Source organism: Arthrobacter sp. Leaf69 (assembly GCF_001422645.1).
In the GTDB taxonomy this organism is placed as follows: Bacteria; Actinomycetota; Actinomycetes; order Actinomycetales; family Micrococcaceae; genus Arthrobacter.
Genome location: NZ_LMLR01000013.1, coordinates 115344 through 229606, shown reverse-complemented (window position 1 = coordinate 229606; position 114263 = coordinate 115344). Strand labels below are relative to the sequence as shown.

Sequence of the window (114263 nt, the reverse complement as noted above, 5' to 3'; positions counted from 1 at the left end):
TATCCGCTTCCTGCTCAGGAACGGGCCCTCAACCTGTGGCCAGATCGGCAGGGAACTCTGCGCCTCGCCTTCAGCCATCCGAAGGCAACTCGGCCTCCTCCTCGACGCCGGGCTGGTGCAGCGCTCATCGACTCAGTTCAGTGCTTCCGCCGAGCAGGTACAGCTCCACGCCGCGGCCCTGGAAGCGAGTTTCCAGGTGACCGTCATGCCGCCGTGATTCCCAGCTCACATGAACGGGGGCAGGACTCGCACACGCCGTCCTCGCCGCATCACGACGAAGGGACCGGGCAGGGGTATGAAACTTGAATTCTTCGAACCGGCAGAGGCTGCCACCGTACTCAAATGTTCAGAAGCATGGCTAAGGGACGGGGCTGCCAAGGGCGAGTTCCCGCACGCCGTCTGGGGCAAGGGAAAGATTATCTTCACGTCTGCCCACCTCAGGGAGATTGCAGAGCTACGCGAAGTCCGATCCACGGGCCCGACGGCACCGTCCGTCCGCATAATCGGGACGCGCGCACAGGCTCGTAAGAAGTTCTCTTAGGTACACCGACCGCCAATGGCTATCCACGCCACACAACCGCGGAACGCTCGACGGCGTCGGCGGCATCCTGGAGCGCCTGCGGCATCAGGTGGCCATACACCTGCTCAGTCGTTCGCGTAGATGCGTGCCCGAGTCGCCTGGAGATCGTGAACAGCGATACTCCATCCTGAATCAGCCAGGACGCATGCGTATGGCGCAGATCGTGGATCCGGGGTGACTTCTTTAGGCCGCGGGCCTGGGCAGCTTCAACGGCCGGCACCCAGTAGTGGTGCCAATATAGCTTGTGAACAATTCGCTCGCCCTTGGGCGTGGTGAACAAGAGTTCCGAGCCAGAGCGGCTGGCCACCAGCGGAATCAAAACTTCCACCAAATGAGGATTCAGCGAAACCGTCCTCTTGCCGGCACCGGTCTTGGTCGCTCCGACGTAATACTCGGAATCAGTACCGCGTTTCCATGCCTTGTTGATCCGCATCGTTGCCGGCTTCGACATCAGGTCCACGTCCGCCACAGTTACCGCAGTCGCTTCGCCGAACCGCGTTCCCGTCATGACCAAGAATTCCGTAAAGGCCTTGTAGCGATCCCCCATGCCCTCCAGAATCAGGCCGAATTCAGCGTGCGTCAGGAACCTGGCCTCATCCTCTGCCTTTTCGCCTGAGGGGAGCTGCACCCCTCGGCACGGATTGTCTTTCCGGTAGCCGAGCCGGATCGCCGTCTCCATCGCCGAGAAAATGAGGCCATGGTTGTTCTTGATGGTCTTGGCGGACCGGCCCTTGATCTGCATGGCCTTGATCCAATACGTCAGGTGCCGGTAATCAAGCTTGTCCACAGGAATGTGCCCGATTACGTCGGATATGTGCAGCTTCAGCATGGTCTGATACGTGTGCACCGTGCCAACAGATGGCCGGACCAGAAGGTCGATGTGCTCTTGGATCACGGCCGCGACGGTGGGTGCCTGGGTCTGGTTCGCGACCATCGCATGCTGGGCGATCTCAAACGACTGATTGTTGGCGTCAAGGAGGCGCTTCAGAGTGATAGCTTCGGACTCAGTGGGCAGCGTGATGCCCTGTTCCGTGCGGTTGGCCGGGTCCCGCCAGCAGACCATAAAGGACGTCGAACCGTCCTTTTTTGTGCGTTTTCGAATGCTGGCCATAGAAAAAATGCTACGCCGCTGTCCACACTTTTAGTACTTTTGTCCACACTCAGCGCCCCAAGGGGCGCCTGACCTGCGGAAACACTGTGCCCGAGGTGGGACTCGAACCCACACACCTTTCGATACCGCATTTTGAGTGCGGCGCGTCTGCCAATTCCGCCACTCGGGCGCGGAGTACACCGGTGTAACAATCACTCAACCACAGTGCTGTGAGCAACGCGATCGCTTCCGGTGCGCGAAATTACTCTACATGCAGATAGGCTGAATTCCAGAATCGCGCCAGTGACGCCGCATCGAACCAGTCCGGTCCAAGTACACCAGCGGGCGGAACCTAAGATGGTCTAGTTCCCGCCGTACCTTTCCAAGGAGTTCCCGTGTCAGAACAGACGGAGTCAAACCCCACGACCACGCCGGCGCGCCGCGTGGTTGTCGCCGAGGACGAGACCCTTATCCGCCTCGACATCATCGAGATCCTGCGGGGCGAGGGCTACGACGTCGTCGGCGAAGCGGACAACGGCGAAAAAGCCGTTCAGCTCGCCGAAGAACTGAAGCCGGACCTGGTCCTGATGGACGTCAAGATGCCCGTTATGGACGGCATTTCCGCTGCCGAGAAGATCGTCAAGGCCCGGATCGCCCCGGTGGTCCTGCTGACCGCCTTCAGCCAGAAGGAACTCGTCGAGCGCGCCCGCGACGCCGGTGCCATGGCCTATGTGGTCAAGCCGTTCACGCCTGCCGACCTGATTCCGGCGCTGGAAATCGCGCTGTCCCGCCACGAGGAAATCAAGGCCCTCGAAAGTGAAGTGACCGACCTCCAGGAGCAGTTCGCCACCCGCAAGCTCGTGGAACGCGCCAAGAGCCTCCTCACCACCAAGATGGGCCTGACGGAGCCGGAGGCATTCCGCTGGATCCAGAAGACCTCCATGGACCGCCGCCTCAGCATGCGCGAGGTTGCCGAGACCATCATCAACCAGGTCAACTAAGACGCTTCTCCCCCGGGTCCGGGAAGCCGCTCACCCGCGGCCTCCCGGACCCGGCAATTTAAGCGCTAATGCGGTATCCGCTGGCCAAGTTGCACTGCGGCAGCCAGCGCCATAATTCCGCCGGCCACTGTGGCCACGGCCATTACGGCAGGCACCGCTCCCCCGCTGAGGGCGACCCTGTCGCTGTCGGACGTGGTGAGGATTGTGTGAATCCTGCGGTACCGCCGCTGCGTGACAATGAGCGCCACGAGTGACACGGCAGCGCCCAGCGCGGCCGGAGCGAGTGCCCACAAACCCAGGAGCTCCGGCAGGATGCGGAGCGCCGCGAGGGATCCGACGGCGACCGCCAGCGCCGTCCGGCGCCAGGCTAGAGCGGTCCGTTCCGGCTGCAGGCCCGCGTCGAACGGCCGGTGAATCCGGCCGGGTGCGTTCTCAGGACCGCCGGTCATCAGGCGAGGACAACCGCGAAGACCACCAGGATCCCAGCCACGGAAACGGCAGCCCCAATCGGGGACGCCAAGCGGGCGGCCGGCAGCGGCCTGTCGAGGCGCAGTGCACGCTCGATCTGCATCCACCCGAACCACGCCTGCACGGGCGCGGCAATTCCGGCGACGATGAGGACTACGGACGCCGAAAGGCGCAGCCCGTCCTGCAGGTTCAGCCCCAGCGCCTCCAAAGCAACGCCGCTGGCAATCAGCGCCAGGGAGGTCCGTATCCAGGCTAGGTATGTGCGTTCATTGGCGAGGCTGAACCGGGCGTCCGGATCTGATCCCTGGGAATACAAGGCTGCCGGAAATCGTCTCGTTGCGTTAGTCATGGCACTTTCAGGTCGAGGGGGGAACCACCGGGCCGCTCATGCCTATTCACGCAGGATCACCCGGGGACCCTTCGAGCATTGCAGATACCACCCAGGGTCGTCAAACACCCCCGGGGGTATACAATGGGGTATCGAAAGGAGCTCCGAATGAGCTACACCCACACCGTGACTCTTCCCCTTGACTGGCAGGAGGCAGTGCAGCGGACCCGCGACGCCCTGGCCGATCAAGGCTTCGGCATTCTGTCCGAAATCAACGTTCGCGCTACCTTCGAGGCCAAGCTCGGCGCTGACGCGGCTGCCGCTGTCGGCGACTACGTCATCCTCGGTGCCTGCAACCCGGCGCTGGCCAGCCGCGCCCTCGCTGCCGATCCCGAAATCGGCGCCCTGTTGCCCTGCAACGTTGTGGTCCGCCGAGGAACGAGCGACGTCGTGACGACCATCAGTGCCATTGATCCTCAGACGATGGTCCAGCTCAGCAACAGCGCTGCTGTCCAGGACGTCGCCAATGATGCGGACACCCGGCTGCGGAAAGCCCTTGCCAGCCTCACCGGTTAAGGGGCAGTGGCGGGCACTGGGCCCCAGCTGTAAGCGACCAAGCAACACAAAAAAGGAGAGGGTCCCCGCCGCGTAAATCGCGTGGCGGGGACCCTCCCTTTCGTCTGAGCTGCGGAACTAGATCTTGGTGTTCCGCTTCTTCTTTTCCGGCCAGGGGCCGAGCTTATCCTTGGCGACCTCGGAGTCGCCCGTGCTGCCCGCGTCGGCCAGGTCGCCCACCTTGTGGACCTTCAGCATGTTCGTGGAACCGGCCTTTCCGGGAGGCGAGCCGGCCGCGATGACCACCATATCGCCGTCCTCGGCCAGGTCCAGGCTCAGCAGGCTGCGGTCCACCTGGGCGGTCATCTCGTCGGTGTGGCCCACCATGGGAACCAGAACCGGCTGGATGCCCCAGGTCAGCGCGAGCTGGTTCCAGACGTGCTCCACCGGGGTGAAGGCGAACACGGGCCGGACCGGGCGCAGCCGCGAGAGGCGCCGGGCGGAGTCACCGGACTGGGTGAAGGTACAGATGTACTTCGCATCCAGCTGGTCGGCGATTTCGACGGCGGCACGGGTGATGGCGCCGCCGCGGGTCTTGGGCTTGGTGCCCAGCGGAGGGACGCGTTCCAGGCCGTGGACCTCGGTGGACTCGATAATCCGGGCCATGGTCTTGACGGTCTCGATCGGGAACTTGCCCACGCTGGTCTCGCCCGAGAGCATCACTGCGTCGGCGCCGTCGAGCACGGCGTTGGCACAGTCGGAGGCCTCGGCGCGGGTGGGGCGCGGGTTGTCGATCATGGATTCCAGCACCTGCGTGGCCACGATGACCGGCTTGGCCCAGCGGCGGGCCAGTTCAACGGCGCGCTTCTGGACGATCGGGACTTCCTCGAGGGGAAGTTCCACGCCGAGGTCGCCACGGGCCACCATGATGGCGTCGAAGGCATCGATGATCTCGGGGAGCTGCTCCACGGCCTGCGGCTTCTCGATCTTGGCGATCACCGGCACGCGGCGGCCTTCTTCGTCCATAATCTCGTGGACGCGCTTGATGTCCGAGGCATCCCGGACGAAGGAGAGGGCCACCATGTCCACGCCGCGGCGCATGGCCCAGCGGAGGTCGTCCTCGTCCTTTTCGCTCAGCGCCGGAACGTTGACGGCAACACCGGGCAGGTTGATGCCCTTGTTGTTCGACACGTAGCCGCCCACGATCACCTGCGCGACCACCTTGACGTCGTCGACGTCGATGGCCCTCAGCGCCACCTTGCCGTCGTCAATCAGGAGAGCATCGCCCGGGTTGACGTCTTCGGTGAGGCTCTTGAGCGTCGTGGAGCAGATGTCCTTGGTGCCCGGGACGTCTTCTGTGGTGATGGTGAAGGTGTCACCGACGGCGAGGAGGTGCGGCCCGTCCACGAAGCGGCCGAGGCGGATCTTGGGGCCCTGGAGGTCGGCCATGATGGCGACGGCCTTGCCGAGCTGCCCTGCTGCCTTGCGGACGTTCTCGTACGTGCTGTCGTGCACGGAGTAGTCACCGTGGCTCATGTTCATGCGTGCCACGTCGACGCCGGCTTCCAGCACAGCGAGAGTGTTCTCGAAGCTTGCGATTGCCGGTCCGAACGTGGCCACGATTTTAGCGCGTCTCATATACCTACCCTAGTAGTCGATTGCATTGATGAAGTTATTGGCGGAATGTAACAGCCGCCGGCCGGCGGGACGCTCCTAAAGAACGGCCATGGCCCGGTCGGTGGGCGCCACGGGAGCCGGGAGGATGGTGTTGCCCATCAGGAACTTGTCCACCGCGGCGGCGCAGGCGCGCCCCTCGGCGATGGCCCAGACGATCAGCGACTGGCCGCGGCCGGCGTCTCCGGCGACGAAAATGCCTTCCGTGTTGGTCATGTAGTAGCCGTCCCGGGCCACGTTGCCGCGGCCGTCGAATTCGGCGCTGACCTGCTCGGTGATCCCCGCCCGCTCCGGGCCGGTGAAGCCCAGGGACAGGAACACCAGGTCGGCGGGGATGATCCGCTCGGTGCCGGCCTTCGGGAGGCGTTTGCCGTCGACGAATTCGGTTTCGGCCACCTTCACGCCGGTCAGTTTGCCGTTCTCGCCGACGAACTCCACGGTGGAGGCGAGGTAGGTGCGTTCGCCGCCTTCCTCGTGGGCGCTGGCAACTTCGAACAGGGTGGGGAACGTCGGCCACGGCTGGTGGCCGGCGCGCTCCGCGGGCGGCTGCTTGCCGATCGCCAGGGTGGTGACCGAGGCGGCCTGGTGGCGGTGAGCGGTGCCGAGGCAGTCCGCGCCGGTGTCGCCGCCGCCGAGGATGACAACGTGCTTTCCGGCAGCGTTGATCTGGTTCTCCACCGTCTCCCCCGCCACCACCCGGTTGGCCGGGACGAGGTAGTCCATCGCGAAGTGCACACCTTCGAGCTCGCGGCCAGGGATCGGCAGGTCACGCGGGACGGTGGCGCCGGTGGCAACCACCACGGCGTCGTACCGGCGGCGCAGCTGCTCCCAGGTCACGTCCGTGCCGACGGCGACGCCGGTCCGGAAGCGGGTGCCCTCGGCCTTCATCTGCTCCAGGCGGCGGTCCACCTGTTCCTTTTCCATCTTGAAATCGGGGATGCCGTAGCGCAGGAGCCCGCCGATCTTGTCGTCGCGCTCGTAGACGGCGACGGTGTGCCCCACCCGGGTCAGCTGCTGCGCGACGGCGAGTCCGGCCGGGCCGGAGCCGACGACGGCGACCGTCTTGCCGGTGAGGCGTGCCGGCGGCAGCGGGTTGACCCAGCCGTTTTCGAAGGCCTGGTCCACGATCGAGACCTCGACCTGTTTGATGGTCACGGCGGGCTGGTTGATGCCCAGCACACACGACGCCTCGCAGGGCGCCGGGCAGAGGCGCCCGGTGAATTCGGGGAAGTTGTTGGTGGCGTGCAGCCGTTCCATTGCTTCCTCGCCCTTGTCCCGCCAGACGAGGTCATTCCATTCCGGAATGAGGTTGCCCAGCGGGCAGCCCTGGTGGCAGAACGGCACACCGCAGTCCATGCAGCGGCCGGCCTGGGACTTGAGGACGCCCTTCTCCTGGGCCTCATAGACTTCCTTCCAGTCCATGATGCGGACCGGAACGGGACGGCGGGGCTGGGTTTCGCGCTGACGTACTTTCAGAAATCCGCGTGGATCAGCCACCGGTCACCTCCAGGATTCGAGACCAAACTTCTTCGCCGTCGGGGTCAAGGCCCTCTTCGATGGCGTCAAGACGGGTTTGCAGGACGGCCGCGTAGTCGCGCGGCAGCACCTTGGTGATGCGGGCCGCGGTGTCGTCGAAGTTCTCCAGCAGCCGTGCCGCAAGCAGCGATTCGGTCTCCTCGGAGTGCTTCACCAGCAGTCCATGGACAATGTCACGGTCCTCGGCGTCGAGTTCGCGCAACTGCAGCTCACCGGTTTCGAGGGCCTGCTTGTTGACCCGTTCGGTCTGCAGGTCCAGCACGTAGGCTGTGCCGCCGGACATGCCGGCACCGAAGTTACGGCCGGTGCGCCCGATGATGAGGGTCTGTCCGCCGGTCATGTACTCGCAGCCGTGGTCGCCGATTCCTTCGACCACCGCCGTCGCTCCGGAGTTGCGGACCAGGAAGCGTTCGCCGACCTGGCCGCGCAGGAACATCTCGCCGCTGGTGGCGCCGTAGCCGATCACGTTTCCGGCGATGACGTTGCGTTCGGCCGGGAAGACGTTGGTGCGGTCCGGCCGCACGATGATGCGGCCGCCGGAGAGACCCTTGCCGACGTAGTCGTTGGAGTCTCCGAACATCCGCAGCGTGATGCCGGCCGGCAGGAACGCACCGAGCGACTGGCCGGCGGTGCCGGTCAGCGTGATGTCGATGGTGTCCGTCGCCAGCACGTCGGTGCTGAAGGTCTTGGTGACCACATGGCCCAGCATGGTGCCGACGGAGCGGTCCGTGTTGATGACGTCGACGGCGATCTTGACCGGTGTGCGGTCGCTCAAGGCTTCCGCGGCCATCACCATGAGGCGCTGGTCGAAGTGCTTGTCCAGCTCGTGGTTCTGGCCGGTGAGGTTGCGCAGCGGGGCGTCGTCGTCGAACTCGAGCCCGTGCAGGATCGGGTCCAGGTCCAGCCCTTCGGCCTTCCAGTGGTTGATCGCCTCGCGGGTGTCGAGCATTTCGGCGTGGCCGATCGCTTCCTCGATGCTCCGGAAGCCCAGCTCGGCCAGGATTTCGCGGACTTCCTCGGCGAGGAATTCGAAGAAGTTGACCACGAATTCCGGCTTGCCGTTGAACCGGGAGCGCAGCTCGGGGTTCTGCGTCGCGACGCCCACCGGGCACGTGTCCAGGTGGCAGACGCGCATCATGATGCAGCCGGAGACCACCAGCGGTGCGGTGGCGAAACCGAACTCCTCGCCGCCCAGCAGCGCGGCGATCACGACGTCGCGGCCGGTCTTCAGCTGGCCGTCCACCTGCACCACCACGCGGTCGCGCAGGCCGTTGAGCATGAGCGTCTGCTGCGTCTCGGCGAGGCCCAGCTCCCACGGCACACCCGCGTGTTTGAGCGAGTTCAGCGGCGAGGCGCCGGTACCGCCGTCGTGCCCCGAAACGAGGACGACGTCGGCCTTGGCCTTCGTGACGCCGGCCGCCACGGTGCCGATCCCGACCTCGGAGACGAGCTTGACGTGCACCCGGGCCGACGGGTTGGCGCGCTTGGCGTCATAGATCAGCTGGGCGAGGTCCTCGATCGAGTAGATATCGTGGTGCGGCGGCGGGGAGATGAGTCCGACGCCGGGCGTCGAGTGCCGCGTCCGGGCCACCCAGGGGTAGACCTTCTGCGCCATCAGCTGGCCGCCCTCGCCGGGCTTGGCACCCTGCGCCATCTTGATCTGGATGTCGTCGGCGTTGGTCAGGTACAGGCTGGTCACGCCGAAACGGCCGGACGCGATCTGCTTGACCGCGGAGCGGCGCTCGGGATCGAGCAGCCGGTCCACGTCCTCGCCGCCTTCACCGGTGTTGGACTTGCCGCCCAGCCTGTTCATGGCGATCGCCAGGGTCTCGTGCGCCTCCTGGGAGATGGAGCCGTAGCTCATCGCCCCGGTGGAGAACCGCTTGACGATGCTGGAGACGGACTCCACTTCCTCGAGCGGGACCGCGGGACGCAGCCCGGCCTTGAACTTCAGGAGCCCGCGCAGGGTCATGAGGTTCTCGGACTGGTCATCCACGCCGCGGGTGTACGCCTTGAAGATGTCGTACCGGCGCTCCCGCGTGGCGTGCTGCAGCCGGAACACGGTCTCCGGGTTGAACAGGTGCGGCTCGCCGTCGCGGCGCCACTGGTACTCGCCGCCGCCGAGCAGCGGCTGGTGGGGCACTTCAATGCCGTTCTCGGGGTACGCCATCCGGTGCCGCGCCGCGACCTCGGCCGCGATGACGTCGAGGCCGACGCCGCCGAGCTGGGAGTGTGTGCCGGAGAAGTATTCGTCCACGAGGTCCTGGCCGAGACCCAGAGCTTCGAAGGTCTGCGCGCCCGTATAGGAGGCCACGGTGGAGATGCCCATCTTGGACATGATCTTCAGGACGCCCTTGCCGAGGCCCTTGATCAGGTTGTAGACACCGTCCTGCGGGGTGACGCCGACGACGTCGCCGGTGGAGATCAGCTGCTCCACCGATTCCATGGCCAGGTAGGGGTTTACGGCGGATGCGCCGTAGCCGATCAGGACGGCCACGTGGTGCGTCTCGCGGACATCGCCGGCCTCGACCACGAGTGCGGTCTTGGTGCGGTTGGCGCTGCGCAGCAGGTGGTGGTGCACGGCGCTGACGAGCAGCAGGGACGGGATCGGCGCCCACTGGGCGTTCGAGTCACGGTCCGACAGCACGACATACTGCACGCCGCGGTTGATGGCGCCGGACACCTGCTCGCAGATTTCGGTGAGCCGGGCACGGAGGGCGTTCTCGCCGCCCTCGGGGCGGTAGAGGCCGCGGACCTTCATGGCGACCTTGTCGCCGTCGGCGTTTTCGATGTTCGCGATCTTGGCGAGCTGGTCGTTGTTGATCACGGGGAACGGCAGGGAAACCTGCGGCTGGCGGACCTGCTTGGTGTCCAGCAGGTTGCCGTTGGGGCCGATTGCGCAAGTCAGAGACGTCACTAGCTCTTCGCGGATGGCGTCCAGCGGCGGGTTGGTGACCTGCGCGAAGGACTGCACGAAGTAGTCGAAGAGCAGCCTGGGGCGCTTGGAAAGCACGGCCACGGGGGTGTCGGAGCCCATGGCGCCGAGCGGTTCGGCCCCGGTGCGGGCCATCGGGCCGAGCAGGATCTTCAGTTCCTCGGTGGTGTAGCCGAAGGTGCGCTGGCGGATGTTGACCGAGGCGGCGGTGTGGACCACGTGCTCGCGTTCGGGGAGGTCCTTGAGGTCGATCAGGTTTTCCTTGAGCCATTCCGCCCAGGGGTTCGCGGCGGCTACCTCGGCCTTGACCTCGGCGTCGTCGATGATCCGGCCGGCGTCGGTGTCCACGAGGAACATCTTGCCGGGTGAAACACGGCCCTTCTTGACCACCTTGGACGGTTCGACGTCGATCACGCCGACCTCGGACGCGAAGATGATCAGGCCGTCCTCGGTGATCCAGTACCGGCCGGGGCGCAGGCCGTTGCGGTCCAGGGTGGCGCCGACCAGGTTGCCGTCGGTGAATGAAACGGCGGCGGGGCCGTCCCAGGGTTCCATGAGCAGCGAGTGGTACTCGTAGAAGGCGCGGCGGGCGGGATCCATTGTGGCGTGGTTTTCCCAGGCCTCGGGGATCATCATCATGATCGAATGCGTGATCGGCCGGCCCGACAGCCAGAGCAGTTCCGCGACCTCGTCGAAGGAGGCCGAGTCGGAGGCGCCGGGCGTGCAGATGGGGTACAGCTCTTCCGGCGAGTCCCCCAGCAACGGGTTGGCGAGCTGCGACTGGCGGGCGCGCATCCAGTTGCGGTTGCCCTTGACCGTGTTGATTTCGCCGTTGTGCGCGATGGTGCGGAACGGCTGGGCCAGCGGCCAGGACGGGAAGGTGTTGGTGGAGAAGCGCGAGTGAACGATCGCGAGCTTGGTCTTGAAGCGCTTGTCGGAGAGGTCCGGGTAGAACGGCTCGAGCTGGGCGGTGGTCAGCATGCCCTTGTAGACGATGGTCCGGGAGGAGAGCGACGGGAAGTACACGCCGAACTTGTTCTGGGCGCGCTTCCGGATGCGCCACGCGCGGGCGTCGAGTTCGTTCCGCTCCAGCACTTCCCCGGTGCTGGAGGCGAGGAACGGCTGCGAGAAGTACGGCATGCAGGCCCGGGCCATCGCCCCGACAAGATCAGCCACGATCGGCACCTCGCGCCAGCCGAGGACGGTCAGGCCCTCGTCGGCGGCGAGCCCTTCGATCCCGGCCTTTGCGGCATCGGATTCGCGCTTCTCGGACGGGAGGAACGCCGTGCCCGCGACGAACTGCCCGGGGGCGGGGAGTTCGAAGTCGGTGACGGCGCGGAAGAATTCGTCCGGGATCTGCATGAGCAGCCCGGCGCCGTCGCCGGTTCCTTCATCGGCGCCCACGGCACCGCGGTGCTCAAGGTTGCGAAGGGCGGTCAGGGCGGCGTCAACGATGTCGTAACCCGGCTCCCCCCGCAACGTGGCGATGATGGCGAGGCCGCAGGCGTCCTTTTCCTGCTCGGGGTTGTAGAGCCCGGCGGCTTCGGGAAGCGCCGCGAAGCGCTTGAAGGGCGACGTGGCGGACTGTTGCGGCTCGGACCAACTGGGGCTGTGCAGGGTTTGGGTCATGGGAGACGTCCTTCCTCCTGATCGTGCGTATGGGAGGGACAACATTGGCCCGCATCGGTGCGCCGGTGTGACGGGCACAACAAAGTGTTTTTCTTATTCGAATTGTAGGTCAGCGCCGCCTCCTGCACTAACAGTTACGCGGTCACCGGCCCGGGCTTGCGCGAACAGCAACTGTCTGCTGTCCGCCGCCTGCCCTGCTGCCACGACGCTGTGGAAACGGGCTCTGCGAGGGGTGACTCCGCGGCCCGGTTTGCCGGCGCTGAGCTACTTGGTGCCCTCAGCGTCCGGCGCGGTTCCGTGTACCTGGTGGCCGGGTGTTCCGGCCACCGGTGCTCCTGTGGCGGGCTGGGTGCCGCCGGTGGATTCCTTTGACGCTACTGCCGAGGCGGAAGCGCGGCCGGGACCGCTTTGGTTATCAGGGAGATTATCACGCGATTCACTATCTGAGACAGCAGAATCCGAATGGCGGACACTCACGCCACCGGCAGGAACTTTGGCCGGCTCCCCGTCCACGTCCTGCTTTTCGTCCGCATCGCCGTCGGCGTCCTTGTCAGCGGCGCTGTCGGCGTTCTTGCCACCGGCAGAGTCGGCCGCGTCGTTGTCAGCGTCGGTGCCGGTTGGCTCCGCCCCGGACGGTTCGCGGCCCGGCAGGTACACGGTGTCGGGTTCGGTGCGCTTGCGCAGGCCCAGGATGATGAACGCGGCCAGCGCGCCCAGAAGGACGAAGATGCTGGTCCACACGTTGAGCCTGGTGGTGATGCCGAAGAGGTTGATCTGCTCGGCGTCATCGATCCGCATCGCCTCGATCCAGACCCGGCCCAGCGTGTAGTAGATGGCGTAGAGGCAGAACAGGCGGCCGCGGCGGAATCGGAACTTGCGGTCCAGCAGGAGCAGGATTCCCACACCGGCGAGGTTCCAGAGGGATTCGTAGAGGAACGTCGGGTGGAACAGCGTTTCCGCGGCCATGCCGGGCGGGAAGTTCGGGTTGTCGGCGTCGATCTGCAGTCCCCAGGGGAGGGTGGTGGGGCCGCCGAAGAGCTCCTGGTTGAAGTAGTTGCCCCAGCGGCCGATTGCCTGGGCCAGCAGCAGTCCGGGCGCCGCGGCGTCGAGGAAGGCGCTGAGCTTGACGCCCGCCCTCCGGCAGCCGATCCAGGCACCGACGGCGCCCAGCAGCACGGCGCCCCAGATGCCCAGTCCGCCGCGCTGGAGCTGCGGGATCAGGGACAGGTCCCCGGTGCCGTCGAAGCCGGGGCCGAAGTACGCGTCCGGTGAGGACACCACGTGGTAGAGCCGGCCGCCGATGATGCCGAAGGGGATGGCCCAGATGGCAATGTCCCAGACACTCCCCTCCGGGGCGCCGCGCTTGGCCCAGCGGACGGAGGTGAGCCACAGTCCGGCGATGATGCCCAGCAGGATGCACAGGGCGTAAGCGTGGATGCGCAGTGACCCCCAAGGCAGCGGAATGTCGAATCCGGACCAGTCCGGGCTCGGAATGCTCGCGGGAATCATCGCTGCCGCGTGGAGGACTGACTGCATGTGCTTAAGCTTCTTCCTTGGTAAGGCCGGTGCTGAGGTCTTTCGTCAAGGACGCTACCGCATCCACGCCGCCGTCGCCGATGGCCACGACGAGGGCGGTCCCGACAATCACGCCATCAGCGTAGGCGGCGATCTCGCGGACCTGGTCCGCGTTGGACACACCGAGCCCGACACATACGCGTTCGGCGCCTGCTGCGTGCGCGGCGGCCACAACGTCCTTGGCCGCCGAGCTGACCGACGCGCGGGCTCCGGTGACGCCCATAATCGAGACAGCGTAGACAAAGCCGCGGCTCGCCTCAACGGTGCGCTTCATGCGCTCCGGCGAGGACGACGGCGCCACCAGGAACACCCGGTCCAGGCCGTACTTGTCCGAGGCCGCCATCCATTCGGAGGCTTCGTCGGGGATCAGGTCGGGGGTGATGAGCCCGGCTCCCCCGGCGTCGGCCAGCTGGCGGGAAAATTCGTCCACGCCCATCCGGACCACGGGGTTCCAGTAGGTCATGACCAGCACGGCAGCGTCGGTTTTGCTGGTGATGCCGCGGACGACGTCGAAGACCTGCTTGACGTGGAAGCCCGCAGCAAGAGCTTCGGTGGTGGCCGCCTGGATGACGTGGCCGTCCATGACCGGGTCGGAGTACGGGATACCGATCTCGATCAGGTCGGCGCCGTTCTCCGCGAGGGCGATGCCGGCCGCGATGGTTTCCTCGACGCTGGGGTAGCCGGCGGGCAGGTAGCCGATCAGGGCGGCACGGCCTTGGGCCTTGGCCCGGTCAATGGCCGCGGCCGACTTGCTGGCCCCCTGGACAGTCGAATCGACGTGGTTCACAGCTGCTCCCCCTCTTTGGCGATTTCATGCTCGGGCGAATCCTTGTCCAGCAGGTCGAACCATTCCGCGGCGGTGGCCACGTCCTTGTCGCCGCGGCCGGAGAGGTTCACGATCACGATCTTGTCCGCTGCCTCACCTTCGGTCCCGCCTGCGGCTTCAGCCTCCGCGGCGAGCCGCTGGCCGACCTTGATGGCGCCGGCCAGGGCGTGTGCCGACTCGATGGCCGGGATGATCCCCTCGGTGCGGCACAGCAGCCGGAACGCGTCCATGGCCTCGCTGTCCGTGATGGGCTCGTAGCTGACGCGTCCAATGTCGGCGAGGTAGGAGTGCTCCGGACCCACCCCGGGGTAGTCCAGGCCGGCCGAGATGGAATGCGACTCAATGGTCTGGCCGTCGTCGTCCTGCATCAGGTAGGAGCGGGCGCCGTGCAGCACACCGGGCTTGCCGAGCGTGATGGTTGCGGCATGGCGGCCGGTTTCGACGCCGTCGCCGCCGGCTTCGAAGCCGAAGATCCGGACCGAGGGATCGTCCAGGAAGCCGTGGAAGATGCCGATCGCGTTGGAGCCGCCGCCGATGCAGGCGCACACGGCGTCGGGCAGGCGGCCGGTCTGCTCCAGGATCTGGGCACGGGCCTCCTCGCCGATGACCTCGTGGAAGTAGCGGACCATGGCCGGGAACGGGTGCGCCCCGGCGGCGGTGCCCAGCAGGTAGTGGGTGTTGTCCACGTTGGCGACCCAGTCGCGGAGCGCCTCGTTGATGGCGTCCTTGAGGGTCTGGGACCCGTTGGTCACCGGGATGACCGTGGCGCCGAGGAGCTCCATCCGGGCCACGTTGAGGGCCTGCCGGCGGCAGTCCTCGGCGCCCATGTACACAACACATTCCAGGCCCATCAGGGCGGCGGCGGTGGCGCTGGCGACGCCGTGCTGCCCGGCGCCGGTCTCGGCGATGACGCGGGTCTTGCCCATGCGCTTGGCGAGGAGCGCCTGGCCCAGCACGTTGTTGATCTTGTGCGAGCCGGTGTGGTTGAGGTCCTCGCGCTTGAGGAAGATCCGCACTCCCCCGGCGTGCTCGGCGAAGCGCTTGGCCTCGGTCAGCAGCGAGGGCCGGCCGGAGTAGTTCCTGTTCAGTTCCGCGATCTGAGCGGTGAACTCGGGATCGGCCTTGGCCTTTTCGAAGGTGTCCTCGAGCTCATCCAGGGCGGCGATGAGCGATTCGGGCATCCATCGGCCGCCGTAGGAGCCGAAGTAGGGCCCGGGGGCGTGCCGCAGGGATTCTCCACCCTGCAGGAACGCGTCCACGGCGCTTTCGTCTGAGCCGGCTGCTGGCGCATCGACCATCAGTCTCACCATCCTGTTCCACTGCTAACTAGATCTTCGGTGCCGCACGGAGGCGCCGGCGTCCGGACGGGCGTGTGGCCCGGCCGGAGCGCGGGTCAGGAACGTGCGGCGATTTCTTCGGCGCCGGCGGCCGTGAATTCCGCGATCCGCTCCCGCGGGGTCGCGTCACTGACCAGGGCTTCGCCCACGAGGACCGCATTGGCGCCGTTCGCGGCGTAGTGCCGGACGTCGTCGACACTGCGCACACCCGACTCCGCGACGACGACCGCGCCGGCGGGGATGCCTCCGGCGAGTTCGGCAAAGACGGAACGGTCGACGTCGAGCGTCTTGAGGTTGCGCACGTTGACGCCGATGATCCGCGCCTCGGCGGCAACCGCTCGTTCGATTTCCTCGGCCGTGTGCGTTTCGACGAGCACGTTCATGCCAAGTTCACGGCTGAGGGAGCTGTATTCGCGCAGTTGCGCGTCGGACAGCGACGCCACAATCAGCAGGATCAGATCGGCCCCGTGTGCCCGGGCCTCCCAGATCTGGTACTCGTCAATCATGAAGTCCTTGCGCAGCAGCGGGATATCCACGGCTGCGCGGACGGCGTCAAGATCGGCGAGGGAGCCGTTGAAGCGGCGCTGTTCGGTCAGGACACTGATCACGGCCGCGCCGCCGTCGGCATACTGCACGGCGAGCGAGGCGGGGTCCGCGATGCTGGCGAGGTCGCCCTTGGAGGGACTGCGGCGCTTGATTTCGGCGATCACTTTCAGCTGACGGCGCATGGCCGCAGGACCGCCCAGGGCGGTCCAGGCATCGCGCGCCGGTGCGGCCGCGGCCGCGCGCTCCTTCAGTTCCGCGAGCGAAACGAGGCGCTGGCGCGCCTCCATATCCTCCCTGACACCGGCATTGATGTCATCGAGAACAGTCACCCTTAGTGGCCGGAGTTCTTCAGCTTGCTGCCGCCCACACCGTAGCCGGCCTTGCGCATGACGAACCCGATGACCAGGCCGGCCAGCATGACAACGCCGCCCGCGATGAAGATCGGGGTGTTGGCGATGACAAAGGCGATGGCCATGATGAGGGCGCCGACGAGCATCACAAAAACAGTGGTCCAGGCGGCGGGGCTGTTGCCGTGGCCGGTCGGTTCGCTGTGATCGATGTCGTCGTAGGAGTAGCCGGTTCCGGCAGCGGGCTTGGGGGCGGAAACAGGTGCGTTGCTCATTGAAATCTCCTCAGGGTGAATACTGCTTACATTCTGCCATTTATTGGCGACGATATTGGCCGCGTTACCGTGCGCGCTACTGGCTGGGCGCTGCCGGGCTTCGGCTCAGGTGGGGTCGTCACCGCGTGAGAGCCGGTCCCAGCTGTCGATCTCGTCGGGCGGCCCCGCCGGGCCTGCGGACCCGGCGGCCGGACTGCCTGTTGCCGCGGTGTCATATTTCGTCCGCGACTTCCAGTACCGGCCGGCCGGGATGATCAGCAGGGCGCTGAGCCCCAGCAGGGTTCCGGCGACGACGGCGAGGGCCGGGAAGAGAGTGACGTCCACGTTCACGTCGCTGCCGGTGATCCCGGTGGCGGCGGCGATCGAGCCCTGGGCGGCGGCAAGCGGGTCCGCAATCACGACGGCGGCGGCGCTGACGATGCCGGCGGCGGCCAGCAGGATGAGTGCCGTGATGATCCAGCGGGCGATCCGGCCGGCAATGGACGCGGCCAGCCCGCCGGCAAGGGCCACCAGGGCGAGGGCCGTTACGGTGGTGGCGGCTTTGCTGCCCTGCACCTGCAGGCCGTCCTGGCTGTTGACGGCCTGGCCGAGCTGGGCCGGGTCCAGGTGGACGATGAGCCAGGTCTGCGTTGTGGTGCCGAAGACGGCCAGCGCGAGCGCGGCAATGGCCAGCACCAGGGTCGATTTCCTGGCCCAGCGGGGAACGGCGGGGCTGGTGCTCTTGACGGTGGCGCCGCTCATGGCTGCGTCCCGGCGTCGGTAATGGATTCTGCCGTGATGTTGCGCAGCGACCGGGCCGTGTGGACGGCGCGCATCGGCGCGGCGGCCTTGTTGACGGTTTCCAGTGCCTCGGTGGCGTTGACGGAGTCGGCCACGATGCCGCCGCCGGCCTGCACATAGGCGCGCCCTTCGCGCAGGAGGGCCGAGCGGATGGCGATGGCCATGTCCATGTCTCCGGCGAAGTCGAGGTAGCCCACCACCCCGCCGTAGATCCCGCGGCGGTGCGGTTCCAGCTCGTCGAGCAGGCGCAGCGCCCGGGGCTTGGGCGCGCCGGACAGCGTCCCGGCCGGGAAGGTCGCCTTCAGCACGTCGTAGGCCTTCGCGGTGGGCGCGAGTTTGCCCACCACGGTGGAGACGAGGTGCATGATGTGGCTGAAGCGTTCGACCTCCATGAACTGGGTGACGTCCACGGAGCCGGCCACGCAGACCTTGGACAGGTCGTTGCGGGAGAGGTCCACCAGCATCAGGTGTTCGGCGCGTTCCTTCTCGTCCGCGAGGAGTTCCTCGGCCAGGGCCTTGTCCGCTTCGACCGTCTTGCCGCGCGGCCGGGAACCGGCAATCGGGTGGGTGATGACTTCCTCGCCGGTCACGGTCACCAGCGCCTCCGGGGAGGAACCAACGATCGAGTACTGCCGGCCGTTGGCGTCCTCGAGGCTGAAGATGTACATGTACGGGCTGGGGTTGGTGTTCCGGAGCACCCGGTAAACGTCCAGCGGGTCCGCGCCGCATTCCATTTCGAAGCGGCGCGAGATGACCACCTGGAACACTTCGCCGTCGACGATCGCTTCCTTGCCGCGGTCCAGGGCGGCGAGGTACTCCGTCTCGTCCCAGCGCTCCTGCACGCTGGAGGCGAAGTCCAGTGCCGCCGGGTCCAGCACGGAGACCGGCTGCTTGACGGGGGCGCTGACCTGCGCCAGCAGTGCCTTGACCCGTGCGACGGCGTCGTGCCACGCCTCGTCGACCCGCTCGGTGCTGTTGTCGAAGTTGATCGCGTTGGCAATGAGCAGGACGGTGCCGTCCATGTTGTCGTGCACGGCCATGTCGGTGACCAGGTTCAGCGCCATCTCGGGCAGGTCCAGGTCGTCCTCGGGTGGGCTGGTGAGCCGCTCCCAGTGCCGGACGGTTTCCCAGCCGAGGAAGCCGACCAGGCCGGAGGTGAAGGGCGGGAGGTCGTCGAAACGATCGGTGCGGAGGGCTTCGACGGTGTCGCGGATGGCGTCCACCGGGCTGCCGCCGAGCGGCACGCCAACCGGCGGTTCGCCGAGCCAGTGTGCCTGGCCGTCCTTGGTGGTCAGCGTGGCCCGGGAGCGCGCGCCGATGAAGGAGTAGCGGGACCAGGAACCGCCGACGGCCGCGGATTCCATCAGGAACGTGCCGGGCTGGCCCTGCGCGAGTTTGCGGTACAGCCCGATCGGGGTTTCGGCGTCAGCGAGCACCTTCAGCCGGACGGGGATGACACGGCTGTGGCCTGCGAGTTCACGGAACTCCTCCAGGCCCGGGCTGATGATTCCAAGGTCCTGCATGGCTGTGGTTTCCGCCTGTTCTTTCAGTGGTCCTGAAGTATTGGTGTTGCGGGGGTCGTCCCCCGTGCTGCGGCTGCGCTGTTTCGTGCGGCTGCGCTGACTCCTGCGGCTGCGTCGGTTCGTGCGGCTTTGCTGAAGCTCCCCCGGGCGGCCTGGGCCGCCGTCGGCTGCCGGTCAGCCGGCGTGACCGGTGACGGCGTCGAGTCCGCGCCCGTCGAAGCAGGTCCGGGTTCCGGTGTGGCAGGCCGCTCCCACCTGGTCCACGCGGACCAGCAGCGCGTCGCCGTCGCAGTCCATCGCGAGCGACTTGACCCACTGCACGTGGCCCGACGTGTCCCCCTTGCGCCAGTACTCCTGGCGGGAGCGCGAATAGAACGTCACCCGCCCGGTGGTCATGGTGCGGTGCAGGGCTTCGTCGTCCATCCAGCCGAGCATCAGGACCTCGTTGGTATCGAACTGCTGCACGATCGCAGCGACCAGGCCGGCGCTGTCCCTTTTCAGGGCGGCGGCGAGACCCTCGGGGAGGGGGCTTGGGGGCGCCGCGGGCGAGGGCGCGGTTGGACCCGGGTGGACCCCGTCAACAGCGTTTCCGCTGACGGCGATTCCCTCGGGACGGGCGGGGGCGGGCTGCTCAGACATCGCCTCAAGTCTAGTGCCTCGGGGCCGGGCGCCGCCCAGTTGCCCGGCGCTGCGCTTAACATCGGGGTCACCACGGTGTGAATCGTCTCCCAAGGGCCAAAACGACGGCGGTTCAGGTGCACACGCGCCGCCGTCTCGTGCTAGTTTCACAAGTGATGCATTTCGTCGATCCTTCCCGAGAAGTTCTGGCCGAAACCTTACTGGCGGCCGGTCCTGACTCCCCCACGCTCTGCAAGGGCTGGCTTACCAGGGATCTTGCCGCCCACCTGTACCTGCGCGAGCGGAAAGCCGCCGTCGGGCTCGGACTCCTGTTCAAACGTTTGTCCAAGGCCTCGGACCAGGCCACGGCCGAGCTGGCCGCGACGCTCAAGACGCCGGAGGACTACAACAGGCTGGTCAATTCCTTCCGTGCCGGCCCGTCCGCGTTCTCCCCCATGAAGATCAAGGCCCTGGACGAAAGCGCCAACCTGATCGAATACTTCGTCCACACTGAGGACGTCCGCCGCGCCGTCGACCGCTGGGCTCCCCGCGCCCTGGACGAGGAGTATTCCGACGCCCTGTGGGACGAACTGGTGAAGCGGGCGGCCATCCTCTACCGCGGCGTTGACCTCGGAATCGTCCTGGTGCGCCCGTCCGGACCCCGCCATGTCGCCAAGCGCGCCCCGGTGTCCGTGGCGATCGTCGGCGATCCGGGTGAACTCCTGATGCACGCCCATGGCCGCACCCGCCACGCGCTGGTGACCTTCGAGGGCCAGCCGGACGCCGTCGCGCTCCTGCAGTCCGCCGAAGTCGGACTCTAGGCACCCCTCCCCAAACACAGCAACGCGGGGTCACCTACCGCCCATAATCCCCTCCGGGACGGGCGGTAGGTGACCCCGCGTTGGTTTTGGCGAGTGGCACTTAGCGGACTTCGAAGCCTGCTTCACGGATCGCGGACTTCACTTGGGCGATCATGTCCAGCGGCCCGAAGTGGAAGACCGACGCGGCGAGCACGGCATCAGCCCCTGCTGCCACGGCCGGCGGGAAATGCTCCGGCTTGCCGGCACCGCCGGAAGCAATGAGCGGAACCTTGACGCCCGCCCGCGCGAGCCGGATCAGTTCAAGGTCGAACCCGTCCTTGGTTCCGTCGGCGTCGATCGAGTTGAGCAGGATTTCACCCACGCCGCGGTCGGCCGCCTCACGGGCCCACGCAATGGCGTCGATCCCGGTACCCTGGCGCCCGCCGTGCGTGGTGACCTCGAAGCCGGAGGGGGTGGGCTGCGAACCGGGACGGGTGCGGCGCGCATCGAGGGACAGCACCAGGACCTGGGAGCCGAAGTGCCGCGTAATTTCGTCGATGACATCGGGACGCGCGACGGCGGCCGTGTTGATCGCGGCCTTGTCCGCGCCGCAACGCAGGAGCCGGTCCACTTCGGCCACGCCGCGGACGCCGCCGCCGACGGTCAGCGGGATGAACACTTCCTCGGCTGTGCGCCGGACGACGTCGAACGTGGTTTCGCGGTTGCCCGAGGAGGCCGTGACGTCGAGGAAGGTCAACTCGTCGGCGCCGCCGTTGTCATAACGATGGGCCAGTTCCACGGGATCTCCGGCGTCGCGGAGTCCTTCGAAATTGATGCCCTTGACCACGCGGCCGGCATCAACGTCCAGGCACGGGATAACGCGGACGGCTACAGCCATGACTTCTCCTGGTAATCGCTTGCGGAAGGTTTGCGCGCGCCGCGTCAGATGCGGCAGGCGTGGATGGTGCTGACCAGGATGGCGCGGGCGCCGAGGTCGTACAACTCGTCCATGATCCGGTTGGTCTGCCGCTTCGGCACCATCGAACGGACAGCGACCCAGTCCGAGTCCCGCAGCGGTGAAACGGTGGGTGATTCCAGTCCGGGCGTGAGCGCCGCGGCCTGTTCCACGAGTTCCTTGCGGATGTCGTAGTCCATCATGACGTACTGCCGCGCCACGAGGACGCCCTGCAGACGGCGGATCAGGACCTCGGCGGCCGGATTCTGCTCGCCCTTGCGGCCGATCAGGACGGCTTCGGAGTTCAGGATGGGCTGGCCGAAGATCTCCATGCCGGCTGCCTTAAGCGTGTTGCCGGTTTCGACGACGTCGGCGATCGCGTCCGCGACGCCGAGGCGCACGGAGGATTCGACGGCGCCGTCGAGGCGGACCACCTTGGCCTTGATGCCGCGATCGGCGAGGTAGCCGCGGAGCAGTCCGTCGTAGCTGGTGGCGAGGCGTTTGCCCTCCAGCTGTTCGACGGTGCTGAAGTCGCCCACCGGGCCGGCGAAACGGAACGTGGAGGCGGCGAAGCCCAGCGGGAGCAGTTCTTCGGCTTCAACTTCGGCGTCGAGGAGCAGGTCGCGGCCGGTGATGCCGACGTCGAGCGTGCCCTGGCCGACATACACAGCGATGTCGCGGGGGCGGAGGAAGAAGAATTCAATGTCGTTGTCCGGGTCCAGCATGACCAGCTCGCGGGTGTCGCGGCGCTGGCGGTAGCCGGCCTCGGCGAGCATGGAAGAGGCGGCTTCGGACAGGGAGCCCTTGTTCGGGACGGCAACTCTCAGCATTGGGGAGGTCTTTCTTGGTCGGGACGAAGTCCGTTCAAAAACAGTCGGTTCAGGCACAGCGGGCCACGCTATACACCGGGTCCGCAGGGCAGGGCGCGTGCGGTTCCGGCGGGAACGTGGCTAGAGATGCTTGTAGACGTCTTCCAGGCTGAGACCTTTGGCGAGCATCAGAACCTGCAGGTGATAGAGCAGCTGCGAGATCTCTTCAGCGGCGGCTTCATCGGATTCGTACTCGGCAGCCATCCATACCTCGGCTGCTTCCTCCACGACTTTCTTGCCGATGCCGTGGACTCCGGAATCCAGTTCGGCGACGGTGCGGGAGCCCTCCGGACGGACGGCTGCCTTCTCACTCAGTTCTGCGAACAGCGATTCGAAATTCTTCACACCCTCCAGCCTACTTGCTCGCGGGTGGTGGGCGCCTTCCGGGGGCTCGCATGACGCCGGGGATGTGAGCGATTCCACAGGGGCAGGGTTCGGCAGGGGCAGGGTTCGGCCGGGCCGTCTTCGGGTTCACGGCCGAACCCTTGCACCAGTCCTAGCTGAACTGCTGGAGCGTCACCGCGGTGGCCAAGGCGGCGGTGACGGCCTCGTGGCCCTTGTCCTCGGTCGAGCCCGGCAGCCCGGCCCGGTCAATGCCCTGCTGTTCCGTATCGCAGGTCAGCACGCCGAAGCCGACCGGGACGCCGGTGCGCACTGAGACCTCGGTCAGGCCCAGCGTGGCCGCCTCGCAGACGTACTCGAAGTGCGGGGTTCCGCCGCGGATCACGACGCCGAGGGCCACGACGGCGTCGAAGTGCGGTGCCAGCCGCGCGGCGGCCACGGGGAGCTCGAACGTCCCGGGTACCCGGAGCACAGTCAGTTCGCTGATGCCGGCGTCCTTCGCCGCGCGCAGGGCGCCGTCCAGCAGTCCGTCCATGATCTGGGTGTGCCAGCTGGCGGCCACGATGGCCAGTTTCAGCCGGGATGTCTCCTCCGGTTTGAAGGTACTGAGGTCAATCTGTGGTGCGCCGTGTCCGCTCATCTGGGAATCCTTGTTCTGCTCAGTCGTTGTGTGGTGTGGTGCAACGTCAGGCGGCCCGCCGGGGCCGGCTGAAAGTCTTTCAGTCTTGTTCGTGGTCGAATCCGCGCGGACCGGCAGCCGGGGCGGCCGGCTCCATGTCCAGGACCAGCCGGTGGTCCATCCGGTCCTTCTTGGTCTGCAGGTACCGGAGGTTCTGCTCCCGGGACGGCACCTCGGTGGGCACCATCTCCACGACACGGACGCCGGCCTGAGCCAGCCGGTCCTGCTTGTCCGGGTTGTTGCTCAGCAGGCGGATCTCGTGAAGTCCCATGTCCGCGAGGATCTGGGCGGCGGCTTTGTAGCAGCGGGCATCCACGGGAAGGCCCAGCTGCTCGTTGGCCTCCACCGTGTCGAAACCGGCCTCCTGCAGGGCATAGGCCTTCATCTTGTTCGCCAGGCCGATCCCCCGGCCCTCCTGGCCGCGCAGGTACAGCAGCGTTCCGCCGGACTCGTTGATGAGCTCGAGGGCGTAGGCCAACTGCTCGCCGCAGTCGCAGCGGTAGGAGCCGAACACATCTCCGGTGAGGCACTCCGAGTGGAGCCGGACCAGCGGGGCCGTCCCGTCCACCGGCGGCAGCGGCGAGCTGACCGCCAAGTGCTCGGCGCCGGTGGCCAGGTCGGTCCAAGCCTGCGCCACAAAGTCGCCGAATGCGGTGGGCAGCTGCACGATCGGGCCGGCGCTGACCGGATGCGGGCCGCCGGCCGGCAGCTGTGCTTGTGCTTCAGATGTCGTCATTGTCTCTCCTCCATCACGCGGGGTCCGCTGCATGGCCGGCGGACCCTCCGGCCTCTAGGTAGGCCACCAGGTCCGCAATCGAAATCAGCGGGCAGCCGTGTTCCAGGGCGAAGCCGCGAAGTCCGTCCAGCCGCATCATCTCTCCGTTGTCGTACACCACTTCAGCGATCACACCGACGGGCTCGAGTCCGGCCAGCTGGCAGAGTTCCACAGCTGCCTCGGTGTGCCCGGGACGTTCCCGCACTCCCCCCTTAACGGCGCGGAGCGGAAAAACATGCCCGGGGCGGGTCAGCGCCGCCGGCTCGCTGCCGGGATCGGCCAGGATCCGGGCCGTCAGGGCCCGGTCCGTGGCGGAGATTCCGGTGCTGACACCAACCGCGGCGTCGCAGGACACCGTGTAGGCGGTGCCCTTGGCGTCCTCGTTGATGGCCACCATCGGCGGCAGCGCGAGGGCGTCCGCACGGCCGCCGTCGAGCGGTACGCAGATGACCCCGGAACTGTACCGGATGGTCCAGCCCATCAGGGCCGGAGTGGCGTGCTGCGCGGCGAAGATGATGTCGCCTTCGTTTTCGCGGTCCTCGTTGTCGACCACCAGGACGGGACGCCCGGTGGCAATGGCGCGGACGGCGTCTTCGATCCGGTCAAGTCCGACTGGCGGGACGACTGTGCCGGGGGCGGCGAGCTCCGCCGGCAGGGAAGCCTCGGAGGCGTCGTTAAGCAGGGGCTGGACAGGGATGTCCGTGACGTTGACGTCCTTGACATTGTTCACGCTGTTGCCCCCTCTGCGCGTACGGCTGCTCCCCCGGCTGCCGCGCCGGAAAACGCGAGCAGGCGCTCAGTGTACTTCGCCAGGACGTCCACTTCGAGGTTCACGTGGCCGCCGATTGCCTTCGCACCCAGGCCGGTGTCGGCCAGCGTGGTGGGGATCAGCCCCACTTCGAACCACGGCGCCGGGTCAGCGGCCGGGCTCACCGCGGTGACCGTGAGCGAAACGCCGTCGACGGCGATGGAGCCCTTCTCCGCGATGTAACGGGCCAGCCCGGCGGGAACACCGAAGCGGAGCCGGTCCCAATTGCCCAGCGCCTCGCGCTCCAGCAGCCTGCCGACGCCGTCGACGTGGCCCTGCACGACGTGCCCGTCCAGCCGGCCGCCGGCCGGAACGCAGCGCTCCAGGTTGACCGGGTCGCCGGCGGAGAGCTCGCCGATGGTGCTGCGGGTCAGGGTCTCGCCCATAACGTCGACACTGAAGTCCTTGCCGTCGATCTGCGTGGCCGTGAGGCAGACGCCGTTGACGGCGATGGAGCCGCCGAGGGGCAGCCCCTCGGTGCTGCCGGGGGCGTGGAGCCGGACGGTGGCGCTGATGTCGCCGTTGCGCTCAACGGACAACACCTTCCCCTGCTCGGCGATTATTCCGGTGAACATCAGATGCCTCCTGCGGCAGTGTCCGCGCTGGCGCGGAGCGGGTTTGAAGCGGATGAAGTGTTGGTAGCGGGGCGCAAGTGCAGCCGCAGGTCGCGGCCAAGCACCTGGACCGCCCCGCCGGACGCAAGGTCCCATTCCCAGCGCTGGGCGTCGGCGAGGGTGGTGATGCCGAGGTCCTCCAGTGCCGGCGTGCCGGACCCGAGGAGCGTCGGGGCGAGGTAGACGATGAGTTCGTCGACGAGTCCGGCGGCCAGGAACGCGCTGAGGATCCGGGAGCCGCCTTCCACCATGAGGTGCCGGACTCCGGCCGAGAACAGCTCATCCAGCGCTTCCCGCGGGTCACGCGTGGGCAGGTGGAGGACCTTGCCGTCGTCGCCATTGATTGCGGCGCCCTCGGGGATCCCGCGGTAGCCCATCACGACGCGCAGCGGCTGCTCGCCGGCCTGGGTTCCGTCGGGGCCGCGGGCCGTGAGGCGCGGGTTGTCAACGAGCACCGTCTGGGTTCCCACCAGGATCGCGTCGATCCGTCCGCGCAGGGCGTGGTTGTCAGCCAGCGATTCCGGACTGGAGATCCACTGGCTGGTGCCGTCGCTGGCGGCGATCCGGCTGTCGAGGGTCTGCGCGATGTGCAGGGTGACGAAGGGACGCCTGGCGGCAACGGCGTCGAACCAGCGCCGGTTCAGCTCCAGTGCGGCCTCTGCGCCGAGCCCGGAGCGGACGCGGACCCCTGCGGCGCGCAAAGTGGCCGCGCCGCCGGCGGCGGGGTCGTGCGGATCGTCGATCGCGTAGATGACGTCCGCAACTCCGGCCTCGATGATCGCCTGCGCGCAGGGACCCGTGCGGCCGCAGTGGTTGCAGGGCTCCAGGGTGACCACCATGGTGGTGCCGTTGAGGTCGTGGCCGGCGGCTTTTGCCTGGTCAATCGCGTCGGCTTCCGCGTGGGCGGTGCCCGCCCCGCGGTGGTAGCCCGTCACCAACAGAGTTCCGTCTGCGGCGATCACGACGGCGCCCACCAGCGGGTTCGCGCCCCGGGGCCCCTCCAGGGCAGCTGCCAGGGCGGCCTCCATGGCCGCGGCCTCGGTCGCACTGAAACCTGCTCCGGCGGGAACTGCAACGTCCCTGGCAGCGGTGCCGTCCGCCGCCTCGTGTGTGGTGTGTTTGACGCTCATCAACCTGCCACCGGGCTTTCGAAGACCGGAGTGGTGGTGAAGAGCCATCGCAGAGAGTGCATGTGTGTCGTTCCTTCCCTCAAAGCCGCGATGGCTCCGGGGGTATACGACAGCGAACTTCCGCGGCGCCACAGGGCTCCGCAGTAACAGCTGTACGTGCTTCTCTCATCCAGACTTTAACTGTCGGTACCGGAGTTCCACCGGTTCAACCGTCTGCCGGCAGCCTTCCCGAGGGAAGTGCCGGCTCGCGGGTCGCGGACTATAACCGCCGGTTCGGACTTACACCGACCCCGGAGCACGTATGTGTCTTGCTATTCTGGCACAACCGCCGGGTAGCTTTGGCTATTCCCGCCGTCGTGATGTTACGGAGCGCGTCATTTTTCGCCCCCGCCGCGCCGGTGCCCGCTTGCGCTGCCGCCGGTGCGCCGGCTAGCGCTGGCCGGCGGCGCGAAGGCGCTCGATGGCGTCCGCCGGATCTTCCGCGCCGTAGACGGCGGAACCGGCCACGAAGACGTTGGCGCCCGCGTCCGCGGCACGCCAGATGGTATCCGCGGTGATGCCGCCGTCGACCTGCAGGGCCACATCCAGGCCGGACGCGTCAATCGCCGCGCGGGCGCGGCGGATCTTGGGGAGTGTGAGGTCGAGGAATTCCTGGCCGCCAAAACCCGGCTCCACGGTCATGATGAGCAGCATGTCGATCTCGCCGAGCATGTCCAGGAAGGGTTCCACACCGCTGCCCGGCCGTAGCGCCAGCCCTGCCTTGGCCCCGCGCGCCCGAAGCTCCCGCGCCAGTTTGATCGGGGCAATCGATGCCTCGGCGTGGAATGTCACGGAGGCGACTCCGGCGTCGGCGTAGGCCGGAGCCCAGCGGTCCGCGTGCTCGATCATCAGGTGCGCATCCAGCGGCACCGGGCTGATTTCCTGCAGCCGCGCAACCACCGGCAACCCCAGCGAGAGGTTGGGCACAAAGTGGTTGTCCATAACGTCCACGTGGACCGCATCGGCGGTGCTGATTCTCTGCAGCTCGGCTTCGAGATTGGCAAAGTCGGCGGAAAGAATGCTCGGGTTGATACAGCACTTGGCCATGTGATTCCTTGTCGTTCTGCTGCGGTGTCCTTGTGGAGGCGCGGGCCCCCGCGCCTAGTATTCCCTGTTGGTCAGGCCTTTTTGTGGATGAGCGCCAGGAACATGGCGTCCGTCCGGTGCACGTGCGGCCAGAGCTGGGCGGTGAGTTCGTGTCCGGCGTCGAGGTGGCCCGTGAGGCTGACGCTGTCCAGCGCGGCGCCGGCGTCGAGCAGTTCAAGATCGTCGCGTTTACGCAGCACATCGCTCACGACGGCGGTCGTTTCGGCCGGATGCGGCGAGCACGTCACGTAGGCCACGACGCCGCCGGGCTTCACGGCCGCCAGCGCGGACTTGAGCAGTTCGCGCTGGAGCGGGCCCAGGTCCGTCAGGTCCTTAGGCGTCCGGCGCCAGCGCGATTCCGGGCGGCGGCGCAGGGCGCCGAGTCCGGTGCAGGGGGCGTCGACGAGCACACGGTCAAAGCTCTCCGGCATCTCGGTACCCACCTCGCGGCCGTCACCGGTGCGCACATGCCAGACCTCGTGCGGCACAGCCGCGAGGGCCTGACGAACCAGTTTGGCGCGGTGCGGCGCCGGTTCGTTGGCCAGCAGGGTGGCGCCGTGCTCCCGGGCGAGGGCGCCGAGCAGGGCCGCCTTGCCGCCGGGACCGGCGCACATGTCCAACCAGCGTTCGGCTGGCTTTTCGGTTGGACTGCCGGCTGACTCTTCGCCGGCTGGGCTGCCGGTCCCCTGGCTGCTGCCGCCCAGATCGACGGCGGCCATGGCGCGGGCCACCAGCTGGGAGCCGACGTCCTGGACGCGGGTGGTGCCTTCGCGGACGGAGGCGAGCCGGCCGAGGTCTCCGCCGCTGGAAAGCGCCGAGCCTTCGACGAGTTCGCCGGGTGTGGCGCCGCCTTCAAGGGCCTCGTCCAGGCTGCCAAGCCCGGGGAGCGCCACGAGGTTGACCACCGGCGCGGCGTTGTCCGCCTCGAGGAGGTCACTGATTTCGGTGACGGGACGTCCGTGCGCCACGAGGGACTGCCGGAGCGCCCGCACAATCCACTCCGGGTGGGCGTAGCGGATGGCGGCCTGCTTCGTTTCGTCCGTCTCATCGCTGAGCAGCAGGTCCAGCCACTCCTCCAGGGTGCGGGCTGAAACTTTGCGCAGCACGGCGTTGATGAGGGCTGACGGTCCGGCACCAATCACGGCGCGGGCCAGGCCGACGGTCTGGTCCAGTGCGGCGTGCGCGGGGACGCGCATGGCCAGCAACTGGTGGGCGCCGATCCGGAGCGCGTCGAGGATGGCCGGGTCCAGCTGATCGAGCGGCCGGTCCACGCAACGGGCCAGGATCGCGTCGTAGGTGCCCTGGCCGCGCAGTGCGCCGTAGCTCAGTTCCGTGGCGAAGCCGGCGTCGCGCTTGTCCAGGCCGTGGTGCCGGATCCGGGCTGGCAGCACGAGGTTGGCGTAGGCATCCTCGGAGGCGACCGCGCGCAGCACTTCGAAGGCCACGAGCCGGGCGGGGTCGGCGCGACGGGTGCGCTGGGAGGGCGCGTTCTCGGTGAAGCCGCGCTGCGGTCCGCGGTTGCGTTCCCGGCCCTGCGCGTTCCGCTGGCTGCCGTCCCGTCCCCGGCCACCCTGGCCCCCTTGGCCGGCGCCGCGCTGACTGCCTTGGCCGCCCTGGCCGGCGCCGCGCTGGGGGCCGTTGCCGCGGCCGCTGCCGCTCCCGGACTCGCTCATTCGAATACCACGCTTTCAAGTGTTGCCTGTCCGCGCGCCCAGTCGGCGGCGGTCATCATTTTCTTGCCCGAAGGCTGGATCCGGGTGAGCTGTACCGGATGCGAACCGGTTCCCACCAGGACAGTCTTGCCCTCCAGGGCCAGCTGCCCCGGTGTCAACGCCGGGCCGCCGGGCCGCAGCACGACCGGTTCCAGCTTGACCCGCTGGCCGTCCAGGGTGGTCCAGGCGCCGGGCTCCGGAGTGACTCCGCGCGCCCGCCGCCCGATTGCGAGGGCGGGTTGCGTCCAGTCGAGCCGGCCGTCCTCGAGGGTGAGTTTCGGGGCCAGGCTCACTTCGCCCTGCTGCGGGACCGCTGCCGCCTTGCCGGCGTCGACGGCGGACAGCGTTTGAGTCAGCAGCACGGCACCGCTGTGCGACAGCCGCTCTAGGAGCGCCCCGGCGGTGTCGTCGGGGCGGACGGCTTCGGTCAGGGTGCCGAACACCGGGCCCGTGTCCAGACCTTCCTCCAGCTGGAAAGTGACAGCCCCGGTGACGTCGTCGCCGGCAATGAGGGAGCGCTGCACCGGGGCTGCGCCGCGCCAGGCCGGCAGTAACGAGAAGTGCAGGTTGATCCAGCCATGCCGGGGAATGTTCAACGCCGCCCGGGGAATGAGCCCGCCGTAGGCCACGATTGCAGCGGCGTCCGGGCCGGCGGCCGCGATCTGCTCGGTCACCGCGGCGTCGACCTTGGCGGCGTGAATGATGTCGATGCCCAGTTCCGCGGCCCGGGCAGCAACGGGCGACGGCGTCAGTACCCGTTTGCGGCCCAGCGGCGCGTCCGGGCGGGTGAGGACGGCGACGACGTCGAATCCTGCCGCCACGAGCGCATCCAGGGACGGCACTGCCACAGCCGGGGTCCCCGCGAAGAGAACTTTCACTGGGCGTTTCCGAAGGAGCCGAAACTGCCAGAGCCTGCGGCGCTGGACCCGAAGCTGGTGCCGACCGTCTTGGCGCGCTTCGCCGTCGTCTGCTCGGCGATGGAGTCGTAGTTGGCGTTCCGGATGGCGCGCAGGGCGGCCTTGCGGTCCTCGCCTTCCAGGCGGTCGGTAAACAGGATCCCGTCCAGATGGTCGGTTTCGTGCTGGAAGGCACGGGCCAGCATGCCTTCGCCTTCAACGGTGACGGGGTTTCCGTGCAGGTCCACGCCGGTGACGCGCGTGTGCCGGTGCCGGCGGACCGGGAACCCGAGGCCGGGGATGGAGAGGCAGCCTTCCACCTCGTCGGGCTGGAAGTCGTCGCTGTTTTCCAGCACCGGGTTGATGATGTGCCCCTCGACACCGTGGATCCGGTAGGTAAAGACTCGCTGGCTGACGCCGACCTGGGGTGCGGCCAGGCCCGCGCCGTCCACGTCCTCCATGGTTTCGGTCATGTCGGCAACCAGCTTCGCCAGCTCAGGCCCGAATTCCGTCACGGGATCGGCAACTGTGCGCAGCACAGGATCCCCGATGATGCGGATATTCAAAATGGCCATGTGCAATCTGTCCTTACGGTGGGCGGCGGCGGATCCAGTCCAGTTTAGTTGCACACCGAGCGTGGCCCGGACGGCGGCTGTTGATCGGGCTGGGTGGGGTGGACTGTTGGTGGTGATGGGCGGGGTGGACGGCACGGAACGGCCGGGCGGCCCGGTTTCCGCTCGCGGGGTGGATCGCGGGTGCGGCGTGCGGGGATCGCCGAGGGCCGCCCGGATGCGGCGTGCGGGGTGCGGCGTGCGGGGACGCGCGCGGGATGGATCGCGGGTGCGGTCAGCGGCGCGGGTGAGGCGCGGGTGAGGCTTGGTTGCGGCACAGGTGCGCTCTGCGACGTGCGGCCAGCCCGGGGCACAATTGCGGACCGGATCGGCGCTGGATCGGGCGGTGTGGTTACCGGAGCGGCGCTGCCGCCCTCCGGTGTTGGCGGACGGGATCGGGCGGCGGTGGCATCCGGTGCCGGCGGGACGGGATCGGGCGCCGGCGGGACGGGATCGGGCGCCGGTGGCATCCGGTGCCGGCGGGACGGGATCGGGCGCCAGCGGGGTGAAGTTGGCCCAAGTGTGTGCCCGGTGCTGGCCGGCGCTATTTTGTCGTAGCTCGCCACTAGTGTGAGTTCCATGGAAGCCGTGAGGGATTTCATCGCCGTTGAGGACTCGGGCCGGGGCATCGCTCCGGCGGGGCCCTCCGGTGTGGCCGGTGTTGCGGGCATGGACTCCGCTCTGGCGTTGCTCCGGGAGGCGGCGGCGACGGCGGTCGGGGACGCCGCCTTGTGGGATTTCCGGGAGGCGGCGGATTTCGCCGGCACGGTCGAGGAGCTCTCGCGGGTTGCGGAATACTTGCAGGTCGTGGCGGCCGGTGCAGTGGACCGGACCCGGGAACAGGCCACCGCCGCCCCGAAAGCAAGCACGGCGTGGACCACCGGTTGGCGCGACGACTCCGCCGACGGCACCGGCGGGCCCGGCAACGCGTTCGGCGCGGCGGCAGCGGACGGCGAGACGGCGTGGGCCACCGGCTGGCGGGACGACTCCGGCCACGGCAGCACCGGGCCTGATGACGCGTCCGGCGCGGTGGCTGCATCCCGATCGGGAGGTGCCGCGGGTTCCGTAGGCGCTGTCGCGGCATCCGGCTCGGGGGGCGCCGCGGAGTCCCGGATGGCCGTGGACGACGGGTACCGGAACACCACGGAGTTCCTGCGGGCGCGGCTGCGGATCAGCGCCGCCGAGGCCCGCCGCCGGCTCGCCCTCGCCGGGGATCTGCTGCCGCGGCAGGGATTCTCCGGGGACCCCTTGCCCCCGGTACGGGAGGAACTCGGTGCCGCCGTCGCCGCCGGCGAGGTCTCGTCCCGGGCCGCGACCATCATCACCCTGGCCCTGGACCGGGTCCGGCACACCTGCAACCCCGAGGCCGCCGCCGGGATGGAACACGCCCTGACCCGCACCGCAGCCGAGAACGACCCCGACCTCCTCGCCCTCGCAGCCCGGAACTGGACCGACGCCCTGGACCAGGACGGCGCCGAACCCACCGAAGAACTCCTCCGCCAACTCCAGGGCGCCTTCATCCGCAAACCCCGCCACGGACTCTCAGCCCGGAACTGGACCGACGCCCTGGACCAGGACGGCGCCGAACCCACCGAAGAACTCCTCCGCCAACTCCAGGGCGCCTTCATCCGCAAACCCCGCCACGGACTGCAGCATCTCGAAATCTTCGCGACCGCCGAACAATTCGAACACCTCCTCACCGTCATGAACAACGCCACCAACCCCCGCACCACCCCCACCAGGACGGGCGCGGCACCTGGAGACGAGGGAGGCGCGGCAGACTGTGAGGGTCCCTCCGGTGCCGCCGGCACGCCGGAAAATGACCCCGGTGCCGCGTGCCTGGACCTCCGCTCGCAGCAGCAGAAACGCCTGGACGGCCTCGTCGGCGCCTGCAAAGTCGCCCTCGCCACCGGCTCGCTGCCCGCCACCGGAGGACTCCGCCCGCAGGTCATGGTCACCATCGACTACCGCGACCTCCTCGCCCGCCTCGAACACATCACCAGCGACGCCGACCGGACCGGAACCAGCCCAGACCACACCACGGCCAGTGAGGCCACAGGACCTTTCTTCCGGCCCAACGCACCAAAGGGGCACACCGGCAACATGCTCTTCACCGGCCCTGTCACCGCCGCCACGGCCCGGAAGATGGCCTGCGACGCCGACATCATCCCGGTCCTGCTCGGCGGCGAAGGCCGGATCCTGGACATCGGACGCGCCTCCCGGGTCTTCCCGCCCCACATCCGCAAAGCCCTCACCGCCCGCGACCAGGGCTGCGCCTTCCCCGGCTGCACCATCCCCGCCCCCTGGTGCGAAGCCCACCACATCACTCCGCCCCACATCCGCAAAGCCCTCACCGCCCGCGACCAGGGCTGCGCCTTCCCCGGCTGCACCATCCCCGCCCCCTGGTGCGAAGCCCACCACATCACCTACTGGTCCCGCGGCGGACCCACCGGAACCGAGAACGGCGTACTGCTCTGTTCACACCACCACCACGTGATCCACAAAGAGCAATGGACCATCCAAATCCGCACCGGCATCCCCTGGTTCATCCCGCCCCCGCACATCGACCCACGCCAAAAACACCACCACCACGTGATCCACAAAGAGCAATGGACCATCCAAATCCGCACCGGCATCCCCTGGTTCATCCCGCCCCCGCACATCGACCCACGCCAAAACCCCCGACGCAACAACTACTTCCACCCCGCCAACCTCAACACCGCCGCCTGACACCGGCAGTTGCGTCGGGTGAACTCGGATCCGCCCTCTGGCTCTCCCACAGGCTTCAGGGACGCCCACTTGCGACGGCACGGCATCAGCTGGGGTCATCAAGGCCTTCTGACGGGGGCAGCAGATCATTCGCGGCACACTCGCACGTGAAATGGGCGAGCCGCCAGCGACGGCCAGTGCGGCACACTCGCACGTGAAATGGGCGAGCCACGCGACGCAAATGACGGCAGGCTGCGTGCAGGCACCGGGCGGCTTCGTCAGGGTGAGCCGGCTGCGATGGCGACCCGCGCGGTCAAGAAAAGCGAGCGACCCGTGTGGTCAAGGAAGCGAGCGAACGAGCGAGCGACCGTCCGGGGCCTGGAACCGGAAAAGGATATGTTCGCGAGAGTTACCGGACAGCGGCCGGATTCGTTGCCGAAGCTGGCTGTGGCTGCGGAAGATTCCGCGCCTCTTTGGTATGCCGCCGACTCCAGCACGCGCTATCCTCAGCACGCCCCGCGCCTTCTTCGGCACATCCGCGCCATCCTCAGCACGCCCCGTGCCATCTTCAGCACACCCCGCGCCATCCTCAGCACGCCCCGTGCCATGTTTCAGCCTGCCCCGCCATCCCCGGCGCCCAGCCCGACATCTAAGGCCGGACGCGCCGGGCCTTTAAGGTCGGGCTCGCCCTACCGGGTGAGAGGCGGTGGCGCCAGCGGGAGCAACGCCGTTCCGGCGGCAACGGTGTCGGCGGACATCTCCCACACCCTCCGCAGGGCACAGAACTTCCACCAGTGGTGCTTCAGGACCTCCGGGTTGGCACGCAACGGACGGACCTCGGTCTGCCCAATTGCGACAGCCAGCAAGATTGGGGAATCGCCGTGCTGCCAGGCTTCCCACTCCCCTGCCACCGGATCCACGAGGCTTTCCTCTGCCTTCATTCCGGCCACCAACTGCATGACCACTTTGTCATCCAGCGGTTTGACGGTGCCGTCGCGGCTGGTCCCCTTGGTTTTGTAATCGATAAGGCATATCCGGCCGTTGATCCTGGCGACGAGATCCAAGGTGCCGGCGTACCCGACGGTCTTGTTCCAAACCGTGATCTCCGGGGCGATCGGTTCCACTTGGAAGAGGTCCCACCACTCGTCGAAGCGGGCAGCGAAGGCTTCTTCACCGTTGGCGGCAAGAGCTTCGCGGGTTTCCTTCATCTGATGCGGACGGCCCAACGCACGCAGGGCAACCTGCTCGCAGTAGTTGTGCACACGATCCCCGCGCTTCGCAGCGTCGTCGCGGTAGGTCTCCGCTGCCTTGGCCGCACGGCTCACCGCTTGGCGCACTTTGGCCGGGCTGCCCAGGATGCCAGGGAGTGTGGGGTCCTGGGCCAGGCTGTTGGCGCCCATGTATCCGAACCAACCGTCCAACCCGTGGGGCTGTTGGCCGATCACGGTGGTGATGGAGGGAACGGAGAACTGCTCTGACGTGGAGCGCGCATACATCCGGCCATATTCCGTGGCATGGGCAAGAAGTGGGGCGGTCATGGGAAGACTCTTTCACGGGGGTCTGACAGTGGAGAAAAACGGCAGTCCGGCTGCACTAACAAGAATGGTCCGCCCCGCTCGGTGAGCGGAACGGACCATTTATTGGGTGGGCGATACTGGGTTCGAACCAGTGACCTCTTCGGTGTGAACGAAGCGCGCTACCACTGCGCCAATCGCCCCAATGCCATTGAATGCTAGCCCACCCCGGCGGAATATAGAAATCGAGGTGCCACGCCGCGCTTGCGTCACCAATTGAGTCCTCCGCCCGACGCCCTGATCACCCTGCCAAGCGACTTGGGTCGCCGGAGGACCCCGGTGGCGACGCCCGAAAAGGCAGGCTAATTACAGGGGTGTAGTTTGCAAGAACCGCTAGAACTCAAGGATGCGAGGGTCTCGGCCCCCGCCGTCCTCGCCCCGATTTGTAAGTTCCCAGAACCTCCTATAGAGTTCTTACTCGTTGGAACGCGAGGAAATGCCGATTGCGGCGGGGAATTGCAGACAATATTGCGGACGTAGCTCAGCTGGTAGAGCACCACCTTGCCAAGGTGGATGTCGCGAGTTCGAATCTCGTCGTCCGCTCGCAGGACACTGTCACGGTATGGTTCTTCGGAATCCTATCTACACGGTGGGTTGGCCGAGAGGCGAGGCAGCGGCCTGCAAAGCCGTATACACGGGTTCGAATCCCGTACCCACCTCGGTGAAAACCCTGGTTCCGGTTTAGGTCGGATGCAAGGGGCGATTGGCGCAGCGGTAGCGCGCTTCCCTGACACGGAAGAGGTCACTGGTTCGATCCCAGTATCGCCCACCAAAGTAAGGCAACTTACTTGATGCAGTACCACCGGCCCAGCCGGCATGGACTAAAAATGCGGACGTAGCTCAGCTGGTAGAGCACCACCTTGCCAAGGTGGATGTCGCGAGTTCGAATCTCGTCGTCCGCTCTCTTCATGACAACTCCACACCGGATCCTTCCGGTTGCGGGCGATTGGCGCAGCGGTAGCGCGCTTCCCTGACACGGAAGAGGTCACTGGTTCGATCCCAGTATCGCCCACCACAAAAGCAGCTCCCCCGGAGCTGCTTTTTTGTGCCCTGCGGGTCCTTCTACCCTGTTCGCCTGAAGCGATTTCTTTTACCCTCTGGGCGGACACCCTTGGCACCCCCGCCACGTCCCGCTAGGGTGGAAGACGCTAGGAGCGATCTGGCTCCGCGACCGAAGGGAGGTGCCCGTGGGTTTACTTGACGATCTAAAGGGCAAGGCTCAGCAAGTTATTGGTGGCAACGAAGGAGCCATCAAGGACGGCATCGAGAAAGCCGGCGACTTCGTCGACTCCAAAACCGGCGGAAAGCACGCCGACAAGATCGATGCTGTGCAGCGCGGCGCTTCCGACTTCGTGGACAAGGCGAACGACCGGCCGAACGCGGCCCCCGTCGCCGAACAGCCTCCCGTCGCCGGTGAGCACCCCGTAACCGGGGAACCCCGCCAGCCAGGCCTCTGACCCAGATACGTCAGCGAGGTGCCGGTCCCGCCGAGAGGCGGCGCCGGCACCTCCGGCGTTTAACGGCACGGCACGGCATTTATCGGCACACCGCACGACGCCGAGGATCGCTGAGCCGCGCCTTCAATCAGCCGCCCCGCGCCGCCCCATACGCACCGCCGCCCAGCCACACGAATCCGCTCCGCCTAACGGCATGTCTAACGAAACAACGCGGGGTCACTCATCGTCCATCCGGTGCAGCAGGATGGGCCGTCAGTGACCCCGCGATGTTGTGAACTCCGCGTTGGCTATGAACGTCAGGAGGGTTCGTGGTTCTGGCCCTCACGGGCCAGGGCGGTGAGGCGCGAAACGGCGCGGAAGTACTTCTTCATGTACCCGCCGGTCATCATTTCCTCGGTGAACAGCTGGTCGAACGGCACACCGCTGGCCAGGATCGGCACGTCCTTGTCGTAGAGCCTGTCCGCGAGAACGACGAAGCGCAGCGCGACGGCCTGCTCGGTGATCGTGTGGACGTTCTTCCAGACCACACCCTCGATGCCGTCGAGCAACTGGCGGTAGCGGCTCGGGTGGACGCCGGCCAGGTGGTCGATCAGGGTGCTGAACTCATCGCGCGCCACCGTCTTGCCGTGGAATTCGCTCTGCATGTGGTGCGTCAGCTGTTCGTTCGGCAGCGGCTGCGGCGCGGCGGGCAGGCCGCGGTGGCGGAAGTCCTCGCCGTCGATCCGGACGACGTCGAACTGGTCCGCCAGCACCTGGATTTCACGGGCGAAGTCGACGGCGGCAAACCGGCCGTCGCCCAGGGAACCCGGCAGGGTGTTGGACGTGGCAGCAAGCTTGACGCCGGCGTCGGCCAGTTCGCGCATGAGCCGCGACATCAGCACGGTGTCGCCCGGATCGTCGAGCTCGAATTCGTCGATGCAGACCAGCTTGTAGTGGCTCAGAGCCTCGACGGTCTTGCGGAAGGACAGCGCCCCCACCAGGTTGGTGTACTCAACGAAGGTGCCGAAGGCCTTGGGTCCGGGGGCGGCGTGCCACAGCGAGGCGAGCAGGTGGGTCTTGCCGACGCCGAAGCCGCCGTCGAGGTAGATCCCGGCCCGGGAGGTGTCCTTCTTGCCGAAAAGGCGCTTGAAGAGCCCGTCTCCGTCGCGCGCACCGACATTTGCCGCGAATCCCTCCAGCGCCTTGACCGCGATGGCCTGGCTGGGCTGGGACGGATCCGGCCGGTAGCTGGAAAACGACACCTCACCGAAGCGCGGCGAGGGATAAAAACCGTTGAGGAGTTCATCCACTGAAACTGCCGGGGTGCGGGCGGCGAGCTGTTCGATCTGTACCAAGGTGGTCCGTTCTGCTGGTCTCTTGTCCCCAGAAAGAATACCGGCATTGCGCGGGCCGCTCGTCGGTCCACCGCTTCGCGGCGTGGACTCGCGGCGTGGACGGGAGGACTTCACGTGACGAAGGCCATATTTCCGAGTGTGAACGCGGTGGAACAATCCCGGCGGGGCGTGGTTAGTGTTGGAGAAGGCCCGGCGCCGTCATTCACTCCTTCCATGGCCCGGCCTCCTGACCGTTTCAGTGAAAGGCCATCAAATGCCCTACCCCGTTGAGCAGAACGAGAAGTTCGCCGCCTACGCCCACCCCGAGCGGCTCGTGTCCACCGAGTGGCTGGCTGCCGCGATCGACTCCGGCGCCCTCCAGGACGGCAAGCTAGTGGTGGTGGAATCCGACGAGGACGTGCTGCTTTACGAGACCGGCCACATCCCGGGAGCCGTGAAGATCGACTGGCACACCGACCTGAACGACGAGGTCACCCGCGACTACGTGGACGGCGCGGCATTCGCCGCCCTCGCCGCGGCCAAGGGAATCTCCCGGGACAGCACGGTAGTCATCTACGGCGACAAATCCAACTGGTGGGCAGCCTACGCGCTGTGGGTCTTCACGCTGTTCGGTCACGAGGACGTCCGGCTGCTCGACGGCGGCCGGGACAAGTGGATCGCCGAAGGACGGGCTATCACCACGGACAAGACGGCCACCGCGGACGGCGACTACCCCGTCGTCGAGCGCAACGACGCCCCGATCCGCGCCTTCAAGGAAGACGTGCTGGCCCACTTCGGCAAGCCGCTGATCGACGTCCGCTCCACCGAGGAGTACACGGGCCAGCGCACGCACATGCCGGCCTACCCCGAGGAAGGCGCCCTGCGCGGCGGGCACATCCCCACCGCGGCGTCCATCCCGTGGGCGCGTGCGGCTGCCGAGGACGGCACCTACCGCAACCGCCCCGAACTTGAGGCCCTCTACCTCGGCGAGGCCGGGCTGAAGGAAGGCGACGACGTCGTGGCGTACTGCCGTATCGGCGAGCGTTCCAGCCACACCTGGTTCGCGCTCAAGTATCTGCTGGGCTTCGAAACGGTCCGCAACTACGACGGGTCCTGGACCGAATGGGGCAACGCAGTGCGCGTCCCCATCGTCAAGGGCGCCGAGCGCGGCACGGTTCCGGCCGCCAGGTAGCCCGGGCGTAAGCTGGAAGAGATGAATACTGTTGCCCTTCCCACCGCACTGGCGGAAATTGTTGACGACTTCCAGGCCGTCACCGAGCCCGAACGGCTCCAACTGCTGCTCGAGTTCTCCCGCGAACTCCCGGAACTCCCGGAACGGCTCAAGGACCACCCGGAGCTGATGGAGCAGGTGGTCGAGTGCCAGTCGCCGCTGTTCCTGACCATTGAAACGGAAAAGTCCGACGGCGGCGCGGCCGACAGCGTCCGGCTCTTCTTCAAAGCACCGCCGGAGGCCCCCACCACCCGCGGCTTCGCGGGCGTGCTGCACGAAGGCCTCGACGGGCTGAGCCCGGCGGAGATCCTGGCCGTCCCGGATGACATGCCGGAACTGCTGGGACTGACCAGGGCCATCACTCCGCTGCGGATGCGCGGGATGACCGCGATGCTGGGCCGGATCAAGCGCAAGGTTGCTGCCCTCCCGCAGCACTCCTGACGGATACCCGGTCACTTAGGCAGCTGGACAAGACGGAACCCCATGGCACGCAAACAGGCGTCACAAGGAACCCCGGCAACCGCCGTACTGGCGGCCGCCGGGGTTCCGTTCGTCGCGCACCCCTACAGCCACGACCCTGCTGCCGCCAGCTACGGACTCGAAGCGGCGGAGGTGCTCGGCGTCGACCCGGCCCGGGTGTTCAAAACCCTGATGGTCGACGTCGACGGCCGGCTCGCCGTCGGCGTTGTGCCAGTGAGCGGGAACCTGGACCTCAAAGCGATGGCGGCCGCGCTGGGCGGCAAAAAGGCAGCCATGGCGGACCCGGCAGCAGCCGAGCGCCGCACCGGCTACGTGCTGGGGGGCATCTCGCCGCTGGGACAGCGGCAGCCCTCCCCCACCGTCCTGGATGACAGCGCCCTCGGCCTGGACACGATCCTTATCTCGGGCGGACGGCGCGGCCTGGACATCGAGCTGAGCCCGGCGGAACTGATCCGCCTCACCGGGGCACGCACGGCACGGATCGGCGCCGGCAGGAAGTAGCCGGCGGAATTAACAGCCGCCAAGCGCACCGAGTGTGCAGCACACAGCAGTGTTGCCGGAAAACACTGCCGCGAAGTGTCAACTCGGCAAGACAGGGGCCTCGGGGTTCGGCGACTCGGAATCAGGGGCCTCGGGGTTCGGCTGGCCGGGATTCGCGCGGGGTGCCAGCTGCTGACCGAGCCAGGCCGTGACCAGCCGCTCCCAGCGCTCCGGATCCACGTTCCATTCCTTGGTGTGCCGGGCGCGGTCGAACGTCTCGAAGGTGACCATTTCCGGGTTTTTCTCGGCCAGGGCCGCGGATGGGCCGTAGGGGACGTATTCGTCGTCGACGCTGTGGATGATCAGGGTCGGCGTCCGCAGTTCCACGGCACGGGAAACCCAGTCCATGGCCTTCAGGTCCACCGGCGCGGCGAGGCCGGTCAGCCGCCGGCCCAGCTTGTGGCTCATCATCAGCTGCCCGTACCTGCCCACTGCCGACGGGATCCGGTTGAGCTCGGCGTGGTGCGCCAGCACGTTCACCCAGTTGATGACGGGTGCGTCCAACACCATGGCCCGGATAAGGGGGTGGTAGTGGGACAAATCGGCGGTCTGGAGGCAGATGGCCCCGCCCATGGACCAGCCGAAAAGCACGACTTCCCGGGCACCGTGCTCCAGCGCAAAACCGATGGCCGCCTCGACGTCGCGCCACTCGGTGGAGCCCAGGCCGTAGCGCCCGTCCTGTGCCGACGGCGCGAGCCCGTCATTGCGGTAGGTGATCACCAGGCTGGACATGCCCAGGTCACGGGCGGTCCGGACGGCCCGCAGGCATTCCTGCCGGCTCGCGCCGCGGCCGTGCACCATAATCGCCCAGACGCCCGATTCCTGCGGGGTCCGGACGAGCCACGCCGGTGCGGTCCCGCCGTCGACCTCGATGTCCACGTCCTCCGATGGCAGGCCGATGCTGGCGGGGTCGGGGTACGCGGCCCCGCTCCAGTATCCGCGGCGTGCCGTGCTGAGGTCCCCGCTGTAGACGGCTTCGACTTCGCGCTGGACGGTGCGCTCGGCCGGCGAGTAGGACACGATCCGGCCGATCCGGGCGTGGCCCCGGCCGCCGTCGAAGAAGAACCCGTAGACGCCCTCGACCGTGGCCTCGGGGGTGGCCGCGAGGATGAGCTGCAGCCCGTGCGCGCCCCGGATGACCGCGAGCACTTCCTGGTCCTCCTCCCTGACCCGGGCGGGAGTGATCACCCGGCGGGCAAAATAGAGGGCCAGGGCTGAGGAGCCGGCAGCCAGCAGACCGGCCGCGGCGCTCCCGCCGATGATGCCGGCCACCGCCCACTTGGCGCTGCCCGGAACGGAAACTTCGGCGGCGGAGTTCGCGACGGCGCGGGCGGCCTTTCCATGGGCGGTGGAGATCCGCTGCGGGTCCGGCAGGAGGCGTGAGGAGGAAGCCATGGCACCATTCTTACCGAACACCCGGCCCGGAGTGGCATCCGCGGGCGCCACGGACCCCGGCGGGCAGTTCCTGCTGACGGCCACCGCATGCTCCGGAGCTGCCGTGCGGAGCCGGCAATGCGGGGCCGTGCGGGTAGTCGGCGCCCCAATCCGTGCGGGTGCCCCGGCGCGCGACTAGGCTGGGGGCATGAGTGATCCAATCGTCATTTTGACAGAAGAGCCCCTCGGCGCGGACGACCGTGTCAACATCGAAACCCTGCTTGCCGGCGGTGATGCGCCGCTGGTGGTCCTGGTTCCGGCAAGCACGGAGCGGCACCTCCTGGTGGATTTCCTGGAGAACCTCTCCCTGCTGGAAATCTCCAAGGCCTTCCGTGAACTGACGGCACACTCCGATCCCGCAGGGGAACGCGCCGAAGCCGCTGAAACCCTGGCCGCCTCGCTCGCGGCACTGGCCGGCCTCGGCAGCGGTGTGACCGGCGAAATCGTCGAGGGAAAGGCCGTCGACGGAATGGTCGCCAGGGTACGCGAACTCGGCGCCGGACAGGCCGTCGTGATCACCCGCCCGCACGCTGTTGCGGACACCTTCCACACCGACTGGGCCACCAAGGCCCAGGACAAGTTGGGCCTGCCGGTCCTGCATCTGTACGCCGGTTCGGGATTTATCGGCGACTCCTGAGCGTTAGTCCAACTATGAGCATCTTCAGTAACAAGCCCAAAGTCTCACCCGTAGCCTCCCCCGCCGGGACGGCAGCCGACAGTGCTGCCGGACAGGCGGCTCACCCGCAGGTCGAAAATTCGCCTGTCGAGAAGTCGGAAGAGCAGTGGCGCCAGGAACTGACGCCTGAGGAGTACCGGGTCCTACGCCAGGCCGGGACGGAGCGGCCCTACACCGGCGAGTACTGGGACACCCACACCGCTGGCGTCTACCAGTGCCGCGCCTGCGGCACAGAGCTGTTCACCAGCCGTGAGAAGTTCGATTCGCACTGCGGCTGGCCCTCCTTCTGGGCACCGCTTGCCGAGGGCACCGTCAAGTACATCCACGACAAGACCCTGGGCATGGAGCGGGTCGAAGTCCGTTGCGCCGCGTGTGATTCCCACCTGGGCCACGTGTTCGAGGGCGAAGGCTACGGAACCCCGACCGATCAGCGCTATTGCATCAATTCCGTCTCACTGAAGCTGGTCTCTGCCGGCGACGCCGGCAAGTAGCATCCGGGCCCGACGCCCGGGCCCGGTGCCCCGGCGTCCCCGGGCCCGTCCACCGGGCGTCAGGGTGAATCACGTGGAGGGCCCCCGCCGGCGCCGCATCAGCGGCTGCCGCGGGGCCCTCTGCCGTCCGGACGCAGAACACCCGGAGCGCACCCACGCCGCTGCTGGAGCTGGCACAGGCTGCACAGCCCACTTGCCACAGACCTTCTTATGCTCAGGCCAATTTTGCATTAGGAACCCTGATCTCTTGCTAGGCTCGATTTAGCTACTGACGAGCGACGCTCCCAGCACAGAGAAAGGTGCCCGCTGATGACCACCACCGCTTTCACCACCACCGCCCAGATCCCGGCCAGCTCCGCGGAATGGCTGCAGCTCAAGGCCGCAGCCACCGCCTTGCAGGCACTTCAGGTCCAGGACGGCTCCGTTCCGGAGACCGCCGACCATAAGGCGGCTGACGGGTACGTCCGGACCATCACGGCGGCCATCCAGGCCCTGGCACCGTCCTTCCCGCACGACGCCGACTACCTCTCCCTCCTCGTCGCTGACTTCGGCCGCTGGGCCGACGGCGGGTTCGGCGTGCCCGACTTCCTGGACTCCCTGCAGGCGTTCCAGCCGCAGCGGCACCGGGTGAACGGCTTGCAGCACCTCGTGGTCTTCCCGATGTACACCCAGAACGGCAGCAGCAACCGCCTGGTCGAAGCCGTGCTGATCGAGGTCATCTGGCCCGAGTTCATCGCCGGCCTGGAGGAGGGCGAATACTCCAACAAGCTCTTCGTCCCCATCCGCTTCCTGGACTTCACCCCCGGCTACGACACCAACTCCGCTGTGCTGTTCCCGGAAACCGTCGCCGTGCGCGAAACGCCCACGTTCACGTGGGGCGCTATCTTCGCCGACCGTGAGGCAGCCCGCTTCCGCCGTGTGCTCCGGGCCGCCGCGGACATCACCTCGCTGCAGCTTCCCGAGGACGCTGCCGGCCTGCTCGAGGACCAGGAGCTGACCGAGGAAACCTTCGTGATGTGGGACCTCATCCATGACCGCACCCACATGCGCGGCGACCTGCCCTTTGACCCGTTCATGATCAAGCAGCGCATGCCGTTCTTCCTTTACTCATTGGAGGAACTCCGCTGCGACCTGACCGCCTTCCGCGAGTCCGTCAAGATCGAAAAGGATGAGGACGCCGATCCGGAGGCACGCCGCCACGCGAAGCTGGTCCAGTACGCCGTGATCTTCGACCGGATCTTCCGCTTCGCCATCACCGGCAGCCGCGTCCGCAACTACGACGGCCTCGGCGGCCAGTTGCTCTTCGCCTGGATGCACCAGCACCACGTCCTGCACTGGACCGACAGCAAGCTCAGCATCGACTGGGACGAGGCGGCCGACGTCGTGGTGGAACTCGGCGCAAAGATCGAGGAGCTGTACTGGCGCTCGATCGACCGCCCCAAGATGGCCCACTGGCTCGCCGCCTACGAGCTGATCTCCGGGACCGTCACGCCCAACCCGGCCTCCGTCTGGGCCAAGGGCCCGGACGCGCTGCCCCTGGCCGGCCCGCCGCGCGGGCTCACCGACCAGGTGCTCGACGACGAGTTCCCCCTCTCCATGTTCTACGAGGCGCTCGAAAAGAAGATGCGCCCCGTCATCGAATCCACGGCAGGCATCACGGGCACGACCGATACGGGCGCGGCGGGCACCGCCACAAACGCCGCAATGAACGCCGGATGAGCGCCGGACGCGCACTGAACGTGGTGGTCACGGGCGGCAGCGGCCCTTCGGGGATCGCCGCCGCCCGCGCCCTGCGCAACGCCGGGCACACCGTTTTCACCGTGGGTTCGGACAGGCCCCGGATTGAGGCGGCCGCCGCGGAAGCCGGCAGCGGCGTCACACCGCTTGTGTGCGACCTCGCCGACCTCGCGGAGGTCCGGTCGCTGCACGCGAGCGTGCATGCCATGCTGGCCGGAACGGGAGGGACCGTCGACGGCGTCATCCACCTGGTGGGCGGCTGGCGCGGCGCCAAGGGCATCACGGACCAGAGCGACGCGGACTGGGAGTTCCTGGAACGCGGCGCCATCACCACGCTGCGGAACGTCACGCGGGTCTTCTTCGACGACCTCGCAGCCTCCGACGCCGGGCGCTTCGCCATGGTTTCCTCCACCGCCGTGAGCAAGCCGACGGCGGGCGGCGCCAGCTACGTGGCCGCCAAGGCCGCCGCCGAGGCCTGGACCCTGGCCGTCGCCGACGGTTTCCACCGCGGGCAGTCGGGACACAAGCAGGATCCCGTCGAACAGCACAGCGCCGCGGTGACCTTCGTGGTGAAGGCCCTCGTGGACCCGGCCATGCGGGCCAAGTCCCCGGAACGGACCTTCCCCGGCTTCACCGACGTCGAGGACCTGGCCGCTGCCGCCGTCGGGCTCTTCTCCTCCCCCGCGGCGGACTTGAACGGCCAGCGGCTGCTGCTGGGTCCCGAACCCAAAGCCTGAACCCGGCAACGGACTTAGCCACTGAGCCCATGCACCGCACTTAGCCGTTGGGCCCGGACCTCCTTAGACTGAAAGCGTGAGCAAATCGATGACAAGCACAGTTGAAACTGCCCCTGCCCGCACCGCAGCGCGGCTCCATGATCCTGCCGTCCGCGGCTTTGCCTCGGACAACTACTCGGGCGTCCACCCCGAGGTGCTGGCCGCACTGGCCGCCGCCAACGAGGGCCACCAGGTTTCCTATGGCGAGGACGACTACACCGCCCGGCTGCAGCAGCTGATGGAGGAGCATTTCGGCGAAGGCATCGAATGCTTCCCGGTCTTCAACGGCACCGGCGCCAACGTGCTCTCGCTGCAATCCCTGCTGCCGCGGTGGGGGGCCGTGGTCTGCGCCTCGACCGCCCACATCAACATGGACGAGAACGGCGCCCCGGAGCGGATCGGCGGCATCAAGCTGCTGCAGGTCCCCACGGCAAACGGCAAGCTCACCCCCGAGCTGATCGACAAGGAAGCCTGGGGCTGGGGCGACGAGCACCGCGCCCAGCCGCTGGCCGTGTCCATCACCCAGACCACCGAGCTCGGCACCTGCTACACGCCGGACGAGGTCCGGGCCATAGCGGAGCATGTCCATGCCAAGGGCATGAAGCTGCACATGGACGGCGCCCGCCTGGCCAACGCCGCCGCCCACCTGAGCGTGCCGCTGCGGGCCTTCACCCGCGACGCCGGCGTGGATATCCTCTCCTTCGGCGGCACCAAGAACGGCCTGCTCTTCGGCGAGGTCGTGGTCGCCCTGAACCCGGCAGCAGCCCAGGGGCTGATCTACCTGCGCAAAATGAACATGCAGCTGGCTTCCAAGATGCGCTTTATGTCCGCCCAGTTCATCGCCCTGCTCGAGGGTGACCTCTGGCTGCGCTCCGCCGCACACGCCAACGCCATGGCGGCGCGGCTGCGGGCCGGCGTCGAGTCCATCCCGGGTGTGGAACTGAGCCAGAAGACCGAGTCCAACGGCGTCTTCGCCGTCCTGCCGGCCGGTGTAGCCGACCGGCTGCGGAAGTCCTTCCGCTTCTACGACTGGAACGAGGCGGCCCGCGAGGTCCGCTGGATGTGTTCCTTCGACACCACCGAGGAAGACGTTGATTCCTTCATCGCTGCGATCAAGCGCGAACTCGCTGCCGGCTGAGCACTGCACGGCTTCCCCTGCCCGGCGGCGAGCCTGCCGGGCCGGGGACCGTCCCTTGCATACTCTTCCACTGTGAACGCAATTGACCAGGTTCCGGCAGATTTTCTTTTTGCCTTGGGGACCCTGCGGCAGGCACGAACCAGGAGCGAGCTGCGCCTGGAGGAGATTCCGGCGCCCGCGCGGTTGGCACCGTTCGCCGTCGCGCTCGGGGCGGAGGTTGTCGCCCCCGGCGGACCTGCCCTCTCCGGCGCCGCCCACGGCCCGGCCGCCGCGGCCCTGGCCCGTGCGTCCGGAAGCGACGACGTCGAACTGGCCACCGGGCGTTTCATCCTGCTCCACGACCCCGACGGATCCGAGGTGTGGGAAGGCGAATTCCGGATCGTCACGTACATTCGCGCCCAGCTGGAACCGGAAATGGGCAACGACGCCATGCTCGGCTCCGTCGCCTGGACCTGGCTCGTCGAAGCCTTGCAGAACCACGCCGCGCCGTACCGCTCGGCCGGCGGCACCGCCACGCGGGTGCTGTCCGAAAGTTTCGGAACCCTGTCGGAGCGGCCCGACTCGATCGACATTGAACTCCGGGCATCCTGGACGCCCGCCACGCCGGACATCACCTCCCACCTCGAGGCGTGGTCGGATATGGTCTGCACCTTCGCAGGCCTTCCGCCGCTGCCTGAAGGCGTCATCCCGCTGCCGCGCTGGCGCCGCGGCCTGGCCTGAGCCGGGCCCCGCGAACGCAGACAATCGGCCCGGTTTTGGCGAATGCGCGGCCCGCAACACTGTGTTGTCGCTAAACTAAAGTCATCATGACCCCTCATATTCCGGAAATCACCACCGCGGGCGCGGCCGCCAACACAGCACCAACCAACGCCGAGGCCACGGACGCCACAGCCCACATCGCGGTGGACGGCTTCGACAGCCTGGTCCCCGAGGTCATCGACCTCGACGCCCCCCGTGACGGCGTGCCGCTCGTCATTGAAACCCAGTCCGGCCTGGAACGGTGCGCCGCAGCCCTCGCCGCAGGCCACGGCCCCGCGGGGGTGGACGCCGAACGCGCCTCCGGATTCCGGTACGGCCAGCGCGCCTTCCTGGTCCAGATCCGGCGCGAAGGCTCCGGCACCTGGCTCATCGATCCGGAACCCTTCGGGAACCTGGACATCATCAACGACGCCCTGCGTGGTGTGGAATGGATTCTGCACGCGGCCAGCCAGGACCTGCCCTGCCTGTCCGAACTCGGCATGTGGCCGGACAAACTCTTTGACACCGAACTCGCCGCCCGCCTCGCCGGGCTTCCCCGCGTGGGCCTCGCCGCCGTCATCGAACAACTCCTGGGCTTCGGCCTCGCGAAGGAACACTCCGCCGCCGACTGGTCCACCCGGCCGCTGCCGGAGCCGTGGCTGCGGTACGCCGCGCTCGACGTCGAGGTCCTCACCGAACTGCGCGAGGAACTCATCGAACTTCTGGTCGCCGACGGCAAGCTGGACTACGCCGAACAGGAATTCGCTGCCATCCTCGAAGCCGGCCAGGCGCCTCCTCGCGTCGACCCGTGGCGCAAAACCTCGGGACTGCACCAGATCCGTGACCGGCGCCAGCTGGCTGCGGTCCGCGAGCTGTGGATGGAGCGCGACTCACTGGCCCAGAAGCGCGACGTCGCTCCCGGCCGGCTCCTCCCCGATTCCGCCCTCGTCGCCGCGGCCAAGGCCATGCCCACCACCGTGCCCCAATTGCTGGGCACCAAAGGCTTCCACGGCCGCGCGGCCCAGCGCGAGGCGCCGAGGTGGCTGCGCTGCATCAGCACAGCCCGGGCCTTGGAGGAACTCCCGCCCCTGCACCTGCCCACGAACGCTCCCCCGCCTCCGCGCGTATGGGCCGACCGGGACCCGGAGGCCGCCGCGAGGCTCGCCACCGCCCGGCCCCTGCTGCAGGCCAAGGCCGAGGAGCTGAACATGCCGGTGGAGAACCTGCTGACGCCGGATTACCTCCGCCGTGTCGCCTGGCGTCCGCCGGCCGAGACCAGCGAGGAAGGGATCGCTGAGGAACTGGCCAACCTCGGGGCCCGCCAGTGGCAGATCGAACTGGTCGCCCCGCTGATCGCCGAGGCCTTCGCGAACCCGCAGCCCCTGCCGGCCAAAGAAGCCAAGGCCGCGCCCGCCGGAACGGCCCCGGACACTGCGACCTAAGCCGCCCTGCTCCAACCCCAGGAAGACTCCCCCGCCGGCACGCATCTCTCTGCCGGCATAAGGCTCCAGACGGCGCGGCGCCGGACTCCTTGCCAGCTATGTTACTGACGAGTAACATGGTGTCTGATGTCGCCCGGATCCGTGCTGCCCTTGGCTCCCAGAGCCCTGGGCCCGGAACCGGCACCCATGTCTCGATGAGGAGTACCACGTGAGCGAACGCCCGAGCAGCGGAAGCAACAGCAGCGCAACCCCCAGCAGCGCAAGCGCCAGCATCGGAAGAGCCAGGACCGTGCGCGAGGTCGTCTTCGTCGACGGCGTCCGGACCCCGTTCGGCCGCGCCGGCGAGAAAGGCATTTACGCCGGAACGCGCGCCGACGACCTCGTGGTCAAGTGCATCCGGGAACTGATGCGGCGCAACCCGTCCCTGCCCGCCGATCGGATCGACGAAGTGGCCATCGCGGCGACGACGCAGACCGGCGACCAGGGCCTGACCATCGGCCGCACCGCCGCCCTGTTGGCCGGGCTGCCACGCACCGTGCCGGGCTTCGCGATCGACCGGATGTGCGCCGGCGCCATGACCGCCGTGACGACGACGGCGAGTGGCATCGGCTTCGGCGCCTACGACGTTGTGATCGCCGGCGGCGTGGAACACATGGGCAACCACCCCATGGGTGCCGGCGCCGACCCCAACCCCCGCTTTATGTCCGAACGGATCGTGGACCCGGCCGCCCTGAACATGGGCAACACCGCCGAAAACCTGCACGACCGCTTCCCCGCCATCACCAAGGACCGCGCTGACGCCTACGCCGTTGCTTCCCAGGACAAGCTGGCGGCCGCCTACGCCAAGGACCAGATCCAGCCGGACCTGGTGCCCGTCGCCACAATGAAGCCGGGCCAGGGCTGGACCGTCAACACCGTGGATGAACCGCCGCGCCCGGGCACCTCGGTGGAGGACCTCGCCGCGCTGCGCACCCCGTTCCGCGCGCACGGCCGGGTCACGGCCGGCAACGCCGCCGGCCTCAACGACGGCGCCACGGCCGCCCTGCTGGCTTCCGCCGACGCCGCCGAGGAACTTGGCCTGCCGGTCAAGATGCGCCTGGTCAGCTACGCCTTCGCCGGCGTCGAACCGGAAGTCATGGGTATCGGCCCTGTCCCGGCCACCGAAAAGGCCCTCAAGAACGCCGGGCTCGGCATCGAAGACATCGGCCTGTTCGAAATCAACGAGGCTTTCGCCGTCCAGGTCCTCAGCTTCCTGGACCACTTCGGCATCGCCGACGACGACCCTCGGGTCAACCGCTACGGCGGGGCGATCGCCGTCGGGCATCCACTCGCCTCTTCCGGGGTCCGGCTGATGAACCAGCTGGCCCGCCAGTTCGAGGAGGACCCCACGGTCCGCTTCGGCATGACCACCATGTGCATTGGCCTGGGCATGGGTGCCACCGTCATCTGGGAGAACCCGAACCACGCCGACTACGGCACCGAATACACCACCAACAAGACTGGAGCCGCAGCATGAGCGCCGCCGATTTCCACAAGCTTGCCGAGCTGTTTCCGAACGAGACGGTGACGCACTCCTACGTCCAGGACATCCAGTTGCCCGCCGTCAACGGCACGAGCCCCGGCACCTTCGCCTTGGTCACGCTGGACAACGGCCTGGACCACTCCAAGCCCACTACCCTGGGCCCGAACACCTTGATGGAGCTCGGCACCGTCCTGGAAGGCCTGAAGGAGCGTGCAGCGCGCGGCGAGATCGCGGGCGTTGGCGTGACCGGCAAGCCGTACTTCCTGGTCGCCGGTGCAGACCTGTCCACCGTCAAGTCGGTCAGCGGCCGTGAACAGGGCCTTTGGATGGCCCAGCTCGGCCACGACGTCTACTCCACCCTGGCAAACCTGGGCGTCCCCAGCTTCGCCTTCATCAATGGCCTCGCCCTGGGCGGCGGGCTGGAAATCGCGCTGCAGTCCACGTATCGCACGGTGTCCACCGCTGCCGGGGCGCTGGCCCTGCCCGAGTCCTTCATCGGCCTGATCCCGGGCTGGGGCGGCGTGTACATCCTGCCCCGCCTCATCGGCCCGGAAAACGCCCTCAAGGTCATGATCGAGAACCCGCTGAGCAACAACCGCACCCTCACCGGGCCGCAGGCGTTCAAGCTGGGCGTGGCGGACGCCATGTTCGAGCCGGCGGACTTCGTCGAACAGTCCGTCGCGTGGGCCGCGCAGGTCATCGCCGGCGCCGTGACGCCTGAGCGCGCCAACGCCGTCGACCCCGCCGATCCCGGGGTCGCCGCCCGCTGGGCCGGCGCCATCGCTGCGGGCCGGACGTTCGTGGCGGCCAAGACCTCCAACGCCTCCCCTGCACCGGCCAAGGTCCTCGAGGTGATGGAAGCCAACCGCACGCTGACACAGGCCCAGTCCGCGGAGCTGGAATGCGAGACTCTCGCGGACCTCATGCAGACCGACGAGTTCCGCTCCACTGTCTACGCCTTCCTGGACCTCGTGCAGCGCCGGTCCAAGCGGCCCGCCGGCGCCCCGGACCGCAAGCTCGCGCGCCCGGTGACCCGGATCGGCGTCGTGGGGGCCGGCCTCATGGCCAGCCAGCTGGCCCTGCTCTTCGCCCGCCAGCTCAAGGTGCCTGTGGTGATGACGGACATCGACCAGGCCCGCGTGGACAAGGGTGTGGGTTACGTGCACGCTGAAGTGGACAAGCTGCTGCAGAAGGGCCGGATCAGCCCCGATGCCGCCAACCGGACCCGGGCGCTGGTCACCGGGTCGGTGTCGAAGGAGGCCTTCGCCGATGCCGACTTCGTCATCGAGGCGGTCTTCGAGGAGCTCAATGTCAAGAAGCAGGTGTTCAAGGAAGTCGAGGCGATCGTTTCGCCGGAGTGCATCCTCGCCACCAATACCTCCTCGCTGTCCGTCACCGCGATGGCCGAGGACCTGGAGCACCCGGAGCGGCTGGTCGGCTTCCACTTCTTCAACCCCGTGGCCGTGATGCCGCTGCTGGAAATCGTCCGCGCCCCCAAGACCGACGACGCCGTGCTGGCCACCGCGTTCGAACTCGCCAAAGGGCTCAAGAAGTCCGCCGTGCTGGTCAAGGACGCCCCGGCGTTCGTGGTGAACCGCCTCCTGCTGCGCCTCATGGGCGAAGTGACGGCCGCCTTCGACGAGGGCACCCCGGCCGACGTGGCGGACAACGCGCTGCGCCCGATGGGCCTGCCCATGACGCCGTTTGTGCTCGGCGCCATGGTGGGACTCCCCGTCGCACAGCACGTCCAGGAATCGCTCCACACCGCGTTCGGGGACCGGTTCCCGGTCTCGCAGAACCTGCAGAAGCTCATCGACAACGGGGTGAAATCCATCTGGGATCCGGCCTCGGTGACGGCCGGCAAACCCGTGATCCCTGCCGAAACCCTGGCGCTGATGTCCTTCGGCGATTCGCCCTCCACCGCCGAGGAGGTGCTGCGCCGCACGCAGGACGCCCTGGCGGAGGAAATCGGCCTGATGCTGGACGAAGGCGTGGTGGCCGGCCCGGAGGACATCGACCTCTGCATGATCCTTGGCGCGGGCTGGCCGATGTTCCTCGGCGGCATCACGCCGTACCTTGACCGGGTGGGAGCCTCCCAGCGGGTCACGGGCAGGAAGTTCCTGGCGCCCGGTGTGGCGTCCGAGCCGGCCGGTTAGCAGCCGAACATTGAAGCGCCGCCGTCCCCGCCGCCAGGCAGGGACGGCGGCGTTTTCGTCTATCGGGCCCGTCCTCTTCAGCGCCTGGCACGGCGATGACCCCCGGCCGCGGTCAGCACTCGCAGATCATCAGCACATTGCCGTCGGGGTCTTTGACGTTGAACCACCGGCCGTCCCGGATTTCGGTGACCTCGGAGCCGGTGCCCAGCAGGTGGATGTGGGCGGCCTGGATGTCCGCAGTGTTGAGATGGAACGCGGGAACTTTGAAGACAGCGTCGGCGGAGAAGATCTTGCTGTCTAGGACCAGGCCCGCCCCGTTCATCGGCAGTACATAAAGATGTCCGAAGAGAATTTCGCCGTCCGCCGGGACACCGAGCAGGCCGCAGTACCAGTCCCGGGCACTGGCGATATCGCTGACCGGGACGAAAACGGTTCCAATTTCGGGCGCTATGGGGTTCATTGGCGGCTCCTCCTGATCATCTGCCTGCACGTTACGGGAAAACTCCCAGCAATATACCTTCGCCGCCGATCTTCGGTTAGTCACAGGCGCCCATCAGATCTCCCGGCGTGTCAGATCTCCCGCAGGCTCCCGCCGTCGAGGGCCAGGACGCGGTGGGCGGTGGCGCGCGCGTAGGCGAGGTCGTGGGTGACCAGGACGATTCCGGCACCCCGCGCCGCCGCGGCGGCAACGGCATGCTGCAGCCGTTCGATGCCGTACCGGTCCAGTCCCACGGTCGGCTCATCCAGGGCGAGGACTGCAGGCGTCCGGGCCAGGACCGTGGCCAGGGCGAGCAGCCGCTGCTTCGATGACGGCAGTTCGGCCGGGTGCGTCTGGGCTGCATCTGCGAGCCCGACGGCGGCCAGCGCCTCGAGCGCCCTCCCGGCCGCGGTTTCCCCGCCGGCGAGCCGACGCAATCCGAAGCCGACCTCCCGCAGCACCGTCCGTTCGAAAAGCTGGTCCCGGGGCTGTTGGAACAGCAGCCCGACCGTGCAAGCGACGCGTCCCGTCGGGATGCCGGCGATGCTTTTTCCCGCAAGGAGCACCTCGCCGGTCTGCGGCTGCAGCAGTCCGTTGAGGTGGCGCAGCAGGGTGGACTTACCGGCGCCGTTGGGTCCGGTGACTGCGACGATCTCCCCCGGCCGCACGGTCAGGTTTAGGTTGTGCAGCACAGGTGCCGGCCGCGCCGTCCCGGCAGAGCGCTTGGTGGTTCTTGTGGTGGTTCCGTAGCCAAAGCCGACTCCCCGCAATTCCAGGACCGGGGCGGCGGGGGCTGCCGGGGCGGGCCGCGTTCCCGGCGACGCGGCACCCCTGCCTTCGGCCACAATCCCGGCGTCGCTGAAAGCGGCGCCCTCCTCCACCTCGGCCGGCGGGCCTTCAGCCGTCACCGTGCCGCCGTCCAGCACGATCCAGTGCCCGGCGCTGCGGGCCAGGGCGTCAGCCCTCTGGCTCAGGAGCACAACGGCGGTGCCGGCGTCGAGCAGCCCGTCCACCAGGTTCCGCAGCTGAGCGGCCCCTGCCGCGTCGAGGGAGGCCAGCGGTTCGTCGAGCACCAGCACCCCGGGCTCCGCGATGACCGCGCAGGCCACCGCCAGGCGGCGCAGCTCGCCCCCGGAGAGCTGCGCCGGGTTCCGCCCCATCAGACCGGACAAGCCCGTCCGTTCGGCAGTCCGGGCCGCCTGCCGAATCATTTCGACGCGGGGCACACCACGGTTTTCCAGTCCAAAGGCCAGCTCTTCCGCCACCGTGGAGCGCACGGAGGACAACATGGCACCGGCGTCCTGGGGCACGTAGCCCGCCCGGCCGGACCATGCGGCAGGGTTGATCCGGGGATCATTACTATTGCCGTGGAACTCCACGCGGTCCGCGCCGAGCGCCAGGCTGCCGCGCAGAACCCCGGAGTGGCCGGCCCGCAGCCAGCCTGCGAGCAGCTTGCCGAACGTGGTCTTGCCGCTGCCCGAGCCGCCCAGTACGGCGGTCAGGGTTCCGGGCAGGGCGGAGAGCTGCACATTCCGCAGCGTCTGGCCCGCGTCGCCGTGGAAGCTGAAGCTCGCGATCCGCGCGGCGGCCGCGGGCAGGGCGGCGGTGGCGGGCTGCCGGCTGGGGGCATGGCTGCCGTCGTTCACGGGGCCACCGGCCACGCCGTGATCAACCGGAGCGCAACGGCCGCTGCGGTCAACAGGACAGCCGCCGCACGGAAGACCCGTTGCCCTGGCGAATCCTGCAGCTGCCGGTAGCTGGTGCGAGGGCCGGGCGTACCGAAGCTGCGCGCCTCAAGGGCTTGCGCCCGGACGCCTGCATCTTCGACCAGGCCCAGCACCAGCGGCACGGCCTGCAGCCGGACGGCGGCAAGCCGGGACAGCAGCCCGCGCCCGACCACCAGTCCGCGGGCCTCCTGCGCCGCCCTGATGGCGGCGAGCCGGCCGGTCATGGCCGGCAGGAGCGTCAGCGCGGAAGCCAGGACGAAGCCCACCTGCGGCGGCAAACCCCGCGCGGCCAGCGCAGCGACCAGGTCAGGGGCGCTGACGGTGAAGGAGAAGAGCAGCAGCACCAGCACGCAGGCGCCTGTCCGGGTGCCCGCCTCCAGGGCGAAGGACAATCCTTCCGCCGTGACCCGGGCCGGCCCCCAGGCAGCCAGGACAGTGCGGCCCTCCGGGAAGAAGAGCCCGTGCAGCATCAGCAGCGACAAGCCCAAAGGCACCAGGACCGCAACTGCCGCAGCGAGCACACGGCGGCCGACGCCGGCACCGACGGCCAGCAGTGCTGCCGCGAGGGCGACCGCGACGGACAGCGGCCAGAGGCCTGCCGCCGTCGTGATCACTGCGGTGCAGCCAGCCGCCGTCAGCGACGTCAGCGGGTGAAGGGTGGAGGGCATTGTTGCTTCCGGCTCAGGCTTCCGGCTGAGTCTCCGGCTGACTCTCCGGCTGACTCTCCGGCTGAGTCTGCGGCTGACTCTCCGGCGTTGCCGGGCTCATACCGGCCAGCACCCGGAACGTGCGGACGAACGCGAACTGGAAGGTGGTTCGCCGCGGCAGCGCGTAGACCAGCAGGGCGGCGATGGCGAAGACGATGGCCTTGTCCATGGGGTCCGAGATCAGCGCCTGCTTGGTAATGGCGGCGAGGAGGGTGTCGCCCATGGCGCGGAACGCGCTGACCACTGCTCCAGTGCCAAGGCCCGCGGTGCCGCCGAAGACGAAGGCCGCGATGGGGGCGGAGACGACGCCGGCGAGGATGCCGGTGACGAAGCCGGCCACGGGTGCGAGGTAGAAGCGGCGGAACAGCCCGCCGCGGGCGGCCAGGCCGGCCAGGAAGCCGATCAGCGCCGCCCCGGCGGCGAAGGGCAGCACGGTCGGGTTGAAGAAGGACCACACAATGGTGCTGAGGGCGCCGGTGGCGGCTCCTGCGGCGGGGCCGGCGAGGACGGCGATCAGCACCGTGCCAATTGCGTCGACGTAGAACGGCAGTCCGGTGGCGCCCATGAGCTGGCCCAGGACGACGTTCAGGACCAAGGCCACCGGCATCAGCACCAGCGTGGGCGTGGGGAGGGTAGGAAGCGCCGCCGCGATCAGCAGGACGGCGCCGAGCAGGAACCCGCCGAGCGCCACGAGCGCCGCGAAGCTGGCCGGGCCGCTGGCGATGTCCGCGGGCTGGGTGAGGACCAGGAAGAGGTAGGTGGCCACGATCGCGGCGGCGCCGCCCAGTTCCAGCAGGCGGCGGTTGCGCTGTGCCTTAGTTTTGCCGGCAGCGGAACCGGCGCCGGTGGCAGGGAGGAGCAGGGACTGCAGTGACATGGGGATGGTCCTTCGATGGGAGCTGCAACATCCGCCTATGTCACCTCGGCGCAGCTACCATCCTAACCAGTAGCGGGCGCCCCGGCGGACGTGATCCGCCGCGCCAGTGCGCCGACGGAGGAAATCAGCTCCCCGAAACACTGCTCCGGATCGTTCGAGGCGACGATCCGGGCATTGGGCGGCAGGCCCCACAGACCGCGGAAGTCCGCCACCGTGGTGCCGATCAGCAGCGGCGAGGCGGTTTCGACGTCGACCGTGGCCAGGCGGGCCGTGAACGGGGTGCGTCCCACGGCGGCGCAGGCCGCGAAGGCGTCATGCATGTGCGCCACGTAGCCCTGATCGTAGAGCCGGTGGAATTCCATGTAGAACCGGATGGCGTCGGACAGGCAGGCCACGAGCGGGCTGGTGGAGGCGCTGCGAAGGCCCTCCGGCTGATCCGGCAGGACCAGTTCCGGCCCGGCCCCGGCAGCCTCGCCGAGGCGCCGGAGGTGTTCGGGCAGCATCTCGATGCGCTCCGTCGTTTCCAGCGCGCACACCAGCGGCAGTTTGTCCTCCGGCAGGCCGCGGTAGGCGGCGAAGACCTCCTTCGCCGCGTGCGGGTCCACCGAGGTGTTCCATTCCGCCGTCGGCGTCGTGTTGCCCTGGTAGTAGAAGCTCCCGCCCATGATGACGAGGCCCTTGAGCAGCCGCGGCAGCTCGGGTTCGCGGCGCAGCGCGAGGGCGAAATTGGTCAGTGGGCCGGTGACGAGCCCGGTGATGTCCCCCGGGTGCGCCCGGACTTCGTCCACCCAGACGTCGACGGCGTGCCGCGGCGAGATGCCGGCGGCCGGTGCCGGCAGCTCGGCGTAGCCGATCCCCTGCGGCCCGTGGGTCTCCTCCGTGGTGACCAGCGGGATTTCCAGCGGCACCTCGGCTCCGACTGCCACTTCGACGCCCTGCCGGCCGCAGAGCTCCAGCAGCGCCAGGTTGTTGAGTGCCACCTGCCGGGCGCCGACGTTCCCGGCCGTGCACGTGATCGCCTGGAGGTGCACCTCGGGCCGGGACAGCACGTAGACCAGGGCCAGTGCGTCGTCGATTCCGGTGTCGACGTCCATCAGGATTCTCCGGCGTGCAGCAGGCACGTCAGGCAGGGCCCCCGGGGTGGGGGCCGTTGAGGACAGCTCCATCTAGAACAGCGCGACCTTCGGCGTGCGCGGAAACAGGTCGTTGAGCTCGGCACGTTCCGCGGCGCTGGGGATCCAGGCCACGGCGGCGGCGTTCTGGCGGACCTGTTCGGGCCTGGTGGCGCCGGCGATGACGCTGCTGACCGAGGGTTGTGCCGCGAGCCAGGAGAAGGCCACCTGGATCTCGTTCAGGCCCCGTTCGGCGGCGAAGGCGCTGAAGGCGCCCAGCTGGTCCCAGTCGGCGTCGTGGACCAGGTTGGTGCGGGTGTGGCTGAGGCGCGAGCCCTCGGGCGCGGTGTCCTTGGCGTACTTGCCGGTCAGCAGGCCGTTGGCCAGCGGGAAGTAGGGCAGGACGCCCAGGCCGTAGGCTTCGGCGGCGGGCGTGACCTCTAGTTCAGCGCGGCGGTCCAGCAGGTTGTAGTGGTTCTGGCTGGAGATGAAGCGCGCTCCGTCGCGGGACCGGGCGACGAATTCGGCCTCGGCGATCTGCCAGCCGGCACGGTTGGAGTGGCCGATGTAGCGGACCTTGCCGCTGGTGACGAGCTCGTCAAGGGCGTCGAGGGTCTCCTCGATCGGGGTCAGCGGGTCGGGGGTGTGGAACTGGTAAAGGTCGATCCAGTCCGTGCCGAGCCGGCGCAGCGAGGCTTCGGCAGCTTTGATGATGTACCGGCGGGAGCCGCGGGCGCCGAAGTCGTTGCCGTTGGCCCCGCGCATGTCCATGCCGAACTTGGTACCGATCACGGCGTCGTCGCGGCGGCCCTGGAGTGCCTTGCCCAGCATGGTCTCGCTGAGGCCCGGTTCCTTGCCGTAGGTGTCCGCGACGTCGAAGAAGGTTATGCCGGCGTCCAGCGCCGCATGCACGACGGCGTCGGTCCCCTCCTGCGACTCGGTGGCCGTATTGGCCCGGCCCAGGTTGTTGCAGCCAAGCCCTACGACGGAGACGGTCAGTCCGGAATTTCCCACACGGCGGTATTCAGTCATGGGGTTCAGCCTATAACGGCCGGGAGCAGCTCCCGGGCAGGGCCGGCGCCTGCGGGGCGGGGCCGTTCCGGCAGCCCGCGTTGGGCCGGCAGGCGGCGTTGGGCCGGCTGCCCGGCGTTTCCCCGGCTGCCGGACCGGCCGTAGGGTGCAACGCGATCAACCCGCGGGCAGTTCCAGCCCTCGTTCGTCCAGGGCATCCTCGAGTTGGGCAAGGGTCCGCGGGCAGATACCGTGCATCCCGGCAAGCCGACGCCGGCCAAGCTGCACGAGGTGTTCGAGGGTTTCCACCCCCGCGTGCGCGAGCGACTTGCGTGCCGGCGCCGCCAGCCCCGCCGGGAGCGGAGTACTGCCAGGTTGAGACGATTTGCGCGTCATTGCGTGCCTTTCAGTCGGTTGCCCCCAAACTGATGCGAGCCGTGCCCGGCTCCTAGCAGGTGTTACCTAGAGCGTGAAGCTGTTGGCCGGCTTCGGTGAGTGCTTGAGCTTGAAGGACGTCTCGCCGAACGCTGCCGCGCCGATGCTCAGCTTGGTGAAGTCGAGGTCCTCGCCGCGGATGCAGACCTTGATGGCGTTGACGGCCTTGTTGACGTCCGGGGTAAGGATGAAAATGTTGAGCTTGGCATCCGAGAATTCCGAGCGGTCCACGATTCCGAGCCCGCGCCAGGCCAAGTGGCTGATCAGCGCGTCCTTGGCCTTCTCCTCGAGGTACCGGTCCCGGGAGGTCCCGTCCTTGGTTTTCAGGGCATATTGGGCCACCACCCAGAACTGTTCCCCCTCTGGAATTTCGGCGTACCCGTCCTCGGCGCACTGCACGGCGAAGGCATCCATGAGCCGCTCCGCGGCCTCGGCGTCGGCAGCGTCGGTCTCTTCCGTTGCGCTCTGGTGCCCAACGACGCCGTGATTCATGACAAATTCGTTGAACTCCTCGTCAATCCAGGCTTCCCTGAACTGCAGGGTGCCTTCTTCATCACGCTTATAGACCCGGATAATTCCGCTCATGCCCGTCCTCTCCTGAACCATTCGCGGACTGTGCCGTCGAACGGTGGCTCTTGTGCCTTGACGGCCTGGTAAACCTGGTCCGGTGCCGCGGCGAAACCATCCGCCACGGCTGCGCCGGGTGTCTTCACTGAATCGGCAGGCTGCCCGTGCTGGGGTGCGCCTGGCCCGGGAGGGGCCGCGCGAACGGCACCTTGGTCCCCAGGACCTGCGCGACGACGTCGTGCGTGATCTGCTGCGCGGTCAGGCCCACCCGCTCCAGGACCTGGCTGCGGGATCCGTGGTCCAGGAACTCAACCGGGAGGCCCACCTCGTTCAGTGCGGTGTCCACCCCGGCCGCCCGCATTTCCTGCCGGATCCGGGACCCGACGCCGCCGGCGCGGACCCCGTCCTCGATGCAGATGACAAGGCGGTGGTGGGAGGCGAGGGCGATGACGGATTGGGGAACCGGGAGGACCCAGCGCGGATCCACGACGGTGGAGCTGATGCCCTGCGCGCCGAGCCGGTTGGAAACGTCCAGGGCGAGTTCGGACATCGCCCCGACACTGACGATCAACACGTCGTTGTCGCTGGAGCCGGCCGGGCGGCGCGCCAGCACGTCCACTCCGTCGTTGAGCCGCTCGATGGCCTCCACCTCAGCCCCCACTGTGCCCTTGGAGTAGCGGATCACGCTGGGGGCGTCCTCAATGGCGACGGCTTCACGCAGTTCCTCGCGGAGCCGGCTGGCGTCGCGGGGCGCCGCGAGGTGCAGCCCGGGCACGATCTGGACCATGGCCATGTCCCACATGCCGTGGTGGCTGGCGCCGTCGGGCCCGGTCACGCCGGCCCGGTCCAGGACGATCGTGACACCGGCCTTGTGCAGGGCAACGTCCATCAGGAGCTGGTCGAAGGCGCGGTTCAGGAACGTCGCGTAGACCGCGACGACGGGGTGCAGTCCGCCGAAAGCCATGCCGGCGGCGGAGGTGAGGGCGTGCTGCTCGGCGATGCCGACGTCGAATACCCGCTCCGGGTGCCGCGCCGCGAATTTATGCAGCCCGACGGGAATCAGCATGGCGCCGGTGATGCCCACGATGTCGTGGCGTTCGTCCGCGATGTCGGCGATCTCGTCGGCGAAGACGGACGTCCAGGACTTCGCGCCGCCGGCCTCGGTGGGTTCGCCGGTCTCGGGGTCGATGATCCCGACGGCGTGGAACTGGTCGGCTTCATGCGCGCGGGCGGGCGCGTAGCCGTGGCCCTTTTCGGTCATGGCGTGCACGATCACGGGACCGGCGTAGTTCTTGGCGGTGGCCAGTGCGGCCTCCATGGCCTGGAGGTTGTGGCCGTCCACGGGGCCGATGTACTTCATCCCGAGGTCCTCGAACATGCCCTGAGGGGCCCACCAGTCCTTGACGCCCTTTTTCATGGCGTGCAGGCTGCGGTAGGTGAACTGGCCCGCGGGTCCGCCGTTCTGCAGCTTCCTCCGCCACCAGTCCAGGGTGCCTTCGTAGGCGGGCGCGGCGCGGAAGGAGTCGATGGTGGGGCGCAGCGAGGCGAGGTAGTCCGCGAATCCGCCCACGGTGGGCGCGTAGGAGCGGCCGTTGTCGTTGACGACGATCACAACGCGGCGTTTCTTGTCCGCGGCGATGTTGTTGATGGCCTCCCAGGCCATGCCGCCGGTGAGGGCGCCGTCGCCGACGACGGCGATGACGTACCGGTCGCCGTCGCCGGTCAGCTGCCGGGCGCGGGAGATCCCGTCCGCCCAGGAGAGCGAGGAGGAGGCGTGCGAGCTTTCGACGATGTCGTGTTCGGATTCGGCGCGGTCCGGGTATCCGGACAGGCCGCCCTGCTGGCGCAGGGTGCTGAAGTCCTGGCGTCCGGTGAGGAGCTTGTGCACGTACGACTGGTGGCCGGTGTCGAAGACGATGCTGTCGCGGGGGGAATCGAAGATCCGGTGGACCGCGAGGGTGAGTTCGACGACGCCGAGGTTGGGGCCCAGGTGCCCGCCCGTCTGGGAGACGTTGCCGATCAGGAACTCCCTGACCTCGGCTGCCAGCTGATCCAGCTGCGCCTCGGACAACTTGCTCAGGTCCTGCGGATTCCGGATGGTCTCCAAGATTCCCAACGGCCCCTCCTTCGGGTGGTAGACATGCCTTTTAACTCTAACGCCTCCGGAGAAGCCCTGGTGCCGGAACGGGAAAGCCCCGGTCCGTCGGTGACGGGCCGGGGCTTTCTCGTTGGGCTGCTCGGTCTGCGCTAGCTCGCGGAGATCTGGCGCAGCACGTACTGCAGGATGCCGCCGTTGCGGTAGTAGTCCGCCTCGCCCGGGGTGTCGATGCGCAGGACCGCATCGAAGGACGTGACGGTGCCGTCAACAGCAGTGGCAGTGACCTTGAGCGTCTTCGGCGTGGTGCCTTCGTTCAGGGCAGTGACGCCCTCAACCGCGAAGGTCTCCGTGCCGGTCAGCCCGAGGCTGGCAGCGTTCTGGCCGGCCGGGTACTGCAGCGGCAGGACACCCATGCCGATCAGGTTGGAGCGGTGGATGCGCTCGTAGCTTTCGGCCACGACGGCCTTGACGCCCAGGAGCGCGGTGCCCTTGGCTGCCCAGTCACGGGACGAGCCGGAGCCGTACTCCTTGCCGGCCAGGACCACCAGCGGGATGCCGGCGGCCTGGTAGTTCTGCGCGGCGTCGTAGACGTAGGCCTGCGGGCCGTCAGCCTGGGTGAAGTCGCGGGTGAAGCCACCCTCGACGCCGTCCAGAATCTGGTTCTTGATCCGGATGTTCGCGAACGTTCCGCGGATCATGACCTCGTGGTTGCCGCGGCGCGAGCCGTAGGAGTTGAAGTCCTTGCGCTCCACACCGTTGGCCAGCAGGTACTGCCCGGCCGGGGTGTCCGACTTGAAGGAACCTGCCGGGGAGATGTGGTCCGTGGTGACCGAATCGCCAAGCTTCAGCAGCACGCGTGCGCCGGTGATGTCCTGGACGGGTTCCGGCTGCGCCTTCATGCCCTCGAAGTACGGGGGCTTCCGGACGTACGTGGACTTCGGATCCCAGGCGAAGGTGTCGCCGGCCGGGGTGGAGAGTGCCTTCCAGCGGTCGTCGCCTTCGAAGACGCCCTCGTAGCCGCGGGCGAACATTTCCTTGTCGATCGAGGAATCGATGACCTGCTGGACCTCGACCGGGTTCGGCCAGATGTCCTTCAGGAAGACGTCGTTGCCGGCCTCATCCTGGCCCAGGGCGTCGTTCTCGAAGTCGAAGTCCATGGTTCCGGCCAGGGCGTAGGCGATGACCAGCGGCGGGGAGGCCAGGTAGTTCATCTTCACGTCCGGGTTGATCCGGCCTTCGAAGTTGCGGTTGCCGGACAGCACGGCGGTGACCGAGAGGTCGTTGGCCTGGATGGCCTCGGAGATCTCGGCGTCGAGCGGGCCGGAGTTGCCGATGCAGGTCGCGCAGCCGTAACCGACGATGTAGAAGCCAAGCTTCTCCAGGTACGGGGTCAGGCCGGACTTGTTGTAGTAGTCGGTGACCACCTTGGACCCGGGAGCCACGGAGGTCTTGACCCACGGCTTAGAGGTCAGGCCCTTGTCGACGGCGTTGCGGGCCAGCAGCGCGGCGGCCAGCATCACGGACGGGTTGGACGTGTTGGTGCAGGACGTGATCGAGGCGATCGAGACCGCACCGTGGTCCAGCTCGAACTCGCGGCCGTCCGCGGTCTTGACGCTGACCTTGTTGGACGGGCGGCCGTCGGACGCCGGGCCGTGCGCGTGCGGGGCCTCGTCCGTGAGGTGGCTAGCGGAGCCCGTGAAGGACGGAGCGTCGGAAGCCGGGAAGCTTTCGTCGATTGCCTCGTCCACGCTTCCGTCGGCCAGCTCTTCCTTCACGTAGTTGCGCAGGTCCTGGCGGAACTGGTCCTTGGACTCGGTGAGGATGATGCGGTCCTGCGGGCGCTTCGGGCCTGAGATCGACGGAACAACCGTGGACAGGTCCAGCTCGAGGTACTCGGAGAACTTGATCTCGCGGGAAGGATCGTGCCAGAGGCCCTGTTCCTTGGCGTAGGACTCGACGAGGGCGACGTTCTCTTCGGACCGGCCGGTGAGGCGCAGGTAGTCGAGGGTGACGTCGTCGATCGGGAACATCGCAGCCGTGGAGCCGAACTCCGGGCTCATGTTGCCGATGGTGGCGCGGTTGGCCAGCGGCACAGCCGCGACGCCTTCGCCGTAGAACTCCACGAACTTGCCCACCACACCGTGCTTGCGCAGCTGCTCGGTGATGGTCAGGACAACGTCGGTGGCGGTTGCGCCGGCCGGGATGGACCCGGTCAGCTTGAAGCCCACGACGCGCGGGATCAGCATGGAGACGGGCTGGCCCAGCATTGCTGCCTCGGCCTCGATGCCGCCGACGCCCCAGCCCAGCACGCCCAGGCCGTTGACCATGGTGGTGTGGGAGTCGGTGCCGACGCAGGTGTCCGGGTAGGCCCGGAGGGCTCCATCAACTTCGCGGGTCATCACGGTGCGGGCCAGGTACTCGATGTTGACCTGGTGCACAATGCCGGTTCCCGGCGGGACCACCTTGAAGTCGTCGAACGCGGTCTGGCCCCAACGCAGGAACTGGTACCGCTCGCCGTTGCGCTGGTATTCGATCTCCATGTTGCGCTCCAGTGCGCCGGAGTTGCCGAAGGCGTCGATCTGCACGGAGTGGTCGATCACCATCTCGGCAGGTGCCAGGGGGTTGACCCGCTTGGGGTCACCGCCGAGTTCCTTGACTGCTTCACGCATGGTGGCAAGGTCCACAACGCAGGGCACGCCAGTGAAGTCCTGCATGATCACGCGCGCCGGCGTGAACTGGATTTCAGTGTCGGGCTCGGCGCTGGGGTCCCAGCCGGCCAGTGCTCGGACGTGATCGGCCGTAATGTTGGCGCCGTCCTCGGTCCTCAACAGGTTTTCAAGCAATACCTTGAGGCTGAACGGAAGGTTTTCTGCACCTTCAACGGAGTTCAACCGGAAAATTTCGTATTCGGTACCGGCTACATTAAGTTTGCCTTTTGAACCGAAGCTGTCCACAATGCTCATCGCAGGACTCCTCTCGCAACAGTTTCATCTTTGTCGCGCCGCAGACCCCTTGCTAGTTAGGGGGTCCTAACTAATGCTTGGCCTTGTTCGCACAAGGATCAGTACAGGGTGCAGGAGTCAGCCGTGATTACGGAGCGCGACGTCGGACTACTCCGCCCATCCTAGTGGCCTCAGCCCCGGGGAGTCAGCAGCGCCACAGTCTCCATGTGGTGAGTGTGCGGGTACAGGTCAAACGCCCGCAGCCCGTTCAGTTCCCAGCCGGACTGCTGGAAGTAGCCCAGATCGCGGGCAAAGGACGCCGGATCGCAGGACACATAGGCAACGGCCCGGGGGCCGGCGGCGACCAGCTGGTTCACAACGGCCTTGCCGGCGCCGGCCCGGGGCGGGTCCAGCAGGACGGCGTCGAACGTGCGTGCCTTGTCGCGCAGGACCCGTTCCACCCTGCCCTGGACGATTTCGACCTGGGACGCGTCATGGAGGTTCTTGCGGGCGTCCCGGCTGGTGCCTGGCGATCCTTCCACGGACAGGACGGACCCGGTGACGCCCACGGCGTCCGCGAGCGGCCCGGTGAAGAGGCCCGCCCCGGCGTAGAGATCCGCCACGACGGCGCCGGCGTCAAGGTAACCGCCGTCCCGCAGGAAGCCGGTGACGGCTCCGATGAGGGTATCCGGGGCGTCCCGGTGGATCTGCCAGAAACCGTCGCCGGTGACGCGGTAGTCGTGGCCGGCGGCGGATTCCTGCACGTAGGTGCGCCCGCGCAGCCGCAGGACTTCGCCCTTGACCGGGTCGAAGCTGGCCACCGAGACGTCGTCGGGCATCTGGGCGAGGACCGCGCTGAGCCGCTTCGCGCGGGTTCCCGCGGCCGGGACCAGGAGCACCAGCGGGCGGGAGCCGTTGGCCGGCGCGGCCACCTCAATGCGGTCGATGCCCTGCAGGTCGATGTCCCAGAGCCGGAGCGCGTTGATCGCGTCCACGGCCAGGGGCATGTCCCGGACCGGGAGGACGGTGTCGGAACGGTGCGCATGCATGCCGAGCTTTCCGGCCGGGGTCACCGCGAAGCCCGCGCGGGTCCGCCAGGCGAGGCCCGCCGCCGCAGGCGTTCCGGGCTCCCCCACCGCTTCCACGATGACTCCCTCCCCCTCCGGGAGGTCGACGCCGGCCAGGCGGCGCAGCTGTTCCGCCAGCACCTCGGCCTTGAGGCTGCGCTGGCGCTCCAGGGAGATGTGGCCGAGTTCGGCGCCGCCCACGGGCGGGTGGCGGTGCGACCAGGAGCGCACGGAATCCGCCAGGTCCCAGAAGTGTTCCACCCGGTCGGGGGAAGCCGCCAGGACTTCCACGACGTCGCCGCGCCAGAACTTGGCGTCCGGGCCGGACTCCGTGAGGCGGACGCGGACCTTTTCGCCGGGGATGCCGTGGCGGACGAAAATCACGCGTCCTTCATGCCGGGCCACGCAGTGTCCGCCGTGGGCGACCGGACCGACGTCGACGGTCAGTTCTGTGTGGGTTTGCGTCTGGGTCTCGGAGCTCATTGGATGTCCTGCAGTCTCTTGGCTTCTTCGGATGATTTCAGCTGCCACGGCACACTGGCCACCATGACGCCCGGCTCGAAGTGCAGCCGGGTCTTGATGCGCAGTGCGGTCTGGTTGTGCACCAGTTGCTCCCACCACTTGCCCACGACGTACTCGGGGATGTAGACGACGATCAGGTCGCGGGGCGAATCGCGCCGCATGTTCTTGATGTACTCCATGATGGGCGTCACCGTTTCGCGGAACGGGCTGGCCAGCACCGTCAACGGTACCGGGATTTCCAGCTTCTCCCAGTCCGCGACCGTCTGCTCGGTCTCTTCGGTGCTGATGTCCACGGTGATGGCGTCCAGCCGGGAGGGCCGCGATGCGCGGGCGTAGGCCAGCGCCCGGAGCACCGGCTTGCGGACGTGCGAGACAAGCAGCACGGCGTGCACGCGGGTGGGCAGGGCACGCGGCGAGGTGTCCTCGTCCACCGCGAGTTCCTTGGCCACATTGTCGTAATGCGCCCGGATGCTCCACATGATCAGGAACAGCACGAACATGGCCAGCAGCGCGATCCAGGCGCCCTGCTGGAACTTGGTAATGAGGACGATCACCAGCACCAGTGAGGTCATGCCGAAACCGATGGTGTTGATGGTGCGGGACTTGACCATCCGCCGTTTCGCTGCCGGGTCCTTCGCGAGTTTCAGCTCCCGGCCCCAGTGCCGGATCATACCGAGCTGGCTCACCGTGAAGGAGATGAAGACTCCCACGATGTAGAGCTGGATGAGCTTGGTGACGTCCGCGTTGAACGCGATGATCAGCACCAGGGCCCCGGTGGCCAGGGCCAGGACGCCGTTGCTGAAGGCCAGCCGGTCCCCCCGGGTGCGCAGCTGGCGCGGAAGGTAACCGTCCTGGGCCAGGATCGAGCCCAGCACCGGGAAGCCGTTGAACGCCGTGTTGGAGGCGAACACCAGGATCACGCCGGTGGCAGCGACAACGATGAAGAACGGGATGGACGCTGCGCCAAAGATGGTCTGGGCAATCTGGCTGATCGCCGGACTCTGGATGTAGCCCTCCGGCAGCGGCTGGCCGTCCAACAGGAACTCGGTGGCCGGGTCCAGCACGATGTGCACTTTCGTGGCGTTGGCCAGGTAGATGATCCCGGCCAGCATGGAAGCGGCGATCACACCGAGCAACAGCAGGGTGGTAGCGGCGTTTTTGCTTTTGGGCTTCTTGAAGTTCGGCACACCGTTGCTGATGGCCTCAATGCCAGTCAAAGCGGCGGCGCCGGAGGAAAACGCGCGGAGCAACAGGAACGCGCCGGCGAGGCCGACGAGCCCCTCGTCGAACCCGGGCGCCGGGACAATCGTGAAGGCAGCCGAGGGCGCCTGGCCCAGCTGGCCGGTGGCGGCCTGGAAGACGCCGACGGCCGTCATGCCGAGGATGGCCGCCATGAAGATATAGGTGGGTACGGCGAAGACGCTGCCGGCCTCCTTGATGCCGCGCAGGTTCACGAGGGCCAGGATCACCACACCGATGGTCGCGATGGCGGCCTGCTGGCCATGCAGTGCCGGCACCGCGGTGGTCAGGTAGGTGGCGGCGGAGGACATCGATACGGCGACGGTCAGCACGTAGTCGACCAGCAGTGCGGAGGCCACGGTGAGCCCGGCGTACTTGCCCAGGTTCTCGTTCGCGATCTCATAGTCGCCGCCGCCGGAGGGGTAGGCGTGGACGTTCTGCCGGTAGGAGGCGACCACGGTCAGCAGCACCACCATGACGGCCAGGCCCACCCACGGCGAGAACGCCACGGCACTGACGCCGGCCAGCGCCAGCGTCAGAAGGATTTCATCGGGCGCGTACGCCACGGACGACAGCGCGTCAGAGGCGAAAATGGGCAGGGCGATCCGCTTGGGCAACAGGGTGTGGGCCAGGCTGTCGTTCCGGAAGGGCCTGCCTACCAGCACCCGCTTCACGGCATTGAATATTGTCGGCACCACACAAAGCTAGTCCCATTCGGAGCCGATGTCATGACGGCGGCCGTCCCTGCCGGCTGGGGCAGACTTGTTGGTGGCCGCGCCCGCTGCCGGGCGGGTGGCCGCGCGCTGCGGCCAAGCAGGTTAAGGCGCAGGTTGCGGGGCTGGCTCCGCGCCCGGCAGTGGCCGGTATTGTTTTACGCAGCAGCAGCTGTTAAGGCAATACAGGAACAAAGGAGGCACGGTTGGCGCACTTCGTGATCATGGGTTGTGGCCGCGTGGGGGCAACCCTGGCGCACACCCTCGAGGACGCGGGCCACTCCGTGGCCATCATCGACCAGGATGACCGCGCGTTCCGGCGGCTCCGCGCGGGCTTCACGGGCCGCAAGGTCACCGGCGTCGGATTCGACCGGGAGACCCTGAAGCAGGCCGGTGTCGCGGACGCCTACGCCTTCGCGGCCGTCTCCAGCGGCGACAACTCCAATATCCTGGCCACCCGGGTGGCCCGCGAAACCTTCCACGTCCCGCACGTAGTCGCCAGGATCTACGATCCGGGCCGAGCGGAGATCTACCAGCGGCTAGGCATCCCCACGGTCGCCGCCGTGCGCTGGAGCGCCGACCAGGTGCTCCGGCGGATCCTTCCCGAACAGCACCTTGCCGGCGACTTCCGGGACCCCTCGGGCCGGCTGGTGCTCGCCGAGGTGGACCTGAACCCCGAGTGGATCGGCCACCCGGTGACGTCGATCGAGAAGGCCGCCGGCATCCGCGTCGCCTACCTCACCCGGTTCGGCGAGGGCATGCTGCCCGTGGCCGGCACCCTGTACCAGGACGGAGACACGGTGCATGCCATGCTCGCCGTGGACCGGAGCACCGAAGTCGCCCACATTCTGGCCAAGTCCCCCGCCAAGGAGTCCTAAGTGAAAGTCGTCATTGTCGGGGCGGGAAGCGTCGGTTCCTCGATCGCGCGCGAACTGTTGGCCCACAAACACGAGATCCTGCTGATCGACCTGAAGCCGGAAGTGATCGGGCGCAGCGGCCTGCGCGGCGCCCACTGGCTGGTCGGCGATGCCTGCGAACTGAGCACGCTCCAGGACGCGAAACTGGAGGACGCCGACGTCGTGGTTTCCGCGACCGGCGACGACAAGGTGAATCTGGTGGTCTCACTGCTCGCGAAGACCGAATTCGGCGTCGGACGGACGGTGGGCCGGGTCAACAACCCCAAGAACGACTGGATGTTCGATGACTCTTGGGGCGTCGACGTCGCGGTTAACACCCCGCAGCTTATGACCGCCCTGGTCGAGGAAGCGGTGGAGATCGGTGACCTGGTCCGCCTGCTGACCCTGCAGACGGGGGTGTCATCCCTCGTCGAATTCACGGTCCCCCATGATTCGCACGTGATTGGGCTGACGGTGGGCAGCATCGACTGGCCGGAGGATTCGACCCTCGTGGCGATCCTGCGCGACCAGGCGCCCATCACCCCGAGCCGCGACGACGTGATCGACGGCGGGGACGAACTGTTCTTTGTGACCACGATTGCGGCCGAGGATGAGCTGCGCGCCCTCCTCTCTTCCGAATCGGCGGAGGACGAGGAGCCTGACCACGACCAAGCGGCCGTTGCCGCCGACGACGGCTTCGACGGCTGACTCGCTTGCGCTGTCAGTTGGAGTGGTTATGGCACCTTGATAACGACTCCAACTGACAGGTCAACTGGTTTTGGCGGCCGGAGCGGGCCGGGTCAGCAGCCAGGCGACCCAGATGCCCAGGATGTACAGCGGCGCGCCCATCAGGAGCCGCGTTGTGGCGAGGGCCGCGAAGCCCGGCTCGCCCATGAAGTACAGCGGGACCTGGACCACTAGCCGCAGGGCCAGCACCGCGATGATCACCCAGGTGCCGAGCTGGTAGGCCTTGACCCTGGCTGGATTCTTCCGCCAGTCCAGGCCTTCATTCCGGATGAAGCCGAAGATCAGCCCGGCGAAGGGCCAGCGGACGGCAATCGAGATGGCCATCGCCACGATGTAGGCGGCGTTGGTGAAGAACCCCGGGACGTAGAAGTCTTCGGCCTTGCCGGTGCTGTTGGCGAGCCACGCGGAGATCCCGACGCCGGCAATCCCCGCCAGTGCCTGCGTCAGCGGTTTGCGCTGGACCAGCCGGACTACGGTGAACACGGCGGCCGCGGCCAGCGACAGGACCAGCGCCAGGGGCAGCTCGCGGGTGATCGTGAAAGCGACCAGGAACACCAGGCCGGGAAGGATGCTCTCGGCAATGCCCTGGATCCCGCCGGCACTTTTGAGCACGTCGATGTTGCCGTTGCTGGAACGGTGCAGCCCGGCCTTGGCTGCGTAGCCTTCGGCGAGCTCCGCGACGGTCGGCTGAGCTGCCGCGGGCTGCTCCGCTGGGCCGTGCCCGGCCGAATCCTGGCCCGCTGGCCCCTGTCCGGCTGAACCCTGTCCGACTGCTGGTTCGGGCTTCTCGGGCAAGGTCATTGCTCCTCCTGGCGGGAGAGTATTTCGTAGCGGGGATTGAACATGGTGGGCAGGCCGTCACGGACGGTGACCATGCCCTGCAGGCGGAGTTCGGTGCCGGCGTCGACTCCGGGGATGCGGCGGCGTCCCAGCCAGACCACCCGGAGCCGGTCCTTGGGACCGGAAGGCCGCTGGCGCCGGGAGCCTGCGGGCTGGGCTGCGCCGGGCTGCACTGCGCCGTTCTGGGCTCCGCCGGCGGTCTGGACTGTTGCGGGCCGGCCGGCGGCTGATCCTGAGGGGACCGCCACTGCCCCGGCGCCGCGGGTCCTGGCCCCTTGGGGCTCGTTGCCCGGCGCATCGTGGTCCACGACGACCGCGGTGAAGGCAGCCACCTGGCTTGCCGGGGCGTAGGTGACCGACTCAATGAAGCCACGGCACACTACCCGGCCGCGGTCCGGGAGCTCCCTCACGGAGACGGAGGAAACCGGATCCTGGCGGGGGGCATCAGCCAATCTGGGTAATCTCCGGTCCACGTTCGGGCCGTTCCAGGTCCGGGGCGGACTGCGGCGCGGGCACGGCGTTGTCCTTCGGCAGACGCAGTTGCAGCAGGTCCCGCGGCGGCATCGGGTTCTCCCCGCGGACCACCACGATCTGCCGGAACAGCGCCTCAAGCCCGGCGGCCGCGTCGCGGTCCACGGCGGCCTCGCCGCCGAGCACGCCGCGCAGGAACCAGCGCGGACCGTCGACGCCGATGAAGCGGGCCACGCGGTAGCCGTGGCTTCCGTCGGCGCCGCTGGCCGGGAGCTTGGCGAGGAGTTCGGTGCCGAAGCCACCCTGGACTTCCTCGACCTGGCCGCCCTGGCTGCCGACCGACTGGCCGATCTGCTCACGGATTTCGTCCCACAGGCCTTCGGAGCGGGGAGCCGCGAAGGCTTGGAGTTGGAGGCTCGAGCCGTTCAGGTCCATGGTGACGGCGACGACCCGCTGCGTGGCCTCTTCGACCTCGAGCCGGAGTTGCAGGCCTTCCGCGGGAGCGATCAGGAGCGCGCCGAGGTCCACGTAGCCGTCCTGGTCCTCAATTTCCGACACGTCGAAGGGACCCGTGGCGCCGCGGCCGGGAGCAGCGGAGGAAGTCCCGGCAGAATCATCGACGGTAGCGTCGGCAACTGGCTCCCGGGCTTCCCCGGAGTCCGTCGGTTCCTGCTTGGTTTTCCTGCCACGCCCAAAAACCATGGGGTTCTCTCCTTAGTTGTGATCCTGTGCCGCAGCGTCGTCCGCGACCGCGCGGCGCCTGCCGTTTTATGCTGTCTCTTGCAGCAACAACGGCCGTCCGATACGTCCTGTACTAGGTCCTGCTCATAAGTCCCTGCGTAAATACTGCGGGTGGTGCGGGCTGCCGGTCAGACCGGCGCGCCGAAACCGCCGGTGGATCCGAAGCCTCCGCCGCCGCGAACCGAGTCGCTGAGCTCCTGGACCGGCAGGAAGCGGGCGTACTCCACGCGCTGAATTACCATTTGTGCAATTCTATCGCCGCGCTTGAGTTCGATCGCCTCCCGGCGGTCAGTATTGAGCAGAGTCACCGCGATTTCTCCGCGGTAGCCGGCGTCGACGGTCCCGGGGGCGTTCACCACGGTCAGGCCGTGCTTGGTCGCGAGCCCCGACCGCGGGTGGATCAGGGCCACAAAACCATCGGGCAGGGCAATGGAAACACCTGTGGGGACCAGTCTGCGCTCCCCCGGTTCCAGCACTACGTCCTCGCGGGCGCGCAGGTCCGCGCCGGCGTCGCCCGGGTGCGCATACGACGGCGGTTCCAGGCCGTCGTCGAGCATCTTCAGTTCCACCGTCAGTGTGGCGGTCCCGTATTCCACTTCCGCTGCGGGCGCGGTCTCTTGCTGTGCCGCGGGCTTTGCCGCAGTCGTTTCTTCAGTCACAGTCCCTCACTCTAACGCCAGCACGGAAGATCGGCCTAGCCGCGGCCGGCGGGCTCGGACCCCCGCGGCCGCTTCCGCTGCCAAGGTGAAATAGCCTGGGAAAAGTGGAAAGCTGGGCCTATGCCCGAATCCAGTGCAGCAGTGCCTGCCCCCAACAGCACCCCCAGCGACGCCGTTTTGTACAACGAGAAGCTTTGGCCCAATGCCTGGATCTGGCTGGTGGCGGCGGGACTGTCGGGTGCCGGGATCTTCGTGTTCGCGCCCATCAGCATGACTGCAGGCCTAACAGCGGCCGTTGTCCTGTTCGCGATCATCGCCGTGCTTCTGGTCCTCTCGACCCCCACCATCACTGTCACCGGCTCCACGCTGCGCATCGGCCGGGCCAGCATCGACCGCCGCTTCGTGGGCACCGCATCGGCTTTCCGCGGCAAGGAGGCGACGGCGGAACGCGGCACCCGCCTCAACGGCCTGGCTTTCCTGTGCATCCGCGGGTGGATCGATCCGGTGGTCCGCATCGAAATCACCGATCCGTCCGACCGCACGCCGTACTGGCTCACGTCCTCCCGCCACCCGGACGAACTGCTCGCCGCCCTGAAGGTTTAGCCCTCACAGTCCTTGCAGTACTTGAGGCCGTCCTTCTCGCGGGCGATCTGCGAACGGTGGCGGACGAGGAAGCAGGAGGCGCAGGTGAATTCGTCGGCCTGGGCCGGCAGGACCCGGACCAGCAGTTCCTCCCCGGACAAGTCGGCGCCGGGGAGCTCGTAGCCTTCGGCAAGGTCCGATTCGTCTTCATCGACCACTGCGGACGGCTTTTCCGTGCGGCGCGCTTTCAACGCGTCAAGGGAGTCCTCACTGAGGTCCTCCTCGGTCTTGCGCGGCGCATCGTAGTCTGTCGCCATTATTTGTTGCTCACACTCCGCATTCGTTCCGTTGGATGGCCGCTCCCTGGTAGTCCTGCCGGGCGGTGGCCCTGGACCTCCTGAGGCGGTTCTCCCGTGTCAACGCCGGTCACGCGGTTTTTGTGCCCGATGTCGGGTCATTTTTGCTTAAGCCTCCGGTGAACGCCAGAGTCCTCTGGTCCGTGACGGCAGGCTCCGGCCGCCGTGTCCGGGGACGGGCGCCCGCCGGATCCGCTGATCAGCCGAAAAGCGGCGCAAATTCGCGGAAAATCACGGCGCGCCCTCCCTCCTCACCGGAATTGGCCCGCATCGGTGGCAGAGTTTCGATTGTTAGTAATGCCAGGGTGGAGGATTTGTATGCAGGATCTACGGCTTGTAGGCGTCCACGACGACGGGGAGCATCTCCTGTTGAGCGGCGCCGGCGGCGAGATGTTCCAGCTGCCAATCGATGAAGCACTGCGGGTGGCAGCCAGCCGGACAACGGCCAAGGCCGCCTCCGTCGCGGCCGCCGCGCCCATTGCCATGTCCCCGCGCGATATCCAGGCGCGGATCCGCAGCGGCTCGACGGCGGCAGAGGTGGCGGAGCTCTCCGGGATTCCGCTCGCCAAAGTCCAGCGCTACGAGGGTCCTGTGCTCGCCGAGCGTGAGTACGTTGCCCAGCAGGCCCGCAAGGTGGAGGTGGCCGCCCCCGCCCCCGGCCACGACGTGTACCGTTCGGTGTTCGGTGACCACCCGGCTTCACTCGGCGACATGGTGGCCCACCGGCTCAGTGCGCACGGCATTGAAGCCTCCTCTGTGGAATGGGACTCCTGGCGGCGCCCCGATGGCAGCTGGAACGTCGTGGCGCGCTTCGAGGCCAAGCCTGGCGGCCCTGCCGGAATCGGTGAGGAACCGCCGGCCATGTGGACGTTCAGCCCGGCCCGGAAATCCTTGCAGAACGCGAACCGCTGGGCGCAGCAGCTCAGCGAACTGGAGCCCCTCGACGGTCCCGTCCCCGCGCGCCGGCTCACGGCCGTCTCGGACCGACCCTTTGATTTTGAGACCGACGCCGATGCTGCCGCCCGCACCGCCACCGCGCAGCTCCAAGTGGTCCAGCAGCTGAAGCAGGAGCAGGAGTCCGACGGATTGCTGGACATGCTGCGTTCCCGCCGCGGCCAGCGCCTCGGCGTGGACGAAGACGCCGACGACGCCCTCGCCAAGCTCCTGACCAGCAGCGTACCCGCGGCCCATCCGAGGCCCGCCGAGGTCCTTGCCGAGGTACCGGCCGGCCCGGAAGACGGTGAGCAGGGCAGCGAAGAGCACGGGGCCGACAGTGACATTGACGCAGACGGAGCCGACATCCCGGCCCCGCAGCGCGTGGAGGCAGCGGAGACGGAAACCAGCCCGGTCTCCGATCCGTGGGAACGCCGCCGCGACGGCAGGCCCTCGATCATGTCGCGGCTGACCTTGGCTCCGCGCCATGAAGACGAGCCGGACGACGCCCTGAAACTGCATGACGGTGTCAGCACCGACACCAGGGAAATCACCATTGCGGCGTCGCAGTTGCGGCCCGTCGGCCAGCAGGGACCCACCTCCAGCCCGGGGCTCGACGAGCTCCTGGGCGGCGGGACCTCTCGGCGCCAGCAGCGTGAGTCCCCCGCCCCGGCCCGGGACGACCGCGATGCGGAGCAGCCCGAGCGGCAGCCGGCGAAGTCCAAGCGCTCCAGCATTCCCAGCTGGGACGAAATCGTCTTCGGCGCCCGCGGCGACTAACTAGCCGCGGAGCCCGGGCCCCGGCCGGCAGTCAAAACACGGCTGGCAGCCACCACGCGCCGTCAGGCGCGGGGGGCCCTTTTTCCGTCCGCCTGGAAGCACAGCAACGGGACTTCCCGTTCAGCCCGCGTCAGTGAACCGTGCTGGCCCACGACGTCAAGTGCTGTGGGCCGGACGCGCCGGGTGTCATAGAAAGCCAGCGGCTCCCGGGCAGCGATCATCACGTCGCCGATCCGCGGGGCGACTTCGGCCCGGACCTCGCCGAAGAGCCCTGCGGTGATGGCTTCCTCCCGGGTGAAGGCCCAGATCCGTTCGCCGAAACGGGCCCGCCAGGCGTCAAGCAGCCGGACGCGGCCGGCGTCGTCGTCCTGCTCTTCGAGATACAGGTGAACCATCCGCGGCTCGCCCGCCGTGTGGCGGACCCCGGCAATGAGATCCGGGTCGGCCGAATAGTCGATGCGCTGGGATTCCGGGACGTCGAGCATTCCGTGATCCGCCGTGAGCAGGATGGTGGTGCCCGCCGGCAGGGTGGCGCTGAGCCGTTTCACGGTGGCGTCGAGTTCCTCGAGCTGGTGCTCCCACTGCGGTGACTGGCAGCCGTGGCGGTGACCGGCCTTGTCCAGTTCATTGACGTAGAAGTACATCAGCGAGCCGTCCGCACCGGCCATTGCATCGGCGGCGGCCGCGGTCCTGGCGTGCGAGGTGGTGGCGGTGACATAGCGGCCGCCCCGGAGCGCGGCCCGGGTCATGGCGGAGTCGCTGAACTGCGGAAGGCTGACGGTGGTGACCTCGACGTGGTCCGCGGCCCGTTCGAAGACGGTGGGGAACGGCTGCCACTGCTGCGGGTCGACGCCGGCGTCCCACCCTCCCAGCATGTTGACCACACGGTCCTGGTCCGGGTCCAGCACGTCGTAGCCCACCATGCCGTGCTGTCCGGCCGCGAGCCCGGTGCCGAAGCTGGCCAGGGAGGCGGCCGTGGTGGAGGGGAACGCCGAATCCAGGGCGACCGGCACCCGCCCCTGGCCGGACTGCATGACGGAGCGAAGGAACGGTGTGTGCGCCGATTTCTGCTTGAGCAGGTTGCGGCCCAGACCGTCGGCGAGGACCACGCAGACGCGCTTGGAGGCGGGCAGGTGCAGGCGGTTCTCGAAGCCGGGAACACCCAGGCTGGCCGCGGCGCTCGTAAGCACTTCGGCGACGGAGCGGTCCCCGAACGCCGGGGCCGCGGGCAGGCCCGGTGCTGTGGCCTGCGCGGTGGCCTCGGGGAGGGACGGGGCGGAGGACAACGGTTCGGGCACGCGGACCGGCGTCATCTCAGCGCTGGTGGCCGCGGCTGGCGCGGTTTCCGAAGACGCCCATCCGCGGGCGGGGCGGGAGCCCGGGCCCGGTGTGGGGCGTCGGAGCGGAGGATCCGGTGTTTACGGCGCGGAGGGCCCGGGCGAAGAGCTTGGCGTCCTGGACGGCCTGCAGGCCGTCTGCTTCGGCGCTGATCCGGAGCACGATGTCCTCCTGGGCGATGGTGCCGCTGTAGCCGTGGTCGGCCTCGCACTGCGGGTCGCCGCAGCTGGCCGGGCCCATGTCGAGGCGCTGGCCGCCGGACCAGGCGATGGAGAGGGTCAGCTCGCGGACCGGATCCGATGGTTTGTAGTCCTGTGGCTGGGCGTACACGTAGCTGAGCACCACGGAGCGGATCTGCGTGACGGGCACGGATTCGGTGGAGACCTGCGCTACCGTCTGCTCCCCCGCCTCGTCGAGCTGCTGGTCGTCCACGTGGGTGATGACCAGCATGTCCTCAGTCAGGACCAGCACCGTGATGTGGCGGCGGACCTCGGCGCGGTCGAAGTGCGTCTCGAGGTGCACCAGGTGGGCCACGCAGTCGCGCCCGTCGAGGGCGTCGGCAACGACGTCGGCCACCAGCCGGGGGTAGAAGCCGGCCTGCTGGAGGGCGCCTTCCAGGCTCTGGCCCTGCGCGCTGTGGTCATGCAGGCCGTGGTGGTGCGTGCCCGGGCGTCCGGAGACGGTTGCCTGGGGCTTGGGTGTCGGAGACTGAAAGCTCATGGTCTCCATTTTCACAGATCGGTTGGGGACATGCTAACCATTGCCGGCCCGGCAGCGCCCCTCGGCGCCCCTCCGCTCCCTGCAGCCCTCCGTTCCCCGGGGCTCTCAGCTCCCCCTGGCTCTCAGCGCGCCGGGGATCAGCTGCGCCGGGCGATCAGCTGCGCCTGGCGAATCAGCTGCGCATGGCACGGCGGGCACTGTCGGTGCGCTGGGCGGCGTTTGCGATCCGGACGTCGGCGGAGAGGATGGCGGCCCCGTCCGGCCCGGCGAGCACGGGGTTGAAGTCGACGAGGGCGATTTCCGGATGGTTGTCCTTGAGCCGGGTGAGCCGGGCGGCAAGGTCCTCCAGCGCCCCGGCGTCGACGGCCGGCAACCCCTGGTAGCCGAAGAGCTTCCGCGAGGCCCGCGGGGCCCGGATGAAGTCATGCAGGTCGGAGCCGGAGAGCGGCGGCACCCGGTGGGCCCAGTCGTCGAGCAGGTTGACCGCATCACCGGCCAGGCCGAACGAGACCACCGGGCCCAGCAGCGGGTCCTCGATGGCGCGGAACGTGCAGGCCTGTCCCACCGGAGCCATCGTCTGCACTTCCAGCGACGGCGAGCCGTAGCGTTCCAGCGATCTGCGCATCTCCAGCACGTTCCGCCGCAGGGAGTCGGCGTCCTGGATGTCCAGGCGCACCCCTCCGAGGTCCAGGCGGTGCCGCAGCGCGGGGTCGGTGGTCTTCAGGGCCACCGGCCAGCCGAGCCGGTCCGCTGCAGCTACCGCCTCCTCGGCGGTGTCGAAGCCAACGGACGGAACCACCCTGATGCCGTAGCGGGCCAGCAGGCCCGCGGCCGTCTCCGCGTCCAAACGGACGAGCTGTTCGCCCCCGACCCCGGACAGCAGCCTCTCCAGCTCGTCGCGGGTGCCGTCCGGGTCACAGCCCTCAGGCTCTATGAAGAGGCCCTGGTCCCGGTCCAGCCACTGGGCGTAGCGGACCACGGATCCCAGCGCGGCCACTGCCGCGCCGGGGTTGGAGTAGCAGGGAACCACCGTTGATCCGGCCTCGTCACCCACCATCCCTTCCACATAGATGGACGGGTCCAGCAGTCCGCTGAACGCCGCCACCACGGGTTTGCCGGCCGCCACCGAACACTCGGCGAGCACCCCGGCGATCTTTTCCACGGTCAGGCCACGGGCGGGCAGCAACGCCACAACGGCAGAGTGAACGGTGTCTGCAGTGAGGACCTCCTGCAGGCTGTGCCGCAGCGCCGGCAGCGCCACGGACATCCCGGCGTCGAGATCGACGCCGGTGACGATCCGCTCCACCCCGAGCCCCTGCTTCGCCGCGCTGTCCGCAACCACCTTGCCGAGCGCCTGGGAGTTGCTGAACACGGCGACCCCCGGGCCCTTCGGCAGGGGCTGGCTTGAGACGATCTGGGCGACGTCCATGAGCTGTTCGATGGTCTCGACGCGGATCACGCCGGCCTGGCGCATCATCGCGTCGAGGGCCTCCGGCGGCGCCTGCGTGGTGCGGACGGCGTGGCCGGGCGGCAGCCCCAGGCCCATCGCGTCGGACTTCGCCACAATGACGGGTTTGGTCCGGGCCAGGCGCCGGGCCAGCCGGGAGAACTTGCGCGGGTTGCCGATCGATTCCAGGTACAGCCCGACGGCGGTGGTGTCGGCGTCGTCCTCCCAGAACTGCATCATGTCGTTGCCGGAGACGTCGGCGCGGTTGCCGGCCGAGAGGAACGTGGAGATCCCGACGCGGCGCCGGCTGGAAGCCGCGTAGAGGGAGACGCCGATCGCGGCCGATTGGCTGAACAGGCCCAGCCCGCCGCGGCGCCCCAGCGAGGGCGCCATCGAGGCGTTGAGGGACACGGCCGGGTTGGTGTTCATGATGCCCAGCGAGGCGGGACCGATCACGCGCATCCCGTCCGAGCGGGCCTGCCGGACGAGTTCGCGCTGGCGGGCGAGGCCGCGTTCGCCGTCGTCCGCGTAGCCGGCGGTGGCCACTACGATCCCCTTGACCCCGGCGGCACCGCACTCCTCCACCACCTTGGGGACCTCGGCGTAGGGAACGGCGATGATGGCGAGCTTGACCGGGCCCGGCACCTCGGAGAGGCGGCCGAAGGAGAGCATGCCGGCGAGCTCGAAGGCCTCCGGGTTGATCGCGTAGACCGGGCCGGTGAAGTGTGCCTCGATGATGTGTTCCAGCAACTGGTAGCCCACGGTGCCCCACTTGCGGCTGGCACCGATCACGGCCACGGAGGACGGGGCAAGGAGTTCCTGGATGCTGCGGGCCTCGGCGCGGTGTTCCCGGGATTCCATCACGGCGCGGGACTTGTCCGTGGGGTCGATGTTGAATTCGAGGCTGACCACACCGTCGTCGAAATGCCGCTTGACGTCGTAGCCGGCGTCGGAGAACACCATAAGCATCTTCCGGTTTTCCGGGAGCACCTCGGCGCTGAACTTCCGGATCCCGTTTTCCCGGGCGGCGGCGGCGAGGTGTTCGAGCAGGATGGAGCCGATGCCGCGGCCCTGGTGCGCGTCGGCGATGTTGAACGCGACCTCGGCCTCCGCGGGGTCATCGAGCCGGTCGTAGCGGCCGATGCCCATGATCTCGCCGCCGATGGTGATCACCAGGGCCACGCGGTCCTTGTAGTCCACCTCGGTGAACCGTTTGAGTTCCTTCGAGGAGAGTTTGGACTTGAACGCGAAGAAGCGCATGTAGATGGACTTCTGCGACTGCCCCACGTGGAAGGCCTGGACCGCGTCCGCGTCGGCCGGGTGGATCGGGCGCAGATGTGCCGTCCCGCCGTCGCGCAGGACAACATCGGCTTCCCAATATTCCGGATATACACCGTCCACGGGCTGATCCACCATAGGCTTAGCCTAGTCATAAACTTTTGCAGCACACGTTCAGCACCCCTCAGAAGGACCCACCCGCCTCATGGCCCGCCGCCAGACCCCGTCCCCGGCAGGGGAAGCCAGCCCCGATTCCGCAGGAATATTCACAGAGAATATCGTCGATATCGACGTCACGTCGGAGATGGAAGGATCGTTCCTCGAGTACGCCTATTCGGTGATCTACTCGCGGGCCCTTCCGGACGCCCGCGACGGGCTGAAACCCGTCCAGCGGCGCATCCTGTACATGATGAGCGAGATGGGCCTGCGCCCGGACCGCGGCCACGTCAAGAGCGCCCGCGTGGTGGGCGAGGTCATGGGCAAGCTGCACCCGCACGGCGACACCGCCATCTACGACGCGATGGTGCGCATGGCCCAGGACTTCTCGCTGCGGCTGCCCCTCATTGACGGGCACGGCAACTTCGGCTCGCTCGACGACGGCCCGGCCGCCCCGCGGTACACCGAGGCCAGGCTGGCGGCGGCGGCGCTGACCCTGACGGACCACCTCGACGAGGACGTCGTCGACTTCGTCCCCAACTATGACAACCAGCTGACCCAGCCGGACGTGCTGCCGGCCGCGTTCCCGAACCTGCTGGTCAACGGGGCCACCGGCATCGCCGTCGGCATGGCCACGAACATGGCCCCGCATAACCTGGTGGAAGTGATCGCCGCCGCGCGGCACCTGATCGAGCACCCGGACGCCACGCTCGAGGACATCATGAAGTTCGTCCCCGGCCCGGACCTGCCCACGGGCGGCCGGATCGTCGGGCTGGACGGGATCCGCGACGCGTACGCCACCGGCCGCGGCTCGTTCAAGACCCGGGCCAAGGTGGAGGTGGAGCAGCTCTCGGCCCGCCGCACCGGGCTGGTGGTCACGGAACTGCCGTACATGGTGGGGCCGGAGAAGGTGATCGAGAAGATCAAGGACGCCGTCAACGGCAAGAAGCTCACCGGCATCAGCGACATCGTGGACCTCACGGACCGCAAGCACGGCCTGCGCCTCGTGATCGAACTAAAGAACGGATTTAACCCCAACGCCGTGCTTCAGCAGCTGTACCGCTACTCTCCGATGGAGGATTCCTTCGGCATCAACAACGTCACCCTCGTGGACGGGCAGCCGCAGACCCTGGGGCTGCTCCAGCTGCTCTCCGTCTACGTGGAACACCGCATCAACGTCGTCCGCCGCCGCACCGCCTTCCGCCTCGGCAAGAAGAAGGACCGCCTGCATCTGGTGGAGGGGCTCCTGATCGCGATTGTGGACATCGACGAGGTCATCCAGATCATCCGTTCCTCGGACGAGGCGGCCGCGGCCCGGACACGGCTGATGTCCATCTACGACCTCTCCGAGATCCAGGCCAACTACATCTTGGAGCTCCGGCTCCGGCAGCTGACCAAGTACTCACGGATCGAACTTGAGAAGGAGCAGGACGAGCTGCGCCGCGAGATTGCCGAGCTGGAAGCCATCCTCGGCTCCAGCGAGCGGCTCCGGGCCCTCGTGTCCGCAGAACTGGCCGAGATCGCGGAGAAGTACGGCACCCCCCGCCGCACCGTGCTGCTCGAATCCGAAGCCGTCTCCCCCACCGTCGCCGCCCTGGCCGCCGCGCCGGGGGCCAAGGGCAAGGCCGCTCCCCTCGCATTGGAGATCGCGGACGACCCCTGCTGGGCGATCCTGACTGCCTCCGGCCAGATCGCCCGCACCGCCAACCAGGACAGCCTCGCCGAGGCCGGCCCGCGGACCCGGCACGACGTCTTCACCTCGGTGGTCAAAACGTCGGCACGCGGCGAGATCGCGGCCATCACCTCGCAGGGGCGCATGCTCCGGCTCCAGGTGATGGACATGCCCGTGCTGCCGCCGACCTCGGGCACCCCGAACCTGGCCGGCGGTGTGCCGGCCAAGGACTTCATTACCCTCCTCAAGGGCGAATCGCTGGTGGCCTTCGCGCCGCTGGATGAGGTCCTGGCGATTGGTACCGCCCAGGGCGTGGTCAAGCGCGTCCAGCCCGACTATCCGCTGAACCGCGAGGACTGGGAAGTGATCGCACTCAAGGACAAGGACACCGTGGTGGGGGTGGCTGCCGCGGGCTCCGACGACGTCGACCTCGTCTTCGTGACGCGGCAGTCGCAGCTGCTGCGCTTCCCGGCCTCCGCGGTCCGTCCGCAGGGCCGGACTGCCGGAGGTATGGCCGGTATCAAGCTGGCCGCCGGGGACCGGGTGCTGTTCTTTGGCGCCGCCAGCCCGGCCGACAGCGATGCCGTCGTGGTGACCATCGCCGGCACGGAAGGGGCGCTGCCCGGCACCGCCCCGGGTGCCGCCAAAGTCACCGCCCTCGCCGAATACCCCGCCAAGGGACGCGCCACCGCCGGGGTCCGGGCGCACCGGTTCCTCAAGGGTGAGGACACCCTGCTGCTCGCGTGGGCCGGTCACGGCCCCGCCAAGGCGTCCTCGCTGGCCGGTGTGGCCCGTTCCCTGCCCGGGGAACACGGCCGCCGCGACGGGTCCGGCATTCCGCTGTCCCAGGCCATCGATGCGATTGGCCCGAGCATGGCCTGGCAGCAGGAGCCCGCGGAGGCCTAGGCCCCCGCGGGTGCTGTTTGGGCCGCGGGCCGTGCTTAGGTCGACGCCCGGGGCAGCCGTCACGCCCACCGCTCACTCATTTGCCACAAATGGCCGCTATAGGTCCCCTCATGGCGGCCATCCGTGGTGAATGGCCGGCAGAGGGCGAGCTCCGCAGACCGGAGTGTTTGATAAGGGGTTTTCGAGCAAACGGACATTGGTTTTCGGTCCTGAATTGCGTAGAACTCGGCACGCTCTAAGTCGTGCCCCGCTCGAGGGTGCACACCGTTATGGATGAGAGGCCCGCGGCTGGAACCGAAGGCTCATATCCTTCAGGTTCCACTTGCGGGAAGCATAATCTCCGCTTGGATTGAACCGCAAGGCATTGAACTTTGGTGGCCGATGGCCTAGCCCGGCCCGGACCCGTGCCGTACGATGACCCCAGTCCGCAGGTGTGCTGATATTGGGGGTTACGTGTCGAAACGACTGCGGGTCGGTGCCGTGCTCGTATCTGTGGCGGTGGCCCTGTCCGGATGCTCCGGCAGCCTGCAGGCCGCTCCCTCAACCTCTCCGCCACTGTCATCTGCGCAGCCGTCAGCCTCGGCAGCCGCAGCTTCCGCAGCCGCAGTCCCGGCCGGACAAACGGGACGAACAGGCCCGTCCCATACGCCAACAAGCAGCGCGACCGGAGCAGCCATGGCAAACGTGACGGTCGAACCCCACCTGTTCGACCGGCAGGGCGAGAAGCACGAGGCCGCCCTCGGAAGCGGATGGGAAACCTCACCGATGTTTCTTGTGGTGTCCGACAACCGGGACAAGGCGGCCAAGGCACTGCGGGCGGCTGCAGTTCGCTTCTATTCCGTAGATCAGAACGGCGCGGAACTGACGCGTGAGGAGATGACTGGCGAATTCCCCCAGTACACTCCCAACTATGTTTCCGATGTCTACCTGACCGATTTGGGTCCATTGATCTATGCAGATACAAAAGGCGAACTCTCAACGGGCATGGCCGACGGAATGCTGCGAATCCTTGTAGCCGAACTCCGGTCGCAGGGAATCACCGCGGTTGTGACGGCGCCGCCGAAAAGTCTCTCGTGGGAAGACGCCCCCACGATGCGGCTGTCTCCGTAGTCAACCCGACGCTCCGGCTCCGGCCCGCCGTCGACCACCACCGGCCCATCCGGTGCTCCGGAAGAAATACCCTTAGACTGCTCGCATGCCTATCATCCCGGATATCAAGGACTGGACCTGGGTCCTGCAGCGGACCTGCGCGGAGTGCGGTTTTGATGCCTCGGTGGCGACACCTGCGACAGCGCCGGGGATCGTGGAGAACATGCTCCCCCGCTGGCGGTCCGCCCTGCGGCGTCCGGACGTGGCTGAACGCCCGGACGAAAACACGTGGTCCGTCCTCGAATACGCCTGCCACGTCCGCGACGTGTTCAGCCTCTTCGACCACCGGCTCGGCCTTATGCTGACCGAGGACGACGCCCGGTTCGCGGACTGGGACCAGGACGTGACCGCCGTCGAGAAGGACTATGCCAACGCCGACCCGGCCGAGGTCAGCACGGAACTCACCGCGGAGGGCGAGCAGATCGCCGCCTCCTTCGGGCGCATCCCCGAGGAACAGTGGGGGCGCAAGGGCACCCGCAGCAACGGCTCGGAGTTCACCGTGCTGACGTTCGCGCAGTACTTCCTGCACGACGTCGTCCATCACCTCCACGATGTGGATGGCTGACGCGTGGAGGGGTAGCGCGCGGCCTGATGGCGCCTGGACGGAAAGCTACAGTTCCTTGTCCCACGCCATGCTGCTGTTGACGGGGACATAGCCCATCTTGGCGTACAGGGCCAGGGCACCGGTGGGGTTCTCCGAATCGACATCGAGCGAGGCCTTGTCCATGCCCGCCGCGGCGAAGCGGCGCATCGCGTCGGCGAGAAGGGCCTGCGCCACCCCGCGGCCGCGGAACTCGCGCCGCACACCCAGCAGGTCGGTGTAGCCCTCCTTGTAGCCCCTCGTCCCGGCGCTCACGGCGTCGTGGCTGGCAAGCTGGTAGCCGGCCACTCTTCCGGTGGAGCGTTCGACGGCGACGGCGCTCAGGTCCGGCCGGGCCAGTGGATCATTCACCACAAAGCCCCAGGCCTCCTCGTCCCGGGGCTCGCTGCCCCAGTGATCCCGGAAAGCCTCGTTGTGCGCCAGCCGGACGGGCTCGTGCAACGCGGGTCCAAAGCCCACGATTTCCAGCCCGTCGTCCAGGCGCGCCTCCGGGAGGTGGTCCGTGAGGGGGCGGTGCATCTCGTGGTAGTAGCGGACGATCCGGTAGCCGGCGTCGCCGAACAGGGCGGCCTGGTGGGTGTGCTGCTCTTCCATGTGGAGCCGCAGCCGTGGGCTGGAACCCGGCACGGCGTCCTCGGCGAACCGCTGCCGGGTCCGTGCCTCCATCCAGCCCAGCAGCCCGGCCCCGATGCCCCTGCCCTGCCATACCGGATCGACGCAGCCGTACCCGATCGCCTTCTCACCCTCCGGGTTCTTGGTGATCCGGCCGTAAGCCCTGGCGGTGGCCTGCGCGTCGAAGCCGAGGATCGTGTTCGCCGCGGCCGGGTTCGCCTGCGATTCGAGGACCTGTTCCAGGTCGGCGCGGCGCTCAAACCAGACGGGCCGTTCGACGTCGGCAGTCCGGGCGATGAGCGCCGCCCAGCTGTCCAGGTCGTCGGTCACGGCGGGCCGCCACTGCAGGCGGGTGTCCAGGCTGGCCAAGGGCTCGGCGAATCCGTTCATGGCAACAGGCTAACGTCCGGCCTACCCCCGCGCCAGCAAGGGCGTTGCCTCCGGCGAGGGTGCTGTGTGCCCGGCCGCCGGTCGGTCGAGGTCGAGGCGGCTGTCGTCCGGGGAGATGTCCTCCGGGTTGTGCGTCACGAGCACCACGGTGCGGTCCCGCAGGCCGTGCCGGAGCTCAGCCAGCATCTCCCGGCCGGACTCCGCGTCCAGGTGGGCCGTGGGTTCGTCCAGCAGGATCACGTCCGCTCCGGTCAGGAGGGTGCGGGCCACTGCGAGGCGCTGCCGCTCGCCGCCGCTGAGGAAGTCCCCTCCTGGTCCGATCCGTGTGTCCAGGCCATGCTCCAGGCGCCCGACCAGCGGCCCGAGGCCCACCGCCGCCAGGGCGTCCTGCAACCGCTGCTCCGGCTCTCCCCCGCGGTCGCCCTCCGGGAGCCCCAGCAGTAGGTTGCCGCGGATGGTCGAGTCAAAGAGGTGCGCCTCCTGGGGGCACCAGGCCGCCCGCCCGCTGAGCAGGATCTGGCCGTTGGCTGCCGGGAGGAAGCCCAGGACGACGGCGAGCAGGGTGGACTTTCCGGACCCCGACCCACCGGTGACGGCAAGCCAGCGCCCGGGGTCGGCCGTGGCGTCGAGGCCGGTGAAGACCATCGGCCCGCCCGGCCACGCCGCGGCCAGGTCCCGGAGCTCGATCCCGGGCTTGCCGCCGGGCCGGCCGACAACGGGAACCAGCCCGCCGGACGCGTCGGCATCGGCGCTGTCCAGGACGCCGGCTTCGCCGATGCGTGCCAGCACGGCACGCAGCGCCGGGTACTGGCGGACCGCCGTCGTGATGGCCGCGTAGGGTTCCACGAGCGCCAGCTGCAAGAGTACGACCACCGCGACGGTCGACGCTTCCACGGCTCCGCTAAGAGCCAGCGGAGCGGCCAGCACGGCGCTGGCCAGGGCGGCCGTCCCGCAAGCCAGTACGGTCAGTCCCTGGCCGAGTCCTTCGGCCCATGCCGAGCGTTGGGACGCGGCGGTCGCAGAACGGTCGGCGCGGGTGATGGCGTCGAGCACCGGGCCGGCCACGCTGTTGGCGTGGAGTTCGGCGCGGGCGTCGAGGGCCGCCGCCACCTGGCGGAGCACTCCGGAACGGAGCCGCTGCTCGGTACCGGCGGACATCCTGTCCGCGGCCAGCGCCAGGGCGGGGGCCGCCACGAGACTCACCAGGGCGGCCGCGATGACGGCGGGGAGCGCGGCCGGCAGGAGCCACGCGACGCTGGCGACGGCAGCTGCCGCGACGGCGACGGCGGTCAGCGGCGGCAGGACCACGCGGGGCAGCAGCTCGCGGACCGTGTCGACGTCGTCCACGACGGTGCCCAGGACGTTGCCGCCCTGCAGCAGCCGGCGCAGCGAGAGGGCGCGGCGGCTCAGTGATTCCCAGAGCCTGCCGCGGAGCCGGGTCAGGGCGGCGAAGACGGCGTCGTGCAGCAGGAGACGCTCGAGGTAGCGCAGGACTGCCCGGCCAATGCCGAAGAACCGCACGCCGACGATTGCTGTAAGCAGGTACAGGATGGGCGGCTGCTCGCTGGCACGGATGATGAGCCAGCCGGACAGTCCGGCGAGGGCGACGGCGAAGAGGGCCGCCAGGGTGCCGACGGCGCCGGCCGCGGCGAATTTGGCTGCGACCGGTGCCAGCAGGCGGCGGAGCCGGGCTGCCGTAGAACCGCCTGGTGAGAGTGGTGTGTCCGCGTTTTGCGGCACGCCGGGCTGAGTCGCGCCGGCCTGGATCGCGCCGGCTTGCGGCACGCCTGGGCCCGGGGTGTCTGACGGCAGGAGGTCGTGCATCCCGGATGCGGACGGGTCGGCTGCGGACGGGAGTGCGGCAAGGGCAGCCGTCCCGGCGGCGGCACCCGTGAGTGTGGCGGTTGCGGCGTCGGCATCTTGGACAGCGGCGGCGGTGGCCGTGCCCGCGACGCCGGGTGCCACTGCCACGACGACGTCGGCGAGTTCCCGGGTCTGCCGGTCGTGGGCCACCAGCAGGACGGTGACCCTTCCGCGGAGCGCGGCGATGGCGCCGCTGACGGCGGTGGCGGATTCCCGGTCCAGGTGGGCGGTGGGTTCATCGAGCAGCAACACACGGGCTCCCGCCTCGATCCGGGCGAGACCGCGGGCCAGCGCCACCCGGCGCAGCTCCCCCGGGCTGAGCTCTGCGGGATGCTTGGCGGCGAGATGCTCCGCGGCGCAGGCTGCCAGGCAGCCCAGGGCAATAGCGTCGGCGTCCGCGGCGAGCCCCGGATCGCCGGCGCCGTCGGCCCGCCCCCCGGCAACTCCCAGATACAGCCGGACCTCGTCCAGCACGGTGGGCGCAGCCATCACGGGGTGCTGCGGCACCCAGGCAAGGTCCGCCGTCGTGAATCCTGCGATCCGTCCGGTGACAGTGGTCTTTTGGTCAGGGCCGCCGCCGGTTCCGATGGTGCCGGCCAGGACCCCCAGGACCGTGCTCTTGCCGGCGCCGCTGGGGCCGTCGAGGGCGGTGATCCGGCCGGGTGCGGCGGTGAAGCTCAGGGGCCCGACGGCGGCGTCCGTCCTGCCGCCGTAGCGGACGGTCAGCCCGGCCACGCTGAGGGTGGGCGGGGCCGCGGGCTCCCGGGATCCGGATGCTGCCCCGACAACAGCCGCAACGGAGGCAGCAGCGGGCACCAAGGGCGCGGCCTCGGGTGCCTCGAGGACGGCGGTGGTTTCGGCGAGCGCCGCACGGCCTTCGTCGCTGGCGTGGTGGGCGGTGCCGAGCTCCCGGAGCGGAAGGTAGCAGTCGGGGGCGAGGATCAGGGCCAGCAGTCCCGCTTCCAGTGCCATGTCGCCGTGGACCAGGCGGACACCGATGAAGACCGCGACGACCGCGACGGAGATGGTGGCGATGAGTTCGAGCGCAAGGGCGGAGAGGAACGCGGTCCGCAGGGTCCCCATGGTCCGGTGGCGGTATTCCTCGGAGAGGTCCTCGAGGGCTTTGCGCTGGGCGGTGGCCCGGCCCAGTCCGACGAGGACGGGCAGGCCCTTGGCAAGCTCCAGCATGTGGCCGGACAGCCGGGACAGGGCCGACTGGGCTTCCCGGACGCGGTCTTCTGTGTAGCGGCCGATCAGCACCATGAAGAGCGGCACCAGCGGCACGGTCAGCACAATGACAGCAGCGCTGATCCAGTCGGCATACAGGATGCGGGCGCCCAGCAGCAGCGGGATGGCTGCACAGTTCACCAAGGCGGGCAGGAACTGGGTGTAGTAGTTGTCCAGGGCGTCCAGCCCCCGGGTCGCGAGAATGGCGAGGCCGCCATCGGAGGGGCCCGCTGACCGGGTGCCGTTGCGCAATGCCCGCTCGAGCAACCGGGAGCGCAGCTCCTCCTTTACCCCCAGCGCGGCCCGGCGCGAAGCCACGGCCTGCGCCCAGACCGTCAGGGACCGGAGCACCACCCCCGAAACGCCCCAGTACAGCTGTGCACCCCAGGCGGGGTCTCCGGCCATCAGCCCGGCAAGCATGGACGCGACGGCCTGCGCCATCAGCACGAGGGACAGGGCCTTCAGCGCCGCGAGGAGGCCCAGCAGGTAGAGGGCGATGCGGTTCGCGGGGCCGGAGGGGAACTGCGGTCTCATCGGGTGCTAGTCCTTGGGTGCCAGTGCCTTGGCGGCGATGGCGGGGAGGAAGTTGTGGGCCTCGGGGATGTGAGCGTGGCTCACCCGGCGCCGGAACACCCAGTACGTCCAGGCCTGGTACGCGAGGACCAGCGGCAGCCCGATGCAGGCGACGATGCTCATCAGTCCCAGCGTGTAGTCCGAGGAGGAGGCGTTGGAGATGGTCAGGTGGAAGTCCGGGTTCAGGGTGGACGGCAGCACGACGGGGAACGCGGCGCCGAAGATCGAGGCGCTGCCGAGCAGCAGGAAGGTCCCCAGGGACAGGAACGCGCGGCCTTCGGCGCCCGTGCGGGCGAAGTTCCAGGCCACGACGGCGGCCACGACGGCGGCGACGACGGCCACCACGGTCCACACTTCGCCGCTGATCAGCTGCAGGCTGACCGCCCAGCCCGCCATTGGCAGCAGCAGGACGGGCAGGAGCCGGACGAACCACCGGCGTGCGCGGTGCCGGACGTCGCCGTCGGTCTTCAGGGCCAGGAACGCGAGGCCGTGCAGCAGCGAGAATCCGACGACGGCGAGGCCCCCAAGCACGGCGTAGGCGCTGAACCAGGCAAAGGGGCCGCCTTCGCGGTCACCGTTCGCGTTGATGGGGAGTCCGGTGGTGGTCAGCCCCAGTGCGGCTCCCACACCGAAGGCCGCCACGAGGGAGCCGAGCGAGATGGCCCAGTCCCAGCGAGCCCGCCACCGAGGGTTGTCCACTTTGCCGCGGTACTCGAAGGCCACGGCCCGGAAGATCAGTGCCACGAGGACCAGCAGCAGTGGCAGGTAGAGGGCGGAGAACAGGGAGGCGTACCAGAGCGGGAAGGCCGCGAAGGTGGCACCGCCTGCGGTCAGGAGCCAGACCTCGTTGCCGTCCCAGACCGGGCCGATCGTATTGAGAAGGACGCGGCGTTCGGTGTTGTTCCGGGCGAAGCCTTTCATCAGCATCCCGACGCCGAGGTCAAAGCCCTCGAGGAAGAGGTAGCCCGTCCACAACACCGCGATGGCGATGAACCAGATGGTGGGAAGCAGTTCCATGCTGAGTATCCTCTGCGTTTCTTGTGCGGGCGAAGGCTTAGTAGGCGAAGGCCAGGACGTCGTCCCCGGGCTTGCCGGGACCACCGCCCTTGGGAGTGGCGTCCTCGTTCTCGTCCACGGGGACGTGCGCGAGTTCCGGCATGGCGGCGACCACCCCGCCGCGGATGTACTTGACCAGCAGCCTGACCTCGACCACGAGAAGCACCGCGTACACGGCGGTGAGCACCACGAGGGAGGTCAGCAGTTCGCCGGCCGAGACGCCGGGTGAGACGGCCGCGGCGGTGAACATAAAGACCTGGTCGATTCCGCTGGGGTCCGGGTTGGGGGCGACGACGAACGGCTGCCGGCCCATCTCGGTGAAGATCCACCCCGCGGCGTTGGCCCCGAACGGCGCCAGGATCCCGAAGACGGCCAGCCGCATGAGGCCGCGGGAGGCGGGGACAGTCCCGTTGCGGGTGACCCAGAGGGCAATCAAAGCGGCCAACGCCGCCAGTCCGCCGAAGCCGATCATCATCCGGAAGCCCCAGTAGGTGACCTCCATGACCGGGACGTACTGGATCTCCTGCCCCGCCCGTTCCCCGTAGATGGGGTTGTCCGGCAGGTGCGTGCCGTAGTCGGCCTTGTACTGGTCGATCAGGCTGTTGACGCCTTGGACCTCGGTGGTGAAATCGCCCTTGGCGAGGAAGGACAGGATCCCGGGCACCTCGATGAGCGCCACGATGTCATCGCAGTTCTTGGAGCCGACGTTGCCGATGCTCAGGATGGAGAAGCCGGTGCCGTCGTGGCAGGCCGCTTCGGCGGCCGCCATCTTCATGGGCTGCTGTTCGAACATGAGTTTGCCCTGCAGGTCCCCCGTGATGGCGGTTCCGGCGAAGGAGATCATGGCGACGACGGCGCCGATCCGCAGGGACCGGATCCAGACGGCGTGGTCGGCGCGGTCCCGACCGGGTATGGCGGACTCCCCGGGGACCACCTTGCCGTCCTCGCCGATCGTGTCGATGCCGTCGTGGCGGCGGCGCCACAGGTGGTACCAGGCGATGCCCAGCAGGAACGCCCCGGCGACGGCGAGGGCACCGAAGATGGTGTGCGGAACGGCGACGAGGGCGGTGTTGTTGGTGAAGACCGCCCAGGCGTCGGTCATCACCGGACGGCCGTCGATCATCTCTACTCCGACCGGGTGCTGCATCCAGCTGTTCGCCACAATGATGAAGTAGGCGGAGAAGACCGATCCGATCACGGCGATCCAGAGGCAGGCAAGGTGGACGGCCGGTTTGAGCTGCTTCCAGCCGAAGATCCAGAGGCCGAGGAACGTCGACTCCACGAAGAAGGCGAGCAGCGCTTCCATGGCCAGCGGCGCCCCGAACACGTCGCCCACGAAGCGGCTGTACTCGCTCCAGGCCATGCCGAACTGGAACTCCTGCACAATGCCGGTGGCGACGCCCATGATGAAGTTGATCAGGAAGAGCTTGCCCCAGAACTTGGTCATCCGGAGGTATTCCGGCTTGCCGGTGCGGTGCCACATCGTCTGGATCACGGCGACCACGAGGCCAAGGCCAATCGTGAGCGGCACCATCATGAAGTGGTAGACGGTGGTGATTCCGAATTGCCAGCGTGCGATTTCCAAGGCGTCCAAGGCAGTCCCTACTTTGCTAGGCGAGCAACTTCTACGTCCCGTAGAAAGATTCTTCTACCGAGTGTAGAACACTTTGAAGGTTCCCTGCACCCCAGAGTCCCACGGGGCGCTCCGGCCCGCAATGGAGGCGCCGCCGGCCACGACACCTCACCTGCTGGCGCCCTTCAACCTCTACGCCCCGGGGCGTAGTCGGGCTGCGGCCCGGCCGCAGCCCCGGTGCGCGACACGCCCGGGCCGCGCAGTTCTACTTCATGTAGAAACTATTCGCAAAACACGGTAAATTTAAGACTGAAGTATTCACTTACCGCCCCGGCAGAGTCGATTCGCCGGAACGGCACTCACGAAGGACGTACGGAATGGCAAGTCTCGGTGAACTGGAACGGGCAGTGATGGATCTGCTCTGGGCAGGCCATGAGGCTGCCACGGCGAACACGCTGCGTGATCTGCTCGCCCAGAGTACGCGTGCGGAAAACGGCACCGCCGGGCATGTGGGCAAGGACCTCGCCGTCACGACAGTACTGACCGTACTCTCGCGCCTGGAGCGCAAGGGCCTCGTGGAGCGTGAGCGCGGCACCCGCCCGCACCGCTACCAGGCCGTCTCCAGCCGTGAAGACCACACCGCCGAGCTGATGCACGAGGTCCTGGGGTCCGCCCCGGACCGCGAGGCCGTGCTGGCCCGCTTTATTGGTTCCGTCACCGATACCGAGGCAGAAACGCTGCGCAAACTGCTGGGACTCAGCTAGCGCCCGATGTTCTGGACCTCATGGTTTCTGGCGGTCCTGGCGATAGTGCTGGCATGGCCGGTGCCTATCCTCCTTTCCCGCGCCCAGTGGCCTGCGCGTTCGCCGTTCACGGCCATGTTGCTGTGGCAGGCGATCGCCCTCGCCGGCGGGCTGTCCATGATCGGCGCCATGCTGGTGTACGGGCTGGAACCGGTCGGGGATAACCTGTTGGCCGGCCTCAGGGCCCTGGCCGGGATGGTCTTCAATAATGCGCCCACCACGGCGCTGGGCTTCTGGCACATCTTCGCCCTCTCGGCCGCTGCACTCCTGACAGCCCACTTGGTGTTCACCCTGCTGCTGACGTACTACAAGATCCAGCGCCAGCGGAGGCGGCACCGCGAGCTGCTAGCACTGCTCGCATCCCCGTCCGCTGACGGCCCGCGGACCATGGTGATCAACGTCGACTCCCCCGTCGCGTACTGCCTGCCGGGTGGTGCCCGCTCGGTCACGGTGCTCTCCGACGGGCTGATGGCGGCCCTGGAACCCGCCGAACTCCGTGCGGTCCTGAACCATGAAAACGCCCACCTGGACCAGCGCCACCATCTGCTGCTCTGGGCCTTTGCGGCGTGGCGCCAGGCCCTGCCGTGGCTGCCCACCACACGCCTGGCCCAGGAAGCGGTCAGTTCGCTGATCGAGATGCTCGCCGACGACGTCGCGCTGAAGACCGAGAGCAAGGCCACCCTGATCAAGGCGATCGCGATTGTGGCGAGCGGCTCCCCCGGTGCCCCGGATGCCCGGATGGCGTTCGGCGGACCGGAACTGTCCGACGTCGAGCCCGGCCAGCCCGGTGCCACCGGCGGCGCGGGTTCGGCGCGGACGACGGCGTCCCGCGTCAGCCGCCTGCTCTCCCCGCAGCCACCGCTGCCGGAACCCGTGCGCGTCGCTGTGCTGGCTGCCTGCCTGCTGCTGCTGGCCGTTCCCACGGCCCTGCTGATCGTTCCAGGCTTACTCGGCTGACACCTGCGGCGACCACCTTCGGAGCCTAAGCGCGCAGAAGCCGGGCCGCCCCGCCCGAGGGCGGAGCGGCCCGGCACCCATTGCACTGTTGCGGCGCGACGGCTACTTAAGCAGCTTGTTGGCCTTGTATTCGAGGTCCACGTTGCCGGTTCCGCTGCCCTTTGCGGTGCCGTTGACCGCCGAGGTGGTCATGCCAAAGGTGAGGGTGGAGTGGGCGACCGCGTCCGCCATTTCCTCAAGCACTCCGAGGTCGATGTTCTCGATGTCGTCGCAGGCCGCGTGGTAGCACGGGTCCAGCGGGGCACCCGCTTCGCCGCCAAAAATGGCCGCCTCCGCTGCGGTCTTCAGGTCCTCCGCACCGGTGAACAAACCGCCGGCAGGGATGCCGTTGTTGATGAACCCGAAGTAGTCGGACCGTCCGTCGAAGGCCGTGGGGGCAACCGGCAGATTCTGGGACTTGAAGTAGTCCAGGAAGACCTTCTCCACCAAAGCCGAGCCGTTGGGACCCTTCTCGCCGAACGCCGAGCCGTCGCCGTCGTAGACGTAGCGGACGAAGTTGGGCGAGCCGACCATGTCGAAGTTAAGGTTGACGGCATGGTCCTTGAGCTGGCGGGCCGTCAGCTGGGAGACGTAATACTCCGAACCGATCAGCCCGTCCTCTTCCCCGCCCCAGAACGCGAAGCGGATCCGGTTGGTCGGCTTGGCATCCAATTCGGCCAGCTGAATGGCGGTCTCCAGGATCGCGGCCGATCCTGAGCCGTTGTCGTTGATGCCGGGGCCTTCGGACACGGAGTCCAGGTGCGCGCCCACCACGACGGTGCGGTCGGCACGCCCGCCGGTGTCAGCCAGGATGTTGAAGGAGTCGATCCGGCTCACCCCGGCATCGACCGCGAGGCGCATCTCAACGCCGCTGAGCCCGGCGAGTTCGACTCCCGTGGCGTAGCTGGTGCTCACGACGGGGATTGCTGCCTGCGGCAGGTCCAGTGTGCCGCCGAACAGACTGAGTCTGTCATCCCCCGGGACGACGTTGCCCTGGTTGAAGATGATGACGCCGGAGGCCCCGGCCGCGGCGGCGTTGTCCGCCTTGATCCGGAAGGTGCAGGTGCCGCGCTGGATGAGGGCGATGTTTCCCGCCGGGAAATTGGCGAAGTCGCCCGCTTCGCAGCCGCTGGTGGAGGCTCGATCGCCGGCCAGGTTGAGGTCGACGGCGGTCAGGTCGGCCGTGACGTCGCCCGCGCCCGAGTAGGACATGTCCAGGAAGTCGGTTCCATGGGTGTACGTCTCCGGGTTCGGTGAGACGCGCTCCAGTGACGCCGACGTAAAGTCGTAGCGGTCGTAGCTGAAGGGTTGGCGGACAGGTTTGTAGCCCGCGGCGTGGAGGGTGTCGTAAATGTAGTCGAGCGAGGCCGCGTAGCCCGGACTGTCGGCCGCGCGGTTGCCGCCATTGGCATCCGCGATCTCCTGCAGGGCTTCGAGGTGGTTCATGATATTTTCTGCGGAAACCGCGGAGCGCAGGGCGCCCGAGCTGGTTCCGGTTGCTGCAATGGCCGGCGGCGCGAAGCTGACCGCCAGTCCGATCGTGGCGGCGATGGCCGCGCGCTGGATATTCCGAGTTTGCCTCATAGGGGTCTCCTGGATTGCTGCGGAATCCGGCCCCGGGCGTCGTTGCCCGGAGCCGTGAGACGACACTATCGGATGGAGGCATACCCGGTTAGAGGGTATTTCGGCACTGGCGCCGATCCGAACAGGTCCGGAAAATGCGCCCATTTGTCGGCCCCGGCACGGTGTCAGGCGTCGATGCGTTCCCGGTCCAGACTCGCCGCCCCGGCGATGATGAAGTCCTTGCGGGGCGCGACATCCGAGCCCATCAGCAGGTCAAAAGTCTCCTCGGCCTGCTTGGCGTTGTCGATGCCGACCTTGCGCAGGGTGCGGTGCCGCGGGTCCATGGTGGTCTCGGCCAGCTGCTCCGCGTCCATCTCGCCCAGGCCCTTGTAGCGCTGGATCGGTTCCTTGTACCGCTTGCCCTCCTTGGCGAGCCGCGCCAGCAGCACATGGAGTTCCGCTTCCGAATAGGTGTAGATCATCTCGTTGGCCTTCTGGCCGGCGTTGATGACCTCCACCCGGTGCAGCGGCGGGACCGCGGCGAAAACGCGTCCCTCCTCGATCATGGGCCGCATGTAGCGGAAAAACAGCGTCAGCAGGAGCGTGCGGATGTGGGCGCCGTCGACGTCGGCGTCGGTCATCAGGATGACCTTTCCGTACCGGGCCGCGCTGATGTCGAAGCTCCGGCCGGACCCTGCCCCGACCACCTGGATGAGGGCAGCGCATTCGGCGTTGGAGAGCATGTCGCCTACCGACGCCTTCTGGACGTTGAGGATCTTGCCGCGGATGGGCAGCAGTGCCTGGAAGTCGGAGGACCGCGCCAGCTTGGCCGTGCCGAGCGCGGAGTCACCTTCGACGATGAACAGCTCGGAGCGCGCGACGTCGTCCGTGCGGCAGTCCGCGAGCTTGGTGGGCATCGAGGAGGTCTCGAGGGCGTTCTTGCGGCGCTGGGTTTCCTTGTGGACCCGGGCGGAGATGCGCGACTTCATCTCGCTGACGACCTTTTCCAGCAGCAGCGCCGACTGGGCTTTGTCGTTGCGGTTGGATGAGGTCAGCTTGGCGTTGATCTCCTGTTCCACCACCTTGGCCACGATGGCCCGCACGGCGGAGGTGCCCAGGATTTCCTTGGTCTGGCCCTCGAACTGCGGCTCGGCGAGCCTGACCGTCAGGACTGCGGTGAGCCCGGCGAAGATGTCGTCCTTTTCGATCTTGTCGTTGCCGGCCTTGAGCTTGCGGGCGTTGGTTTCGACCGCTTTGCGGAAGGTCTTCAGGAGCGCCTGTTCAAAGCCGGACTGGTGGGTTCCGCCCTTGGGTGTGGAGATGATGTTGACGAAGGTGCGCACGGTGCTGTCGTAGCCGATGCCCCAGCGGAGGGCGACGTCCACCTCGCAGTCCCGCTCGACTTCGGTCAGGTGGCTGTGGCCCTTGTCGTCCAGGACCGGCACGGTTTCCTTGAACTTGCCGGCGCCGTGAAGCCGCCAGATGTCCGTGACGGCGGGGTCGGCGGCGAGAAACTCGACAAACTCGGAGATGCCGCCGTCGTGGTGGAACACTTCCTCGTGCGGGCCGGACTCGCCCGGGGTGCCGGGGAGCTTGCGCTCGTCCCGGACGGTGAGTTTCAGGCCCGGGACCAGGAATGAGGTCTGCCGGGCGCGGGCGGCGAGCTCGTCGTAGGAGAACTTGGCGTCCGGGGTGAAGATCTGCCGGTCGGCCCAGTAGCGGATCCGGGTGCCGGTGACGCCGCGCTTGGCCTTGCCCACGACATCCAGGACGGAGCCGTCGATGAAGGGCGAGAAGACCGACGCCGGGTCCGGCCGGGTGCCGGTGTCCTTGAAGCGGCCGGGCTCGCCGCGGCGGAAGCACATCCGGTAGGTCTTGCCGCCGCGGTCGACTTCGACGTCGAGACGGGCTGACAGCGCGTTCACGACGGAGGCGCCGACGCCGTGCAGGCCGCCCGAGGCGGTATAGGAGCCCCCGCCGAATTTGCCGCCGGCGTGGAGTTTGGTGAAGACGACCTCGACGCCGCTCAGCCCGGTTTTCGGTTCGATGTCCACCGGGACGCCGCGGCCGTCGTCGTGGATCTCCACCGAGTTGTCCGCGTGCAGGATGATTTTGATGTCATGGCCGAAACCGGCGAGGGCCTCGTCCACGGAGTTGTCGATGATTTCCCAGAGGCAGTGCATGAGTCCGCGGGAGTCGGTGGAACCGATGTACATGCCCGGGCGCTTACGGACGGCTTCGAGGCCTTCCAGCACGGAGAGATGCCGGGCGGTGTAATCAGAACTTGGTGCCACGGGGCGGAAACTCCTTCAGGAACGGGGCCGTCGCTACTGGACGGGCAATGCTGTTTGGCGCTCTTCCTAGGGTAGTCGGACTGCCGGCGTGCGGCGTGCTGCCACTCCCCGGCGGCTCTACGCGCCGGAACCCGTTACCGAGACGTGATACGCGTACAGCGAAAGTGGGCCATCCCAGCCATGGTTTCGCTGCGAATGCTGGTTATATAGGTATACCGATCTACCAAGGAGGCCGAACATGACAACAGCAGTTGCGGACCGCACACTCACCACCGTCGACCGGTGCGATCGTTGCGGAGCACAGGCGTATGTCCGGGTTGTTCTCGGCGCCTCCGGAGGTGAGCTTCTTTTCTGCGGCCACCACGCCCGCGCCGTAGAACCGACGCTCCGGCCGCTGAGCTCCGACTGGCACGACGAGACGGCTCGTCTTCACGAGAAGCCGCCGGTCCCGGTCGACTAGAGTCCGGTCGCTAAGACCACATGAGAAAGAGCCCTTCCGATTCCGGAGGGGCTCTTTCCGTGTTAACTGAACTATTAAACAAGCAACGCGGGGTCGCCTCCGGCCCATTCCTCCGGGGAAGACGGGCGGGAGGTGGCCCCGCGTCGTTTGGTGCGTGCCTAGTCCAGGTAGTCCCGGAGGACCTGGGACCGCGACGGGTGCCGCAGCTTGGACATGGTCTTGGATTCGATCTGGCGGATGCGCTCACGCGTGACGCCGTAGACCTTGCCGATTTCGTCTAAAGTCTTCGGCTGTCCGTCGGTGAGGCCGAATCGCATCGCGACCACACCGGCTTCCCGTTCGGAGAGGGTGTCCAGCACCGAGTGCAGCTGTTCCTGCAGCAGGGTGAAGCTCACGGCGTCGGCCGGGACCACGGCCTCGGAGTCCTCGATGAGGTCACCGAATTCCGAGTCGCCGTCCTCGCCCAGCGGGGTGTGCAGGGAGATCGGCTCGCGGCCGTACTTCTGTACTTCGACGACCTTTTCGGGGGTCATGTCCAGTTCGAGGGCCAGCTCTTCCGGCGTGGGCTCGCGGCCGAGGTCCTGCAGCATCTGGCGCTGCACGCGGGCCAGCTTGTTGATGACTTCCACCATGTGCACCGGGATGCGGATGGTGCGGGCTTGGTCGGCCATGGCGCGGGTGATTGCCTGGCGGATCCACCAGGTGGCGTACGTGGAGAACTTGAAGCCCTTGGTGTAGTCGAACTTCTCCACCGCGCGGATCAGGCCCAGGTTGCCTTCCTGGATCAGGTCCAGGAAGAGCATGCCGCGGCCGGTGTAACGCTTGGCCAGCGAGACGACGAGGCGGAGGTTAGCCTCCAGCAGGTGGTTCTTGGCACGCTTGCCGTCATGGATGACGAATTCGAGCTCGCGCTTGAGCTTCGGATCCATGGACCCGTCGTCGGCCGCGATCTTTTCCTCGGCAAAGAGTCCGGCCTCGATACGCAGGGCGAGGTCGACTTCCTGCTCGGCGTTCAGCAGGGCTACCTTGCCGATCTGCTTCAGGTAGTCCTTGACGGGGTCCGCGGTGGCGCCGGCGGACATGACCTGCTGCACGGGGGCGTCGTCGTCGTCGGCGTCTGAGTAGACGAAGCCGGTGCCGGTGGCGCCGGCGGCGGCCTTGGCCGGGACCTCCTCGCCGTCTTCACCGATCTCAACGGCGTCGACCACAACGTCGTCGAGGTCAACCTCGACGTCGTCATCGGCGTCGTCGTCACCGTTGGCGGCTTTGCCGGCTGCCTGTGCAGCGGCCTTAGCGCCGGGCTTGGGCCCGCGCTTCTTGGGTTCAGGCTTGGCGACTGCCGACGCGGTGCCGTCACCGTCGGCCAAGGCAGCGTCTTTGACAGCCTTGTTGGCTGCGCGCGTGGCAGCGCGCTTGGCGCTCGTCGCCGCCTTCTTCTCCTCGGGGGACAATACGGCCTGGTCGGCGGGTTCCTTCTTCGCGGAAGACGGGGTCACAGAAAACCTTTCTAGCGGCGGTCTGTGGAATCACCATACGGGCAACACCACTATGACCCTGTCAAGTCCGTGTTTCACATCAGGTGCAATCACGACCAGCAGAGCCACTAAGTAGAACTCCTGGGGCGACCGTAATGTTCCCTGTTTCCAAGGTCTAGTACGAGCACTTAATACACGGACCCAACCGGGTCTCGGCAACCATTGTCTCACGATTTTCTGAATCGACACCGATCGTCGGCGCGGGGGCGCAATATCCTGCCACGTGCGCCGCGACCCCTCAGGGTCCGGGACGGCGCGGCCCGCCCTCGGCTGCCGGGGTACCACGCCGGGCGTACCTCACTGCACGATGGCTTCCGTCAGGCCACGTCCGGTTTGAACCTTTGCCAGGCCGTCTCCCTCCTGCCCGCCCAGCCGCAGAGCGTCCCGCGGCCTGCCAGCTCGTCCAGCAGTGCAGCCAGGCGGTAGCCCGGGTGTTCCTGGTCCGCGCGGCTGAACAACGCATGGGCGTAGGACCCCTTGCCCCGGCACCATTCAATCCAGCCCCGACCGGTCAGTGCGGCGGCTCCTGCCTCGCCGCCGGCCGTACCCAGTTGCTCGAGAATCCGCTCCAGGCTTGCCATCCTGGTCCAGTCGGGCACCGGTGGTGCCAGACCCAGCAGCACTTCCCCGTAGCCTGCCACCTCCGGCGGCGGTTGCTTCACAAAGGCGCTTCCGCGCCCGGCACCCCGGCGGCGTGGCTCCCGTGGCGGGAATCCGTCCAGCGGCGGCAACGGAGCAGGCGCCCGCGCCGCCGGGCCGGATCCTGGCAGCGAGCCGCCCCGCCCGGCGTCGGGCGTCCCGGCGCCCGGTGTGTTGGAGTCCCCCGCACCCGCGTCGGAGGAACGGGAGTCCCGTGCGCCCGCATCCGGTGCACGCGCGCCCGAGGCACCCGCATTCGATACCCCGGGGCCCGAGGCGAAAGTATTCGATGCCCCCGTGCCCGGTGCACCATCGTCGAAAACACCGAACTCCTCGGCGCCGCGCTTGGCGGCCTCCGGCCCGGCGGCAGCCATCACCAAGATGGCGTCGCGCCAGGGCAGAACGCAGAGGGAGGCCCTCAGGTAGCCGGTGAGCGCTGCCGGTAGTTTCGGCAGCGGCGCGGCGGCGTTCAGCACCCGCGACCACACGTCCAGGACCTGGCCGAACTGCACGCTGTCCCGGGCTCGGGCCGAGAACAGCTCCGCCCAGTCCCGTTGGGCGTTCAACACGGCGGGATCCGCCGCCGGTGACATAGGGGGATCGGCACCCGGGGCCGCGCCGACGGTACTGCCCCGGAAGACCATCTCGGCGTTGAGGCGGCTGTTCCGGATTTCTTCCACGGGCCGGCCCGGAGGCGCGCAGCACGACGGGTCGAGGCAGTAGGCATTGCGCCAGTAGTCGGCGCCAACGACCCAGGCGTCCCGGACCGGCAGGCCGGCGTCGTCCAGTGCCTGTTCGAGCTCCGTCAGGAGGTTCGTCCACGGCGCGCCCGCCGCGTCGGTTTCGGTGAAGAAGGCCAGCAGTGAGCCGTCCGCTTCGTTGTCGGCCTCCAAATAGGACGCCACGGTACGCGCGAAACCTGCCGGTCCGGCAGGACCATACGTCCCGGGCGTATCAGCGCCGGGAAGGTCCACCCGCAGGGTGGCTCCGAGCCGCTTCCCCTGCATGGTCATGGCCACGAGGCTGCTGGACGGCCAGTAGCCAAGGGAGTGCGGTATAAACCCGAGGATGTCCTCCGGGCCCGTGATTCTCAGGTGATCTTGAGCTGTCATAAAGCCAGCTTGGCCGGGCCGGCGGACCCCCGTTAGTGGCCGCGTGTCCTATGTGGATAACCAGGATCAATAGCCGGGGTGGACAAACCAGGGTGGCCCCCTCGGGACAACGCTCCGAGGCACCGCCGCGTCACGAGGCAAGGCCCTGTCCCGCGGTCAGGGCGTCCGCCGTAAGGGCGTCCCGCGGTCAGGGCGTCCGGCGCCGCTCCGCACTGAGCCGGCGCTGTTCGGCGAGGGCCGCCAGCAGCGGAGGCACCACCACGCCCTGGGCAGCCATCTGCCGCCTCACTTTCCGCCGGATGACAAGGATGGCTCCGGCCCCTCCTCCCAGCAGGAGGAACTGCACGCTGAGGGCGATCCGGAACGGCTCGAGCCCGTACAGCTCGCCCCGGGAGAATCCGGTGGCATACAAGACATCGAGGACCAGTCCGATCAGGTAGATGGCCATCAGGGCGGCGATGAAGCCTCCCACGTTGACGATCCCGGTGGCGGTCCCGATGCGGTGCGCCGGGTTGAAGGTGCGGGCGAAATCGAAGCCGATCATGGAACCGGGGCCGCCGATGGCGAGCACCACCACCAGCCCGGCCAGCAGCCACAGCGGGGAACGTCCCGGGATGAGCAGGACTGCCGCCCACGCCACGGCAGTGGCCCCGGAGATCAGGAGCACCATGGTGGACCGGCGCAGCGGGTGCCGCGCAACGAAGCTGCCCATCAGCGGCCCGGCGGCGATGGCGGCGGCCACGTACAGCGTCATCAGCCCCGACACCGTGGGGGTGTCCAGGCCCTGCGCCGAGATCAGGAACGGGTAGCCCCAGGTCATCGCGAAAACGGTGCCGCTGAACTGGACGGTGAAGTGGCTCCAGAGTCCCAGCCGTGTTCCCGGCTGGCGCCAGGCGTGGGACAGCGAGACCCCGGTGGCGCGCAGCCCGCTGGACGGTTCCGGCACGGGGTGCCCCGGCGGGTGGTCCTGGAGCAGGGCCAGCACGAGCACCAGGGCCAGGGCCGACATGCCCGCCAGCGTCAGGAAGGCGGGGGTCCAGCCGGCGAGGTGCAGGATCATGGCGAACGGGACCACACTGAAGAGCTGGCCCAGCTGGCCGGACATACCGGTCAGCTGGGTGAGCAGCGGAACCCGGGCGGCGGCGAACCAGATCGGGAGCAGCCGGATGACGGAGATGAAGGTCATTGCGTCCCCGGCTCCCACCAGCACGCGGCCCAGCACACCGCCGGGGATGTTTTCGGCGAACGCCAGCTGAAGCTGTCCCAGCCCCATCAGCAGGGCGCCGCCGGCGATCATGGCCCGCGAACCGAAGCGGTCCACAAGGATGCCGACGGGAATCTGCAGGACAGCGTAGACGAGCAGCTGCAGCACAGTGAAGAAGGAGATTTCGGCCGCACTGGCCTGGAAACGTTCCGTGGCTTCCAGGCCCACGACGCCAAACGACGTCCGCTGGCTGACAGCCACGAGATACGCGAAGACCCCGATGATCCAGATCAGCCAGGCGCGGGGTGCAGTCACTCCCCTATTATGCCCAGCGGGTCCAAAAAATAGTATTTATTCGCCGGGTTCTTTACGGGCGAGGTACGCCTCAACGGCGGCGCCGAGGGCATCGGCGTTGGGCAGCTGGTCGTTCTCGTCGGCGAGCAGGGAACGCCGGACTGTTCCTTCCGCATTCTCGTCGTACCGGGTTTCGAGCCGCGAGACCACCTGCTGCACGTCCTCCGACGCGTCAATCTGCTCGGCGATCTGGCGTCCGACGTCCCGGCCGGCTTCGCGGAGCCGGTCAGTGGGGAGCATCAGCGAGGTTGCCGCCCCGAGGTATTCCAGGCCGGCGACGGCGGCAGTGGGGTATTCGGCCTCGGCCAGGTAATGCGGAACATGCATGACATAGCCGGCGACGTTGCGCCCGGCATCCGTCAGCCGCAGCTCAAGGATGTGCCCGACGGCGGCGGGAACCTCAACGGTGGGCCGCCAGACGGAAATGCCTTCGATGAGGTCCGGCCTGTTGCCGTGCACCGTCACGCCCACCGGACGGGTGTGCGGCACGGGCATGGGGATCGAATGGATCCAGGTGACGAGGTTGACGTCCAGTTCCTCGACGATCCCGACGACGGCGCGCGCGAACCGCTCCCATTGCAGGTCCGGTTCGAATCCGGCCAGGAGCAGGAACGGGCTGCCAAGCCCGTCAACCAGCCGGTACAGTGCCAGTTCCGGCGCCTGGTAGTCCTGCAGGTGGTCCTCGACGAAGCTGATCTGGGGTCGCCGGGTCCGGTAGTCCATCAGCTGGTCGGCGTCGAACTCGGCCACCATCTCGGCATCCAGGGTGTCCAGCAGTTCGGCGGTGATCTGCTTGACGACGTGGCCCGCATCGGCAAACCCGGTAAATCCCATGACGAGGTTCAGTCCGCGCAGTTCGGGGCTGTGGAACAGCGCGTCATCACGCAGGTAAAGCGATTCGGGGTCCAGCAAGGAGCCGGAAATCCGTTCAATCACGGCATGTTCCTTTCGTCGTAGTCAGTGGGAGCGGCCGGAAGGCCCTGCGGGCGGCGGCGCTGTTACCGACTACAACACGCTGCGGAGCGGGCGCATTCCTGATCGAGGTGTGCTCCAGCTCTCATTCAATTGAACACCCGCGCCGGGGAGAGACTACGATCGGAGCTGGCCTTATGACGGCTTGAAGACACATGGGTTACGTCTCAATCCGACAGTGGCCTGGCTTCCATGGCAGGGCGCCGAACATGCAGTTCCTGCCGCAAAAACTCAGAGAATTGAGGACTGTCCTCGTGGTCAAGAACACCGAAGTGAAACTTAGTGCAATCGCTGGGGATCTGAAGAAGTCCCCCAGCGACGCCCTCGTCATCGGCGTGGGGCAGGGCACGGACGGGCCCGTCCTGCTCAGCAACCCCCTGACGGCCAAGGCCGCCGAGGCCCTCGCGGAATCACTCAGTGTTCTTGGCGTCACCGGCGCAGCCGACCAGGCCCACCGCCTCCCGGGCCTGGTCGAAGCCGGGGCGAAGGTGCTGGTGCTCGCCGGCGTCGGCAAGGTAACCGCCACGCAGCCGCTCACCGAAGAGGCCCTCCGCCGCGCCGCCGGCTCGGCCGTCCGCCAACTGGCCGGCGTCGGAACCGTCGCCCTGGCCCTCCCGACGTCGTCACTCGGCGACGTCGCCGCCGTCGCTGAGGGCGCTGCAATGGGCGCGTACTCGTTCACCGAGTACCGCTCCTCCAAGGACGGGCTCAAGGACCCGGTGAAGAACGTCGTGATCGTCACGGACTTCGCCGTGGACAAGGGCCTCAAGACGGTCCTGGACCGCGCCGCGCTCATCGGCAAGGCCGTGAACGCCACCCGCTCGCTGGTTAACCAGCCGCCGAGCCACCTCTACCCCGAGTCCTTCGCGGAGGCGGCCAAGGAACTGTCCAAGGGCCTGCCCGTGAAGGTAACCGTCTGGGACGAGAAGCGCCTGGAGAAGGAAGGCTTCGGCGGCATCCTCGGCGTCGGCAAGGGCTCCACCCGGCAGCCGCGCCTGGTCAAGGTCGAATACTCCCCCACCAGGGCCACCGCCAAGATCGCCCTCGTGGGCAAGGGCATCACCTTCGACACCGGCGGCATCTCGCTCAAGCCGCACCTGGGCATGGGCGACATGAAGTCGGACATGGCGGGCGCCGCCGTCGTCCTCAACACCGTGCTGGCCCTCGCCGGCCTGGGCCTGCCCGTCAAGGCCACCGCCTGGCTGTGCATCGCGGAGAACATGCCGTCCGGCGCCGCCCAGCGTCCCGCCGACGTGATGACCATCTTCGGCGGCAAGACCGTCGAGGTCCTGAACACCGACGCCGAAGGCCGGCTGGTCATGGCCGACGGCATCGTGGCCGCGAGCCAGGAGTACCCGGACGCCATCATCGATGTCGCCACCCTCACCGGCGCGCAGCTAATCGCCCTCGGCGACCGCACCGCCGGTGTGATGGGCTCCGATTCCGTCACCGGCCCGCTCAAGGCCGCCGCGGACCGCGCCGGCGAGCTGGTCTGGCCGATGCCGCTCCCCGAAGAGCTGCGCCCCAGCCTCGACTCACAGGTCGCGGATATCGCCAACATCGGCGAACGCCACGGCGGCATGATGACGGCGGCCGTCTTCCTGCGCGAATTCGTTGGCAAGGGCAAGGACGGCGAGCAGATCCCCTGGGCGCACATCGACATCGCGGGCCCGTCCTTCAACAACGGCAGCCCCTACGGCTACAACCACAAGCAGGGCACCGGCTGCACCGTGCGCACGCTGGTGGCCTATGTCGAGGACATCCTGGCCAAAACCGCCTAAAGGGAATCTTCCGGCGCTCCACGCGGCTTTGGGGCCGGGGCTGATCCCCCGGCCACAAAGGCGCGTGACACTGGACACAAGCGCTCCACAAACGCCACGGCAAGGTGGAGCATGTATTAGTGGTTCGCTAAGGTGAACACCGGTAGTCACAAATGAAAGGGAGCTCGCCTGCTGGCATAATCACGGCAGGGAAGTTCCAAGACCAGATGATGCGTACTCTCGTGTCATCGTTCACGCGAGGGAGCGTTTTAGTGGCCGATCAGGCAACTGCGCAAGAATTCGACATCCTGGTACTCGGCGGCGGCAGCGGCGGCTACGCCACCGCCCTGCGTGCCGTTCAGCTCGGCCTCACCGTCGGCCTGATCGAAAAGGGCAAACTCGGCGGTACGTGCCTGCACAACGGCTGTATCCCCACCAAGGCCCTCCTGCACTCCGCAGAACTGGCCGACCACGCCCGTGACTCGGCGAAGTACGGCGTCAACGTCACCCTCGACAGCATCGACATCACCGCTGTCAACGCCTACAAAGACGGCATCATCGCCGGCAAGTTCAAGGGCCTGCAGGGCCTCATCAAGGGCAAAAAGGGCATCACCGTCATCGAGGGTGAAGGCAAGCTCCAGGGCACCGACACCATCGTCGTGAACGGCACCGCGTACAAGGGCAAGAACATCGTCCTCGCGACCGGTTCCTACTCCCGCACCCTGCCGGGCCTCGAAATCGGCGGCAAGGTCATCACCTCCGATGAAGCCCTCACCATGGATTTCATCCCCAAGAGCGCGATCATTCTGGGCGGCGGCGTGATCGGCGTCGAGTTCGCCTCCGTCTGGAAGTCCTTCGGCGTCGACGTCACCGTCATCGAGGGCCTGCCGTCGCTGGTCCCGAACGAGGACGCCACGATCGTCAAGGCCTTTGAACGTGCCTTCAAGAAGCGCGGCATCAAGTTCTCCACCGGCACCTTCTTCCAGGGCGTCGAGCAGAACAACGACGGCGTCAAGGTCACCCTCGTGGACGGCAAGACCTTCGAAGCCGACCTGATGCTCGTCGCCGTCGGCCGTGGCCCGGTCACGGCCAACCTCGGGTACGAGGAGGCCGGCCTGACCATTGACCGCGGCTTCGTCATCACGAACGAGCGCCTGCACACCGGCGTCGGCAACGTCTACGCCGTGGGCGACATCGTCCCGGGCGTCCAGCTGGCCCACCGCGGCTACCAGCAGGGCATCTTCGTCGCCGAAGAGATCGCCGGCCTGAAGCCGGTTGTGGTCGAGGACGTCAACATCCCCAAGGTCACCTACTCCGAGCCCGAGATCGCTACGGTCGGCTACACGGAGAAGGCCGCCAAAGCCAAGTTCGGCGACGACCAGGTCCAGACCCAGGAATACAACCTCGCCGGCAACGGCAAGAGCTCCATCCTGGGCACGTCCGGCCTGGTCAAGCTGGTCCGCCAGAAGGACGGCCCCGTCGTCGGCGTCCACATGATCGGCGCCCGCATGGGCGAGCAGATTGGTGAAGCCCAGCTGATCGTGAACTGGGAAGCGTACCCGGAGGACGTGGCCCAGCTGGTCCACGCACACCCGACCCAGAACGAGTCGCTGGGCGAGGCCCACCTGGCCCTGGCCGGCAAGCCCCTTCACGGCTAGCAGTTCCGCCCGCACCACCGCAAGACCACAGGGCGTAGTGCACCCGGCCCCAAAAGCCGGGTGCACTAAGCTCGACCAAGGCAGCAATCATCCGCACCAAAGATCAATAAGGAGAACGGGGACGACATGTCTGAATCCGTTAACTTGCCCGCCCTCGGTGAGAGTGTCACCGAAGGAACCGTCACCCGCTGGCTCAAGCAAGTAGGTGACCGGGTAGAGGTGGACGAGCCGCTGCTCGAGGTTTCCACCGACAAAGTCGACACTGAGATCCCCTCTCCGATCGCCGGCGTGATCGAGGAAATCCTCGTGGCCGAAGACGAGACCGCCGAAGTTGGCGCACCGCTCGTGCGCATCGGCGACGGCTCCGGTTCCGCAGGCTCGGGCGAAGCCGCCCCGGCCGAGGAAGCACCGGCCGCCGCGGAAGCACCCGCCGAAGCACCGGCCGCCGAGGCGCCCGCCGAAGCTGAAGCACCCGCCGAAGCGGAGGCACCGGCCGCCGAGGCTGCCGCCCCCGCAGGCGAAGGCCACGAAGTCACGCTCCCCGCCTTGGGCGAGAGCGTCACCGAAGGTACCGTCACGCGCTGGCTCAAGAGCATTGGCGACACCGTCGAGGTCGACGAGCCGCTGCTTGAGGTCTCCACCGACAAGGTCGACACCGAGATCCCGTCCCCGGTCGCCGGCACCCTGCAGGAAATCCGCGTCGCCGAGGACGAAACGGCCGAGGTCGGTTCCGTCCTCGCCGTGATCGGTTCCGGCGCCGCCGCTCCCGCCGCGGCACCTTCCTCGGAAGCTCCGAAAGAAGCAGCAGCCCCTAAAGAAGCGGCAGCTCCGAAGGAAGAGGCTCCCAAGCAGGAAGCCGCTCCGGCTGAAGCACCGAAGCAGGAAGCTCCCAAGGAAGCCCCCGCCGCCCCGGCCAAGGAAGCAGCGCCCGCCGCTCCCGCAGCACCGGCCAAGGAAGCAGCCCCGGCAGCTTCTGCGGCGGAGTCCGGCTACGTGACCCCGCTGGTTCGCAAGCTCGCCAACCAGCAGGGTGTGGACATCTCCTCCCTCAGCGGCACCGGAGTCGGCGGCCGCATCCGCAAGCAGGACGTGCTGGCAGCAGCTGAAGCCAAGGCAGCCCCGGCTCCCGCCGCTGCTGCACCGGCAGCTTCCGGTACTCCGGCGGCGCGTCCGTCCGCCGATCAGTCCTCGCTGCGCGGTACTGTCCAGAAGGCACCGCGGATCCGCCAGGTCATTGCCCGCCGCATGCGCGAGTCGCTGGACATCTCCACCCAGCTGACCCAGGTTCACGAGGTGGACATGACCAAGGTCGCCAAGTTGCGCGCCAAGGCCAAGAACTCCTTCCAGGCCCAGAACGGTTCCAAGCTGACCTTCCTGCCCTTCATCGCCAAGGCTGTTGCCGAGGCCCTGAAGCAGCACCCGAAGGTGAACGCCTCCTACGACGAGGACAAGCAGGAGATCACCTACCACAACGCCGAGCACCTGGCGATTGCGGTGGACACGGACAAGGGCCTGCTGGTTCCGGTCATCGCCGACGCCGGCAACCTGAATCTCGCCGGCCTGGCCGGCAAGATCGCCGACGTCGCAGGCCGCACCCGCGACGGCAAGATCGGCCCGGACGAGCTCTCCGGCGGAACCTTCAGCATCACCAACATCGGTTCCGTGGGCGCCCTGTTCGACACCCCGATCATCAACCAGCCGCAGGTTGCCATCCTCGGTACCGGCGCGATCGTCAAGCGGGCCGTTGTAGTCGCCGATGAGAACGGCGATGACTCGCTGGCCATCCGCTCCATGATGTACCTCTCCCTGACGTACGACCACCGGCTGGTGGACGGCGCCGACGCAGGACGCTTCCTGCAGACGCTGAAGGCACGCCTTGAGGAAGGCGCCTTCGAAGCCGACCTCGGACTGTAGGGTCCAATAGCACACCGACGGCGACGGCGGTGCGGGCTCCGGTGGGAAACCACCGGAGTGCCCGCGCCGCCGTCGCCGTTTTTGCTGTTCCGTCCCGGGACGGCGGGTCCTACTACAGTGCGTAGAAGGCTCTGGCTACACTGATGCCATGAACATCGTCTATAACATCATGGTTTTCCTGCACATCATCGGCGCCGCCATGATCGTGGGCATCTGGATCGTCCAGATGAAGAAGCCCACCGTCCACCCCCGCCAGTTCGACGGCGCTGCCCTGCAGCTCATCACCGGCATCGTCATGATGGGCCTGATCCCGGCCCTTGACATGGACGCCAACTACATGAAGCTCGGCATCAAGTTCGCGATCGCCGCCGTTGTGGCCGTGCTCGCGTTCATCGGCAGCCGCAAGTACAAGAAGGACGAGCCGGTCAGCAAGGGCCTCGCCCACAGCGTCGGCGGCCTGGCACTGCTGAACGTTGCCATCGCCACTCTCTGGCAGTAGTCCCCCGGAATATACGACGGCGATGCAGAATTCGTTCCCCTCGGGATCCTGCATCACGTCCCAGTGGAAAGCGCCGATATCGTGGCCCTCCACAAAGACAGCACCGAGCGACTCCGCGAGAGCGCGCAGGGCCGTGGGATCGGGACCGTGGATGTCCAGGTGCAGGCGGCGCCTGCCCTCCGTAGGCCGTTCCACCTGCTGGAAGGCCAGCTGCGGCGCTCCCGGGCCGGCGGGCTGGAGCCAGACGAACTGCTCGAGGCGGGACGACACCGGAGTGCCCAGCAGTGCCGCCCAAAATTCCGCCAGGCGCCCGGCGTCCGCGGCGTTGACCATGATCGTCGCGATGCGCGCTGCGGGCGCGGCGCCGGGTTCAGTGATGTCCATGCCGACACTGTACGGATGCAGTGCCCTGGCGGCACTGAACGCGGGTCACAATCCACTGACAGCGGAACCCCCGTGCGTAGTCTGCATCGAATCCCTAGGATGGGACACGGCATGATCCGGCGCACCGCCGGATCGCGGATTCACCAATGACGAGGAGTGGACATGGCAGCTACACGCACCGCACACACTGTATGGAACGGCGACCTGATGACGGGCGCCGGCAACACCACGCTGGACAGCTCGGGCCTGGGCAACTTCGATGTCACCTGGAAGGCCCGCGCCGAGGCCTCCGAGGGCAAGACCAGCCCAGAAGAGCTCATCGCCGCGGCGCATTCGGCCTGCTTCTCCATGGCCTTCAGCCTCGCCGTCGCCCAGGCCGGCCACACGCCGGAGGAAGTCAACACCAAGGCCGATGTCACGTTCGTGCCCGGCACCGGCATCACGGACAGCCACCTGACGGTCAGCGCGCGGATCCCGGGGATCACGGAGGATGAATTCCAGCGGATCGCCGAGGAAGCCAAGGTGGGCTGCCCTGTCTCCGCCGCCCTCACCGGCATCAAGATCACTCTGGACGCCACCCTGGCCTCCTAGCGTTTGACGCGCCAACGGCGAAGGCCCCCGTTCCCTGGCCAGCAGGGAACGGGGGCCTTCGCCGTTGGTGGTTGCGCCCCGGCAGACGCCGCGGGCTAGCTGCCCGGCCGGCGGGCCGGCAGCGGGGCGGGCCGCACCACGCGGTAGCCCTCGCGCAGCGGCGGCCGGTCGGTGGGCAGCTCCTGGATCATTTCCTTGAGCGCACCGATACCGTATTCCAGTTGCGGGTCCATGCCGGCGGCGTAGGCGTGCGGCGGGAAGGTCACTTCGATGTCAGGAGCGACGCCGAAGTTCTCGACACCCCACCCCACACCGCCGGAGAACCATGTGGCGTAGCGCGGCTGGGTGACGCCCGTCCCGTCGGCCAGGGCGAAACGGTTGTCGATGCCGACCACACCGCCCCAGGTCCTGGTGCCGATGACGGGACCGATCCCCCGCAGCTTGGAGACCTGGGTGATGATGTCGCCGTCGGAGCCGGCGAATTCGTCGGTCAGGATGATGACGGGACCGCGCGGTGCGTGGTGCGGGTACGTGCGCGGCCGCTCCCCGCGCGGCATGCTCCAGCCGGTGACTTTACGGCCGATGAGCTCCGCGACGAGTTGGGAGGTGTGCCCGCCCCGGTTGCGGCGGACGTCGACGATCAGCCCGTCGAGTGCCGTTTCGGTGTCAAGGTCGCGGTGCAGCTGCGCCCAGCCGTTGGCCATCATGTCGGGAATGTGCAAGTAGCCGAAGGTCCCCTTCGAGGCCTGCCGGACGGTCCGCCGGTTCGCCGCCACCCATTCCTGGTACCGCAGACGCTCCTCGTCCTTGACCGGAACGACGGCGATACGGCGCTGTTGACCAGCCTGCCCCCGGTGGCCGGCGCCGTTGCGCAGGGTGAGTTCGACGGCGCGTCCCGCGGCACCGACCAGCTGCATGGCGGGGGTGCGCGCTTCGGTGAGCTCGACGCCGTCGATCGCCAGCAGCACGTCGCCTGGTTTCGCGTCGGCGCCCGGCCGGGTCAGCGGCGACGTGGCGAGCGGGTCGGAGGACTCCCCGGCAAGGATCCGGGTGATCTCCCAGCCCTCGCCGGTGAAGACCAGATCGACGCCGAGGCGGCCCTGGGCGTTGCTGCCGTTCTCGGTGACGGCGGCGGGACGGACATAGGCGTGCGAGGTGCCCAGTTCGCCGTGGAGCTCCCAGAGCAGGTCCACGAGGTCGTCGTGTGAGCCGAGGCGGTCCACGATCGGGCGGTACCGGGCGTGCACCGAATCCCAGTCCTGCCCGGCCATGTCTTCCGTCCAGAAGAAGTCGCGCTGGAGCCGCCAGGCTTCATCGAAGGCCTGGCCCCAAACGCTGAGCGGGTCGAGCTGCACGCGGATGCGGCCGAGGTCCACTTTGACCAGCTGCCCGGACTCCTCGTCGGCTTTGGCGGTGGCGGGTGAGACGCGGATCTGCTTGTCCTGCAGGATGACCACCTTCTCGCCGTCGCCGGAGAGACGGTAGCTGTCCAGGGTGTCCACGATGGTGGTGGTCTTGCGCCGGGCCAGGTCGAAGCGGACGAGGCACGGCGCCGCGTTCTTGTCCTCGAGGCTGGCGCGGCCCTCGCCGGTGACGCCGGAGAGTTCGCTGTCGAGCCAGAGCAGGGCCCCGGCGGTGGCGGTGAGGGCGGAGTAGTTTCCTTGCGGCACGGGAACGCTGATGACCCGGTGCGCCAGGCCGTCGGCGTCGACCCGGACCGCGGGAACCTGGTCCGCACCGGACGATCCTGCCGGCGCCTCGGCTGTCTCTACCTGCGCGTCTTCCTGCCGGGCGGCCGGCAGGTCGATGCTCGGACCGAAGGGCGAGGGGGTGTCCGCGGCGAGGGCCACGAGGTAGGGCTTGATCGGGCTCGGGAAGGACAGGTCGAAGGAGTGTCCGTCGTAGACCGGATCGAAGCTGCGGTTGGAGAGGAACGCGAGGAACTTGCCGTCGGGGGTAAACGACGGCGATTCGTCGCGGAAGCGTCCGTCGGTGACCTCGACGATGGTCCGCTTCCCGTCTGCTGCCGTGCCGGCGTCGTCCGCCCTGGTCATGCGCAGCCGGCTGCGGGAGCCGAAGGAGGTGACCGGCTCTGACCAGCCCAGCCAGGCCGAGTCCGGGGACCAGCTGAAGCCCTCGATGCTGCCCTCGCCGATGCTGCTGACGAGCGACAGGGTGCCGGTGCGGGTGTCGGCGAGGTAGATGTCGCCGAACGCGGTGCCGACGGCGAGCCAGTTGCCGTCCGGGCTGGCCTCCATGGCGCTGGCCCGGGTGGGCTTGGGGAATTCGATCCTGGTGGACCGGCGGGACTGGGCCTGCCGGGCTCCGGCATTGCCCTCTGCCGGGCCTGCCGGGCCGGCCGTGGCTGCGGTGCCAGAGGTGTCGGCTGTGACGCCGGTGACGGCATCGTCCGCGGGGTGGTGGTCCGGTCCGGCGGCGCTGGGCACCGGGACAGCGGTCACGGCGTCGGGCCGGGTGAGGGCTGCTGCCGAGACGGGGCTCGGCAGGGGCGTGCCGGCGTCGGAATCCTCCTGCGGCCGGGCGGAGTTCTGCTGCGCCGGAGCGGCCTGCTGGGCGCCGGGCTGGTCGGTGGACTGGTCGCCGGGCTGGTCGGTGGACTGGTCGGCGGACTTCTGGCCAGAGCCTGCATTTCCGGAACCTGCATGTCCGAAAATCGGGTTGCCGGCGATCTCCTTCAAGTACAGTGCCTCGACGCCGTCGTGATCTGCGACGTAGGCGATCCTGCCCTCGCCGAAGGGACGGGGCAGGCGGGCCCGGACGCCGGGTGTTGCTTCCAGGACCCGCGAGGGGCCGTCCTTGTGCCGCAGCCAGTGCAGTGTGCCGTGGGCTTCCACGGCACTGGAGCCGCCGGTGCGGTCCGGGACCACATCGCCCAGGTGCCGTGACGGCTTCAGCGGTGTCCCGCGGCGGGCCTGCGAGGCTGACCCCAGGGAAACCTCGAGTTTGACGGCGTCCGAGCCGAGGTCCGGCAGCATCCACAGCTCGCCGGCCGATTCGAAGACGATGCGCTTGCCGTCGGTGGCTGCATGGCGGACGTAGAAGTCCTCGTGGTCCGTGTGGCGGCGCAGATCAGAGCCGTTGGGCAACACGGAATAGAGGTTCCCGTAGCCCTCGTGGTCGGAGAGGAAGGCGATCCGTCCGTCGACCCACATCGGGTCGGTCAGGTTGCCGTCCAGCTCGGCGGCGAGGCGTTCGAACTCGCCGTTTCCGTCGCCGTCGATCCAGAGCTTGCCGGCGGCGCCGCCCCGGTAACGCTTCCACCAGGCGGGTTCGCGGGAAAGCACGCTGGCCAGGACAACGGGCCGCTCGTCGCCGATTACGGGTCCGAACGCGACGGATTCCACCGGGCCCAGCGGCAGCTCCGTGGCCCAGCCGCCCCCGAGGGGCAGGCTGTAGGCGTGCGTGAGGCGGCTGTCAGCCTGGCGGAAGGCGCTCGTGACCAGGACATCGCCGTCGGGGGTAAAGCCCTTGACCTTGGTGGTGGCGTGGCCGAAGTAGCTCAGCTGGCGGTAGCCACCGCCGTCGACGTCCGCGGTGACAACCTCCGGTGCCGTGCCTTGAACCACCGTCCACACCAGCTGTTTGCCGTCCGGGGTGAAGCGGGGGTTGCGGGCCGGCAGCTGCAGCGCGGACACGCGCCAGGCGCGGCCCCCGCCGAGGGGCGCGATCCAGACGTCGTCCTCGGCCACGAAAGTGACCAGATCGCCGTGCAGATGCGGGAAACGGAGGTAACTCGAAGAGGTCATCGTACGATCATAGTCAAGACCGGCCCTCCCGCCCGGGAGGTGTCCCGGCCGTGCCGGGCATGGTGAGATGGATCATGCGAATCATTGTTGCCGGGGCCTCAGGGCTGATCGGAACCGCCATATCCAGCTCCCTGCGCAGCGCCGGACACGACGTCGGCACACTGGTCAGGCGGCCGCCCGCTTCGCCCGACGAGTTCCAATGGGATCCGGGCGAGGGCCGCATCGACGATTCGGCGCTGAAAGGGGCGGACGCCGTCATCAATCTCTCCGGCGCCGGCATCGGCGACCGTCCCTGGACCCGGGCACGGATCAACGAACTCCGCAGCTCGCGGCTGGCGGCGACC

94 protein-coding genes, 7 tRNA genes, 1 pseudogene and 1 riboswitch (2 of these 103 cut by a window edge) are annotated in these 114263 nt (G+C 68.0%); of the genes and pseudogenes, 39 read left to right on the top strand and 63 right to left on the bottom strand.

Annotated elements, in window-relative coordinates; genetic code table 11:
- A protein-coding gene (locus ASE96_RS14025; RefSeq protein WP_162238829.1) for a helix-turn-helix domain-containing protein crosses the window boundary here: on the top strand, positions 1–217 show its 3' portion. 23 nt of this gene lie to the left of the window's left edge; the window shows 217 of its 240 coding nt (coding positions 24–240); its start codon lies beyond the left edge, outside the window; its stop codon occupies positions 215–217.
- 343 nt (positions 218–560) lie between these two features.
- On the opposite strand, the gene ASE96_RS14020 is transcribed toward ASE96_RS14025, so the two are convergent.
- Positions 561–1691, bottom strand: coding sequence for a tyrosine-type recombinase/integrase (locus ASE96_RS14020; RefSeq protein WP_056431569.1), 1131 nt, complete (start codon positions 1689–1691; stop codon positions 561–563).
- An 87-nt stretch (positions 1692–1778) separates the two neighbouring features.
- A tRNA-Leu gene (locus ASE96_RS14015) sits at positions 1779–1860 on the bottom strand.
- 205 nt (positions 1861–2065) lie between these two features.
- Here ASE96_RS14015 and ASE96_RS14010 point away from each other — a divergent pair.
- Positions 2066–2671, top strand: a complete 606-nt coding sequence (locus ASE96_RS14010) for an ANTAR domain-containing response regulator (RefSeq protein WP_056431565.1) — start codon at positions 2066–2068, stop codon at positions 2669–2671.
- Between the two features lie 65 nt (positions 2672–2736).
- Here the strand turns inward: ASE96_RS14010 and ASE96_RS14005 are convergent, their stop codons facing one another.
- On the bottom strand, positions 2737–3120 hold the full coding sequence (locus ASE96_RS14005) for a DUF202 domain-containing protein (RefSeq protein WP_056431562.1): 384 nt from the start codon (positions 3118–3120) through the stop codon (positions 2737–2739).
- Complete coding sequence (locus ASE96_RS14000) at positions 3120–3488, bottom strand: YidH family protein (protein WP_056431559.1); 369 nt, start codon at positions 3486–3488, stop codon at positions 3120–3122. Before ASE96_RS14000 ends, ASE96_RS14005 begins: the two co-directional genes overlap by 1 nt.
- A 147-nt stretch (positions 3489–3635) precedes the next feature.
- Between ASE96_RS14000 and ASE96_RS13995 the strand changes: the two genes are divergently transcribed.
- Complete coding sequence (locus ASE96_RS13995; protein WP_056431556.1) at positions 3636–4043, top strand: DUF302 domain-containing protein; 408 nt, start codon at positions 3636–3638, stop codon at positions 4041–4043.
- A 117-nt stretch (positions 4044–4160) separates the two neighbouring features.
- Here the strand turns inward: ASE96_RS13995 and pyk are convergent, their stop codons facing one another.
- From pyk to hisI, 11 genes are all read right to left on the bottom strand, one after another.
- The gene (pyk, locus tag ASE96_RS13990; RefSeq protein ID WP_056431553.1) at positions 4161–5660 is read right to left on the bottom strand and encodes a pyruvate kinase; all 1500 of its coding nucleotides are present in this window, start codon (positions 5658–5660) and stop codon (positions 4161–4163) included.
- A 75-nt stretch (positions 5661–5735) separates the two neighbouring features.
- A complete protein-coding gene (locus tag ASE96_RS13985; protein ID WP_056431550.1) occupies positions 5736–7193 on the bottom strand; it encodes a glutamate synthase subunit beta in 1458 nt (485 codons plus the stop codon).
- Entirely contained in the window at positions 7186–11796 is a 4611-nt protein-coding gene (gene gltB / locus ASE96_RS13980; RefSeq protein WP_056431547.1) for a glutamate synthase large subunit, read from the bottom strand. The genes ASE96_RS13985 and gltB overlap by 8 nt, the downstream gene beginning before the upstream one ends.
- A gap of 264 nt (positions 11797–12060) precedes the next feature.
- The gene (gene lgt / locus ASE96_RS13975) at positions 12061–13332 is read right to left on the bottom strand and encodes a prolipoprotein diacylglyceryl transferase (protein ID WP_056431544.1); all 1272 of its coding nucleotides are present in this window, start codon (positions 13330–13332) and stop codon (positions 12061–12063) included.
- A gap of 4 nt (positions 13333–13336) precedes the next feature.
- A complete protein-coding gene (gene trpA, locus ASE96_RS13970; RefSeq protein ID WP_056431541.1) occupies positions 13337–14158 on the bottom strand; it encodes a tryptophan synthase subunit alpha in 822 nt (273 codons plus the stop codon).
- The gene (gene trpB / locus ASE96_RS13965) at positions 14155–15495 is read right to left on the bottom strand and encodes a tryptophan synthase subunit beta (protein WP_056431538.1); all 1341 of its coding nucleotides are present in this window, start codon (positions 15493–15495) and stop codon (positions 14155–14157) included. The genes trpA and trpB overlap by 4 nt, the downstream gene beginning before the upstream one ends.
- 95 nt (positions 15496–15590) lie before the next feature.
- Positions 15591–16409: an indole-3-glycerol phosphate synthase TrpC gene (gene trpC, locus ASE96_RS13960; RefSeq protein WP_082492742.1), complete on the bottom strand. Its 819-nt coding sequence runs from the start codon at positions 16407–16409 to the stop codon at positions 15591–15593.
- Between the two features lie 2 nt (positions 16410–16411).
- Positions 16412–16702, bottom strand: a complete 291-nt coding sequence (locus ASE96_RS13955; protein ID WP_056431535.1) for an HGxxPAAW family protein — start codon at positions 16700–16702, stop codon at positions 16412–16414.
- A gap of 105 nt (positions 16703–16807) precedes the next feature.
- Entirely contained in the window at positions 16808–17443 is a 636-nt protein-coding gene (locus ASE96_RS13950; RefSeq protein ID WP_056431532.1) for a Trp biosynthesis-associated membrane protein, read from the bottom strand.
- On the bottom strand, positions 17440–19005 hold the full coding sequence (locus tag ASE96_RS13945; RefSeq protein ID WP_056431530.1) for an anthranilate synthase component I: 1566 nt from the start codon (positions 19003–19005) through the stop codon (positions 17440–17442). The genes ASE96_RS13950 and ASE96_RS13945 overlap by 4 nt, the downstream gene beginning before the upstream one ends.
- 174 nt (positions 19006–19179) lie before the next feature.
- Complete coding sequence (gene hisI / locus ASE96_RS13940) at positions 19180–19644, bottom strand: phosphoribosyl-AMP cyclohydrolase (RefSeq protein ID WP_082492741.1); 465 nt, start codon at positions 19642–19644, stop codon at positions 19180–19182.
- A 155-nt stretch (positions 19645–19799) separates the two neighbouring features.
- On the opposite strand from hisI, the gene ASE96_RS13935 reads away from it, so the two are divergent.
- Entirely contained in the window at positions 19800–20444 is a 645-nt protein-coding gene (locus ASE96_RS13935; RefSeq protein ID WP_056432204.1) for a TIGR03085 family metal-binding protein, read from the top strand.
- A gap of 100 nt (positions 20445–20544) precedes the next feature.
- On the opposite strand, the gene hisF is transcribed toward ASE96_RS13935, so the two are convergent.
- From hisF to def, 12 genes are all read right to left on the bottom strand, one after another.
- Positions 20545–21321: an imidazole glycerol phosphate synthase subunit HisF gene (gene hisF / locus ASE96_RS13930; RefSeq protein WP_056431527.1), complete on the bottom strand. Its 777-nt coding sequence runs from the start codon at positions 21319–21321 to the stop codon at positions 20545–20547.
- 44 nt (positions 21322–21365) lie between these two features.
- Complete coding sequence (gene hisG / locus ASE96_RS13925) at positions 21366–22208, bottom strand: ATP phosphoribosyltransferase (protein ID WP_056431524.1); 843 nt, start codon at positions 22206–22208, stop codon at positions 21366–21368.
- A gap of 120 nt (positions 22209–22328) precedes the next feature.
- A complete protein-coding gene (locus ASE96_RS13920) occupies positions 22329–22592 on the bottom strand; it encodes a phosphoribosyl-ATP diphosphatase (RefSeq protein ID WP_024367461.1) in 264 nt (87 codons plus the stop codon).
- A 151-nt stretch (positions 22593–22743) separates the two neighbouring features.
- Positions 22744–23229 (bottom strand): 6,7-dimethyl-8-ribityllumazine synthase, encoded by a 486-nt coding sequence (gene ribH, locus ASE96_RS13915; protein WP_056431521.1) that lies wholly within the window; start codon positions 23227–23229, stop codon positions 22744–22746.
- A gap of 79 nt (positions 23230–23308) precedes the next feature.
- Positions 23309–24004, bottom strand: a complete 696-nt coding sequence (gene ribA / locus ASE96_RS13910) for a GTP cyclohydrolase II (RefSeq protein WP_056431518.1) — start codon at positions 24002–24004, stop codon at positions 23309–23311.
- Positions 24005–24017: 13 nt separating this feature from the next.
- On the bottom strand, positions 24018–24698 hold the full coding sequence (gene ribB, locus ASE96_RS13905) for a 3,4-dihydroxy-2-butanone-4-phosphate synthase (protein ID WP_200913068.1): 681 nt from the start codon (positions 24696–24698) through the stop codon (positions 24018–24020).
- Between the two features lie 71 nt (positions 24699–24769).
- On the bottom strand, positions 24770–25426 hold the full coding sequence (locus ASE96_RS13900; RefSeq protein WP_056431514.1) for a riboflavin synthase: 657 nt from the start codon (positions 25424–25426) through the stop codon (positions 24770–24772).
- A complete protein-coding gene (gene ribD, locus ASE96_RS13895; protein WP_056432201.1) occupies positions 25426–26493 on the bottom strand; it encodes a bifunctional diaminohydroxyphosphoribosylaminopyrimidine deaminase/5-amino-6-(5-phosphoribosylamino)uracil reductase RibD in 1068 nt (355 codons plus the stop codon). The genes ASE96_RS13900 and ribD overlap by 1 nt, the downstream gene beginning before the upstream one ends.
- Positions 26494–26747: 254 nt before the next feature.
- Positions 26748–26898: riboswitch (FMN riboswitch) on the bottom strand.
- Positions 26899–27024: 126 nt separating this feature from the next.
- On the bottom strand, positions 27025–27681 hold the full coding sequence (gene rpe, locus ASE96_RS13890; protein ID WP_056431512.1) for a ribulose-phosphate 3-epimerase: 657 nt from the start codon (positions 27679–27681) through the stop codon (positions 27025–27027).
- Between the two features lie 71 nt (positions 27682–27752).
- The gene (locus tag ASE96_RS13885; protein WP_056431509.1) at positions 27753–29393 is read right to left on the bottom strand and encodes an RsmB/NOP family class I SAM-dependent RNA methyltransferase; all 1641 of its coding nucleotides are present in this window, start codon (positions 29391–29393) and stop codon (positions 27753–27755) included.
- Positions 29390–30310: a methionyl-tRNA formyltransferase gene (gene fmt / locus ASE96_RS13880; RefSeq protein ID WP_056431506.1), complete on the bottom strand. Its 921-nt coding sequence runs from the start codon at positions 30308–30310 to the stop codon at positions 29390–29392. Before fmt ends, ASE96_RS13885 begins: the two co-directional genes overlap by 4 nt.
- On the bottom strand, positions 30307–30903 hold the full coding sequence (def, locus tag ASE96_RS13875) for a peptide deformylase (protein ID WP_056431502.1): 597 nt from the start codon (positions 30901–30903) through the stop codon (positions 30307–30309). Before def ends, fmt begins: the two co-directional genes overlap by 4 nt.
- Positions 30904–31518: 615 nt before the next feature.
- Between def and ASE96_RS13870 the strand changes: the two genes are divergently transcribed.
- A complete protein-coding gene (locus ASE96_RS13870) occupies positions 31519–33669 on the top strand; it encodes an HNH endonuclease signature motif containing protein (protein ID WP_082492739.1) in 2151 nt (716 codons plus the stop codon).
- 668 nt (positions 33670–34337) lie between these two features.
- Here ASE96_RS13870 and ASE96_RS13865 read toward each other — a convergent pair.
- Together ASE96_RS13865 and ASE96_RS13860 are read right to left on the bottom strand one after the other, a co-directional pair.
- Positions 34338–35186, bottom strand: a complete 849-nt coding sequence (locus tag ASE96_RS13865) for a cytochrome (protein WP_056431498.1) — start codon at positions 35184–35186, stop codon at positions 34338–34340.
- A gap of 107 nt (positions 35187–35293) precedes the next feature.
- A tRNA-Val gene (locus tag ASE96_RS13860) sits at positions 35294–35365 on the bottom strand.
- A 327-nt stretch (positions 35366–35692) separates the two neighbouring features.
- On the opposite strand from ASE96_RS13860, the gene ASE96_RS13855 reads away from it, so the two are divergent.
- From ASE96_RS13855 to ASE96_RS13830, 6 genes are all read left to right on the top strand, one after another.
- Positions 35693–35765 (top strand) — tRNA-Gly (locus ASE96_RS13855).
- Between the two features lie 45 nt (positions 35766–35810).
- Positions 35811–35881: transfer RNA gene (locus tag ASE96_RS13850), tRNA-Cys, on the top strand.
- 38 nt (positions 35882–35919) lie between these two features.
- Positions 35920–35994: transfer RNA gene (locus ASE96_RS13845), tRNA-Val, on the top strand.
- 57 nt (positions 35995–36051) lie between these two features.
- A tRNA-Gly gene (locus ASE96_RS13840) sits at positions 36052–36124 on the top strand.
- Positions 36125–36162: 38 nt separating this feature from the next.
- Positions 36163–36237, top strand: a tRNA-Val gene (locus tag ASE96_RS13835).
- Positions 36238–36409: 172 nt separating this feature from the next.
- Positions 36410–36679, top strand: a complete 270-nt coding sequence (locus tag ASE96_RS13830; RefSeq protein ID WP_056431495.1) for an antitoxin — start codon at positions 36410–36412, stop codon at positions 36677–36679.
- Between the two features lie 296 nt (positions 36680–36975).
- On the opposite strand, the gene zapE is transcribed toward ASE96_RS13830, so the two are convergent.
- Positions 36976–38013, bottom strand: a complete 1038-nt coding sequence (gene zapE, locus ASE96_RS13825) for a cell division protein ZapE (protein WP_056431491.1) — start codon at positions 38011–38013, stop codon at positions 36976–36978.
- 253 nt (positions 38014–38266) lie between these two features.
- On the opposite strand from zapE, the gene ASE96_RS13820 reads away from it, so the two are divergent.
- The 3 genes from ASE96_RS13820 to ybaK are packed head-to-tail and all read left to right on the top strand — an operon-like array spanning position 38267 to position 40204.
- Positions 38267–39184: a sulfurtransferase gene (locus tag ASE96_RS13820; protein WP_056431488.1), complete on the top strand. Its 918-nt coding sequence runs from the start codon at positions 38267–38269 to the stop codon at positions 39182–39184.
- Between the two features lie 21 nt (positions 39185–39205).
- Entirely contained in the window at positions 39206–39664 is a 459-nt protein-coding gene (locus ASE96_RS13815) for a SufE family protein (RefSeq protein WP_056431486.1), read from the top strand.
- 42 nt (positions 39665–39706) lie between these two features.
- Positions 39707–40204: a Cys-tRNA(Pro) deacylase gene (gene ybaK / locus ASE96_RS13810; RefSeq protein ID WP_056431483.1), complete on the top strand. Its 498-nt coding sequence runs from the start codon at positions 39707–39709 to the stop codon at positions 40202–40204.
- A gap of 78 nt (positions 40205–40282) precedes the next feature.
- Here the strand turns inward: ybaK and ASE96_RS13805 are convergent, their stop codons facing one another.
- Positions 40283–41638, bottom strand: coding sequence for an alpha/beta hydrolase family protein (locus ASE96_RS13805; protein WP_082492738.1), 1356 nt, complete (start codon positions 41636–41638; stop codon positions 40283–40285).
- Between the two features lie 187 nt (positions 41639–41825).
- Between ASE96_RS13805 and ASE96_RS13800 the strand changes: the two genes are divergently transcribed.
- The 9 genes from ASE96_RS13800 to ASE96_RS13760 all read left to right on the top strand — a co-directional run bounded on the left by ASE96_RS13800 (position 41826) and on the right by ASE96_RS13760 (position 52353).
- The gene (locus ASE96_RS13800; RefSeq protein ID WP_056431480.1) at positions 41826–42314 is read left to right on the top strand and encodes a hypothetical protein; all 489 of its coding nucleotides are present in this window, start codon (positions 41826–41828) and stop codon (positions 42312–42314) included.
- Positions 42315–42328: 14 nt separating this feature from the next.
- A complete protein-coding gene (msrB, locus tag ASE96_RS13795) occupies positions 42329–42844 on the top strand; it encodes a peptide-methionine (R)-S-oxide reductase MsrB (RefSeq protein WP_056431477.1) in 516 nt (171 codons plus the stop codon).
- A gap of 309 nt (positions 42845–43153) precedes the next feature.
- Positions 43154–44563, top strand: coding sequence for a DUF6421 family protein (locus ASE96_RS13790; RefSeq protein WP_056431474.1), 1410 nt, complete (start codon positions 43154–43156; stop codon positions 44561–44563).
- Complete coding sequence (locus ASE96_RS13785) at positions 44560–45318, top strand: SDR family oxidoreductase (protein WP_056431471.1); 759 nt, start codon at positions 44560–44562, stop codon at positions 45316–45318. Before ASE96_RS13790 ends, ASE96_RS13785 begins: the two co-directional genes overlap by 4 nt.
- Positions 45319–45406: 88 nt before the next feature.
- A complete protein-coding gene (locus ASE96_RS13780; RefSeq protein ID WP_056431468.1) occupies positions 45407–46495 on the top strand; it encodes a threonine aldolase family protein in 1089 nt (362 codons plus the stop codon).
- 72 nt (positions 46496–46567) lie between these two features.
- A complete protein-coding gene (locus tag ASE96_RS13775) occupies positions 46568–47215 on the top strand; it encodes a DUF3000 domain-containing protein (protein WP_056431465.1) in 648 nt (215 codons plus the stop codon).
- An 86-nt stretch (positions 47216–47301) separates the two neighbouring features.
- Positions 47302–48675 (top strand): HRDC domain-containing protein, encoded by a 1374-nt coding sequence (locus tag ASE96_RS13770; protein WP_056431463.1) that lies wholly within the window; start codon positions 47302–47304, stop codon positions 48673–48675.
- Positions 48676–48946: 271 nt separating this feature from the next.
- Positions 48947–50191: a thiolase family protein gene (locus tag ASE96_RS13765; RefSeq protein ID WP_056432193.1), complete on the top strand. Its 1245-nt coding sequence runs from the start codon at positions 48947–48949 to the stop codon at positions 50189–50191.
- Positions 50188–52353, top strand: coding sequence for a 3-hydroxyacyl-CoA dehydrogenase NAD-binding domain-containing protein (locus ASE96_RS13760; protein ID WP_056431460.1), 2166 nt, complete (start codon positions 50188–50190; stop codon positions 52351–52353). The genes ASE96_RS13765 and ASE96_RS13760 overlap by 4 nt, the downstream gene beginning before the upstream one ends.
- A 112-nt stretch (positions 52354–52465) precedes the next feature.
- Here the strand turns inward: ASE96_RS13760 and ASE96_RS13755 are convergent, their stop codons facing one another.
- The 12 genes from ASE96_RS13755 to ASE96_RS13700 form a co-directional block, all read right to left on the bottom strand.
- Entirely contained in the window at positions 52466–52813 is a 348-nt protein-coding gene (locus ASE96_RS13755; RefSeq protein ID WP_056431457.1) for a VOC family protein, read from the bottom strand.
- Between the two features lie 110 nt (positions 52814–52923).
- Complete coding sequence (locus ASE96_RS13750; RefSeq protein ID WP_235500257.1) at positions 52924–54477, bottom strand: ABC transporter ATP-binding protein; 1554 nt, start codon at positions 54475–54477, stop codon at positions 52924–52926.
- A complete protein-coding gene (locus ASE96_RS13745; RefSeq protein ID WP_056431454.1) occupies positions 54474–55226 on the bottom strand; it encodes an energy-coupling factor transporter transmembrane component T in 753 nt (250 codons plus the stop codon). The genes ASE96_RS13750 and ASE96_RS13745 overlap by 4 nt, the downstream gene beginning before the upstream one ends.
- A 13-nt stretch (positions 55227–55239) precedes the next feature.
- Positions 55240–56142, bottom strand: a complete 903-nt coding sequence (locus ASE96_RS13740; protein ID WP_056431451.1) for a hypothetical protein — start codon at positions 56140–56142, stop codon at positions 55240–55242.
- A 62-nt stretch (positions 56143–56204) separates the two neighbouring features.
- Positions 56205–57236: a nucleoside hydrolase gene (locus ASE96_RS13735; protein WP_056431449.1), complete on the bottom strand. Its 1032-nt coding sequence runs from the start codon at positions 57234–57236 to the stop codon at positions 56205–56207.
- A gap of 72 nt (positions 57237–57308) precedes the next feature.
- Positions 57309–58286: an aldo/keto reductase gene (locus ASE96_RS13730; RefSeq protein ID WP_056431446.1), complete on the bottom strand. Its 978-nt coding sequence runs from the start codon at positions 58284–58286 to the stop codon at positions 57309–57311.
- Positions 58287–58442: 156 nt separating this feature from the next.
- Complete coding sequence (locus ASE96_RS13725; protein ID WP_056431439.1) at positions 58443–58661, bottom strand: hypothetical protein; 219 nt, start codon at positions 58659–58661, stop codon at positions 58443–58445.
- 66 nt (positions 58662–58727) lie between these two features.
- A complete protein-coding gene (locus tag ASE96_RS13720; RefSeq protein ID WP_056431436.1) occupies positions 58728–59285 on the bottom strand; it encodes a hypothetical protein in 558 nt (185 codons plus the stop codon).
- A gap of 124 nt (positions 59286–59409) precedes the next feature.
- Complete coding sequence (gene dxs / locus ASE96_RS13715) at positions 59410–61383, bottom strand: 1-deoxy-D-xylulose-5-phosphate synthase (protein WP_056431433.1); 1974 nt, start codon at positions 61381–61383, stop codon at positions 59410–59412.
- A 131-nt stretch (positions 61384–61514) separates the two neighbouring features.
- Entirely contained in the window at positions 61515–64328 is a 2814-nt protein-coding gene (locus tag ASE96_RS13710) for an aconitate hydratase (protein WP_056431430.1), read from the bottom strand.
- A 170-nt stretch (positions 64329–64498) separates the two neighbouring features.
- Positions 64499–65857 (bottom strand): class I SAM-dependent RNA methyltransferase, encoded by a 1359-nt coding sequence (locus tag ASE96_RS13705; protein ID WP_056431427.1) that lies wholly within the window; start codon positions 65855–65857, stop codon positions 64499–64501.
- Positions 65854–67830 (bottom strand): APC family permease, encoded by a 1977-nt coding sequence (locus ASE96_RS13700; protein ID WP_200913058.1) that lies wholly within the window; start codon positions 67828–67830, stop codon positions 65854–65856. Before ASE96_RS13700 ends, ASE96_RS13705 begins: the two co-directional genes overlap by 4 nt.
- 224 nt (positions 67831–68054) lie before the next feature.
- Between ASE96_RS13700 and ASE96_RS13695 the strand changes: the two genes are divergently transcribed.
- Together ASE96_RS13695 and ASE96_RS13690 are read left to right on the top strand one after the other, a co-directional pair.
- Positions 68055–68726 (top strand): potassium channel family protein, encoded by a 672-nt coding sequence (locus tag ASE96_RS13695; RefSeq protein ID WP_056431422.1) that lies wholly within the window; start codon positions 68055–68057, stop codon positions 68724–68726.
- Entirely contained in the window at positions 68727–69452 is a 726-nt protein-coding gene (locus ASE96_RS13690; RefSeq protein WP_056431419.1) for a potassium channel family protein, read from the top strand.
- Positions 69453–69512: 60 nt separating this feature from the next.
- Here ASE96_RS13690 and ASE96_RS13685 read toward each other — a convergent pair whose 3' ends face one another.
- The 4 genes from ASE96_RS13685 to dut form a co-directional block, all read right to left on the bottom strand.
- Entirely contained in the window at positions 69513–70292 is a 780-nt protein-coding gene (locus ASE96_RS13685; RefSeq protein WP_056431416.1) for a DUF3159 domain-containing protein, read from the bottom strand.
- Positions 70289–70783 carry a hypothetical protein gene (locus tag ASE96_RS19195; RefSeq protein ID WP_056431413.1) on the bottom strand — a complete coding sequence of 165 codons (495 nt, stop codon included), beginning with the start codon at positions 70781–70783 and terminating at the stop codon, positions 70289–70291. The genes ASE96_RS13685 and ASE96_RS19195 overlap by 4 nt, the downstream gene beginning before the upstream one ends.
- Positions 70776–71504 (bottom strand): DUF3710 domain-containing protein, encoded by a 729-nt coding sequence (locus ASE96_RS13675; RefSeq protein ID WP_056431410.1) that lies wholly within the window; start codon positions 71502–71504, stop codon positions 70776–70778. Before ASE96_RS13675 ends, ASE96_RS19195 begins: the two co-directional genes overlap by 8 nt.
- A gap of 167 nt (positions 71505–71671) precedes the next feature.
- Positions 71672–72202, bottom strand: a complete 531-nt coding sequence (dut, locus tag ASE96_RS13670; protein WP_056431407.1) for a dUTP diphosphatase — start codon at positions 72200–72202, stop codon at positions 71672–71674.
- A gap of 120 nt (positions 72203–72322) precedes the next feature.
- On the opposite strand from dut, the gene ASE96_RS13665 reads away from it, so the two are divergent.
- Complete coding sequence (locus ASE96_RS13665; protein WP_056431404.1) at positions 72323–72805, top strand: DUF3093 domain-containing protein; 483 nt, start codon at positions 72323–72325, stop codon at positions 72803–72805.
- On the opposite strand, the gene ASE96_RS13660 is transcribed toward ASE96_RS13665, so the two are convergent.
- Positions 72802–73101 carry a DUF4193 domain-containing protein gene (locus tag ASE96_RS13660; RefSeq protein WP_056431401.1) on the bottom strand — a complete coding sequence of 100 codons (300 nt, stop codon included), beginning with the start codon at positions 73099–73101 and terminating at the stop codon, positions 72802–72804. The genes ASE96_RS13665 and ASE96_RS13660 overlap by 4 nt on opposite strands.
- Positions 73102–73458: 357 nt before the next feature.
- On the opposite strand from ASE96_RS13660, the gene sepH reads away from it, so the two are divergent.
- A complete protein-coding gene (gene sepH, locus ASE96_RS13655; protein WP_056431398.1) occupies positions 73459–74853 on the top strand; it encodes a septation protein SepH in 1395 nt (464 codons plus the stop codon).
- A gap of 62 nt (positions 74854–74915) precedes the next feature.
- Here the strand turns inward: sepH and ASE96_RS13650 are convergent, their stop codons facing one another.
- The 3 genes from ASE96_RS13650 to ASE96_RS13640 all read right to left on the bottom strand — a co-directional run bounded on the left by ASE96_RS13650 (position 74916) and on the right by ASE96_RS13640 (position 79774).
- Complete coding sequence (locus tag ASE96_RS13650) at positions 74916–76166, bottom strand: alkaline phosphatase family protein (protein ID WP_056431394.1); 1251 nt, start codon at positions 76164–76166, stop codon at positions 74916–74918.
- 1 nt (position 76167) lies between these two features.
- Positions 76168–76911 (bottom strand): DUF5998 family protein, encoded by a 744-nt coding sequence (locus ASE96_RS13645; protein WP_056431391.1) that lies wholly within the window; start codon positions 76909–76911, stop codon positions 76168–76170.
- A gap of 172 nt (positions 76912–77083) precedes the next feature.
- Positions 77084–79774, bottom strand: a complete 2691-nt coding sequence (locus ASE96_RS13640) for a bifunctional acetate--CoA ligase family protein/GNAT family N-acetyltransferase (protein ID WP_056431389.1) — start codon at positions 79772–79774, stop codon at positions 77084–77086.
- Between the two features lie 67 nt (positions 79775–79841).
- Here ASE96_RS13640 and ASE96_RS13635 point away from each other — a divergent pair, with 67 nt between their 5' ends.
- The 3 genes from ASE96_RS13635 to ASE96_RS13625 all read left to right on the top strand — a co-directional run bounded on the left by ASE96_RS13635 (position 79842) and on the right by ASE96_RS13625 (position 84084).
- Entirely contained in the window at positions 79842–82370 is a 2529-nt protein-coding gene (locus ASE96_RS13635) for a DNA gyrase/topoisomerase IV subunit A (RefSeq protein ID WP_056431386.1), read from the top strand.
- A gap of 675 nt (positions 82371–83045) precedes the next feature.
- Positions 83046–83480, top strand: coding sequence for a hypothetical protein (locus ASE96_RS13630; RefSeq protein WP_056431383.1), 435 nt, complete (start codon positions 83046–83048; stop codon positions 83478–83480).
- 85 nt (positions 83481–83565) lie between these two features.
- Complete coding sequence (locus ASE96_RS13625; RefSeq protein WP_056431380.1) at positions 83566–84084, top strand: DinB family protein; 519 nt, start codon at positions 83566–83568, stop codon at positions 84082–84084.
- 45 nt (positions 84085–84129) lie between these two features.
- Here ASE96_RS13625 and ASE96_RS13620 read toward each other — a convergent pair whose 3' ends face one another.
- Genes ASE96_RS13620 through ASE96_RS13605 form a run of 4 tightly spaced genes read right to left on the bottom strand, consistent with a single transcriptional unit; the run spans position 84130 to position 91435 of the window.
- On the bottom strand, positions 84130–85122 hold the full coding sequence (locus ASE96_RS13620; RefSeq protein WP_056431377.1) for a GNAT family N-acetyltransferase: 993 nt from the start codon (positions 85120–85122) through the stop codon (positions 84130–84132).
- A gap of 21 nt (positions 85123–85143) precedes the next feature.
- The gene (cydD, locus tag ASE96_RS13615) at positions 85144–88746 is read right to left on the bottom strand and encodes a thiol reductant ABC exporter subunit CydD (RefSeq protein WP_056431374.1); all 3603 of its coding nucleotides are present in this window, start codon (positions 88744–88746) and stop codon (positions 85144–85146) included.
- Positions 88747–88752: 6 nt separating this feature from the next.
- On the bottom strand, positions 88753–89802 hold the full coding sequence (cydB, locus tag ASE96_RS13610; RefSeq protein WP_056431371.1) for a cytochrome d ubiquinol oxidase subunit II: 1050 nt from the start codon (positions 89800–89802) through the stop codon (positions 88753–88755).
- Between the two features lie 37 nt (positions 89803–89839).
- A complete protein-coding gene (locus ASE96_RS13605; RefSeq protein ID WP_056431368.1) occupies positions 89840–91435 on the bottom strand; it encodes a cytochrome ubiquinol oxidase subunit I in 1596 nt (531 codons plus the stop codon).
- A gap of 356 nt (positions 91436–91791) precedes the next feature.
- On the opposite strand from ASE96_RS13605, the gene ASE96_RS13600 reads away from it, so the two are divergent.
- Positions 91792–92178 carry a BlaI/MecI/CopY family transcriptional regulator gene (locus tag ASE96_RS13600; protein WP_056431365.1) on the top strand — a complete coding sequence of 129 codons (387 nt, stop codon included), beginning with the start codon at positions 91792–91794 and terminating at the stop codon, positions 92176–92178.
- A gap of 6 nt (positions 92179–92184) precedes the next feature.
- Positions 92185–93174: a M56 family metallopeptidase gene (locus tag ASE96_RS13595; protein ID WP_056431363.1), complete on the top strand. Its 990-nt coding sequence runs from the start codon at positions 92185–92187 to the stop codon at positions 93172–93174.
- A gap of 102 nt (positions 93175–93276) precedes the next feature.
- Here ASE96_RS13595 and ASE96_RS13590 read toward each other — a convergent pair whose 3' ends face one another.
- Both ASE96_RS13590 and ASE96_RS13585 read right to left on the bottom strand, forming a co-directional pair.
- On the bottom strand, positions 93277–94797 hold the full coding sequence (locus ASE96_RS13590) for a M20/M25/M40 family metallo-hydrolase (protein ID WP_056431360.1): 1521 nt from the start codon (positions 94795–94797) through the stop codon (positions 93277–93279).
- A gap of 164 nt (positions 94798–94961) precedes the next feature.
- On the bottom strand, positions 94962–97070 hold the full coding sequence (locus tag ASE96_RS13585; RefSeq protein ID WP_056431359.1) for a DNA gyrase/topoisomerase IV subunit B: 2109 nt from the start codon (positions 97068–97070) through the stop codon (positions 94962–94964).
- Between the two features lie 238 nt (positions 97071–97308).
- Here ASE96_RS13585 and ASE96_RS18895 point away from each other — a divergent pair, with 238 nt between their 5' ends.
- Positions 97309–97530: a DUF7455 domain-containing protein gene (locus ASE96_RS18895; RefSeq protein ID WP_082492737.1), complete on the top strand. Its 222-nt coding sequence runs from the start codon at positions 97309–97311 to the stop codon at positions 97528–97530.
- Between the two features lie 158 nt (positions 97531–97688).
- Here the strand turns inward: ASE96_RS18895 and ASE96_RS13580 are convergent, their stop codons facing one another.
- The 4 genes from ASE96_RS13580 to ASE96_RS13565 form a co-directional block, all read right to left on the bottom strand.
- A complete protein-coding gene (locus ASE96_RS13580) occupies positions 97689–99026 on the bottom strand; it encodes an RNA polymerase sigma factor (protein ID WP_056431356.1) in 1338 nt (445 codons plus the stop codon).
- Between the two features lie 356 nt (positions 99027–99382).
- Positions 99383–100816 (bottom strand): DUF4192 family protein, encoded by a 1434-nt coding sequence (locus ASE96_RS13575; protein WP_056431353.1) that lies wholly within the window; start codon positions 100814–100816, stop codon positions 99383–99385.
- A gap of 187 nt (positions 100817–101003) precedes the next feature.
- Positions 101004–102335, bottom strand: coding sequence for an MFS transporter (locus tag ASE96_RS13570; RefSeq protein WP_056431349.1), 1332 nt, complete (start codon positions 102333–102335; stop codon positions 101004–101006).
- A gap of 36 nt (positions 102336–102371) precedes the next feature.
- Entirely contained in the window at positions 102372–103310 is a 939-nt protein-coding gene (locus ASE96_RS13565; RefSeq protein WP_056431346.1) for a proteasome assembly chaperone family protein, read from the bottom strand.
- Between the two features lie 290 nt (positions 103311–103600).
- Here ASE96_RS13565 and ASE96_RS13560 point away from each other — a divergent pair, with 290 nt between their 5' ends.
- The 4 genes from ASE96_RS13560 (at position 103601) to ASE96_RS13545 (ending at position 109177) form a co-directional block, all read left to right on the top strand.
- Entirely contained in the window at positions 103601–105127 is a 1527-nt protein-coding gene (locus tag ASE96_RS13560) for a leucyl aminopeptidase (protein ID WP_056431341.1), read from the top strand.
- Between the two features lie 251 nt (positions 105128–105378).
- A complete protein-coding gene (gene lpdA, locus ASE96_RS13555) occupies positions 105379–106764 on the top strand; it encodes a dihydrolipoyl dehydrogenase (RefSeq protein WP_056431338.1) in 1386 nt (461 codons plus the stop codon).
- A 126-nt stretch (positions 106765–106890) separates the two neighbouring features.
- Positions 106891–108678: a 2-oxoglutarate dehydrogenase, E2 component, dihydrolipoamide succinyltransferase gene (sucB, locus tag ASE96_RS13550; RefSeq protein WP_056431335.1), complete on the top strand. Its 1788-nt coding sequence runs from the start codon at positions 106891–106893 to the stop codon at positions 108676–108678.
- A gap of 148 nt (positions 108679–108826) precedes the next feature.
- On the top strand, positions 108827–109177 hold the full coding sequence (locus ASE96_RS13545) for a hypothetical protein (RefSeq protein ID WP_056431332.1): 351 nt from the start codon (positions 108827–108829) through the stop codon (positions 109175–109177).
- A gap of 33 nt (positions 109178–109210) precedes the next feature.
- Here the strand turns inward: ASE96_RS13545 and ASE96_RS19325 are convergent.
- Positions 109211–109510 (bottom strand): annotated as a pseudogene (locus ASE96_RS19325) (VOC family protein); the annotation flags it as partial.
- Positions 109511–109723: 213 nt separating this feature from the next.
- Between ASE96_RS19325 and ASE96_RS13535 the strand changes: the two are divergent.
- A complete protein-coding gene (locus tag ASE96_RS13535) occupies positions 109724–110152 on the top strand; it encodes an OsmC family protein (protein ID WP_056431323.1) in 429 nt (142 codons plus the stop codon).
- 95 nt (positions 110153–110247) lie between these two features.
- Here the strand turns inward: ASE96_RS13535 and ASE96_RS13530 are convergent, their stop codons facing one another.
- A complete protein-coding gene (locus ASE96_RS13530) occupies positions 110248–113919 on the bottom strand; it encodes a S41 family peptidase (RefSeq protein ID WP_056431318.1) in 3672 nt (1223 codons plus the stop codon).
- A gap of 74 nt (positions 113920–113993) precedes the next feature.
- On the opposite strand from ASE96_RS13530, the gene ASE96_RS13525 reads away from it, so the two are divergent.
- Positions 113994–114263, top strand: partial view of a TIGR01777 family oxidoreductase gene (locus ASE96_RS13525; RefSeq protein ID WP_056431315.1) — the start only. Its footprint extends 633 nt past the window's final position; only the first 270 of its 903 coding nucleotides appear in the window; the start codon lies at positions 113994–113996; its stop codon lies beyond the right edge, outside the window.

What these genes read in the sequence shown, in the direction of transcription:
- ASE96_RS13675 (WP_056431410.1), bottom strand. Translation starts at nt 71,504, where the DNA reads ATGGTTTTTGGGCGTGGCAGGAAAACCAAGCAGGAACCGACGGACTCC.
- ASE96_RS13710 (WP_056431430.1), bottom strand. Translation starts at nt 64,328, where the DNA reads ATGAGCATTGTGGACAGCTTCGGTTCAAAAGGCAAACTTAATGTAGCC.
- ASE96_RS13955 (WP_056431535.1), bottom strand. Translation starts at nt 16,702, where the DNA reads ATGAGCAACGCACCTGTTTCCGCCCCCAAGCCCGCTGCCGGAACCGGC.
- ASE96_RS13705 (WP_056431427.1), bottom strand. Translation starts at nt 65,857, where the DNA reads ATGAGCTCCGAGACCCAGACGCAAACCCACACAGAACTGACCGTCGAC.
- ASE96_RS13645 (WP_056431391.1), bottom strand. Translation starts at nt 76,911, where the DNA reads ATGAGCTTTCAGTCTCCGACACCCAAGCCCCAGGCAACCGTCTCCGGA.
- ASE96_RS13945 (WP_056431530.1), bottom strand. Translation starts at nt 19,005, where the DNA reads ATGCAGGACCTTGGAATCATCAGCCCGGGCCTGGAGGAGTTCCGTGAA.
- ASE96_RS18895 (WP_082492737.1), top strand. Translation starts at nt 97,309, where the DNA reads ATGACAACAGCAGTTGCGGACCGCACACTCACCACCGTCGACCGGTGC.
- ASE96_RS13545 (WP_056431332.1), top strand. Translation starts at nt 108,827, where the DNA reads ATGAACATCGTCTATAACATCATGGTTTTCCTGCACATCATCGGCGCC.
- ASE96_RS13870 (WP_082492739.1), top strand. Translation starts at nt 31,519, where the DNA reads ATGGAAGCCGTGAGGGATTTCATCGCCGTTGAGGACTCGGGCCGGGGC.
- ASE96_RS13790 (WP_056431474.1), top strand. Translation starts at nt 43,154, where the DNA reads ATGACCACCACCGCTTTCACCACCACCGCCCAGATCCCGGCCAGCTCC.
- ASE96_RS13730 (WP_056431446.1), bottom strand. Translation starts at nt 58,286, where the DNA reads ATGACTGAATACCGCCGTGTGGGAAATTCCGGACTGACCGTCTCCGTC.
- msrB (WP_056431477.1), top strand. Translation starts at nt 42,329, where the DNA reads ATGAGCATCTTCAGTAACAAGCCCAAAGTCTCACCCGTAGCCTCCCCC.
- ribH (WP_056431521.1), bottom strand. Translation starts at nt 23,229, where the DNA reads ATGAGCGGACACGGCGCACCACAGATTGACCTCAGTACCTTCAAACCG.
- cydD (WP_056431374.1), bottom strand. Translation starts at nt 88,746, where the DNA reads ATGAGACCGCAGTTCCCCTCCGGCCCCGCGAACCGCATCGCCCTCTAC.
- trpB (WP_056431538.1), bottom strand. Translation starts at nt 15,495, where the DNA reads ATGGTCGATGCGCCAGCAGCCGGCTCAGACGAAAGCGCCGTGGACGCG.
- ASE96_RS13595 (WP_056431363.1), top strand. Translation starts at nt 92,185, where the DNA reads ATGTTCTGGACCTCATGGTTTCTGGCGGTCCTGGCGATAGTGCTGGCA.
- ASE96_RS13620 (WP_056431377.1), bottom strand. Translation starts at nt 85,122, where the DNA reads ATGAACGGATTCGCCGAGCCCTTGGCCAGCCTGGACACCCGCCTGCAG.
- ASE96_RS13805 (WP_082492738.1), bottom strand. Translation starts at nt 41,638, where the DNA reads ATGGCTTCCTCCTCACGCCTCCTGCCGGACCCGCAGCGGATCTCCACC.
- ribD (WP_056432201.1), bottom strand. Translation starts at nt 26,493, where the DNA reads ATGGAGGCCGCCCTGGCAGCTGCCCTGGAGGGGCCCCGGGGCGCGAAC.
- ASE96_RS13785 (WP_056431471.1), top strand. Translation starts at nt 44,560, where the DNA reads ATGAGCGCCGGACGCGCACTGAACGTGGTGGTCACGGGCGGCAGCGGC.
- ASE96_RS13740 (WP_056431451.1), bottom strand. Translation starts at nt 56,142, where the DNA reads ATGTCACTGCAGTCCCTGCTCCTCCCTGCCACCGGCGCCGGTTCCGCT.
- hisI (WP_082492741.1), bottom strand. Translation starts at nt 19,644, where the DNA reads ATGTCTGAGCAGCCCGCCCCCGCCCGTCCCGAGGGAATCGCCGTCAGC.
- ribA (WP_056431518.1), bottom strand. Translation starts at nt 24,004, where the DNA reads ATGACGACATCTGAAGCACAAGCACAGCTGCCGGCCGGCGGCCCGCAT.
- ASE96_RS13650 (WP_056431394.1), bottom strand. Translation starts at nt 76,166, where the DNA reads ATGACGCCGGTCCGCGTGCCCGAACCGTTGTCCTCCGCCCCGTCCCTC.
- gltB (WP_056431547.1), bottom strand. Translation starts at nt 11,796, where the DNA reads ATGACCCAAACCCTGCACAGCCCCAGTTGGTCCGAGCCGCAACAGTCC.
- sepH (WP_056431398.1), top strand. Translation starts at nt 73,459, where the DNA reads ATGCAGGATCTACGGCTTGTAGGCGTCCACGACGACGGGGAGCATCTC.
- ASE96_RS13865 (WP_056431498.1), bottom strand. Translation starts at nt 35,186, where the DNA reads ATGACCGCCCCACTTCTTGCCCATGCCACGGAATATGGCCGGATGTAT.
- ASE96_RS13780 (WP_056431468.1), top strand. Translation starts at nt 45,407, where the DNA reads ATGACAAGCACAGTTGAAACTGCCCCTGCCCGCACCGCAGCGCGGCTC.
- ASE96_RS13755 (WP_056431457.1), bottom strand. Translation starts at nt 52,813, where the DNA reads ATGAACCCCATAGCGCCCGAAATTGGAACCGTTTTCGTCCCGGTCAGC.
- ASE96_RS13600 (WP_056431365.1), top strand. Translation starts at nt 91,792, where the DNA reads ATGGCAAGTCTCGGTGAACTGGAACGGGCAGTGATGGATCTGCTCTGG.
- ASE96_RS13995 (WP_056431556.1), top strand. Translation starts at nt 3,636, where the DNA reads ATGAGCTACACCCACACCGTGACTCTTCCCCTTGACTGGCAGGAGGCA.
- ASE96_RS13820 (WP_056431488.1), top strand. Translation starts at nt 38,267, where the DNA reads ATGCCCTACCCCGTTGAGCAGAACGAGAAGTTCGCCGCCTACGCCCAC.
- ASE96_RS14020 (WP_056431569.1), bottom strand. Translation starts at nt 1,691, where the DNA reads ATGGCCAGCATTCGAAAACGCACAAAAAAGGACGGTTCGACGTCCTTT.
- pyk (WP_056431553.1), bottom strand. Translation starts at nt 5,660, where the DNA reads ATGAGACGCGCTAAAATCGTGGCCACGTTCGGACCGGCAATCGCAAGC.
- ASE96_RS13635 (WP_056431386.1), top strand. Translation starts at nt 79,842, where the DNA reads ATGGCCCGCCGCCAGACCCCGTCCCCGGCAGGGGAAGCCAGCCCCGAT.
- ASE96_RS13530 (WP_056431318.1), bottom strand. Translation starts at nt 113,919, where the DNA reads ATGACCTCTTCGAGTTACCTCCGTTTCCCGCATCTGCACGGCGATCTG.
- ASE96_RS13660 (WP_056431401.1), bottom strand. Translation starts at nt 73,101, where the DNA reads ATGGCGACAGACTACGATGCGCCGCGCAAGACCGAGGAGGACCTCAGT.
- ASE96_RS13800 (WP_056431480.1), top strand. Translation starts at nt 41,826, where the DNA reads ATGAGTGATCCAATCGTCATTTTGACAGAAGAGCCCCTCGGCGCGGAC.
- ASE96_RS13745 (WP_056431454.1), bottom strand. Translation starts at nt 55,226, where the DNA reads ATGCCCTCCACCCTTCACCCGCTGACGTCGCTGACGGCGGCTGGCTGC.
- ASE96_RS13625 (WP_056431380.1), top strand. Translation starts at nt 83,566, where the DNA reads ATGCCTATCATCCCGGATATCAAGGACTGGACCTGGGTCCTGCAGCGG.
- cydB (WP_056431371.1), bottom strand. Translation starts at nt 89,802, where the DNA reads ATGGAACTGCTTCCCACCATCTGGTTCATCGCCATCGCGGTGTTGTGG.
- lgt (WP_056431544.1), bottom strand. Translation starts at nt 13,332, where the DNA reads ATGCAGTCAGTCCTCCACGCGGCAGCGATGATTCCCGCGAGCATTCCG.
- ybaK (WP_056431483.1), top strand. Translation starts at nt 39,707, where the DNA reads ATGGCACGCAAACAGGCGTCACAAGGAACCCCGGCAACCGCCGTACTG.
- def (WP_056431502.1), bottom strand. Translation starts at nt 30,903, where the DNA reads ATGGCCATTTTGAATATCCGCATCATCGGGGATCCTGTGCTGCGCACA.
- ASE96_RS13630 (WP_056431383.1), top strand. Translation starts at nt 83,046, where the DNA reads ATGGCAAACGTGACGGTCGAACCCCACCTGTTCGACCGGCAGGGCGAG.
- ASE96_RS13720 (WP_056431436.1), bottom strand. Translation starts at nt 59,285, where the DNA reads ATGAGCGGAATTATCCGGGTCTATAAGCGTGATGAAGAAGGCACCCTG.
- ASE96_RS13665 (WP_056431404.1), top strand. Translation starts at nt 72,323, where the DNA reads ATGCCCGAATCCAGTGCAGCAGTGCCTGCCCCCAACAGCACCCCCAGC.
- ASE96_RS13900 (WP_056431514.1), bottom strand. Translation starts at nt 25,426, where the DNA reads ATGTTCACCGGAATAATCGCCGAGCAGGGGAAGGTGTTGTCCGTTGAG.
- ASE96_RS13735 (WP_056431449.1), bottom strand. Translation starts at nt 57,236, where the DNA reads ATGGACGTCGACACCGGAATCGACGACGCACTGGCCCTGGTCTACGTG.
- ASE96_RS13725 (WP_056431439.1), bottom strand. Translation starts at nt 58,661, where the DNA reads ATGACGCGCAAATCGTCTCAACCTGGCAGTACTCCGCTCCCGGCGGGG.
- ASE96_RS13885 (WP_056431509.1), bottom strand. Translation starts at nt 29,393, where the DNA reads ATGAGCGAGTCCGGGAGCGGCAGCGGCCGCGGCAACGGCCCCCAGCGC.
- ASE96_RS13815 (WP_056431486.1), top strand. Translation starts at nt 39,206, where the DNA reads ATGAATACTGTTGCCCTTCCCACCGCACTGGCGGAAATTGTTGACGAC.
- ASE96_RS13950 (WP_056431532.1), bottom strand. Translation starts at nt 17,443, where the DNA reads ATGAGCGGCGCCACCGTCAAGAGCACCAGCCCCGCCGTTCCCCGCTGG.
- hisF (WP_056431527.1), bottom strand. Translation starts at nt 21,321, where the DNA reads ATGGCTGTAGCCGTCCGCGTTATCCCGTGCCTGGACGTTGATGCCGGC.
- ASE96_RS13575 (WP_056431353.1), bottom strand. Translation starts at nt 100,816, where the DNA reads ATGACAGCTCAAGATCACCTGAGAATCACGGGCCCGGAGGACATCCTC.
- ASE96_RS13770 (WP_056431463.1), top strand. Translation starts at nt 47,302, where the DNA reads ATGACCCCTCATATTCCGGAAATCACCACCGCGGGCGCGGCCGCCAAC.
- ASE96_RS13760 (WP_056431460.1), top strand. Translation starts at nt 50,188, where the DNA reads ATGAGCGCCGCCGATTTCCACAAGCTTGCCGAGCTGTTTCCGAACGAG.
- sucB (WP_056431335.1), top strand. Translation starts at nt 106,891, where the DNA reads ATGTCTGAATCCGTTAACTTGCCCGCCCTCGGTGAGAGTGTCACCGAA.
- hisG (WP_056431524.1), bottom strand. Translation starts at nt 22,208, where the DNA reads ATGCTGAGAGTTGCCGTCCCGAACAAGGGCTCCCTGTCCGAAGCCGCC.
- rpe (WP_056431512.1), bottom strand. Translation starts at nt 27,681, where the DNA reads ATGGCCAAGTGCTGTATCAACCCGAGCATTCTTTCCGCCGACTTTGCC.
- ASE96_RS14005 (WP_056431562.1), bottom strand. Translation starts at nt 3,120, where the DNA reads ATGACCGGCGGTCCTGAGAACGCACCCGGCCGGATTCACCGGCCGTTC.
- ASE96_RS13640 (WP_056431389.1), bottom strand. Translation starts at nt 79,774, where the DNA reads ATGGTGGATCAGCCCGTGGACGGTGTATATCCGGAATATTGGGAAGCC.
- ASE96_RS14000 (WP_056431559.1), bottom strand. Translation starts at nt 3,488, where the DNA reads ATGACTAACGCAACGAGACGATTTCCGGCAGCCTTGTATTCCCAGGGA.
- ASE96_RS13685 (WP_056431416.1), bottom strand. Translation starts at nt 70,292, where the DNA reads ATGACCTTGCCCGAGAAGCCCGAACCAGCAGTCGGACAGGGTTCAGCC.
- ASE96_RS13535 (WP_056431323.1), top strand. Translation starts at nt 109,724, where the DNA reads ATGGCAGCTACACGCACCGCACACACTGTATGGAACGGCGACCTGATG.
- ASE96_RS13590 (WP_056431360.1), bottom strand. Translation starts at nt 94,797, where the DNA reads ATGAGGCAAACTCGGAATATCCAGCGCGCGGCCATCGCCGCCACGATC.
- ASE96_RS13935 (WP_056432204.1), top strand. Translation starts at nt 19,800, where the DNA reads ATGCATTTCGTCGATCCTTCCCGAGAAGTTCTGGCCGAAACCTTACTG.